105 protein-coding genes, 1 tRNA gene and 1 pseudogene (1 of these 107 cut by a window edge) are annotated in these 113,698 nt (G+C 62.5%); 60 read left to right on the top strand and 47 right to left on the bottom strand.

Going from position 1 to position 113,698, the window contains the following annotated elements; translation table 11 throughout:
- Both fucP and QMX89_RS01540 read left to right on the top strand, forming a co-directional pair.
- A protein-coding gene (gene fucP, locus QMX89_RS01545; RefSeq protein ID WP_282346211.1) for an L-fucose:H+ symporter permease crosses the window boundary here: on the top strand, positions 1-465 show its end. Its footprint begins 867 nt before the window's first position; 465 of the gene's 1,332 nt are visible here — the last part of the coding sequence; its start codon lies off the left edge, out of view; it ends in the stop codon at positions 463-465.
- The gene (locus QMX89_RS01540) at positions 462-1,529 is read left to right on the top strand and encodes an aldose 1-epimerase family protein (protein WP_282346210.1); all 1,068 of its coding nucleotides are present in this window, start codon (positions 462-464) and stop codon (positions 1,527-1,529) included. The genes fucP and QMX89_RS01540 overlap by 4 nt, the downstream gene beginning before the upstream one ends.
- 5 nt (positions 1,530-1,534) lie before the next feature.
- Here the strand turns inward: QMX89_RS01540 and deoR are convergent, their stop codons facing one another.
- A complete protein-coding gene (gene deoR / locus QMX89_RS01535; protein ID WP_082223554.1) occupies positions 1,535-2,305 on the bottom strand; it encodes a DNA-binding transcriptional repressor DeoR in 771 nt (256 codons plus the stop codon).
- 119 nt (positions 2,306-2,424) lie between these two features.
- On the opposite strand from deoR, the gene deoC reads away from it, so the two are divergent.
- Both deoC and QMX89_RS01525 read left to right on the top strand, forming a co-directional pair.
- Positions 2,425-3,105 carry a deoxyribose-phosphate aldolase gene (gene deoC, locus QMX89_RS01530; RefSeq protein WP_282346208.1) on the top strand — a complete coding sequence of 227 codons (681 nt, stop codon included), beginning with the start codon at positions 2,425-2,427 and terminating at the stop codon, positions 3,103-3,105.
- 111 nt (positions 3,106-3,216) lie between these two features.
- The gene (locus QMX89_RS01525; RefSeq protein ID WP_282346207.1) at positions 3,217-4,188 is read left to right on the top strand and encodes an LLM class oxidoreductase; all 972 of its coding nucleotides are present in this window, start codon (positions 3,217-3,219) and stop codon (positions 4,186-4,188) included.
- 55 nt (positions 4,189-4,243) lie between these two features.
- Here the strand turns inward: QMX89_RS01525 and QMX89_RS01520 are convergent, their stop codons facing one another.
- Positions 4,244-4,975, bottom strand: a complete 732-nt coding sequence (locus QMX89_RS01520; RefSeq protein WP_090362128.1) for a GntR family transcriptional regulator — start codon at positions 4,973-4,975, stop codon at positions 4,244-4,246.
- 118 nt (positions 4,976-5,093) lie between these two features.
- Here QMX89_RS01520 and QMX89_RS01515 point away from each other — a divergent pair, with 118 nt between their 5' ends.
- On the top strand, positions 5,094-6,449 hold the full coding sequence (locus QMX89_RS01515) for an adenylosuccinate lyase family protein (RefSeq protein WP_282346201.1): 1,356 nt from the start codon (positions 5,094-5,096) through the stop codon (positions 6,447-6,449).
- A gap of 107 nt (positions 6,450-6,556) precedes the next feature.
- Positions 6,557-7,822, top strand: coding sequence for a cation:dicarboxylase symporter family transporter (locus QMX89_RS01510; RefSeq protein WP_282346325.1), 1,266 nt, complete (start codon positions 6,557-6,559; stop codon positions 7,820-7,822).
- 303 nt (positions 7,823-8,125) lie between these two features.
- On the opposite strand, the gene QMX89_RS01505 is transcribed toward QMX89_RS01510, so the two are convergent.
- The 5 genes from QMX89_RS01505 to QMX89_RS01485 form a co-directional block, all read right to left on the bottom strand.
- Complete coding sequence (locus QMX89_RS01505; protein ID WP_090357652.1) at positions 8,126-8,821, bottom strand: DUF4286 family protein; 696 nt, start codon at positions 8,819-8,821, stop codon at positions 8,126-8,128.
- A 21-nt stretch (positions 8,822-8,842) separates the two neighbouring features.
- The gene (locus QMX89_RS01500; protein WP_049859233.1) at positions 8,843-9,736 is read right to left on the bottom strand and encodes a fumarylacetoacetate hydrolase family protein; all 894 of its coding nucleotides are present in this window, start codon (positions 9,734-9,736) and stop codon (positions 8,843-8,845) included.
- 3 nt (positions 9,737-9,739) lie between these two features.
- On the bottom strand, positions 9,740-10,549 hold the full coding sequence (locus QMX89_RS01495; RefSeq protein WP_282346196.1) for a fumarylacetoacetate hydrolase family protein: 810 nt from the start codon (positions 10,547-10,549) through the stop codon (positions 9,740-9,742).
- Positions 10,546-11,352, bottom strand: a complete 807-nt coding sequence (locus tag QMX89_RS01490; protein ID WP_134721116.1) for an IclR family transcriptional regulator — start codon at positions 11,350-11,352, stop codon at positions 10,546-10,548. The genes QMX89_RS01495 and QMX89_RS01490 overlap by 4 nt, the downstream gene beginning before the upstream one ends.
- Before the next feature lie 145 nt (positions 11,353-11,497).
- Positions 11,498-12,676 carry a fumarylacetoacetate hydrolase family protein gene (locus QMX89_RS01485; protein ID WP_282346187.1) on the bottom strand — a complete coding sequence of 393 codons (1,179 nt, stop codon included), beginning with the start codon at positions 12,674-12,676 and terminating at the stop codon, positions 11,498-11,500.
- 122 nt (positions 12,677-12,798) lie between these two features.
- Between QMX89_RS01485 and QMX89_RS01480 the strand changes: the two genes are divergently transcribed.
- The 3 genes from QMX89_RS01480 (at position 12,799) to QMX89_RS01470 (ending at position 16,375) form a co-directional block, all read left to right on the top strand.
- Positions 12,799-13,758, top strand: coding sequence for a LysR family transcriptional regulator (locus QMX89_RS01480; RefSeq protein ID WP_282346185.1), 960 nt, complete (start codon positions 12,799-12,801; stop codon positions 13,756-13,758).
- 145 nt (positions 13,759-13,903) lie between these two features.
- On the top strand, positions 13,904-15,451 hold the full coding sequence (locus tag QMX89_RS01475; protein ID WP_282346183.1) for an altronate dehydratase family protein: 1,548 nt from the start codon (positions 13,904-13,906) through the stop codon (positions 15,449-15,451).
- 54 nt (positions 15,452-15,505) lie between these two features.
- Complete coding sequence (locus QMX89_RS01470) at positions 15,506-16,375, top strand: shikimate dehydrogenase (RefSeq protein WP_282346181.1); 870 nt, start codon at positions 15,506-15,508, stop codon at positions 16,373-16,375.
- A 54-nt stretch (positions 16,376-16,429) separates the two neighbouring features.
- Here the strand turns inward: QMX89_RS01470 and QMX89_RS01465 are convergent, their stop codons facing one another.
- Together QMX89_RS01465 and QMX89_RS01460 are read right to left on the bottom strand one after the other, a co-directional pair.
- Entirely contained in the window at positions 16,430-17,500 is a 1,071-nt protein-coding gene (locus QMX89_RS01465) for a diguanylate cyclase (protein ID WP_282346179.1), read from the bottom strand.
- Positions 17,501-17,683: 183 nt separating this feature from the next.
- A complete protein-coding gene (locus QMX89_RS01460; RefSeq protein WP_282346177.1) occupies positions 17,684-18,160 on the bottom strand; it encodes a cupin domain-containing protein in 477 nt (158 codons plus the stop codon).
- A gap of 282 nt (positions 18,161-18,442) precedes the next feature.
- Here QMX89_RS01460 and QMX89_RS01455 point away from each other — a divergent pair, with 282 nt between their 5' ends.
- From QMX89_RS01455 to QMX89_RS01425, 7 genes are all read left to right on the top strand, one after another.
- Positions 18,443-18,670 (top strand): ribbon-helix-helix protein, CopG family, encoded by a 228-nt coding sequence (locus QMX89_RS01455; protein ID WP_122741936.1) that lies wholly within the window; start codon positions 18,443-18,445, stop codon positions 18,668-18,670.
- Positions 18,664-19,032 carry a type II toxin-antitoxin system VapC family toxin gene (locus tag QMX89_RS01450; RefSeq protein WP_282346174.1) on the top strand — a complete coding sequence of 123 codons (369 nt, stop codon included), beginning with the start codon at positions 18,664-18,666 and terminating at the stop codon, positions 19,030-19,032. The genes QMX89_RS01455 and QMX89_RS01450 overlap by 7 nt, the downstream gene beginning before the upstream one ends.
- Before the next feature lie 182 nt (positions 19,033-19,214).
- On the top strand, positions 19,215-19,916 hold the full coding sequence (locus QMX89_RS01445; protein WP_056842998.1) for a glutathione S-transferase C-terminal domain-containing protein: 702 nt from the start codon (positions 19,215-19,217) through the stop codon (positions 19,914-19,916).
- A 130-nt stretch (positions 19,917-20,046) separates the two neighbouring features.
- Positions 20,047-20,610: a TetR/AcrR family transcriptional regulator gene (locus tag QMX89_RS01440; protein ID WP_049859223.1), complete on the top strand. Its 564-nt coding sequence runs from the start codon at positions 20,047-20,049 to the stop codon at positions 20,608-20,610.
- A 145-nt stretch (positions 20,611-20,755) separates the two neighbouring features.
- Positions 20,756-22,111, top strand: a complete 1,356-nt coding sequence (locus QMX89_RS01435) for a PAS domain-containing methyl-accepting chemotaxis protein (protein ID WP_282346169.1) — start codon at positions 20,756-20,758, stop codon at positions 22,109-22,111.
- A 63-nt stretch (positions 22,112-22,174) separates the two neighbouring features.
- Positions 22,175-23,299, top strand: coding sequence for an alkene reductase (locus QMX89_RS01430; protein ID WP_282346167.1), 1,125 nt, complete (start codon positions 22,175-22,177; stop codon positions 23,297-23,299).
- A gap of 55 nt (positions 23,300-23,354) precedes the next feature.
- Positions 23,355-23,684 carry a helix-turn-helix transcriptional regulator gene (locus QMX89_RS01425; protein ID WP_049859220.1) on the top strand — a complete coding sequence of 110 codons (330 nt, stop codon included), beginning with the start codon at positions 23,355-23,357 and terminating at the stop codon, positions 23,682-23,684.
- 11 nt (positions 23,685-23,695) lie between these two features.
- On the opposite strand, the gene QMX89_RS01420 is transcribed toward QMX89_RS01425, so the two are convergent.
- The gene (locus tag QMX89_RS01420; protein WP_282346162.1) at positions 23,696-24,109 is read right to left on the bottom strand and encodes a helix-turn-helix domain-containing protein; all 414 of its coding nucleotides are present in this window, start codon (positions 24,107-24,109) and stop codon (positions 23,696-23,698) included.
- 85 nt (positions 24,110-24,194) lie between these two features.
- On the opposite strand from QMX89_RS01420, the gene QMX89_RS01415 reads away from it, so the two are divergent.
- Positions 24,195-25,049: an SDR family oxidoreductase gene (locus QMX89_RS01415; protein ID WP_282346161.1), complete on the top strand. Its 855-nt coding sequence runs from the start codon at positions 24,195-24,197 to the stop codon at positions 25,047-25,049.
- A 64-nt stretch (positions 25,050-25,113) separates the two neighbouring features.
- Here QMX89_RS01415 and QMX89_RS01410 read toward each other — a convergent pair whose 3' ends face one another.
- Positions 25,114-26,319 carry an MFS transporter gene (locus tag QMX89_RS01410; protein WP_282346160.1) on the bottom strand — a complete coding sequence of 402 codons (1,206 nt, stop codon included), beginning with the start codon at positions 26,317-26,319 and terminating at the stop codon, positions 25,114-25,116.
- A 115-nt stretch (positions 26,320-26,434) separates the two neighbouring features.
- On the opposite strand from QMX89_RS01410, the gene QMX89_RS01405 reads away from it, so the two are divergent.
- The 8 genes from QMX89_RS01405 (at position 26,435) to QMX89_RS01370 (ending at position 34,268) form a co-directional block, all read left to right on the top strand.
- The gene (locus QMX89_RS01405; RefSeq protein WP_282346157.1) at positions 26,435-27,058 is read left to right on the top strand and encodes a TetR/AcrR family transcriptional regulator; all 624 of its coding nucleotides are present in this window, start codon (positions 26,435-26,437) and stop codon (positions 27,056-27,058) included.
- A gap of 255 nt (positions 27,059-27,313) precedes the next feature.
- The gene (paoA, locus tag QMX89_RS01400; protein ID WP_282346155.1) at positions 27,314-27,973 is read left to right on the top strand and encodes an aldehyde dehydrogenase iron-sulfur subunit PaoA; all 660 of its coding nucleotides are present in this window, start codon (positions 27,314-27,316) and stop codon (positions 27,971-27,973) included.
- Positions 27,970-28,920, top strand: coding sequence for a xanthine dehydrogenase family protein subunit M (locus QMX89_RS01395; protein ID WP_282346153.1), 951 nt, complete (start codon positions 27,970-27,972; stop codon positions 28,918-28,920). The genes paoA and QMX89_RS01395 overlap by 4 nt, the downstream gene beginning before the upstream one ends.
- Positions 28,921-28,976: 56 nt before the next feature.
- A complete protein-coding gene (gene paoC / locus QMX89_RS01390) occupies positions 28,977-31,187 on the top strand; it encodes an aldehyde oxidoreductase molybdenum-binding subunit PaoC (protein ID WP_282346151.1) in 2,211 nt (736 codons plus the stop codon).
- A 34-nt stretch (positions 31,188-31,221) separates the two neighbouring features.
- Positions 31,222-32,136 (top strand): LysR family transcriptional regulator, encoded by a 915-nt coding sequence (locus QMX89_RS01385; protein WP_282346149.1) that lies wholly within the window; start codon positions 31,222-31,224, stop codon positions 32,134-32,136.
- A 96-nt stretch (positions 32,137-32,232) separates the two neighbouring features.
- Complete coding sequence (locus tag QMX89_RS01380; RefSeq protein ID WP_056843011.1) at positions 32,233-32,721, top strand: MarR family transcriptional regulator; 489 nt, start codon at positions 32,233-32,235, stop codon at positions 32,719-32,721.
- Positions 32,722-32,876: 155 nt separating this feature from the next.
- Entirely contained in the window at positions 32,877-33,296 is a 420-nt protein-coding gene (locus tag QMX89_RS01375) for an organic hydroperoxide resistance protein (protein ID WP_049859210.1), read from the top strand.
- A gap of 144 nt (positions 33,297-33,440) precedes the next feature.
- Positions 33,441-34,268: an EamA family transporter gene (locus QMX89_RS01370; protein WP_056843013.1), complete on the top strand. Its 828-nt coding sequence runs from the start codon at positions 33,441-33,443 to the stop codon at positions 34,266-34,268.
- 16 nt (positions 34,269-34,284) lie between these two features.
- On the opposite strand, the gene QMX89_RS01365 is transcribed toward QMX89_RS01370, so the two are convergent.
- A complete protein-coding gene (locus QMX89_RS01365; protein WP_282346140.1) occupies positions 34,285-35,199 on the bottom strand; it encodes a LysR family transcriptional regulator in 915 nt (304 codons plus the stop codon).
- A gap of 142 nt (positions 35,200-35,341) precedes the next feature.
- Here QMX89_RS01365 and QMX89_RS01360 point away from each other — a divergent pair, with 142 nt between their 5' ends.
- A complete protein-coding gene (locus tag QMX89_RS01360) occupies positions 35,342-35,737 on the top strand; it encodes a RidA family protein (protein ID WP_049859207.1) in 396 nt (131 codons plus the stop codon).
- An 89-nt stretch (positions 35,738-35,826) separates the two neighbouring features.
- On the opposite strand, the gene QMX89_RS01355 is transcribed toward QMX89_RS01360, so the two are convergent.
- Together QMX89_RS01355 and QMX89_RS01350 are read right to left on the bottom strand one after the other, a co-directional pair.
- Positions 35,827-36,789, bottom strand: coding sequence for an antitoxin Xre/MbcA/ParS toxin-binding domain-containing protein (locus tag QMX89_RS01355; RefSeq protein WP_282346132.1), 963 nt, complete (start codon positions 36,787-36,789; stop codon positions 35,827-35,829).
- Positions 36,790-36,997: 208 nt separating this feature from the next.
- A complete protein-coding gene (locus tag QMX89_RS01350; RefSeq protein WP_282346130.1) occupies positions 36,998-37,765 on the bottom strand; it encodes an SDR family NAD(P)-dependent oxidoreductase in 768 nt (255 codons plus the stop codon).
- A gap of 119 nt (positions 37,766-37,884) precedes the next feature.
- On the opposite strand from QMX89_RS01350, the gene QMX89_RS01345 reads away from it, so the two are divergent.
- Positions 37,885-38,769 carry a serine hydrolase domain-containing protein gene (locus tag QMX89_RS01345; protein WP_282346128.1) on the top strand — a complete coding sequence of 295 codons (885 nt, stop codon included), beginning with the start codon at positions 37,885-37,887 and terminating at the stop codon, positions 38,767-38,769.
- Positions 38,770-38,867: 98 nt separating this feature from the next.
- Here the strand turns inward: QMX89_RS01345 and QMX89_RS01340 are convergent, their stop codons facing one another.
- From QMX89_RS01340 to QMX89_RS01320, 5 genes are all read right to left on the bottom strand, one after another.
- On the bottom strand, positions 38,868-39,803 hold the full coding sequence (locus tag QMX89_RS01340; RefSeq protein ID WP_282346126.1) for a hydroxymethylglutaryl-CoA lyase: 936 nt from the start codon (positions 39,801-39,803) through the stop codon (positions 38,868-38,870).
- Entirely contained in the window at positions 39,800-40,990 is a 1,191-nt protein-coding gene (locus QMX89_RS01335) for a CaiB/BaiF CoA-transferase family protein (protein ID WP_282346124.1), read from the bottom strand. The genes QMX89_RS01340 and QMX89_RS01335 overlap by 4 nt, the downstream gene beginning before the upstream one ends.
- A gap of 101 nt (positions 40,991-41,091) precedes the next feature.
- On the bottom strand, positions 41,092-42,951 hold the full coding sequence (locus tag QMX89_RS01330) for an ABC transporter ATP-binding protein (protein WP_282346122.1): 1,860 nt from the start codon (positions 42,949-42,951) through the stop codon (positions 41,092-41,094).
- Positions 42,952-42,991: 40 nt separating this feature from the next.
- Positions 42,992-44,803, bottom strand: coding sequence for a sensor domain-containing phosphodiesterase (locus tag QMX89_RS01325; RefSeq protein WP_282346121.1), 1,812 nt, complete (start codon positions 44,801-44,803; stop codon positions 42,992-42,994).
- A gap of 130 nt (positions 44,804-44,933) precedes the next feature.
- Positions 44,934-46,574 (bottom strand): methyl-accepting chemotaxis protein, encoded by a 1,641-nt coding sequence (locus QMX89_RS01320; protein WP_282346119.1) that lies wholly within the window; start codon positions 46,572-46,574, stop codon positions 44,934-44,936.
- A gap of 208 nt (positions 46,575-46,782) precedes the next feature.
- Here QMX89_RS01320 and QMX89_RS01315 point away from each other — a divergent pair, with 208 nt between their 5' ends.
- The 4 genes from QMX89_RS01315 to QMX89_RS01300 all read left to right on the top strand — a co-directional run bounded on the left by QMX89_RS01315 (position 46,783) and on the right by QMX89_RS01300 (position 51,025).
- Positions 46,783-47,331 (top strand): TetR/AcrR family transcriptional regulator, encoded by a 549-nt coding sequence (locus QMX89_RS01315; RefSeq protein ID WP_282346117.1) that lies wholly within the window; start codon positions 46,783-46,785, stop codon positions 47,329-47,331.
- Positions 47,328-48,455, top strand: coding sequence for an MFS transporter (locus QMX89_RS01310; RefSeq protein WP_282346115.1), 1,128 nt, complete (start codon positions 47,328-47,330; stop codon positions 48,453-48,455). The genes QMX89_RS01315 and QMX89_RS01310 overlap by 4 nt, the downstream gene beginning before the upstream one ends.
- A 96-nt stretch (positions 48,456-48,551) precedes the next feature.
- Positions 48,552-49,802 (top strand): MFS transporter, encoded by a 1,251-nt coding sequence (locus QMX89_RS01305; protein ID WP_282346113.1) that lies wholly within the window; start codon positions 48,552-48,554, stop codon positions 49,800-49,802.
- Positions 49,784-51,025, top strand: a complete 1,242-nt coding sequence (locus QMX89_RS01300; protein WP_282346111.1) for an arsenic transporter — start codon at positions 49,784-49,786, stop codon at positions 51,023-51,025. Before QMX89_RS01305 ends, QMX89_RS01300 begins: the two co-directional genes overlap by 19 nt.
- A gap of 21 nt (positions 51,026-51,046) precedes the next feature.
- Here QMX89_RS01300 and QMX89_RS01295 read toward each other — a convergent pair whose 3' ends face one another.
- Both QMX89_RS01295 and QMX89_RS01290 read right to left on the bottom strand, forming a co-directional pair.
- Entirely contained in the window at positions 51,047-53,068 is a 2,022-nt protein-coding gene (locus tag QMX89_RS01295; protein ID WP_282346324.1) for a TonB-dependent siderophore receptor, read from the bottom strand.
- A gap of 197 nt (positions 53,069-53,265) precedes the next feature.
- Positions 53,266-54,906 carry a methyl-accepting chemotaxis protein gene (locus tag QMX89_RS01290; protein WP_282346109.1) on the bottom strand — a complete coding sequence of 547 codons (1,641 nt, stop codon included), beginning with the start codon at positions 54,904-54,906 and terminating at the stop codon, positions 53,266-53,268.
- 250 nt (positions 54,907-55,156) lie between these two features.
- Between QMX89_RS01290 and QMX89_RS01285 the strand changes: the two genes are divergently transcribed.
- The gene (locus QMX89_RS01285) at positions 55,157-56,749 is read left to right on the top strand and encodes a bifunctional diguanylate cyclase/phosphodiesterase (RefSeq protein WP_282346107.1); all 1,593 of its coding nucleotides are present in this window, start codon (positions 55,157-55,159) and stop codon (positions 56,747-56,749) included.
- Here QMX89_RS01285 and QMX89_RS01280 read toward each other — a convergent pair.
- Complete coding sequence (locus QMX89_RS01280) at positions 56,740-57,762, bottom strand: aldo/keto reductase (RefSeq protein ID WP_282346105.1); 1,023 nt, start codon at positions 57,760-57,762, stop codon at positions 56,740-56,742. The genes QMX89_RS01285 and QMX89_RS01280 overlap by 10 nt on opposite strands.
- A gap of 224 nt (positions 57,763-57,986) precedes the next feature.
- Here QMX89_RS01280 and QMX89_RS01275 point away from each other — a divergent pair, with 224 nt between their 5' ends.
- The 4 genes from QMX89_RS01275 (at position 57,987) to QMX89_RS01260 (ending at position 61,074) form a co-directional block, all read left to right on the top strand.
- Positions 57,987-58,211, top strand: a complete 225-nt coding sequence (locus QMX89_RS01275; protein ID WP_156463136.1) for a hypothetical protein — start codon at positions 57,987-57,989, stop codon at positions 58,209-58,211.
- Positions 58,212-58,342: 131 nt separating this feature from the next.
- Entirely contained in the window at positions 58,343-59,287 is a 945-nt protein-coding gene (locus QMX89_RS01270; protein ID WP_282346096.1) for a fatty acid desaturase, read from the top strand.
- A gap of 2 nt (positions 59,288-59,289) precedes the next feature.
- A complete protein-coding gene (locus QMX89_RS01265) occupies positions 59,290-60,081 on the top strand; it encodes a PhnD/SsuA/transferrin family substrate-binding protein (protein WP_282346095.1) in 792 nt (263 codons plus the stop codon).
- Positions 60,082-60,192: 111 nt separating this feature from the next.
- Complete coding sequence (locus QMX89_RS01260) at positions 60,193-61,074, top strand: alpha/beta hydrolase (protein ID WP_282346323.1); 882 nt, start codon at positions 60,193-60,195, stop codon at positions 61,072-61,074.
- 41 nt (positions 61,075-61,115) lie between these two features.
- Here QMX89_RS01260 and QMX89_RS01255 read toward each other — a convergent pair whose 3' ends face one another.
- Entirely contained in the window at positions 61,116-62,006 is an 891-nt protein-coding gene (locus QMX89_RS01255) for a LysR family transcriptional regulator (protein WP_282346093.1), read from the bottom strand.
- Between the two features lie 259 nt (positions 62,007-62,265).
- On the opposite strand from QMX89_RS01255, the gene QMX89_RS01250 reads away from it, so the two are divergent.
- Both QMX89_RS01250 and QMX89_RS01245 read left to right on the top strand, forming a co-directional pair.
- On the top strand, positions 62,266-63,564 hold the full coding sequence (locus QMX89_RS01250) for a citrate:proton symporter (RefSeq protein ID WP_282346091.1): 1,299 nt from the start codon (positions 62,266-62,268) through the stop codon (positions 63,562-63,564).
- A gap of 102 nt (positions 63,565-63,666) precedes the next feature.
- Positions 63,667-65,031, top strand: a complete 1,365-nt coding sequence (locus QMX89_RS01245) for an MmgE/PrpD family protein (RefSeq protein ID WP_282346089.1) — start codon at positions 63,667-63,669, stop codon at positions 65,029-65,031.
- 55 nt (positions 65,032-65,086) lie between these two features.
- Here QMX89_RS01245 and QMX89_RS01240 read toward each other — a convergent pair whose 3' ends face one another.
- The 3 genes from QMX89_RS01240 to QMX89_RS01230 are packed head-to-tail and all read right to left on the bottom strand — an operon-like array spanning position 65,087 to position 67,825.
- Positions 65,087-65,884, bottom strand: a complete 798-nt coding sequence (locus tag QMX89_RS01240) for a sulfite exporter TauE/SafE family protein (RefSeq protein ID WP_282346087.1) — start codon at positions 65,882-65,884, stop codon at positions 65,087-65,089.
- A gap of 4 nt (positions 65,885-65,888) precedes the next feature.
- On the bottom strand, positions 65,889-67,454 hold the full coding sequence (locus QMX89_RS01235; protein ID WP_282346085.1) for a bifunctional protein tyrosine phosphatase family protein/NAD(P)/FAD-dependent oxidoreductase: 1,566 nt from the start codon (positions 67,452-67,454) through the stop codon (positions 65,889-65,891).
- Between the two features lie 41 nt (positions 67,455-67,495).
- Positions 67,496-67,825 (bottom strand): metalloregulator ArsR/SmtB family transcription factor, encoded by a 330-nt coding sequence (locus tag QMX89_RS01230; RefSeq protein WP_049859180.1) that lies wholly within the window; start codon positions 67,823-67,825, stop codon positions 67,496-67,498.
- A gap of 91 nt (positions 67,826-67,916) precedes the next feature.
- Between QMX89_RS01230 and QMX89_RS01225 the strand changes: the two genes are divergently transcribed.
- Entirely contained in the window at positions 67,917-68,780 is an 864-nt protein-coding gene (locus QMX89_RS01225) for an MBL fold metallo-hydrolase (RefSeq protein ID WP_282346082.1), read from the top strand.
- A 3-nt stretch (positions 68,781-68,783) separates the two neighbouring features.
- Positions 68,784-68,982 (top strand): annotated as a pseudogene (locus QMX89_RS01220) (integrase); the annotation flags it as partial.
- A gap of 79 nt (positions 68,983-69,061) precedes the next feature.
- Here the strand turns inward: QMX89_RS01220 and QMX89_RS01215 are convergent.
- The 9 genes from QMX89_RS01215 to thrS all read right to left on the bottom strand — a co-directional run bounded on the left by QMX89_RS01215 (position 69,062) and on the right by thrS (position 76,515).
- A tRNA-Pro gene (locus QMX89_RS01215) sits at positions 69,062-69,138 on the bottom strand.
- 89 nt (positions 69,139-69,227) lie between these two features.
- On the bottom strand, positions 69,228-69,584 hold the full coding sequence (locus tag QMX89_RS01210) for a MerR family transcriptional regulator (RefSeq protein WP_043188397.1): 357 nt from the start codon (positions 69,582-69,584) through the stop codon (positions 69,228-69,230).
- Entirely contained in the window at positions 69,565-69,867 is a 303-nt protein-coding gene (gene ihfA / locus QMX89_RS01205) for an integration host factor subunit alpha (RefSeq protein ID WP_002553164.1), read from the bottom strand. Before ihfA ends, QMX89_RS01210 begins: the two co-directional genes overlap by 20 nt.
- Before the next feature lie 3 nt (positions 69,868-69,870).
- Entirely contained in the window at positions 69,871-72,249 is a 2,379-nt protein-coding gene (gene pheT, locus QMX89_RS01200; RefSeq protein ID WP_282346079.1) for a phenylalanine--tRNA ligase subunit beta, read from the bottom strand.
- A gap of 27 nt (positions 72,250-72,276) precedes the next feature.
- Positions 72,277-73,293 carry a phenylalanine--tRNA ligase subunit alpha gene (gene pheS / locus QMX89_RS01195; protein ID WP_049859168.1) on the bottom strand — a complete coding sequence of 339 codons (1,017 nt, stop codon included), beginning with the start codon at positions 73,291-73,293 and terminating at the stop codon, positions 72,277-72,279.
- A 109-nt stretch (positions 73,294-73,402) separates the two neighbouring features.
- On the bottom strand, positions 73,403-73,759 hold the full coding sequence (gene rplT / locus QMX89_RS01190) for a 50S ribosomal protein L20 (RefSeq protein WP_043188388.1): 357 nt from the start codon (positions 73,757-73,759) through the stop codon (positions 73,403-73,405).
- Between the two features lie 27 nt (positions 73,760-73,786).
- Entirely contained in the window at positions 73,787-73,981 is a 195-nt protein-coding gene (gene rpmI, locus QMX89_RS01185) for a 50S ribosomal protein L35 (RefSeq protein WP_002553160.1), read from the bottom strand.
- A 60-nt stretch (positions 73,982-74,041) separates the two neighbouring features.
- Entirely contained in the window at positions 74,042-74,593 is a 552-nt protein-coding gene (gene infC / locus QMX89_RS01180) for a translation initiation factor IF-3 (protein ID WP_177327948.1), read from the bottom strand.
- Positions 74,593-76,515 carry a threonine--tRNA ligase gene (gene thrS / locus QMX89_RS01175; protein WP_049859166.1) on the bottom strand — a complete coding sequence of 641 codons (1,923 nt, stop codon included), beginning with the start codon at positions 76,513-76,515 and terminating at the stop codon, positions 74,593-74,595. Before thrS ends, infC begins: the two co-directional genes overlap by 1 nt.
- 241 nt (positions 76,516-76,756) lie before the next feature.
- On the opposite strand from thrS, the gene QMX89_RS01170 reads away from it, so the two are divergent.
- A complete protein-coding gene (locus QMX89_RS01170; protein WP_282346071.1) occupies positions 76,757-77,161 on the top strand; it encodes a hypothetical protein in 405 nt (134 codons plus the stop codon).
- Positions 77,162-77,451: 290 nt separating this feature from the next.
- Positions 77,452-77,664, top strand: a complete 213-nt coding sequence (locus QMX89_RS01165) for a cold-shock protein (protein WP_032631434.1) — start codon at positions 77,452-77,454, stop codon at positions 77,662-77,664.
- A gap of 64 nt (positions 77,665-77,728) precedes the next feature.
- On the opposite strand, the gene QMX89_RS01160 is transcribed toward QMX89_RS01165, so the two are convergent.
- Positions 77,729-78,046, bottom strand: coding sequence for an I78 family peptidase inhibitor (locus QMX89_RS01160; RefSeq protein ID WP_090357409.1), 318 nt, complete (start codon positions 78,044-78,046; stop codon positions 77,729-77,731).
- 149 nt (positions 78,047-78,195) lie between these two features.
- Entirely contained in the window at positions 78,196-78,501 is a 306-nt protein-coding gene (locus QMX89_RS01155) for a hypothetical protein (protein WP_282346067.1), read from the bottom strand.
- Positions 78,502-78,645: 144 nt separating this feature from the next.
- Here QMX89_RS01155 and QMX89_RS01150 point away from each other — a divergent pair, with 144 nt between their 5' ends.
- The gene (locus tag QMX89_RS01150; protein ID WP_282346064.1) at positions 78,646-78,885 is read left to right on the top strand and encodes a hypothetical protein; all 240 of its coding nucleotides are present in this window, start codon (positions 78,646-78,648) and stop codon (positions 78,883-78,885) included.
- Positions 78,886-78,915: 30 nt separating this feature from the next.
- Here the strand turns inward: QMX89_RS01150 and QMX89_RS01145 are convergent, their stop codons facing one another.
- The 7 genes from QMX89_RS01145 to QMX89_RS01115 form a co-directional block, all read right to left on the bottom strand.
- Complete coding sequence (locus tag QMX89_RS01145; RefSeq protein ID WP_282346062.1) at positions 78,916-79,935, bottom strand: nucleoside hydrolase; 1,020 nt, start codon at positions 79,933-79,935, stop codon at positions 78,916-78,918.
- 28 nt (positions 79,936-79,963) lie between these two features.
- A complete protein-coding gene (gene rbsD, locus QMX89_RS01140; protein WP_122741869.1) occupies positions 79,964-80,368 on the bottom strand; it encodes a D-ribose pyranase in 405 nt (134 codons plus the stop codon).
- Positions 80,365-81,282 (bottom strand): ribokinase, encoded by a 918-nt coding sequence (rbsK, locus tag QMX89_RS01135; RefSeq protein WP_282346058.1) that lies wholly within the window; start codon positions 81,280-81,282, stop codon positions 80,365-80,367. The genes rbsD and rbsK overlap by 4 nt, the downstream gene beginning before the upstream one ends.
- 12 nt (positions 81,283-81,294) lie before the next feature.
- Positions 81,295-82,317, bottom strand: a complete 1,023-nt coding sequence (locus QMX89_RS01130; protein ID WP_282346057.1) for a LacI family DNA-binding transcriptional regulator — start codon at positions 82,315-82,317, stop codon at positions 81,295-81,297.
- A gap of 1 nt (position 82,318) precedes the next feature.
- On the bottom strand, positions 82,319-83,311 hold the full coding sequence (locus QMX89_RS01125; RefSeq protein ID WP_282346055.1) for an ABC transporter permease: 993 nt from the start codon (positions 83,309-83,311) through the stop codon (positions 82,319-82,321).
- Complete coding sequence (locus QMX89_RS01120) at positions 83,308-84,852, bottom strand: sugar ABC transporter ATP-binding protein (protein WP_282346053.1); 1,545 nt, start codon at positions 84,850-84,852, stop codon at positions 83,308-83,310. Before QMX89_RS01120 ends, QMX89_RS01125 begins: the two co-directional genes overlap by 4 nt.
- Positions 84,853-84,922: 70 nt before the next feature.
- Complete coding sequence (locus QMX89_RS01115) at positions 84,923-85,879, bottom strand: sugar ABC transporter substrate-binding protein (RefSeq protein WP_090357397.1); 957 nt, start codon at positions 85,877-85,879, stop codon at positions 84,923-84,925.
- Between the two features lie 234 nt (positions 85,880-86,113).
- Between QMX89_RS01115 and QMX89_RS01110 the strand changes: the two genes are divergently transcribed.
- From QMX89_RS01110 to QMX89_RS01095, 4 genes are all read left to right on the top strand, one after another.
- Positions 86,114-88,897 carry an RHS repeat-associated core domain-containing protein gene (locus QMX89_RS01110; RefSeq protein WP_282346048.1) on the top strand — a complete coding sequence of 928 codons (2,784 nt, stop codon included), beginning with the start codon at positions 86,114-86,116 and terminating at the stop codon, positions 88,895-88,897.
- 141 nt (positions 88,898-89,038) lie between these two features.
- Positions 89,039-90,379, top strand: a complete 1,341-nt coding sequence (locus QMX89_RS01105; protein ID WP_056843057.1) for a cation:proton antiporter — start codon at positions 89,039-89,041, stop codon at positions 90,377-90,379.
- 277 nt (positions 90,380-90,656) lie between these two features.
- Complete coding sequence (locus QMX89_RS01100) at positions 90,657-92,102, top strand: ATPase domain-containing protein (RefSeq protein WP_177331292.1); 1,446 nt, start codon at positions 90,657-90,659, stop codon at positions 92,100-92,102.
- Positions 92,103-92,123: 21 nt separating this feature from the next.
- Positions 92,124-92,501 carry a response regulator gene (locus QMX89_RS01095; RefSeq protein WP_282346040.1) on the top strand — a complete coding sequence of 126 codons (378 nt, stop codon included), beginning with the start codon at positions 92,124-92,126 and terminating at the stop codon, positions 92,499-92,501.
- A 16-nt stretch (positions 92,502-92,517) separates the two neighbouring features.
- Here QMX89_RS01095 and map read toward each other — a convergent pair whose 3' ends face one another.
- The gene (gene map, locus QMX89_RS01090; RefSeq protein ID WP_208598846.1) at positions 92,518-93,276 is read right to left on the bottom strand and encodes a type I methionyl aminopeptidase; all 759 of its coding nucleotides are present in this window, start codon (positions 93,274-93,276) and stop codon (positions 92,518-92,520) included.
- 380 nt (positions 93,277-93,656) lie between these two features.
- Between map and QMX89_RS01085 the strand changes: the two genes are divergently transcribed.
- From QMX89_RS01085 to QMX89_RS01055, 7 genes are all read left to right on the top strand, one after another.
- Entirely contained in the window at positions 93,657-95,117 is a 1,461-nt protein-coding gene (locus tag QMX89_RS01085) for a sugar porter family MFS transporter (RefSeq protein WP_049859152.1), read from the top strand.
- 51 nt (positions 95,118-95,168) lie between these two features.
- Positions 95,169-95,498 carry a DUF3253 domain-containing protein gene (locus tag QMX89_RS01080; protein WP_208598845.1) on the top strand — a complete coding sequence of 110 codons (330 nt, stop codon included), beginning with the start codon at positions 95,169-95,171 and terminating at the stop codon, positions 95,496-95,498.
- A 92-nt stretch (positions 95,499-95,590) separates the two neighbouring features.
- Positions 95,591-96,814 carry an MFS transporter gene (locus tag QMX89_RS01075; RefSeq protein ID WP_282346036.1) on the top strand — a complete coding sequence of 408 codons (1,224 nt, stop codon included), beginning with the start codon at positions 95,591-95,593 and terminating at the stop codon, positions 96,812-96,814.
- A gap of 36 nt (positions 96,815-96,850) precedes the next feature.
- On the top strand, positions 96,851-97,006 hold the full coding sequence (locus QMX89_RS01070) for a hypothetical protein (protein ID WP_167375915.1): 156 nt from the start codon (positions 96,851-96,853) through the stop codon (positions 97,004-97,006).
- A gap of 106 nt (positions 97,007-97,112) precedes the next feature.
- Positions 97,113-98,363 carry an AGE family epimerase/isomerase gene (locus QMX89_RS01065; RefSeq protein WP_282346034.1) on the top strand — a complete coding sequence of 417 codons (1,251 nt, stop codon included), beginning with the start codon at positions 97,113-97,115 and terminating at the stop codon, positions 98,361-98,363.
- Between the two features lie 113 nt (positions 98,364-98,476).
- The gene (locus tag QMX89_RS01060) at positions 98,477-98,701 is read left to right on the top strand and encodes a DUF6555 family protein (RefSeq protein WP_049859148.1); all 225 of its coding nucleotides are present in this window, start codon (positions 98,477-98,479) and stop codon (positions 98,699-98,701) included.
- A 171-nt stretch (positions 98,702-98,872) separates the two neighbouring features.
- A complete protein-coding gene (locus QMX89_RS01055; protein ID WP_282346027.1) occupies positions 98,873-100,162 on the top strand; it encodes an MFS transporter in 1,290 nt (429 codons plus the stop codon).
- Positions 100,163-100,333: 171 nt separating this feature from the next.
- Here the strand turns inward: QMX89_RS01055 and QMX89_RS01050 are convergent, their stop codons facing one another.
- The gene (locus QMX89_RS01050) at positions 100,334-101,797 is read right to left on the bottom strand and encodes a glyceraldehyde-3-phosphate dehydrogenase (RefSeq protein ID WP_049859146.1); all 1,464 of its coding nucleotides are present in this window, start codon (positions 101,795-101,797) and stop codon (positions 100,334-100,336) included.
- A 294-nt stretch (positions 101,798-102,091) separates the two neighbouring features.
- On the opposite strand from QMX89_RS01050, the gene mfd reads away from it, so the two are divergent.
- Positions 102,092-105,541 carry a transcription-repair coupling factor gene (gene mfd / locus QMX89_RS01045; RefSeq protein WP_049859145.1) on the top strand — a complete coding sequence of 1,150 codons (3,450 nt, stop codon included), beginning with the start codon at positions 102,092-102,094 and terminating at the stop codon, positions 105,539-105,541.
- A gap of 1 nt (position 105,542) precedes the next feature.
- Positions 105,543-107,867: a DEAD/DEAH box helicase gene (locus QMX89_RS01040; RefSeq protein ID WP_282346018.1), complete on the top strand. Its 2,325-nt coding sequence runs from the start codon at positions 105,543-105,545 to the stop codon at positions 107,865-107,867.
- 17 nt (positions 107,868-107,884) lie between these two features.
- Here QMX89_RS01040 and QMX89_RS01035 read toward each other — a convergent pair whose 3' ends face one another.
- A complete protein-coding gene (locus QMX89_RS01035; RefSeq protein WP_282346016.1) occupies positions 107,885-108,811 on the bottom strand; it encodes a Gfo/Idh/MocA family oxidoreductase in 927 nt (308 codons plus the stop codon).
- A gap of 146 nt (positions 108,812-108,957) precedes the next feature.
- Here QMX89_RS01035 and QMX89_RS01030 point away from each other — a divergent pair, with 146 nt between their 5' ends.
- The 4 genes from QMX89_RS01030 (at position 108,958) to QMX89_RS01015 (ending at position 113,556) form a co-directional block, all read left to right on the top strand.
- Positions 108,958-110,244 (top strand): nitrate regulatory protein, encoded by a 1,287-nt coding sequence (locus QMX89_RS01030; RefSeq protein WP_236707050.1) that lies wholly within the window; start codon positions 108,958-108,960, stop codon positions 110,242-110,244.
- Between the two features lie 273 nt (positions 110,245-110,517).
- The gene (locus QMX89_RS01025; protein ID WP_049859141.1) at positions 110,518-111,843 is read left to right on the top strand and encodes a CmpA/NrtA family ABC transporter substrate-binding protein; all 1,326 of its coding nucleotides are present in this window, start codon (positions 110,518-110,520) and stop codon (positions 111,841-111,843) included.
- 27 nt (positions 111,844-111,870) lie between these two features.
- Complete coding sequence (gene ntrB / locus QMX89_RS01020) at positions 111,871-112,746, top strand: nitrate ABC transporter permease (RefSeq protein ID WP_082484494.1); 876 nt, start codon at positions 111,871-111,873, stop codon at positions 112,744-112,746.
- A 9-nt stretch (positions 112,747-112,755) separates the two neighbouring features.
- Positions 112,756-113,556 carry an ABC transporter ATP-binding protein gene (locus QMX89_RS01015; protein WP_043188292.1) on the top strand — a complete coding sequence of 267 codons (801 nt, stop codon included), beginning with the start codon at positions 112,756-112,758 and terminating at the stop codon, positions 113,554-113,556.
- Positions 113,557-113,698 lie beyond the last annotated feature (142 nt).

The raw sequence follows: 113,698 nt of genomic DNA, 5'->3' as shown, positions 1-113,698 counted from the left end.
GCCTCTTGGTTTCTGTTGATCACCTTTGCCGCCTACTTCGTCGGCAAGATGATTGCCAACGTGCTGATGCGCAAGCTGCACCCCGCCAAGGTGCTGGCTCTGTACGGCGTGCTGTGCATCCTGTTGCTGGCCTACACCATCTTCGTACCCAACATCACCGCGGTGTACGCAGCCGTGGGTGTCAGCGTCTTTCTCGGTCCTTGCTGGCCGACCATCTACGGCCTGACCATCGACGGGCTCGGCGAAGACACGGGTGTCGGTGGTTCGCTGCTGGTGATGAGCATCGTCGGCGGTGGCGTGATCCCGATCTTCCAAGGCCTGCTCAGCGACGCCAACAACGGCAACATGCAGATCGCCTATACGGTGCCGCTGCTGTGCTTCGTGGCGATCGTGCTGTACGCGGTGCGCTGCATGCGCCAGCCACAACCGGCCCTGACCGGCTCGGCCGCGGCGGTGGCGCAATGAGTGCCGAATGCCTGCGCCTGCCGCTGTACCCGCAACTGTGGGACAGCACCCGTCGAACCCTGCTCGAGTCGCGTCAGTTCACCGTACACGCCTGGACCTACCCCAGCGGGGTCAAGGCACTGTCGCTGGAGAACAGCCGCGGCAAGCTGGTGATACTGCCCTGGCAGGGTCAGATGATCTGGTCGGCCGAGTTCGATGGCCACGACCTGACCATGCGCAACATGTTCAGCCAGCCCCGCCCCAGCAACAGCATCATCGGCACCTATGGCTGCTTCATGTTCCACAGCGGCCTGCTGCGCAACGGTTGCCCAGGCCCGGAAGACACCCACGCGCTACACGGCGAGATGCCCTGCGCGCCGATGGACGAGGCCTGGCTGGAAAGCGGTGAGGACGAGCATGGCGCCTACCTGCGCCTGGGCGGTACCTGCGAGTATGTGCAGGGATTCGGCGACCACTACCGGGCCAGTCCCAGCGTCACCCTGCGCCCGGCCAGTGGCGTATTCGAGATCGGCATGGAAGTGCTCAACCTGGCGGGCAAGGCCATGGACCTGATGTACATGGCGCACATGAACTACGCCTATGTCGAAGGCGCGCGGCTGAGCCAGCCGCTGGGCTGCGAGCGCACCCGGGTGCGCAGCAGCGTGCCGGCCCACGTACGGCCGACGCCAGCCTGGAGCGATTACATGGCGCAGCTGAGCCAGGATCCGCAAGCCCTGGAAGTGCTCGACTCCCCTGACCTGTACGACCCGGAAATCGTCTGCTTCTTCGATGAAGTCCGCAGCGATGCCGAGGGGCAAGCGCATTTCTTTCTGGAGCACCCCGACGGCGCGGCCTTCTACACCCGCTACAGCCCGCAGCAGTTCGAGCATGCCGCGCGCTGGATCCTGCACAACGCGGATCAACAGGTTGCCGCGTTCGTCTTGCCCGCCACCTGTGAACCGGAGGGTTACCGCGCCGAACTGGCCAAGGGCAACGTGCACAGTCTGGCACCCGGTGCGCGCGCCGAGTTCAGCCTGCGCACCGGTTTTCTCAGCGCCACGGAACGGCGAGCGTTGCCGACGTGACCTGCCTACACCACCAGTTGAGCACCGCCGGCCTGGATGGCCTCGCGGTACGCGCGGGGGATTTTCTTGTCGCTGACCACGCACTGGAAGTCGCTCAACGCGCCGAAATGCGCCGTGCGCACGGCGTCGAACTTGGAGTGATCGGCCAGCAGCAGGCACTGCCGCGCCTGACGCATGACCTTCTGCTTGACCTCCACCTCGTGGAAGTTGAAGCAGGTGACGCCGCACTCCAGGCTGACGCCGGCCGCGGAAACGAATGCCCAGGTGAGCCGTACGCTGTCGAGAATGCTGGCTTCGGCCTGGCTCTCGAACACCTGGTTCTTGCGGTGGAAAACGCCACCGCACAGGACGATGTTGCAACGGGTTTTCTGCTGCAGCTTGAGCAGCACGTTCAACGAGTTGCACACCGCAGTGAACTCGAGATCGTCGGGAATGAAGTCGACCACGAAGGGCACCGTCGTGCCGCAATCGAAGAACACCGTGTCGCCCGGCTGAATGAAGGCGGCTGCCAGCTTGCCGATCCGGCGCTTTTCCTCGACATGCCGGGTGTCCTGCTCGCTGACCCGGTAATCCCCCGGCTCCGGGTCGTCGTGGGCGCGCGTGATGTAGCCGCCCAGCAACCGCAACTGTTCCGGATGCCGGCTCAGGTCGCGGCGCAGGGTCATTTCGGACACGTCGAGCAAGGCCGCCATCTCGCGCAGATGCACGGCTTTCTGGTCTTGCAGGACCTGTTGGATCTGTTTGATTCGGTTGGTTTTCTTGACGTCCACGGGCATCCAGGCAATCCGTTGATGAGGTAGATACGGTTGATACCGCGAACAAAGTAACACCAATTGTTAATTTTATAACGTGCGGGCCAAGGCCCCGTGTTTCCACTGATGACAGGAATCGCTTCATGACTTCACTCGACCCCATCGCACTGGCGCAGACCATCGATCACACCTTGCTGGCGGCCGATGCCAGCCGCGAACAGATTGCCACGCTTTGCGCGGAGGCCCGTGAGCACGGTTTCTACTCCGTGTGCGTGAATTCCAGCCAGGTGCCCGTCGCGGCCAGGCATCTGGCGGGATCCGCCGTCAAGGTCTGCGCCGTGGTGGGCTTCCCGCTGGGTGCCGGCCTGAGCGCCGCCAAGGCGGCGGAAACCGTGCTGACCATCGCCGCCGGCGCACAGGAAATCGACATGGTGCTGAACATCGGCTGGCTCAAGGAAGGGCTGTACACTGACGTCCGGGACGATATCGCTGCGGTGCTGCAGGCCTGCGGCGAGGTACCGCTCAAGGTCATCCTGGAAACCTGCCTGCTCGACGACGCGCAGAAGGTACGTGCCTGCGAGATCTGCCGCGAATTGGGCGTGGCGTTCGTGAAAACCTCCACGGGTTTCAGCCGCAGCGGCGCCACGCTCGAAGACGTCGCCCTGATGCGCCGGGTGGTTGGCCCGGACATCGGCGTCAAGGCGTCGGGCGGCGTGCGTGACGTGGCCACGGCCCAGGCGATGATCCAGGCCGGCGCCACCCGTCTGGGCACCAGCTCGGGAATCGCCATCGTCACCGGCGGCCAGGCGGGCAGCGGCTACTGAGCCCACGTGCGATTGAGGAATGTTTTTCACCAGTGTCGATCCAAAAGGTCGGAAACGGACGTCAGGCTGACCGTTAGACTGATGTCATCTCTTGAATCTTGGACAGACACCATGAATGTACGAACTCAGGACACTCGATCGCACGATCTGGCTGACCATGACGCGTTCAGCCGTACCTTCCAACAGGACCAGTTGAGCATCGGCTTCATTGCCCCGGCCTGCGGCTACCCCGACAGCCCGTTCCCCAGCCTGTCGGACCAGGCCGAGATCGTGCAGAGCCTGGACCGCAGCGACGCCGCGGCCCTGTGGCTGCGCGACGTGCCGTTCTACGACCCCTCGTTCGGCGACACCGGCCAGGTACTCGATCCGCTGGTGTACGCCGGCTGGCTGGCCGCCCTTACCCAGCGCATCGCGATCGGCACCGCCGGATTCGTCACGCCCCTGCGTGAACCGGTGATCACCGCCAAGCAGATCACCACCGCCGACCAATTGCTGGGCGGACGCTTTCTGGCCGGCATGGCCTCCGGTGACCGGCCCACCGAATACCCGGCCTTCGGCGTCGACTTCGGGACCCGTGTCGAGCGCTATCGCGAAGCCGTGGCCTTGATCAAGACGTTGACGTCGGTGTCATTTCCACGCCTGAAGACCGAGCATTTCGGCCATTTGCGCGGGGACATCGACCTGGTACCCAAGCCGGCAGCCTCGCGCATCCCGCTTATCGCCATAGGTCGGGCCGGGCAGAGCCTGGAGTGGCTGGCCGAACACGTCGACGCCTGGATCTGGCACGGCGACGCCCAGCGCATGCCGGAAGTGGTGCCGCACTGGCGCGAAATGACCGAATCACGGGGCTTCGTGCCCTTCGGCTACGGTGCGATGTTCGATCTGGACAGCAACGCCGACGCCCCACTGCAGACCGGCCGAGTCCTGCGCGGCGGCCGCCATGCCTTGAAGCAGTTCTTCGCGCAGCAACGCGATGCGGGCATCAACCACGTCGCCCTGAACCTCAAGCCGACTCGACGTCCGGCATTGGAGGTGATTGCGGAGCTTCAGGAACATGTGCTTCCCGAGTTCTCGCTGGCATAAGGTTCATCAGTCCCTCTCGCCTCGGTGTGCTGTAGGCCGCCTGGGATAGCAGGGTCTAGAGCTTGTCCCGGCGCATCTGTGACACCAGAGTGAAGCGGTCCTGGGGGTGGGTGGTTTCCGAAACCACCATTACCGCCCCGTCCTTGTCGCGGTATTGCCGCAGAATGTTCAGGCCGGGTGAACCGACGTCCGCATTGAGGCTTTTGGCAATCTCGACCGAGAGCAGTACCGCACGTACCTGCTGATCCACCACATCAATGTACCGGCCGAAATGCCGTTCGATCAGGGCGGCGATCAGCTCGTCGGGATGCTGGTTGGCCAGTTCGATCACTTCCGAATAGATATCTTGGGCGTACACATCGGTCCAGCAGAGCGGCGCGCGCGGGTTTTCCTGATCGACGCGCAGGCTGGATACTCGAAAGTAATGCTCCCCAGGCTCAAGGCCCAAGCGCTTGGCCTGCGCGATGTCGGCCACGAAATGCAGGACGTTCTGAATGCTGCGCACTTGGGTTTCGGCCAGGTGCACCAGATCCGATACCGAGGCCAGCGACTGCGAGTATCCACCGATGGGTGTGGCCGACTCGACCCGTGTGCCGACTCGCTTGCGGCGTGACACCAGGCCCTGATTCTGCAGCTGGGTAATCGCCGCGCGCACGGTGTGCCGACTCACCGCATAGAGGTCGCACAGCTCCAGCTCGGTGGGCAGCAAGGTGCCCACCGGAAATCGACCGCTGGAAATCCCTTCCCTCAAGTCCTTCGCAACGACCTCATAGCGCGTCTGGCTCATACCTTCCATCAGTCTCAAGCGATCAACGAGTTGACAGTGTACCAGTGCGCGCGCAATTATTATTATGTACGTACATATTAATATGTATGGTTAATAACAAACATAACAGGATCTTCTCATGTCCAGCACCGTCTTTGATTCCGCTCTCTTTCGTGACATGTTCGGCACAGCGGAAATGCGTGCCGTGTTCTCCGACCAGGCGCTGATCGAACGCTATATCGAAGTGGAAGTGGCACTGGCGCGCGCGCAGGCAAGCTGTGGCGTCATTCCCGGCGAGGCCGCCGAACGCATTGCCGAAAGCGCCACCTATGCATCCCTCGACCTGGCGCTCATGCAGCATGAGACCGAAATCGTCGGGTACCCGATTCTCCCGCTGGTCGAGCAACTGTCGAAAACCTGTGGCGATGCAGGTCGCTACGTCCATTGGGGGGCGACCACCCAGGACATCATGGACACCGCCGTCGTACTGCAAGTCCGCGCCGCGCTGCTGCTGATCGAGCGTGATATCAAAGCGGTGCGGGGCTTGCTCGCCGACCTCGCCAGGCGCTACCGCGACACCCCCATGGCCGGTCGCACCCACCTGCAGCACGCCCTGCCGATCACCTTCGGCTACAAATGTGCCGTGTGGTTGAGCATGTTCGATCGCCACGCCGAGCGTCTGGTCGAACTGCGTCCGCGGGTGGAAATCGGCCAATTCGCAGGTGCCGCCGGAACCCTGGCGTCCCTGGGCGACAAAGGTCTTGAGGTGCAGGAAGCGCTCATGGCGGAATTGAACCTCGGCGTTCCGCAAGCCACCTGGCACGTTGCCCGGGACGGCCTGGCCGAAACCCTGAATTTCCTCGGCCTGGTCACCGCGTCCCTGGGCAAGGTCGCACTGGACGTCATGATGATGATGACCAGCGAACTGGGCGAGGCGTACGAACCTTTCGTCAAGGGACGCGGCGCCAGCAGCACCATGCCGCAGAAGCGCAATCCCATTTCCTGCGAACTGATGTATGCGGCCGCCAAAGGCGTGCGTCAGCAGGCCGGGCTGATGCTCGACGCCATGATTCAGGACTTCGAACGCTCCACCGGTCCATGGCAAGCCGAATGGATCGCCATTCCCGAAGCCTTCGCCTTGAGCGCCGCGTCGCTGGCCCAGGCCAAGTTCATGCTGGCGGGTCTGGAAGTACGTCCCGAGCGCATGCGCAAGAACCTCGACATGACCCAAGGGCTGATCGTGGCCGAAGCCGTGATGATGGGCCTTGCGCCAGCGCTGGGTCGTCAGGTTGCGCACGACGTGGTCTATGCCGCCTGCCGCCTGGCCAACGATGAAGGCACCAGCCTGCTCGACGCGTTGCTTGCCCAGGGCGAAGCCACCGCTGAACTCGATATCGAAGAACTCAAGCGACTGACCGATCCGGCCAACTATCTGGGCCTGGCACCGCAGATGGTGGATATCGCCCTGGCCCGCGAGGGCAGCGTCAAACGCTGATTGTTCGAAGGCTCGCCGCGATCGAGCCCTTCTGCCTATTGCTCGCCTATAACAACAACGAGACTGCAGACATGACGACCCTCAACAAAAAGCCGTTCTAAAAAGACCTGACCTTCCAGGTCATCGCCGCCATGGTGCTGGGCATTGCCTTCGGCTTCCTGGCGCCGGAACTGGCAGCCAAGTTCAAGATTCTCGGGGATATCTTCCTCAAGTTGATCAAGACCGCCGTTGCCCCTCTGGTGTTTTTCACCGTGGTCCACGGCATCGCTTCGGCGGGTGATATAAAGCGGGTCGGCAAGGTCGGCCTGCGCGCGCTGATCTACTTCGAAATCGTCTCCACCATCGCCCTGGCCATTGGCTTGCTCTGGGGCAATCTGCTGAACATCGGCTCGGGCATGCACGATGCGCATCCAAGCAGCGCCACTGCCGCCGCAGCGACTGCGGCAGTCGCCAAAGGTCACGCCCCGGCCTCGACCCTGGACTTCATCTACGGCATCTTCCCCGACAACTTCGTCGGCGCCTTCGCAGGTGGGCAGTTGCTGCAGGTGCTGGTCATCTCGGTTTTGTTCGGCTTTGCCCTGCTGGCGCTCAAGCCTGAACGTCGCAGCGTCATCGAAGATGGACTGAGCCGCATTTCCGAATGCTTCTTCGAGTTCATCAACCTGATCATGAAGTTCGCCCCTTTGGGTGCCTTCGGCTCGGTGGCCTATGCCGTAGGCAGCAACGGCGCGGCGGTCCTGATGTCCCTCGCCAACCTGGTGCTGATGTTCTATGTCTGCATCGCTTTCTTCATCTTCGTTGTGCTCGGCATCGTCTGCCGAATCTCGGGGTTCAGCCTGTGGCGCTTCCTCAAGTACATCAAGGATGAAGTCTTCATCGTACTCGGCACCGCTTCTTCCGAGAGTGCGCTGCCTCGGCTGCTGCAGAAGCTCGAGAAGTTCGGTTGCTCCAAGCAGAGTGTGGGACTGGTGCTGCCGACCGGTTACGCCTTCAACCTGGATGGCACCTCCATCTACATGTCGCTGTGCGTGCTGTTCATCGCCAACGCCTATGGCGTACCTCTGAGCTGGGAACAGCAATTGGGCATTATCGCCATCATGCTGGTGACGTCGAAAGGTGCCGCGGCGGTGTCTGGTGGCAGCTTCGTGGTCTTCGCCGCCACGGTCACCGCCATCGGCTCGCTGCCGGTGGAAGGACTGGCGTTGCTGTTCGGGGTGTACCGGTTCATGTCCATGGCGATCGCCACCTGCAACACCATCGGCAACAGTGTGGCCACGGTGGTGGTGTCGAAGTGGTCCGGCGAGTTCACCGAGCACACCGCGCGTGCGGAGTACCATCGGGTATTGGGGCGCAACCCGCAGGCAGCGCTCTGAGCGTCGGCAAGTCGGACTTGGTGAACAGGGCTCATGGGTTTATCCAGCCGTAGGCCATGGCCACCCATGCGCTTGCTCTCTCTGGCCCTGGACGAAGCCAGCGAGAGCAAGCGCCGAGCCGCGGTGCAGTCGGCCACAGGGGAAGTGACGCCCAAGCTGGGCGAATACACCAACGACGTTCTACCTGGCCTTCTACGTCGGCTGGCCCAAGGCGATGTCGGCGGTGCCAGTGTCCAGGGAGGTGGTCACGTCACGGGAGTGAGCGTCCAGCATCAAAGTGGCCATGCTGGAAGCGCTAACGTTTCACCCCGCAGCGCTCGGGGTTTTGCAGCGGGTGTACTCCAACTGGTAAAGGGTCGCTTCCGGGGTGCTGGACTGCCCTTCCAGCAACCGGTGCAGCTCGACCATGAAGGCATCGCCCGCGGCCTCGACATAGTCGGCAGCACAGCCTTCGATCATGACGATCCAGGCTGGAATCTGGGTGCCTTCGGCGCGGGCCTTTTTCTCGGCGGTTTCGACCTTGCTGACCGCCTCGTCAGCCACGCACAAATGCACGCCCGTGATGCCCTGCCTGTCGGCCAGCGGGGCCAGGACCCGTTGACGCAACGCATCGGAAACGGGCTTGTGCTGCTCCTGTTCAACGTCGAAGCGGACAGTCAGTAGATAGGCGCCCTGCCCCACGCCGCTGGTGTACGTCACATCGCAGATCGAGCGTGCGACGTTGCGATAGGATTTCACCGACTGCTGCGTCCAGGGCGTCGGCGTATTGAGTCGCGACAGGTAGTCCTGTCCGCCCAGGACCTGCACGCTGTCAGCCTCGTAAAGGTTGAAGTAGGTCGGCCCCGCATTCAGCGCAATGTAGCGACGCCCGCGCAGAAAGCCTGGAATACCGGCACGCTCGGGCATGTGCTCGCGGTTGTGCCATTCATAGAACTCGTCCCGCGCTTCGGGCAGAAGATCGTGCCAGATCGCGACCACACCTGTTCCTGCAAAACTCATGGTGTTCTCCTCGGGTAGTAGTCAGTCAACGTTCGGATGGCGACCGGCTACCCAGGCAGCACCCATTTCGGCCACGTAAGGCACAACCGCCTGAGTTTGCTCGCCCAGCCCCTGGCCGCCGACCCGCATCGTGTCACCCGCCTTGAGGAACACGGGTGGCTTCTGCCCCAGGCCGACCCCCGGTGGCGTACCGGTGATGATCACGTCGCCAGGCATCAGCGGCATGAAGCGGCTCAGGTACGCGACAATGTGGGCGACGCTGAAAATCATCGTGCGGGTGTTGCCGGTCTGCAGTCGCTTGCCGTTGACGTCGAGCCAGAGGTCCAGCGTCTGTGGGTCGGCGATCTCGTCACGGGTAACCAGCCATGGCCCCAGCGGCGCGAAGGAAAAACCGCTTTTGCCCTTGGCCCACTGGCCTTCGTATTCGAGCTGGTAGGCCCGTTCCGATACATCGTTGGCCAGGCAGTAACCGGCGATATGATCCAGCGCCTGCGACTCCGGGATCTGCCAGGCGGGCGTGCCGATAACGATGGCCAGCTCCACTTCCCAATCGAGCTTTTCGGCGCCGGTCGGCAGGATGACCGGATCGTTGGGCCCGCTGATGGAGCCGGTGTGCTTGTTGAACACCACCGGCTGGCTCGGGATGGGTGTATTGGTTTCTGCAGCGTGGTCGGAGTAGTTCAGGCCGATGCAGATCAGGTTCGGCACACTGCCCACGCAGGGACCCAGGCGAGTGCCGGGCGCCACCGGTGGCAATTTTTCAATGTCGACGCCGCGCAACTTCTGCAGCACATCCGGGCTGAGGGCTGACGCGTCGATGTCATCGACGATGCCCGAAAGGTCTCGGACCTCTCCCTTCGAATCCAGAATGCCTGGTAGTTCCTGCCCCGGTGAACCGAAACGAACTAAGCGCATGTATTACTCCTTGAGCGTTGAGAAATGGACAGATATGGAGCCTGCACGGCCGAACCGAATGTGCAGCGGCTCATTGACGGGTACATCGAGCACACCGGCATAGGATCCGGTGATGATCACCTGGCCTGCCCGCAGGCCTATCCCCTGTGCAGACAGAAAATTGGCCAGCCAGACGATGGGCAGAATGGGGTCGGCGTCCGGGTGGCGCCCGTTGATTTCGATTGGCTGGGCGGCACCGCGCACGGAAATGTCCAGTTCGGCTGGCAGCCTTGCACAGGACAACGTCGTCCGCGGCCCAAGGACCAATCCGTGGTTGAACAGGCCGTCGGCCAGCAATTGCTCGAACGGCAGCGATTGCGGATCGGTGTATCGGCAGCCGATCACCTCCAGGGCCAAGTGGGTATCGCCGATGGCAGCGATGATGTGTTCGGCGGTGTAGGGTTCGCCTCTTACCGGCAGATCGCGGGTCAGGATGCAGGCAAGCTCCGGCTCGATCCGCGCCTGCTGGGTATCGGCGGGCAACTCATAACGCTCGCCCCTGACGATGCTGTCGCTGTAGAGGGGCGCCACGATCCACTTGCCCGTGGGCGGCAATGCACATTTCCATCCGCCCACGGTCTTGCCGGCCAATGGCCCGACGCGCTGCTGAATGGCGAAGCCTTCGGCCAGGCTGGTGGGCCGGCCAGACTCCGGCAGCGCTGTCAGGCGGATACCTTCGCGGCGGGCGTGGACCAGGGCAGCCGCTGCGGTGTCCAGCGCAGTTGCTGTTTCACTATGGACTGTTTCACTGCGGGCGCAAGGCTGCTCGTTCATGGGCGCACCGAGTGCACATCGTTCTGCCGCGGCCACACCGTGCCCACCTTGTGGGCGGCGTCTTCGAGCAGCGCATGCAGCTCTTCGTAGCGCTCCGGCTGCATGCGCATGACCGGGCCTGCGATGCTCATGGTGCCCACCACCGACCCGCCGGGAATGAGCCTGACCGGCACCGCGATCGCCCACACCCCGGCCTCGGCCTCTTCAACGACCAGACCATACCCGCGCTCGCGTGTCAGCTTCAGGTCGCTGAGCAGCGATTCGATGGTGCTGAGCGCTTTTGGCCCCTGACCGGGATTCGCCTCGGCGCTCCCCAGTCCACTGCGCAGCGCGTGCTCGACGGCCTGCTCATCGGGCATCGACGCCAGCCAGGCCTTGCCGTTGGCCGTCGCGTACAGATTGATCGGGTGATCCATGGCGGGCGAATAGACCAACCCAGGCGCCGCGCCTTGCGCTGACGACAGCCAGGACAGGCTGCCTTCGCTGACGACGGTGAGTCGCACCAGTTCCTGGCACTGCCTGGCGACCTGTTCGATGATCGGCTGAACGCGCTCGGGCAGGCCGATGCCGTGCAGGTAACGCTGGCCCAGCAACGCCAGTTTCAGGGTCAGGCGATATTGCGACGTTGCCTCGTCCTGTTCCGCCCAACCCTGTTCGACCAATTGCGCAAGCACGCGGTGAGCCGGTCCCTTTTCCAGGCCCAGGTCGGCAGCGATGTCGGACATACGCATCCAGCGGGCTTCACGTGCCAGCAGCTCGATGGCTTCAAGACAACGGTCGACGGCACCTTTGACGACTCTCATATTTTTCTCGACTTATCTTTGACATCACGGTTGATTTGATCAACATTGCCCTTAACGGAACAGTGTTCCAACAGTATGCAGTCCCCGTTGGATAAGTCAAACCGCTGCGGATATTCCATGCATGTACCAGAGAATCCGATCTCGCCTACAGCAAGCCTCGCGCCGCGAGGTTGTGCATCACCGCCCGCAGGCCGTAGGTCCATGGGGCAGCCTCATGGCTATAGGTCACCGTGTTGCGCAGGCTGCCCAGCAGCGCGCTGCCGATGCTGACCTCGTCGCCCTGCTTGTGGGTGAAGCCGCTGCCGGGGGCTTCACGATCCTGGGTGGGCGCAAAGAGAGTGCCCAGAAACAGCATGAAGCCATCAGGGTATTGATGTTCACCGTTCAGCGTCTGGGCCACGAGTTCCAGGGGATCCCGGCTGATCAAAGCCATGGAGCTGCTGCCTTCCAGAGTGAAGCCGTCCTCACCCTGAACGTGCAGATCGACCACACAATTGCGCACGTCGTCGAGGCTGAACGTCTCGTCGAACAACCGGATGAACGGGCCGATGGCGCAGGACGCATTGTTGTCCTTGGCCTTGCTCAACAGCAGCGCGCTGCGGCCCTCGAAATCACGCAAGTTGACGTCGTTGCCCAAGGTCACGCCATGCACCAGCCCCTGACTGTTCACCGCGAGCACGATTTCCGGTTCCGGATTGTTCCATTCGGATTTGCGATGGATGCCGATTTCGCTGCCACTGCCGACCGCGGCCATCACCGGCGCCTTGGTGAAGATCTCCGCATCAGGGCCAATCCCCACCTCCAGATACTGCGACCACATCCCCTGCTCGATGAGCACGGCTTTCAGACGCATCGCCGCAGGCGAGCCGGGTTCGATGGCGCGCAAGTTGTCGCCTATCGCCTCCTGAACCAGCCGCCTCACGCTTTCGGCCTTGGCCGCGTCACCTCGCGCCTGCTCCTCGATCACGCGCTCGATCATGCTGGATGCGAAGGTCACACCTGCGGCCTTGATCACCTGGAAATCGGCCGGCGGCAGCAGCGACGGCTCGTTCGGATCGGCATGGTTGCCGGTATTGGCCAGCAACGCCTCGACGGTGCCGATGTACCGGCCCGGCGTCAGACGAACCGCCGACACCGGCGAGCGGTGCTCCAACAGGTCGCTCATCGTGGAAAAGCTGTCGGAAAGATCGAACACGCCCTCAGGTCGAATCACGATCGGCGAAGGTCCTGCGATAGCACCTGGGACCCAGGCACGGCCTATCAGTGTGCCAGCGACGCCATCCACCGGCAGTGTGTTCTGGCGCGTCAGTTTCAAAAGTCCCATCGCAGGTTCCATTTCAGTCGGCTATCGGAGCCTTGAAAGTACTGGACGGGCTTCGAAAATCCCAATGACTCAATCTCACCCATCAATGCTGTTTCGTTATCGACGCGCAGAGGCTCACCGACATGCACAGCGACCACATCACGTTTTCCAGCGTCACACGGTGGCTGAAGATCAAGCACCTGGTTCTGGTCAACAGCCTGGCCAAGACCCGGAACATGCACACCACTGCGCAACACATGAATGTCACCCAGCCGGCCATCAGCAAGCTGCTGCGCGACCTGGAAGAGTCGCTGGGTTTTCCACTGTTCGAGCGACAGACCCGCAATCTGGTACTGACCGAACTGGGCGTGTTCGTCGCCCGCTACGCACGCGTTACCCTGGAAGACACGGAGTCATTCGTGGACCAGGTCAACAAGCTGCGCAAAGGCGGCCATGGCCACTTGAAGATCGGCACCATTTTCGCAGCCACCTCGGTCGTGCTGCCCGAGGCCATCGCCTGCATCAAACGCAAACGTCCGCTGCTGGCCATCGAGGTGATCGAGCAAACCAGCAATCAGTTGCTGGAGATGCTGGAGCAGAAAAAACTCGACCTGATCATCGCGCGCTTCACCCACGATGATTGTCAGTCGTTCGAATTCGTCCCGCTGGGACCCGAGCCGTTTTGCCTGGTCGCCAACCATGCCCACCCGCTCTGCCAGCTCGACGAAGTACCCTGCGCAGCGCTGAGCGAGTGGCCATGGGTCATGTACCCGTTCAATACCCCCATTCGCAGGCGCATGGAGCGTGCCTTCCGGCTGTTCGACATCGCGTCGCCCACCAATACGGTGGAAACCATTTCGATGCAGACCTTCCTGCAGCTGCTCCAGTCCGGCCCGATGCTGGCCATGCTGCCGGAGTCGATGGTCCAGTCGCACGTGCAGAGCGGACAGTTGCGAGTGCTCAGGACGCCCTTCAGCGTCGAGTCCCAGGATTACGGTGTCATCACCCGAAAGGATGAGCAGGTATCGGAACCGACGCAGAGCTTCATCGATACGCTGCTCGGGTTCGCCAGCCAGAGGCGCACTGCCACCGGCGATGGATGAGCGCGTCGAACCCTGCCATGAGACAAAGTTATCAAGCAATCGAAAGCTCTCATTGGGCAGCCTTTGCGCCGAATCCTATAGTGCCGGCACAAGAATGCGGCGCGCACTGGCGACCGCGCATCACCCCGCAGCCCGTGAGGATGCAATGGACCTGATCATGAAAACCGACGCCGCCCCCGTGCTGCGCTTGAATGCCCTGGACGATGTGCTGATCGCCAGACGGCCCTTGCTGGAAGGCGAAGTACTTGAGCAGGAGGGCATCACCGTTCGGCAATCGATCGTTCCGGGCCACAAGGTTGCCTGCCGCCGTATCGAAGCCGGTCAACCGGTGAGGCGCTATGGGCAGATCATCGGTTTCGCCATCGCCGCCATCGAACCCGGCGATCACGTCCATGTACACAACCTGGCCATGGGTGAGTTCTCGCGTGATTACGCATTCGGTGTCGATGTACGGGCTGCGTCGACGCCAACCCGGATACCCACCTTCATGGGCATCGTACGCCGCGACGGACGCGTGGCGACGCGCAACTACATCGGCATTCTCACGTCGGTGAATTGCTCGGCCACGGTGGCCCGCGCCATCGCCGACCATTTCCGCAGGGACATCAACCCTGCTGCCCTGCAGGGCTATCCGAACGTGGACGGCGTCGTGGCACTGACCCACTCGGCCGGTTGTGCGGTCGATGCCTCGGGCGATGGCCTGAGCCTGCTGCGGCGGACGCTGGCCGGCTACGCGACCCATCCCAACTTCGCAGCAGTCCTGGTCATCGGCCTGGGCTGCGAGACCAATCAGATCGACGCCTTGCTCAGCACTCAAGGCCTCTCGCGCAGTGACACCCTGCGCACATTCAGCATTCAGGATACTGGGGGCACCTCCAAATCGATTGCCAAGGGAATCACCCAGGTCCAGGCACTGCTCGTCGAAGCCAATCGGGTCCAACGCGAGCCGGTCGGCGCGCAGCACCTCACCGTGGGGCTGCAGTGCGGCGGTTCGGATGGCTACTCGGGCATCACGGCCAATCCCGCGCTGGGCAATGCGGTGGATCGGCTGGTGGCCTGTGGGGGCACCGCAATTCTTTCCGAAACGCCGGAAATCTACGGCGCCGAGCACCTGCTCACCCGTCGAGCCGTCAGCCGCGAGGTGGGCGAAAAGCTGATCGCGCGAATCCACTGGTGGGAGCACTACTGCGCGCGCATGGGCGCCGAGTTGAACAACAACCCCTCGGCGGGCAACAAGGCAGGCGGCTTGACCACCATTCTTGAGAAGTCGCTGGGCGCGGTGGCGAAGGCCGGCTCGAGCAACCTGACCGATGTCTACGAATACGCGCAAACCGTGACGGCCCATGGCCTGGTGTTCATGGACACCCCTGGCTACGACCCGGTGTCCGCCACAGGGCAAGTGGCCGGCGGGGCCAACCTGATCGCCTTCACCACGGGCCGCGGATCGGCCTATGGATGTGCGCCCGCCCCCTCGATCAAGCTGGCGACCAACAGCGCCCTGTGGGCTCGACAGCGCGAGGACATGGACATCAATTGCGGCGAGATCGCCGAAGACAAACTGACCATCGAAGCCTGCGGCGCGGCGATATTCGATGCGATGCTGCGTATTGCGTCAGGCGAGCGCAGCATGAGCGAGCAACACGGGTACGGACAGAACGAGTTCGTGCCGTGGCAGATCGATGCCGTGACCTGAGTGTGCACCAATGCTTTCGACACCGCGCCTATCATCACCGGACATTGGGTAATCATGGCCACACACATCAAAGGCTCCACTCGACTCTACGGATTGGTCGGCCATCGGTTGGCCGCCGCTAAATCCCCACAGCTGCTCAATCCCGTGTTCATGGACCAGGGCGAAGACGCGGTCTGCATTCCGTTTGAGGTAACGCCCGATGGCTTGTGCAACTTCGTGATCGGCGCCAGAGCCTTGAACAACCTGGCAGGTCTGCTGGTCACCATGCCACACAAGCAAAGCATGTTGGCCCTGGTCGACGAGCTTCACCCAACGGCTCGCCAAGTGGGTGCGATCAACGTGGTCCGATGCGAAAGCGATGGACGCTGGGTCGGTGCGGTGTTCGACGGCCTGGGCTGTGTTCTGGGCATGCAACAGGAAGGTCACGAGCCTGCGGGCAAGAGCGTGCTGTTGGTGGGCGCGGGCGGCGCCGGCCGCGCGATTGCCTTCGCTGTCGCAGGCGCGGGCGCCCGGTCACTCACGGTGTGCGATGCCGACGAGCAGCGAGCTCGGAGCCTGGCCGAGTCCGTGGCGGCAGAAACGGGCTGTGCCACACGTGTGGGCCCACCCGACCCGCGCGGTCACCATATCGTGATCAACGCAACACCTCTGGGCATGGGCGCAAACGACCCCCTGCCCGTCGACCCGGAACGGCTCGAGCCCGACATGCTGGTCGTCGACATCATCAACTCGCCCCACTCGACACCCCTTTGCCGAGCGGCGCGCGAGAAAGGCTGCAGCACCCAGGACGGCGGCCATCTGCATCGCGGCCAGGCACGCCTGGTTCTGCGCTTCCTGGGATTGAATCAGGACGAGGATGGCGAACCTGGTGGCTTGCCTCCAGAACACGCTCGACCGGATCAGGCCATGACTCGAGCGTCATGAGGGCTGTGCTCGTTCAGGCCAGCGGCGGGACAGCAGTGATGCCGGTTTGCGCCGTCATGCGTCGGCTGTCGATCCGCCAGCTTCGGAATACTGCACACACAGCTGGTTCTTGCCACTGCGCTTGGCGCGGTACAACGCCTCGTCGGTGGCCTTGATCCAATCGCGCTCGCTGGCGTATTGATGGGAGTACGGCACCAGGCCGATACTCAGCGTCACCTCGATGGTCACGGTCGCATCAACCCAGTCGGAAAACTGCCTGCGGATGTCGTCCAACCGCTGAGTGGCTTCACCCAGGCTCATATCGAACAGCAGCAGACAGAATTCATCGCCACCATAACGCCCAGGGGCAGCCGATGCGCCCAGTCCTGAACGCAGCAGATTGGCCAGACGGCCGATGATCGCGTCGCCCATCAGATGGCCGTGCTCGTCGTTGATGCGCTTGAAGTTGTCGATGTCTATCAACGCCACCATCGCGATGACCTCACCTCGTCGGCATCGAGGAAAGATCTCTACCAGCTTTTCCATCCACGAAGCGTGGTGCAGCAGGCGGGTCATGCCGTCCAGCTTGCTGATGAGCTTGAAGGCTTTCTTGTGCACCGCCAGTTGCACTGAAACGGCGTAGCTGGCGCGGGCCACGATCAGCGGATAGATGATCAGCATTGGCAGGCAGGCCAGTTGCTGCAGCGCACTGGTCGCCAACGACAACTCGAAGCCCCTCAGGCCCAGGGCCAGAAGCAGCCCCACCCCCTGCAGCCCGACAGTGATCCGCAACAGGCGCCATCCGCCCGCCGCCATCGCGTTCATGGCGACCATGGACAGCAGCAGCACGGATGGCAGCAGGTTCAGCGCCATTAGCCCCGCCCAGCCGCCGGCGAACAGGCCATCCAGCGCGAGGCTGCGCAGTTCGACCGCGAACGGATCTGCGGCTCTGCGTGCGAGCAGGTAGGCAAGAGTCGGCCAGACCATGAGGTTGGTCAGCATTGCGCCCCACACCCACATCGGCGTGTCGGGGTCGACCCCCAGCACCGTACCGATGAACGTTGCACTCAACAGGCAGCCAATGGAACGGGGCCCGTAGATGCGGCGTGCAAACGTTTCTCCCAACTCACGACGACTGAGTGGCATTCCAAGGCTCTCCGGCGCTGCAATCGATGTGCCCTATCAGAGCTTGGCAGTGCCGGTGATCCGCCAAGAACTTCAGGTCAGGCGGGGTGGCACTTTGGCATCGATTTTATCGCAAGCCGAGGATGCAGTCAGCAGCCATTCGGTAGACACAGACAGGTTGGCGACGAACGCCGGACCGCCCCTTCACTGCGCCTGGCCGTAGTCCTCATCGGTGACCTGCTCCAACCACTCCACGACATTGCCGTCCAGGGCTTCGGCAATGGCAATGTGGCTCATGCCGGTATCTGGCGTTGCGCCGTGCCAGTGCTTGACCTGAGGAGGAATCCACACGGTGTCGCCGGGACGAATAGATTGCCGAACCTGACCCTCCTGCTGCACGTAGCCGGCGCCTGCGGTCACGATCAGCGTCTGCCCCAGTGGATGGGTGTGCCAGGCAGTCCGCGCACCCGGATCGAAGGTCACGGTGGCGCCGCCGATGCGTGCGCCGTCGCTGCCTTTGAACGGCGCATCGACGCGCACCTTCCCGGTAAAGTATTCAGCGGGTCCGACGGCGGACGGCTGGGAACCTGCAGGCGTGACGGTGATATTCATGGGCTGAGCTCCTTCACTTTCGAAAGCTGACAAGGACAATGAGAGCGCTACGGTCGCGAGTGTTTTCATCGAGCGTCCTTTTGGAGTTCGTGCGAGGGCTTCCAATTTACCGGTTACCTGCCCGTTCGATTAGTCGTAGGAAGCTGCATGCATAAGTGAGCGGAGCTCATCAATGTGTCGGGAAGACGCCCATGGTCTGCTCGCCTTTCTCGCGTTAATCGATAAGCGAGGTTGCAGCCTCCGGCCGCAACAGGTGGTTACGTCGTACCACCTTCAGCAAAGTGACAAGCGGCGCCGGCCGCATTACATTGACTGATATACACTGCTGATATCAACCTCAGGAGCTCCCCAATGAGCCGGATTTTAGCCGATCTCACCCCCAAGCAAATCGAAGACCTCAACCATCTGGCTTCGGCTCTCGATACGTCCCGTGCCGCACTGATCCGGGAAGCTGTGGCTACCTTCGTGGCTGCCAAACGCGAAGAGCTGAAGCACCCTGCGCCAGATGTTTTCGGGCTTTGGAAAGATCGGGACCTGGACAGCCTTGCTTATGAGCAGGCGCTACGCAACGAATGGTGAGATCCCTGTTCGACACCAATATTCTGATCGATCACCTATGCGGCAGGCCCATGGCAGGCCAAGTGATTCAGGCCGCGCACAGACCCATGATCAGCCTGATTACGTATATGGAAGTACTGGTAGGCGCAACTGACTCCAAGGAGGCCGAGACGCTACGCCAGTGGATGGAGCTATTCGAAGTCGTACCCGTCTCCCTCGATATCGCCCATGACGCTGTAACACTGCGTCAACAGCGCCGCATCAAGTTACCTGACGCGATCATTTGGGCCAGCGCGCGCTTGGCGGGGGCCACCCTGGTCACTCGTAACACCAAGGATTTTCCCGAGACGGAACTGGGCGTGCAGGTGCCGTATCACCTGTAGCGTTTTCAGGAAGACAGCACCGAAGCCCCGCTGTGGCGCCGAGCTGACTCGGGACTGAGGCTCAAGGCAGCGGCACAGACTAACAACTGTTAGGTCATCTATTGACGGTCTATATGTGAAGGGCTATGTTCCACCTACCTAACACACGTTAGGTAAGAACATTTTCTCCTCAGGACTCGCCCATGACCACCAAACCGCAGCTCTTCACCTCCCCTTCCGCCTTCCCCAATCCGCAACGGCTGCGGTTGTTCATGCACGAGAAAGGCATCGCCGATCAGTTCGACGAGGTCATCTACGACATGGCTCCGGGTGGGCAACAGCGCGGCTGGCGCCACCTGAACATGAACCCGTGGGGCGAAACGCCGACGCTGCAACTGGCCGATGGCAGCTACCTGGCCGAAACGGCGGCCATCGCCCGTTATCTGGACCAGACTTATCCAGGCCGCAAGATCATGGGCGACAGCGCGCTGGAACAGGGTCTGGACACCATGTGGGACAACCGCATCTGGGTGCACATCCTCTATCGCATCGTCACCGCGTTCCATGTGTTGCACACCGGGCTGGGGTTCAAACTCGAACTGACCAAGAACGAAGCATGGGGCGAGCATTGCCGCAAAGAAGCGCTGGCCCATGCGGCCCTGGTAAACCGTCATCTGGCCGATGGCCGTGAATGGCTGCTGGGCGGCGCCGAGCCGACGTTCGCCGATATCACCCTGGCCACTGCCATCGCTTTCTCCAAGTTCCCGGTCAACGCCACCCCGCTCGACGAGCGTTTCGAACACCTGGACGCTTACTGGCAGCGCTGGCAGCAGCGCCCGGCCTTCAAGGCGGCCTACGCGGATCGCAGCAGCGGCATCCCGGAGCTGGATTCGCCTGCTGCGTGAGGTGGCGCAAGGGGTATCGATAACCGCGACCGCCAACCCTTGGCGGTCGCGGTGTGAGTCATGCCGGTCCCTTTTGTTTTAAGATGACCGGCTTCCCCGAGAACACGTCCGACGTACACAAGGCACGACAATGAGCATCAACGCCCGCGAGGCCATACTTCTGGCTGCCCGCAACATTGCCCAGTCACAGGGCTACAACGGCCTGAATTACCGCGATTTGGCCAGCGCCGTGGGCATCAAGCCGGCCAGCATCTATTACCACTTCCCCAGCAAGGCCGACCTGGGCATTGCCGTGGCTCGACGGTACTGGGAAGACGGAGCGGCGGCACTTGAAGTCATCTGCGAGCAAACCCCGAACCCTCTGCAGGCACTGCAACGCTTCCCGGAGATCTTTCGGCGCTCGCTCGAGGCGGATAACCGGCTGTGCCTGGGCAGCTTCGTGGGGGCCGAGACCGATAATCTTCCCCCTGCCATGGCCGAGGAGATCCAGGCGTTTGCCCAGGTCAACATCGCCTGGCTGAGCCGTCAGCTGGTCGCTGCACAAGTGTGCGACGCGGGCGACAGTGACGCGCGGGCACGGGCCATTTTTTCGGCCGTGGCCGGTGCCCAACTCATTGCCCGAAGCCGGGCGGACATCTCGTTGTACGACACGCTGATCCAATCCTATCGAGCCTATGGGCCACTGCCGGCGTGAAGCCGCAATCGATTCAACTCCGCGCTGCGGAAATAAAAGCGGTTACTCATCGGCTTTCCCGACTATTTACTAAACATTGATTGAGCTTTGCGATGAGCGGTCGATACCCCTTGAAGAGGGATACATCCAATCCGAGGGTAACAACGTGTTCAATTCAGCGCTGAAACGTAAGTTGCAATCCCAGGACGCTGAAATCATCAAACACCAAGGATTGGTGAATGCTCTGGACCGCTCGATGGCAATCGTCGAGTTGGGTCTGGATGGCAAAGTCATTCGTGCCAACGATAACTTCTTGAGAATCATGGGCTATCGCGCCGAGCAGATTCTCGGCGTGGCGCATTCGGATCTTTGTCCGACCGCGTTGGTTCGCAGCTCGGCGTATAACGAGTTCTGGGGCCGTCTTCGAGCCGGGGAGTTCGTTTCCGGCACCTTCCAGCGGATCGGTGCAGACGGCCGGAAGGTGTGGCTGGAGGCCAGTTACAGTCCGGTGCTGGATGAGCAGGGAAAAGTCTGCAAGGTCGTCAAGTTCGCACTGGATGTCACGCAAAAGGTGCTGCAGGATGCCGAGGCCAACAGCAAGCTCAATGCGCTGGATCGAGCGATGGCGGTCATCGAGTTCGACCTCAACGGCAATATCATTCAGGCCAACCAGAACTTTCTGAATACCATGGGCTATGTCCAGACTGACCTGAAAGGTAAGCATCACAGAATGTTCTGCGAAGCCGATCTGGTCGGCAGCAGTGAATACACTGACTTCTGGAAACGACTCAACTCCGGAGAAGTCTTCAGTGGTCAGTTCAAGCGCATCGGCAAGCACGGAAGGACGCTGTGGCTTGAAGCGACCTACAACCCCGTCTTCGATGCGGATGGCACGCTGACCAAAATCGTCAAGTTCGCCAGCGACATCACCGAGCGCGTGGAGAAGTTCGAGGAAGACTCGCGCAGCGCTTCGCGCGCCTACCATATCTCCGCCGAAACCGAGAAAGTCGCCGAGCAGGGCGCCGAAGTCATTCAGCAGACGGCGGTGGAAATGCGCCTGATCGCCGACCATATCGAGTCCTCGGCGCGCCTCGTGGGCCAACTGGGTGATCGCTCGGAGCAGATCACGGCGATCGTCAACACCATCCGCAGCATCGCTGACCAGACCAACCTGCTGGCCCTCAACGCAGCCATCGAAGCGGCGCGCGCCGGCGACCAGGGTCGCGGCTTTGCCGTGGTGGCCGACGAAGTCAGGCAACTGGCGGGGCGCACCAGTCGGTCGACCAGCGAGATCGCCGAGATGATCGGCAAGATTCTGGCCGAGACCCGGGATGCGGTGACCAGCATCAACTCCACCCACGAAGGCGCGCAACGCGGTGTCTTGCTGGCGGAACAGGCCGGCCTGGTCATTCTGCAAATCCGCACCGGTACCAGCGATGCCGTGGAGGCGGTCAGCATGTTCGCGTCCAAACTGGATGAATCGGAGGTGATTCCAAAGACGGCAGTTGGCTGGATGGGTTGATTCACATAAACACATTCGAATGTGTTAATGTATGGCCACTTTCAGTAGCCCTACGGAATCACCATGACCGACGCCAGCTTGTTCACCCCTCTCACACTCGGTGGCCTGACGCTCAAGAACCGCATTGCCCTGCCCCCTCTGACGCGGTCCCGGAGCAGCCAGCCGGGCGACGTCCCCAATGCCTTGATGAGCACCTATTACCGGCAGCGCGCCAGTGCCGGGTTCATGATTACCGAAGGCACGCAGATAGAACCACGCGGCCAGGGTTATGCCTGGACGCCTGGCATCTACAGCCAGGAGCAGATTGCCAGCTGGCGACAGGTGACCCGCGCCGTTCATGAAGAAGGCGGCGTGATCTTCTGCCAGCTCTGGCACGTCGGGCGCGTGTCCCATAACAGCCTGCAACCTGACAACCAGGCACCCGTCGCGCCCTCCGCCATTACAGCAACGGCGGTGAAAGTGTTCATCGAGACCGGTCCTGAAACGGGCGAGCTGGCAGACCCCAGCCTGCCTCGCGCACTGTCCACGGCAGAGGTCAAAGCGCTGGTGGAGTTGTACCGCGTGGCCGCCGTGAACGCGAAGGAAGCAGGCTTCGACGGCGTCGAACTGCATTCGGCCAACGGTTACCTGCTCAATCAGTTCCTGTCCGAACACACCAACCAGCGCACCGACGAATACGGCGGCTCTCTGGAAAACCGTCTGCGTTTTCTGCGTGAAGTGACCGAAGCGGTAATCTCAGTGTTCGGCCGCGAGCGTGTCGGCGTGCGTTTCGCACCGCTGTTCGAAACCACCGAAGAGGCCCGTGTCTACCTGGGCCTGGTGGAAAGCGATCCTCATGCCACCTACGTTCAGGCGGCGGCCATGTTGAATTCGCTGGGGATCGGTTACCTGTCCATTGCCGAAGCCGATTGGGACAATGCTCCGGAGTTGCCTGTGAGCTTCCGCCAGGCACTGCGCGAGACCTTCGACAATCCGATCATGTATTCCGGCTGCTACACCCGGGAAAAAGCCGAACGGGTGCTCGCTGACGGTCATGGCGATCTGTTCGGATTCGGCCGCACGTTCATCGCCAACCCGGATTTGCCGAAGCGCTTCGCGCACGGCGCACCCCTCAATCCGGTCGATCACGCAACGCTCTATGGCGGTGGAGAACGGGGTTACATCGACTATCCGTTCATGACCCCTTAAAATAAGTGCTTCCGGGCGGGGTCACCCTCGCCCATCCACAGGGTCAGGCATCCACATGACGGCGTTGAACGAGGCATTGAAAGTTCTATCCAGCCCTACGCGGCGAGCCGTCCTGACCTGGCTCAAGGATCCTCATCGATCGTTCGCAGGCTACAGCCAGCTGTACGATTTCAGTGTGCACGGCGTCTGCGCCAGCCTGATTCAGGACAAGGCCGGGCTGTCGCAGCCGGCCACCTCCATCTGCCTCAAAGCCTTGCTCGACCAAGGTTTCGTCGAAGCCAGCAAAGTGGGCAAATGGACCTACTACAAACGCAACGAGGAGCAGATCACGGCGGCGATGGCCGGGTTGCTGACCGATCTGGAAGTCGACATCGCGGATCGATAGCGCACGCTCCATCATGCCGAGTTCTGGTCCTGCGCTTCGCGCCCTCTTTTGAAATCCATGATCTGGGGCAGGTTGTCCTCGATCCAATCCACCACCGTTTCCAGCTTCGTAGCGGCCTGAGTGCCCAGCGTCGTCAGGCTGTACTCGACGTACGGTGGTACCACCGGCAGCGCCAGACGCTGCACCAGTCCGTCGCCTTCGAGCCGTTGCAACGTCTGCGCGAGCATCTTCTCGCTCACGCCGCCGATCTTGCGACGCAGCTCGCTGAAGCGATGGGTGCCACCCAGCAGCACCACCAGCACCAGCACGCCCCAGCGACTGGTCATGTGCTGGAGGATCTCCCGCGAAGGACAGTCCGCCTGCAACACTTCGCCGCGACGCAGCTTCTCGGCAAACCGGTGCGAATCGCTTTCAGCATGAGACATGGCACTTACCTTTTCGTACGTACTTACTTTTCGTAAGCTTCTATTCTAGCATCGGATTTTCTTCAACGAGAATCGAGGTGCTTTCATGATCGCCATTACCGGTGCAACGGGCCAACTGGGCCGCCTGGTCATCGATGCATTGCTGAAAAACCAGAAACCGTCAGCCCTGATCGCGTTGGTGCGTGACCCGGCCAAGGCGCGCGACCTGGCCGCCAAAGGCATCGACGTGCGGGCAGCGGACTACAACAAGCCCGACACCTTGCTCAGCGCGCTGACAGGGGTGGAGCGTCTGCTGCTGATCTCGTCCAGTGAAGTCGGGCAACGCCGCGCACAGCATCGCGCCGTCATCGAAGCCGCCCGGTCGGCAGGCGTGAAATTGCTGGCCTACACCAGCCTGCTGCGTGCCGACACATCGACGCTCGGCCTGGCCTCGGAGCATCGCGATACCGAACAAGCACTGGCCGAGTCTGGCCTGCCCCACGTCATCCTGCGCAATGGTTGGTACAACGAGAATTACACGGCCGGCGTTGCACCGGCTGTCGAACACGGCGCGATTCTGGGCAGCGCGAGAGACGGCCGAATTTCCTCGGCAGCCCGTGCCGACTACGCCGAGGCCGCAGCAGCGGTGCTGACCCGCGACGACCAGGCCGGCAAGGTCTACGAACTGGCTGGCGACGACAGCTACACCCTGGCCGAGCTGGCCGCCGAAGTGGCGCAACAGTCAGGCAAGGCCGTCGTCTACAACGACCTGCCGCAAGCGCAGTACCAAGAGGCGCTGGTCAGTGTCGGCCTGCCTGTCGAATTGGCGGCGATGCTGGCCGACTCGGACGCCTGCGCAGCCAAAGGTGACCTGTACGACAACAGCCGGCAGTTGAGCCAACTGCTGGGTCGCGCCACGACACCGATCGCCCAGTCGGTCAGCGCCGCCCTGAAACACTGATCAATGCTTCAGGGATCGGCAGGGGCAAGGGCGAGTTTGAAGCAGCGCCCCTGCCCGCCTGCCTTCAATGACCGCTGACCACCTGCGCGGAAACCCGGCCCCCTCCGGCAAATCCATGCACTCGCGCCTGGTAGGCAATGCCCAGGCCGATGAGCGTCAAGGCCAGCAACACCCAGGGAAACGTACCCACACCCCAATGGCCCAGCAAGACGCCCCCCAGTAACCCACCGCCTGCAATCGCGCTGTTCCACACCACGACATTCATCGACAGGGCAACATCGGCGCCCCGGCCCGCGGAGTCGGCCAGTGCCGTCTGCAACAGGGTGGCGGCGCCGCCAAACGTCAGCCCCCAGATCGCCACGCCCAGATAAATCGCGATCGCCGAGGTCATGAACAGGCCGAGGAATACCGCAACGGCGGCAAAGCTGGCCAGACTGAACAGGACCGCTGGGCGCAGATGACGATCGACCAGGCGCCCCGTCACCCAGATGCCCGCCAGCGCGGCGATGCCGAAGGCCAGCAGGACCAGATCGACATCGTTGGCCAGCCCCGCCTTGGCTACGAAAGGTGCGATGTAGGTATAGAGGATGTTGTGCGCCAGCATCCAGGTGAACACCACGCCCAGCACCGGCCGCACCCCTGGGGTGAAAAAGACCTCGTGCAACGCCAGCCGCTGAGTCGAGGACTGCCCCGGATAGTCCGGCACCTTGACCAGCACCCAGCCGATCAGCACCAGCGTCAAGACGGACATCAACGCAAACGCCATGCGCCAGCCCATGAAGCCGCCCAGCCAGGTACCCAGGGGCACGCCCAGCGACAGCGCGATCGGCGTGCCGATCATCGCCACGGCCAGCGCCCGGCCCTGCAGTTGCGGCACGACCATGCGTCGCGCATACCCGGCAATCAAGCTCCAGGCCAGACCTGCCGACACACCCGCAAAGAACCTGGCAACCAAGGTCAGTGCGTAATGGGACGACCAGGCCGTGATGGAATTGAACAGTAGAAATCCTGCGATCGTCAGCAGCAGGACGGTTCTGCGCCGCCAGCTCTGCGTCGCGATGGTCAACGGGATGGCCGCCAGCAATGACCCCAGGGCGTAGACGGTCACCATCTGGCCGGCCAGCGACGGCGAGATGCCCAGGCCGCTGCCGATCTGCGGCAGCAGGCCAGCGGGCAGCGTCTCGGTGACGATGCAGATGAAACCGGTCATCGCCAGGGCCAGTAAAGCGCCGAGCGGGAGTGTGTCGCGTTGTGTTTCATCCGTGGTCATCCGGTGTGCTCCTCTGGATTTATATATCGATCGATACAAATCTAAACAAGCCGCTCAGCGTGGTCAACCACTTATGTATCGTTTAGTATCTATGTACCAACGAAGGAGATCCGACATGGCCCAGATGGGACGTCCTCGCACGTTCGACCGCGACGAGGCAATCACTCAGGCGATGCACCTGTTCTGGGAGCATGGCTACGACGCCACCTCGCTCAGCCAGCTCAAGGCCAGCATTGGCGGGGGTATCACCGCGCCCAGTTTCTACGCCGCCTTCGGCTCCAAGCAGGCGCTGTTCCATGAGGTTGTCGAGCGCTATCTCGGCACCCATGGCCGCGTCACGGAAAGCCTGTTCGATCCCGCCCTGCCTCCCAGGACGGCCATCGAACTAACCCTGCGCCGCTCGGCCAGCATGCAGTCCGAGGCCGGTCACCCAACCGGATGCCTAGTCGCTCTGGGGCTGATGAGCGCCTGTTCGGCCGAGAGCAAAATCATCTCCAAGCCGTTGGTGAACGCAAGAAATGCCAACCGGGCCGGCCTGCGCGCCTGCGTCGAGCGCGGAATCAACACCGGTGAGCTCCCGAAAACCGTGATCCCTGAAGTGCTTGCCACCGCGTTCGACAGTTTTCTGCTGGGCCTGTCGACCCTGGCTCGCGACGGTGTGACGGCGGCTACCCTGGACGCAGCGGTCGATCAGATGATGGGACTGTGGGACAGCCTGAGCACAGGTCACGATGCCTGATCGCTGTTCGGCTCAGCCCCGACAGCGTTGCGACGAACGCCGGCCTCTGTGATTTTCCCTCCACGCCATTACTGAGCGTCATTCACTACTTCATCCCGCCTATCGACGTTATCGCCACTCGCCTGATGCCTTAACCTTGAAGGGTGTAGGGGATCTGCTTCAGCAGCTGCTGGATTCACCTGCCTCAATCCGACGTGTCCTTTGCGTGGGTCATTGTTGTTCGTGCCGACGGGCATTGCTGAAGGAGAGAGTGATTTGGATCATCTGCAGCCCAAAGAAGGCCTCAGGCTGTCTCGCCGACAGGTATTGGTGGGAACGGCAGGCTCGGCCGTGTCGATGGCCCTCTCGGCTGCGCCCGTGAACGCCGTCGAGCCGGGCAAGACGGCCCCGCACGCACCGGCGAGCTCTTCTGTGACCTTCACGTTGAACGGTCGCCGGCAGACCCTTGAGGTGGACAACCGAACCACGTTGCTGGATGTGTTGCGCGAGCGCCTGAAACTCACCGGGACCAAGAAAGGCTGCGACCATGGCCAATGCGGTGCCTGCACCGTGTTGGTGGAGGGACGCCGGATCAATGCATGCCTGAGCCTGGCGGTCATGCATGAAGGCGACAGCATCACCACCATCGAAGGCCTGGGCACGCCGGAGCGTCTGCACCCGATGCAGGCCGCCTTCATCAAGCATGACGGCTATCAATGCGGCTACTGCACGCCTGGACAGATCTGCTCGGCGGTGGCGGTGCTGGCCGAATTGAAGGCCGGCATTCCCAGTCACGTCACCCAGGACCTGATCGCGCCGGTCGAGCAGACCCCAGCCGAACTGCGTGAACGCATGAGCGGCAACATCTGCCGCTGCGGCGCCTACTCCAACATCATCGATGCCATTGCCGAGGTTGCGACGGGGGAAACCGCATGAGGTCATTTACCTACGAACGTGCGACGTCGCCCGAGCACGCTGTCGCGGCAGCAGCGGCCAACCCCGCAGCGCGCTTCATTGCCGGGGGCACCAATCTGCTGGATTTGATGAAGCTGGAGATCGAAACCCCACAGCACCTGATCGACGTCAACGGCCTGGCCTTCGATACCCTCGAGGCCACGCGCGAGGGTGGTTTGCGCATCGGCGCGCTGGTGCGCAACACCGACCTGGCTGCCGCGCCCGAAGTCAGGCGCAACTATGCCGTGCTGTCCAGGGCCTTGGTGTCGGGCGCATCCGGGCAGCTGCGGAACAAGGCGACCACGGCGGGCAATCTGCTGCAGCGAACGCGCTGCTCCTACTTCTACGACACCAACCAGCCCTGCAACAAACGCCGTCCCGGTACCGGTTGCTCAGCGCTGGGCGGCATGAGCCGTCAGCAGGCCGTGATCGGTGTCAGCGATGCCTGCATCGCCAGCCATCCCAGCGACATGGCGGTGGCCATGCAGGCACTGGATGCCGCTGTCGAAACCCTGAACGCCAGCGGCCAGACCCGCACGTTTCCGCTCGCGCAGCTCTACAAGGCGCCCGGCGATACGCCTCACCTGGAGTACACCTTGACCCCGGGCGAATTGATCACGGCGGTCATCCTGCCCAAACCGGCAGGCGGCAGACATATCTACTACAAGGTCCGTGACCGCGCCTCGTACGCCTTTGCCCTGGTCTCGGTGGCGGCAGTGGTGCAGCCGGATCGAACGGGACGGATCGCGCTCGGAGGCGTCGCCTACAAGCCATGGCACGACGTCGCCGCAGACGCGTTGCTGCCTCAAGGCGCAGCCGCAGTGAGCGCCCGCCTGCTCGGCGACGCCCGCCCCACGGCGCAAAACGCATTCAAGGTGAAACTCGCCGAGCGCACGCTGGGTCTGGCACTGGCTCAAGCGTCGTCGTAACGCCGCCCATTGCATGTCGCGCTGGCCGACCGGCGAACCGAACAGGAAGATTGCCCATGAAATTCGATACGCCCGCGACGACCAATCCGATCGATCAGCTCAATGTCATCGGCCAGCCCAAAGACCGCATCGATGGCAGGCTCAAGACCACCGGCACTGCCACCTACGCCTATGAGCAGAATGCGGCGGTCACCCATCCTGCCTATGGTTATGTGGTCGGGGCGGCGATCAGCAAGGGGCGCATCTCGTCGATCGACTCGGAGCAAGCCAGGCTGGCATCGGGCGTGATCGCTATCGTCACTCATGAAAATGCCGGCAAGCTGGACAGGGGCGAGTTCTATGTCAGCCGGGCGCTGGGCGGCCCCCAGGTGGATCACTATCACCAGGCCGTGGCCATCGTGGTGGCCGAAACCTTCGAACAGGCTCGCGCGGCGTCTGCACTGCTGCGCATCTATTACGTTCGGGAGGCTGGACAGTTCGACCTGAAAGCGCAGAAAGACGCGGCGCAAACGCCGCCGCCCGCCGCCTTCGGTCCCCCCGCGCAAACCGACGTCGGCGATTTCGACGGCGCGTTCCAACGCGCGGCGGTGCAACTCGACGAAACCTACAGCACCCCGGATCAAGCTCACGCCATGATGGAACCCCATGCCACCATCGCTCAATGGCAAGGCGATCAGCTGACCCTCTGGACCTCGATCCAGCAGATGAACTGGGGCGTTCGCGACTTGGCCAAGACACTCGGCATCGCCAAGGAGCAGGTCCATTTGATCTCGCCCTACATCGGCGGCGGTTTCGGCGGCAAGGGTACGATCCTGTGCGACGCGGTGCTGGCGTCGCTCGCGGCCAGAGAGGCGCGGCGCCCGGTCAAGGTCGCCCTGCCCCGGCCGCTGATGTTCAACAATCTGACCCACCGCCCGGCCACCCTGCAGCGTATACGCATCGGTACGGACAGCAATGGCAGCATCACTGCCATAGGTCACGAGAGCTGGTCGGGCAATCTGCGCGGAGGCCGTACCGAACCGGCGACGGCGGCGACCCGCTCGCTGTACGCAGGCGCGAATCGTCTGACGCGCCTGAAACTGGCCGTCCTGGATCTGGCCGAGGGCAACGCCATGCGCGCGCCCGGTGAGGCGCCGGGCATGATGGCGCTGGAAATCGCCATGGATGAAATGGCCGCCAAGCTGAACATGGACCCTGTCAGGTTTCGGGTCATGAACGATACGCAGGTCGATCCCGAACAACCCACCCGACCCTTTTCCAGGCGTCAATTGATCAAGTGCCTGACCCTCGGCGCCGAGCGCTTCGGGTGGAGCAGACGGCGCCCGGCGCCGGCTCAGGTCCTGGAGGACGGCTGGTTCATCGGCATGGGGGTGGCCTCGGCCATCCGGGGCGCGCCGACGAGCAAATCCGCCGCTCGCGTACGAGTCGACCGGCAAGGCCGGGTCACCGTGGAAACCGACATGACGGACATCGGCACCGGCACGTACACCATCATCGCCCAGACCGCCGCTGAAATGATGGGTGTGGATATCGATCACGTCGAGGTCCGTCTCGGTGACTCGCGATTCCCCGAGTCCGCCGGGTCAGGCGGCCAATGGGGGGCGGCCTCCTCCACCGCGGGTGTCTATGCCGCCTGTGTGAAGCTGCGCGAAGCCGTTGCGCAGAAACTCGGCCTGGACCCACTGACAGCCGAGTTCGTCGACGGCCAGGTGCGCGACGCCGACGCCAGCTTTGCGCTGGCCAGCGCTGCAGCGCACGGCGATATCGAGGCTGAGGATCTGATGGAATATGGCGATCTGGCCAAACGCTTCTCCCAGCAGACGTTCGGTGCGCACTTCGTCGAGGTCGGGGTGAATGCAGCCACCGGCGAGATTCGCATCCGCCGCCAACTGGCGGTGTGCGCCGCCGGCCGTATCTTGAATCCGAAAACGGCACGAAGCCAGATCATCGGCGGCATGACCATGGGCGCCGGCGCGGCGTTGATGGAGGACATGGTGGTGGACCATCGCCTGGGTTTCTTCGTGAATCACGACCTGGCGGGTTACGAGGTCCCCGTGCACGCCGACATTCCCCATCAGGAGGTCATCTTTCTCGATGAAGTCGACCCGTACGCGACGCCCTTGAAAGCCAAGGGCGTGGGTGAGCTGGGCATCTCCGGTGCGGCGGCCGCCATTGCCAATGCCATCTACAACGCCACTGGGGTGCGGGTTCGGGATTATCCGATCACGCTGGACAAGCTCATCGATCAGTTACCCGCTTCTGTATGATCGCCCTTTCAAGTGCTCCGCTAGCGGGTGATCCATGCAACTGAGTCGTGCGAACCTGGCTGACATCATCTATTTCCTGGCCATTGCCAAGCACCAGAGCTTCAGCCGTGCGAGCGTCGAGGTCGGCATCAGCGCTTCGGCGCTCAGCCACGCCATTAAAGGCCTGGAGGCACGCCTGGGCGTTCGCCTGCTCAATCGCACCACCCGCAGCGTGACCCTTACCGCCGCCGGCGAAGAGTTGCAGGGGCTGGTCAGCCATCCACTGACCGACATCAGCAACGCCTTGGAGACCCTCAACCGGTTGCGCGACGAGCCCGCGGGTCGCATTCGTTTGAACGTCCTCAGCGATGGCGCGAAATTACTGCTTGGCCCTGTCCTGCCGGTGTTCGTGGAGCGCTATCCCGACATCGAAGTGGACCTGACCGTTACCAACCGGATGATCGATGTGATTGGCGAGGGCCACGACGCAGGCATTCGTTTCGGCGGCACGGTGCCCAGCGACATGATTGCGCAGCGACTGTCCCCGGACGTGCGCTGGAGCGTGGTGGGCACACCCGGCTATCTCGAGCGTTTCGGTGTGCCCACCCATCCCGAGCATTTGAAAGAGCATCGGTGCCTGAAGATCCGCCTCGGCAATGCGCGATTGTATGACTGGGAGTTCGTCAAGAACGGCCAGAAACTCGAGGTGCAGGTACCCGGCGCGATCACCATCGATGAAACCCGCGTCGGCGTTGCATTGGTGACCCGCGGAGCCGGTCTGATGTACGTACCTGAACGTGTCATCGCCCGGTACGTCGAGGACGGTACCGTGCAGGAGGTCCTGAAGGACTGGGCCCACACCGATCCCGGCTTCCACATCTACTACTCGAGCTTTCGACAGGTGCCCGTCGGCCTCCGGCTGCTGATCGATCTGATCCGGGAGCTGGAGCCCATGGGACCGCTGCCTTGACGCCAGGATCGTCGGGTGACCGGGCGGAATACGATCTGATTGCGCGCTAAATATATCGACGCTAACTTAGGCTCATTTGCAGTTCAGGATGATTCCATGAGCGTCGACGACAGCCGTCCCATTGCACCCGTCGCAGAGCGCAGCCACCTGTTGCTGGCCAACCAGCTGTGCTTTTCCCTGCACTCCACGTCGCTGATGATGACCAAGGTGTACAAACCGCTGCTTCAGGCCCTCCACCTGACCTATCCTCAGTACCTGGCCATGCTGGTGCTATGGGAGGAGGACGGGCTGACCGTGTCGGACCTCAGCGCCAGGCTGCTCACCGATCCGGGCTCGATGACGCCCCTGCTTAAACGGCTTGAAGCCGAAGGCTTGATCATGCGCACCCGCAGCAGGGACGATGAACGGGTCGTCCGGCTTGTGCTGACCGACGCCGGCAAGGCGCTTCGCCAGAAAGCCGAGAACATCCCGGCCTGCATTCTGGCGGCGTGCGGCATCGCGCAGCAGAAACTGGAAGCCCTGCAAGGGGAGCTTCTGACACTTCGCAGCCAGCTTCAGACGAGCCTGACTCCGCCAGATCAGTAAAAAATCCAGGCGAATCAGAGCGTTGTCGACGCGCATGAAAAACTTCGAAATATTATCTTGCGCACTAAGCATTAGCGCGATAAATTAATCCCAGCTGCCCAGCCCGCACAGGTAAAGCTGGCGGCACCTCAATCCTGTCCTGAAGAGATAAATCCATGAACGTTCTCTATACCGCAACCGCAACTGCCACCGGTGGCCGTGATGGCCGTGCTGTCTCCAGTGACAAGATCCTCGACGTGGCACTGGCAACCCCGAAAGAACTGGGCGGTGCCGGCGGTGCAGCGACCAACCCGGAGCAACTGTTCGCGGCGGGCTACTCGGCCTGCTTCATCGGCGCCCTGAAATTCGTCGCCGGCCAGAGCAAGCGCAGCGTGCCGGCCGACACCTCGATCACGGCCAAAGTGGGCATCGGCCAGATCCCCGGCGGTTTCGGTCTGGACATCGATCTGCACATCCACCTGCCAGGTCTGGAACAGGCCGACGCCGAAGCGCTGGTCGAAGCGGCCCACCAGGTCTGCCCGTACTCCAATGCTACCCGCGGCAACGTCGACGTTCGTCTGCACGTCACTGTCTGATGCACCCCTGCGATCGCTCTGATCGCAATGGCTGGCCCCGCAGTTCGCCTGAACTACGGGGCCTCCTTACACGCTACTGATGTGATATCGACGACAAGCAAACTTCGCTGTCCTGCCTCCTGCTTGCTGGCCTAGAATGCCGCAATGCCCATCTCCACTGTCTCCCTCGTATTATTCGCCGCCCTGTTGCATGCCGGTTGGAACGCCCTCCTGCGCGGTGGCGCGGATCGGCTGTGGTCGATGACCGTCATGTGCCTGGCCGTGGCCGCGACCTGCATCGTGCTGGCCTTGTTCATGCCTGTCCCCGCCCAGGCAAGCTGGCCCTATGCCGTGCTCTCGGGCGTGCTGCACGTGGGCTACAACCTGTTTCTGGTGCGCAGCTACCGGATGGGCGACCTCGGGCAGACCTATCCGGTTGCCCGCGGCTCGTCGCCGATCCTGATCGCGCTGGGTGCAGCGATATTCGCCGGCGAGCACATCCAGGCCAGTGCCTTGGCCGGCATCTGCCTGGTCTCGGGCGGGATCATTCTGCTGGCCTTCAGCAAGGGCAAACTGGCCGTTCCCAGCTTGCCGTACGCCCTGGGCACTGGCGCGTTCATCGCGGCCTACAGCGTCACCGACGGCATCGGTGCGCGCCTGTCCGGCGCCCCCATGGCCTATACCGTGTGGATGTGTGTGCTGTGGGGGGTGCTGATGCCGATGGTGTATATCGGTCGGCGCGGAGCGCGCAGCCTGTTTGCCTATCGTCCGGGAATGGCGACGGCTGCCGCCGGTGGCCTGGTGTCGCTGCTGGCCTACGGCATCGTCATCCAGGCGATGACCGATGCGCCCATGGGCATGGTCTCGGCGCTGCGCGAGACCAGCGTGCTGTTCGCGGCCTTGATCGGCTGGTTCTTCCTGGGCGAAAGCCTGACCGTGCGCAAGGTGCTGGCGTGTACGATCATCGCCGCAGGCACCATCATCATCGGCTGACCGCGCAGGCTTGGTATCACCCGCTCGCCGCCCCTTCGAACGGCATCAGTTCCACCACCCACTCGATGAACACCCGAAGTTTCAAGCTGATGTGTCGATTGGGCGGATAGGCGATGTACATCGGCATGGACTCCAGTTGCCAGTCCTGGAACAACGCAACGAGCTCGCCGCGCGCCACGGGTGCGCTGGCCATGTACTCCGGCAGCCACAAGACACCCATGCCGGCCAGCCCGGCAGCCAGATAGGCATTGCCGTCGTCGACCGAAAGCACCGGTTGGCCGCGCACCGTCATGCGCTCGCCGTCGCGCTGCAGGGTGTAGGCCAGCGCCCTGCCCGTCCGCGCCCAGAGAAAGCCGATCACGCGGTGATCGGACGCTTCCAGATCGCCGGGATGCTGGGGCGTGCCGAGTCGGCGCAAATAGCCGGGCGCTGCATAGACCCCCAGTTGCAGGTCGCCCAGGCGGCGCGCCATCAGCGATTGATCGGTCAGTTCACCACCGCGCACGACACAGTCCACGTTCTCGCCGATGATGTCGACCATACGGTCGCTGACGCCCATGTCGATCTGGATATCCGGATAGCGGCGATGAAACTCGGGCAGGGCCGGCATCAGCACATGGCTGGCGAAGGGACTGGGCACGTCGACCCGCAGCCTGCCGCGCGGCACGGTGGCGGCACTGGACAGACCGGTCTCGGCGTCGTCCAGATCGGCCAGCAGACGCACCACCCTGTCGTAGTAGGCGGCCCCGTCGGCGGTGACGTTGACCCGGCGCGTGGTGCGGTTGAGCAGCTTCACCCGCAGACGCGCTTCGAGCTGCTGCACCAGCTGGGTCACCGTGGTCTTGCTCATGTGCAGGGTGTGCGCCGCCTGGGTAAAACTGCCCGTCTCCACCACTCGCGCGAACGCCTGCATGGCATCGAAACGGTCCATCGGTACCTCGTTGTCAGGAGCCATTGTTTGGAAAACGCAAACAGTCCTGGTCAGACTTGCTCGTTTATCCCGCCAGGGCAAGCCTCTACTGTTTCCTTTCGATAGATAACGGGTCGCCCGGCCCGCTTACGGAGGCAATCCCATGACTCAACGTGACGTCGTTTTTCCAGTCGGCCGCCAGGCTCTCTATGAACGCAACCGCTATTCACCCGCCGTTCGCAGCAATGGGCTGCTGTTCGTGTCCGGCCAGGTCGGCAGCCGCGAAGACGGCTCACCCGAGCCGGACCTGCGAGACCAGGTGCGCCTGGCCTTCCAGAACCTCAACGCCGTGCTGCACGCAGCGCAATGCACTTTCGACGACGTGGTAGACGTGACGGTGTTCATCGTCGATCCGCAATCCCGGTTCGAAACCATCTGGGAAGTGGTGCCTGAATACTGGGGCCAGGCGCCTTTCCCGAACATCACCTGCGTGGGGGTGACGTGGTTGTATGGCTTCGATTTCGAGATCAAGGTGATAGCGAAGTTGCCTGAGGTTTGAAGGGACCAGGGCGATAAGCGTGCGTTGTATCGGCGTCATGGCGGATAAAAATGAAAAACAAGACTCGAGACGTTCAGAAGAGTCCTACGTCATGCCTGTGAGGTATGCATGTCATCGGGTCTGGATGGAGTTTGCGCGAGATAGTTTCGAATGTATTCGAGTACCTGATTTGCACCCGAGTGAGAGTCGATCATATCGATCGGACGTTGATCGCCCAGATAGGGGTTCACTTGCTCCATCCATTTGAATACAGCTGCCTTGCTTCCGCGTACAGGGGCAGCCAACTCCAGAATCGCTTTGAGCAACTCAGGTTGGGCATACCAGGATTCAGGCTTTATGGTCGCCTTTCTCCCCGGAATGACACGGGGTAATTGGCAAGTTGCCAGCTCATGAGGATTGATATGCTCCCGTTTCCAGCGGGCAAGCTTCACCAGATCGGTATTGGGAGGGCGGCGCTGGTCGATGGTTGGCACGACTACACCGATCAGCACGGTGGTCTGGGCTCTGATCATTTGCAGCGCTGGAGCGATATCGGTGTCGTTGGTGACGATGACGGCGTGGTCAATCTGGCCAGTAATGGCGTCATGATAGGCTTGCAGAGCGAGGTTCACGTCACTTTGCTTTTCTTCGACTTCCCAGGCCTGTACCTCCCGGCACTCGCGTGGAGCACGGTTCGGGCAATCAGGATCGACGACCTTCACCTTCATCTTGTTGACCGCGTAGTAACCTTCGACCAACTCGACACGCGTTTCATATAGCTTTCTCAACGCAGTGTGATAACGCGCTTGCGACGAAACGGAATCGGCCGCGCGAGCGACTGACTCGACGATTTTCGCGGTAAAGAACTTTATTGAAGGGGATTCAAGCAGGATCGATTGTCTGATGCGGCCCTCTTCATCCTTCACCAGTGCCGACGGGAGGATATGTCTTTCGAAGAGAGGCAGCAGATCCAGCCACTTGTAAGGGGTGCCCCGCAGACATCCGTAGTAAAAGTTGTATCCATCAATGTAAATGCGAGTGCGCAGAGGCTCCGGCTGGGGCGGTAGCTGCATTTGCCATACTCCAGAAACGAAAAAACCGGCTCGCGCCGGCTTTTTCCTCCTCCAACCAGATGGCCAAACCACGCCAGTCACGAGGATTAGTTGTTGGAAGCGATTATCGGCCAGTACCGAATGTGATGCAAGCCAATCGAGCAAACCGTTCCCCTATCACCCGCGCCGGAAGGATGAATCCGAAACATCGGTACAGCCCTCTTTGGAGCTACTCCCCCGCCCGCGCCGCAGCCATCTGGTCGTTGAAGTTCGTGAAGAACTGTCCATAGCCGCCATTGGCTTCGGCGAAACGCAACGGCTTGACCCGCTCGACGAGAATTTCCTCGGCATCCGGCGAGCGTTCGAAAATCGCCATGACTTCGTCGATGAACTCCGCCAGCGGCATCGCATGGGGGTCGTTGGCTTGGCGCTGGCCCATCAGTTCGGTCTGGACGTACGGCGGCACCAGTTCGTGGACCTTCACGGCGGTGTCCTTGAGTTGGTAGCGCAGCGATTGGCTGTAAGAGTGGACTGCCGCCTTGGTTGCGCAGTAGCTGGGGGTCAGGGCCAACGGAACGAACGCCAGCCCGGAGGAGACCGTCACGATGGCCGCGTGGGGTCGAGTGAGAAAGTGCGGTAGCAGCAGGCCATCCAGATGAATGGGGCCCAGCAGGTTGGTAGCGACCGTGGCGTCGAGTTCGGTGGGACCTGCGCGCAGTGACTCGCCGCGCATGATGCCGGCCGAGTGAATGACCGTGTTGAGGTCCGGGTGGCGTTCGATCAGTTGTTCGACGACTCGTTGCCGGTCCTGCGCATCGCTGGTGTCGAGTACGGTGTAGTGCAAGCCCGGATTGGCCGCGACTACCTGTTTGAGCAGCGCTTCTCGGCGTCCCGCGATGATCACTTCGTTGCCTCGGGCCAGAAAGGCTTCGGCCAAGGCGCGACCGATGCCGCTGCCGCCACCGGTGATCAGGATCGTGTTGCCCGTGGTTTGCATGGGAGTCTCCAGTGAGATGGGGAAGTCATTGCGCTTGAGTCTGGTCTACCATAGGACGCGCGGGAGCAAGGCGCCAGCTGCCCGCATCTTCGTTCATTCGTTTGCCTTGCGAGCCACTCATGCAGATCGTCCTCATCGTCAACGGCCAACGGCTGCAACTTCCTCATCAGACTGAACCTGCGGTGCCATGGTGGAGCTTCACCAAGACGGTGCTGGCGGCCACGGCGCTGACTCTGGTGCGTGACGGACGGCTGCGTCTGGACGACCCGCTCGCCGGCGTCCCCTACACCTTGCGCCAACTGCTGCGGCACGAGGCGGGGCTCGCAGACTATGGCGAGCTCGCCGACTACCACGCCGCCGTTGCGCGTCACGAGGCTGCGTGGCCTGCAAAGGAAATGCTCGAACGATTGCAGGCCGAGCGTCTGCGGTACCCCCCTGGCGAAGGCTGGCGCTACTCCAACGTTGGCTACTGGCAGGTGGCTCGGCTGATCGAGCGCACCAGCGACCTGTCGCTGGCCGACGCCGTCCGCACGCGCGTGCTGCAGCCGCTGAACATCGCTGACACGGTACATTTCGCGGCGTCCGGGTCAGAGCTCGGGCAATCCTGCGCCAGCCTTGCCCGCTATGATCCGGGCTGGGTGTATCACGGCTTGCTGATCGGCCCGCTCTCGCAGGCGGCGCTGCTACTCGATAGGCTACTGCGGGGTGATCTGTTGCCCGCCGCGTTGCTCCAGACCATGCAGGACACCACGACACTGGGCGGGCCGATACCCGGTCGACCGTGGCTGGCGCCAGGCTATGCGCTGGGGCTGATGCGTGGGCCCGTGGCTGGGGGCCTGGTGCTGGCGGGACACACCGGATGCGGGCCCGGCAGCGTCCTCGCGGTGTACAGGGGCGTCATGGACGAGCGATCGGTGAGCTGTGCTGCTTTTGCCGAGGCCGCAGGCGAAGGTGAGGTCGAGGCCGCCGTGGTCGAGCAGATACGCCAGCATGTCTCAGGGTGATGCACCGCGGCAATCTCTTCACGTCACCAAGCGCTCCGACGAGGGGGTGAACCTTGGTCGCCAGTCCGCAGACACCGTCATCGATGCAGCCGTGCCGCTCAGCCAAGCCCCGGCGGCAACGGATGAAGGTCCCGATTACGCCCCGCCTTCGCCACCTGCCCCGGCATCTCATGCTCCAACAGTGCCGGCAAGGTGCGGGACAGCTCGAGCAGACGGGGCAGATCGATGCCAGTGGGAATGCCCATTTCCTCGCACAGGTTAACCAGGTCTTCGGTGCAGATATTGCCTGAGGCGCCGGGTGCGAACGGGCATCCGCCCAAGCCACCCAGCGATGCATCGAAGCGCCGGGCACCGGCTTCATAGGCTGCCAGCACGTTGCTCAGCCCCAGCCCGCGGGTGTTGTGAAAGTGCAGCGTCAGCGCATCGGCGGGCAGTTGCTCCAACACCCGCCGGACCAGTCCATACACCTGGCGCGGATTGGCCATGCCGGTGGTGTCGGCCAGGGTCACCCCTTGCAGGCCCAGCCGCTGGTAGGCATCGACCAGGCCCATGACAACCTTTTCATCGATGCGCCCTTCGAACGGGCAGCCGAAGGTCGTGGCAACGGTAACGTTAAGGCTGACCGACGTGCCGCGAGCCAGCTCGACCACCTCGGCGAAGCCCGCCAGGGACTGCTCCCGACTCATGCGCATGTTGGCGAGGTTATGGCTCTGGCTGGCCGACAACACCAGGTTGAGCTCGTCGGCCTTGGCTGCGAGGGCACGCTGCGCACCCTTGAGGTTCGGGATCAATGCAACGTAGGTGACGCCCGGCTGGCGTACGATGCCGCCAAACACCTGCTCACCATCGCGCAAGGCTGGCACGGCCCTGGGCGAAACGAATGAGCCAGCCTCTATACGGCTGAAGCCGGCGAGCGAGAGCTGGTCGATCAAGGCGATCTTGTCTTCGGTGGCGACCCACATCGGTTCGATCTGCAGACCGTCACGCGGCGCCACCTCCTGAACGATGAGACGTTGCGAGTAATCGCTGATCATTGCACGATGCCCTCATCCTTCAGGCGCTGGATAGCGCTCTCGCTCAAACCCAGCTCGGTCAGTACGGCCTGGGTGTGTTGGCCCAGGCTCGGCCCTTGCCAGTTGATCACACCGGGAGTGTCGGACAGTTTGGGCACCACGCCGGGCATTTTCGTTTCCACCCCACCGGGCAGTTGCGCGTCGAGAATCATGCCCCGTGCCTGATAGTGCGGGTCGGCGACGATATCGGCGACCGAGTAGATGCGCCCGGCAGGCACCTCCGCTGCTTCCAGCACGCGCAGCACTTCATCGATGGGACGCTGAGTGCTCCACGCGCTGATGGCACCATCGAGCAGATCGCTCTGCGCGGCGCGGCCGTCGTTGTGGGCAAACGCAGGGTCGTCGCCCAGATCGCCTCGACCGATGGCGGTCATCAGGCGCTTGAAAATGGGATCGCTGTTGCCCGCGATCACGACATAACCGCCATCGGCAGTCGGGTAGGTGTTGGACGGCGCGATGCCGGGCAAGGCACCACCGCTGCGTTCGCGGACGTGGCCGAGCATGGCGTACTCCGGCACCAGGCTTTCCATGACATTGAAGACGCTTTCGGCCAGCGACACATCGACCACCTGGCCGTCACCCTGGCCGGTCTTGACCCGCAGCAACGACATCAGCGCGCCCATCACCGCATGCATGGACGCCAGCGAGTCGCCCAGGCTGACACCCACTCGCGCCGGCGGTGAGTCCGGATTCCCGGTGGTGTAGCGAATACCGCCCATGGCCTCGCCGATCGCGCCGAAACCCGGCCGATCACGATACGGACCGGACTGGCCATAGCCGGAAATGCGGACCAGGGTCAGCTTGGGGTTCAGCGCATGCAGCACGTCCCAGCCCAGGCCCAACTTTTCCAAAGCGCCAGGCCGCAGATTCTCGATCAGCACATCGGCGCTTTCGGCCAGTTGCTTGACGATCTCGATACCCTCGGCGGACTTCAGATTCAGTGCCAGGGATTTCTTGTTGCGCGATTGCAGGTACCACCACAACGAGGTGCCTTCGTGGAGTTTGCGCCACTTGCGAAGGGGATCGCCCTGCCCCAGGGTTTCGATCTTGATCACCTCGGCACCGAACTCGCCGAGCAGGCGCGCAGCGAACGGTGCAGCGATGAGGGTTCCGATTTCGATGACGCGGATTCCGCTCAGAGCAGTCATGGGGGCAACCTCGATATGCCTTGGAATTTGCACCAAGACTAGAGGCATACCCGCGGCAATTACCAGCCGCGGGTCAACGATCGGTGAACATCCGTCACCATTCAGCCCTGATTGACACCCTCGGGCACCAGTTGATCCTCACCCAGGAAACAACCGCTCTGGTGCTGCCACAACCGGGCATAGATGCCGTTTTTGGCCAGCAATTCGGCGTGGGTGCCCTGCTCCAGAATCCGCCCTTGATCCATGACGATGAGGCGATCCATGGCAGCGATGGTCGACAGGCGATGCGCGATGGCGATTACGGTCTTGCCCTGCATCATGTGATCCAGGCTTTCCTGGATCGCCACTTCGACTTCCGAATCCAGCGCGCTGGTGGCTTCGTCGAGCAACAGGATGGGCGCATTCTTGAGCATCACCCGCGCAATCGCCACGCGCTGGCGCTGGCCGCCAGACAGCTTGATGCCGCGCTCGCCCACCAGGGTGTCGTAGCCACTGTGGCCCTGACGGTCGCTGAGTTGGCTGATGAATTCATCGGCCTGAGCGCTCGCTGCAGCGCTGCGCACTTGCTCGTCGGTCGCATCGGGACGGCCATAGGCAATGTTGTCGCGAATGGACCGGTGCAGCAGCGAGGTGTCCTGAGTGACCATGCCGATGGCGCTGCGCAGGCTGTCCTGGGTCACGTGGGCGATGTTCTGCCCATCGATGCGGATCTCGCCGCTGTCGACATCGTAGAAGCGCAGCAGCAGGTTGATCAGCGTCGACTTGCCCGCCCCCGAACGCCCCACCAGGCCGATCTTCTCGCCCGCGCGGATGTTCAGGCTCAGGCCGTCGAGCACCTGACGTTCACCGTTGTAGTTGAAACTGACGTTGTCGAATGTCACTGCACCGCCTCTGGTGCTGAGTTCGCCGGCATTGACCGCGTCCTGCACCTTGGCGCCCCGGGTCAGGGTGCCCATGCCATCCTGCAGGGTGCCGATGTTTTCGAACAGCGAAGTCATCTGCCACATGATCCAGTGCGACATGCCGTTGATGCGCAAGGCCATGGCCGTGATCGCCGCCACCGCGCCGGTGCCGATCTCGCCCAGGTGCCAGAGCCACAGGGCATAGCCACCGGCCGCCATGAGCAGCCCGACCACCAGCGCCTGATTGACGATCTCGAACTGGCTGACCAGACGCATCTGGCGAAAGCCGGTGTTCTTGAAGTCTTCCATGGCCGCGCGGGCGAAATGCGCCTCGCGGTTGGAATGAGAGAACAGCTTGACCGTGGCGATGTTGGTGTAGGCATCGGAGATGCGTCCGGTCATCGACGAACGCGCGTGGGCCTGCTCCTGCCCGACCTTGCCCAGGCGTGGCACGAAGTACCACATCGCCAGGCCGAACAGAATGAGCCAGGCCACGAACGGCAGCATGAGCTTGGGCGCGAAGCCGCCGGCCAGCGCGATGATGGCGATGAAATACACGCCGATGCCGGGCAGGATCTCGATCAGGGTGAACAGCACGTCGCGCACGGCCAGGGCGGTCTGCATCACCTTGGTGGTGACCCGTCCGGAAAACTCGTCGGAGAAGAACGACAGGCTTTGCCGCAGCATCAACCGGTGAAAGTCCCAGCGCAGCCTGAGCGGCAGGTTGATCGCCAGAATCTGGTGCTGAACCATGGTACGTAGCGCGACCAAGGCGATGCTGCCCACCATGACCAGCCCCATGCCCCACAGCACTCGGCTTTCCTGGGCGGCAGCCTCGCCGCCCTGCTGCCAGGTGGTAAGCAGGTCGACGACCTGGCCCAGAAAGGAAAACAGCCAGGCTTCATAGATCGACACGGCGGCGCTGAGGACGGCGAAGGCGATGATATAGCCCCGCGCACCGCGGGTGCAGGCCCATAGAAAGCGCGCCAGACCGGTCGGCGGCGGTGGCACTTCGTCAGGTGGAAAAGGGTCGAGCCTGCGTTCGAATGCACGAAGCATGGGGGTCTCCATTGGAATCAAGTGGCGCAGATTCTGCCACTTAATGACCGCCAGGTGGGTCGCAATGGATGGCTTTGCCAACAATGGCCTGGTTCTGGATCCACGTGACCAGCTCTTCGGCGGGCATCGGCATGGCGATGAAGTACCCCTGCCCCTCGTCGCAACCCCAGCTTTTAACCGCGTCGAAATTGGTCTGGTTTTCGATACCTTCGGCCACGACCTTGTAGCCCAGGCGCTGGGCCAGGTCGATGAGCGTGATGACCAGGCGCCGGTCCCGTTCCTCGTTCTGGATGTCCTTGATCAGTGAACGGTCCAGCTTCACCGAGGTGGCCGGCAATTCGCGCAGGTAGGTCCAGTTGCTGTAACCGGTGCCGAAGTCATCGATGGAAATCTCGACGCCCAGTGCCCGCAGGCGCGTCAGCTGGTTGCGGCATTCGGCGGGATTTTTGATCAGCGCGCCCTCGGTGAACTCGATCTCCAGCGTCGTGGCCTCGACACCATGGCGTATGAGCGCCTGGATCAGCCGGTCGGTGAAGGCCGGCCCCTCGAGGTCACAAGGGCTGACGTTGATCGCCACCTTGAAGTCGTACCCGGCATCTCGCCACTGCCGCGTCTGCTGGATGGCCGCCTCGACCACCCAGACGCTCAACAGACGGATCAGATCGGTCTTTTCCGCGAGCGGCACGAACTCATCCGGCCCGATCGGGCCCAGGGTCGGATGGGTCCAGCGCAGCAACGCCTCGACCGCACAGCAGCGTCCACTGGCGAAATCGATGCGCGGCTGGAACACCAGCCCCAGTTGCTCGGACTCTTCCAGGGCATAGGACAGCGAACTGAGCAACACGAAGGCACGCTGCTGGGCGATGTCCAGCTCGGCCTGGTACCTGGCCCAGCCGATGCCCCGGTCGCGTGCGTAATCGGCAGCGCTGACCACGAGGCGGACCCAGTCGCGGTCGTCGAGGGTATGGCGGTCGAGTTCCAGCGCACCCATGCCGATCTGGGCGCGAATGGGAATACCGTCGTGCTCGACCGGCAGGGCGAAGGCCGTGGAAAACTTTTCGTACAAGGTCGACAGGCACTCGTCCCGCGGCTTGATGAACGCGAAGCGCGTGAGGCCGATTCGATAGAGCACGCACTCAGGCCCGATCAGGCTGGCCACCCGGCGGCTGATTTCACTGACCAGGTGCTGGGAAAACGAATAGCCCAGTGCCTTGACGATATCGTTGACGAAGCCGGGCGAGAGGAAATCCACCGCGATCAGCAGCGGCTCTTCCCGCTGGCTGAGGTGGCGGTGAATGTCTTCTTCCAGGCGGATGCGGTTCATCAGGCGCGTGGGCCGGTCGATGAACGACGCAGCACGCAGGTCGTGCAGCCGGAGCACCACCAGCTGAGACAGATGATGCAGGCTCGCCAGCTGAGCTGCCGACATCGGCGGACGCGGTTTCTGGTCGATGACGCACAGGCTGCCCAAAGCGAGACCGTCGTGGGTCAGCAACGGAACGCCGGCGTAATAACGGATGCCCGGTGCGCCTGTGACCAGTTCGTTGTATCGAAAGCGTGGATCGAGGTGGGTGTCCGGAATTTCGAAGAAGTCATCGACCAGAATGGTGTGGCCGCAGAACGACACGTCTCGCGATGTGGAAGTCGCACTGATGCCGATCTTGGCCCGGAACCATTGCTGCTGTTCTTCGAGAATGGAGATGAGCGCGATCGGCGTGTCGAACACCTCCACGGCCAGGGCAACGATCCGGTCCAGCACCTCATCATTGACCGCATCGCGGTAGCACAGGTCGGCAACACGCCGAATGCGCTCACGCTCGTTGTCTGGCAAAGGTGGAGCGAAGTGGGTCATCACTGTGGTCGTTGCCCGATGGTCAGTCGCAAGGGGAATCACTCGAAACGAGGCTGCATAGGATGTATCGGCAGCCTTTCCCCAAACTGTATACGGCTTCGCGCAAAGCGTTCCACTGCCCTTCGTCCGTCTAGACCGCGCCGAAGAACGCCACCTTCTGCGACAGTCGATCGGCCAGGCGTGCCAGCTCGGTGCTGGCGGTGGCGACCTGTTGCGAGCCGCTCGCCGACTGCACCGTGGAGCCGTGGATCCGTGTGATGTTCTGCGAGACATCGTCGGCCACCGCGCTCTGTTGCACCGAAGCACTGGCGATCTGCGCGTTCATCAGGTTGATCGCGCCCACCTGCTCGCTGATCTTGGCCAGGGCGTCCTGGGCACTGCGGGTCTGGGTGACGGTCTGCCCGACCAGTTCGCAGCTGCTGCGCATGGTCTGCGCCGCCGCTTCGGTGCCCGACTGCAGGGTGCTGATCATCTCGCGGATTTCTTCGGTGGACTGCTGGGTGCGGTTGGCCAGCGAACGCACTTCGTCGGCGACCACTGCGAAGCCACGACCATGCTCGCCGGCGCGAGCGGCTTCGATCGCGGCATTGAGGGCCAGCAGGTTGGTCTGCGCGGCAATCGAATTGATCACATCGATGACCGACTCGATCTTTTCGCTGTGCCGCGAAACCTGGTCAACGGTCTCTGTAGTCTGTTCCAAAGTCACCGCCAGTTGCTCGATGGCCTGGGTGGTGCTGGCCACCAGCCGGTTGCCGCTCTCTACTTCGACATCCGCCAGCCGTGACGCATCCGCAGCCTGGGCGGCGTAACCGGACACTTCGCTCACCGTCGCCGCCATCTGCGTGATGGCCGTGGCCACCTGCTCAGCCTCACGGGTCTGCAGGCGGATGTGCGCGTCGTTGGACGTCGAGGTAGCGGACAGCTGTGCAGAGGAGTGATTGACCTCCCGCGCTGCAGTGCGCACCTGCTCGATGGTTTCGGCCAAGTGGCCCAGCGCGGTCTTCAACACGCCCATGACGCTGCCGGGGTGCTGGGTGATGATGGTCTGGTTGAGGTTGCCCGCAGCCAGTTGCTCGATGGCCAGGGCCACCTCGGCCGGCTCGGCGCCCAGTGTCGACTTGACAAAGCGAATGATCACGATCGACAGCACGATGCTCAGCAACAGCGCGATACCGGTCGCCACCAGCATCAGCGTACTGAACTGACTGGCAGTGGCCTGCACCGCGCCCAGCTTGGACTTGATCGAGGCCTCCTCGTAATCGATCAGGGCATTGATGCGCTTGAGCCATTCGCTGTAGTCGGCCGAGGTCTGGCGCAGCAACAAGGCCTGCGCGCCCTGGATATCGCCGGAACGGCGCAGGTCTATAAGCGTACGGCTGGAGTCCAGGGTCTGGCGCTCGATGCTCTTGATCGCCCCCAGCAACTCGCGCTCCTGTGGCGTCACGGAAGCCTTGTCGTAGAGCTGATCCATCGGCGCGGCCGAGTCGATGTAAGCCTTTTCCAGGGTGGCCACTTCCGCCAGGTGCTTTTCCAGGTCACGGTCGTTGTCCACCAGCACCGCGTCACGGATCGCGATGGCCCGGTTGTGCACACTGCCGCGGAAATTGATGGCGTAGCGCTGGATCTTGGCGGCATTTTCGCTGACGTCACTCAATGTCGAGTCGATGAAGGCGACCCGTTGAATGCCGATGGCAGTGATCATGATCAGCAAGGCAAGGATGGCTGCGAAGCTCAGGGCTATGCGCGTGGCCAGGGACAAGGGTCTTTTCATGGGCGGCTCGGCAGTAGTCCCGGCGAGGACTGAATAGGTGCGCGATGCTGAACTGCGATCACGCCGACGTGGCGGACTTTACGGCGCCACCGATCCAGAAACCAATTGCAATTTCACTGAAAAATAATAGCGAAATGCTATCAAACTTATGAGGCCTGCAACTGTATCACGCACTTGACAGGTAAAACGATCGCTTTACACTCGATTCATGGACAAACGAACTGAAATTCTCGCCGGCGCCGCCCGTACCTTTGAAACTCAAGGACTGCGAGGCGTTGGCATCGATCAGGTCCTTGCGCCCTCAGGTGCTTCGACGCGTACCCTCTACAAACACTTCGGCTCACGCGACGGTCTGGTGATGGCCGTGCTCGAAGACCGCCATCAGCAATTCATGGCCCAATTGGCCAGCGAGCGTGCGGGCGGCGGGGCGATCGCATCCCTGTTCGATACGCTGGCGCATTGGGTGAACGCCCGAGGTGCCAGCGGCTGCATGCTGCTGCGCGCGCGCAGCGAATACGCTCAGGCCAACGAGGCCATCGTCGCGTTGGTGGAGCAGCAGAAAGCCCAGTTCCATGCCGAGATCGCAGCCCGCGTACACACCGATCTTGGCCGTGAAGACGTCGCGCTGGCCTTGCAGGTCTGGCTGCTGTTCGAGGGGGCCACGGCCGCCGCCACGGTAGCAGGCACGGCAGTGATCGAGGCGGCCAAACAGGCGGCGCTAACCCTGATGGCGTGTGCCAAAGCCGCTCGGTCATGAAGCGCGGCCTCAATCTGGTCGCGGCCGCTTTCGCCCTCACCGCGCTTTCATATGGACTGGCGCGCTTCGCCTATGGCCTGTTGCTGCCGCAGATCCGCGCGGAGCTGGCGCTGGACGCGACCGCTGCTGGCTGGATCGGCAGCGGTGCCTTTGCCGCTTACTGCGTCGGCATCGTCCTGACGTTCGTCTGCAGTGCGAGCTTTACCCCACGCACCCTCGCCGCCTTCGCCGGCCTGACCGCCACGGCTGGCATGGCTTGCATCGTGGTCGCCTCGTCGGGCTGGATGCTGGGTGCAGGGGTTGCATTGGCGGGGCTGAGCACCGGCTTGACGTCTCCACCGCTGGCGAGCGCGGTCGCCGCGTACTTCGCCGATGAAGGCCGGGCCAAGGCAAACGCCACGATCAATGCCGGTACGGCCGTCGGCATCGTCTTCTCGGGCGCTGCAGCGGCAATGACGGTGAGCGCATGGCGTGAGCTGTATGCCCTGTTCGCCCTGATCGGCGCCGCAGTCACGCTGTGGCTGTGGTTCGCCCTGCCGAAGGCGCGGAGCAGCGAAACCACTGCGGGCTTCTCGCTGCAGATCCTTCGCCGACCCGGGCTTGCAGTGCTCTGCGCCAGCGCCTTCGCCATGGGTCTGTCGAGCACCGCCATCTGGACGTTTGGCGCCGACATTCTGCGCGGCACCTTTGGCCTGAGCGACACCGGCATCGCCTGGGCCTGGATCGTACTGGGGACTGCCGGTGTCAGCGGCGCGGCCACCGGTGTATTGATCGAGCGTTTCGGTACGGCACGGGTCCACGCCTTTTCGCTGCTGGGTATCGTTGCGGCGATCCTCACCCTGGCGGCAAGCGGATACAGCCTCGCCTTCGGCTTCGTGGCAATGGGCGTATTCGGTGCTGCCTATATCGTGTCGTCCGGCACCTACCTGATCCAGGGCATCGCCCTGCTCCCGGATCGACCGGACCTGGGCCTGGGATTCCCGTTCCTGTGCCTGGCGCTGGGACAGGCAACCGGCGCTCCGCTGTTCGGTGCAACCCTGGATGCCGTGGGGGTCACCGGAGCCCTTTTCGCCTTCACCCTACCGGCCGTGGTGGCGATCTTTCTGAGGCCTCGAGTCGGCTAGAAAAATCTTCACGCGCTCGCGCCCCTGCATCTGGAACTTACGCCCGTTTCGCCCACTCAGTTCTGTACCTGCCTGCCCTCATCCGAGACCACTGCCTTGGCCACATCTGCCCCCTCGCGGCGTAACGCGCTGTCTCTCGACGGCCTGAATTTCTTTCTGGCCGATGTCCGTGACGGGCTCGGGCCGTACCTGGCGATCTACTTGCTGGCCGTGCACAAATGGGATCCCGGCAGCATCGGCCTGGTCATGACCCTGGCGGGGCTCGCGGCGCTGCTGACCCAGACACCGGCGGGCGCGCTGATCGACCGGACCCGACGCAAGCGCGCGGTGGTCGTTGTCGCCGCCCTGCTGGTCACTGCCAGCTGCGTGGTCCTGCCGTTCATCACCTCGTTCGGCCTGGTCGCTGCCACCCAGGCGCTGGGCGCCATCGCAGGCTCGGTGTTCGCACCGGCCATCGCTGCCATTTCCCTGGGCATCACCGGCCCGAAGGCGTTCACCCGCCGTACCGGGCGCAACGAAACCTTCAACCATGCCGGCAACGCTTTCGCGGCTTTGCTGGCGGGTGGTTTTGCCTACCTGTTTGGACCGGTCGCGGTGTTCTATCTCATGGCCGCCATGGCGCTGGCCAGCGTGGTGGCGGTGAGCTGCGTGAAAGCGGACGCCATCGATCACGACGTCGCGCGCGGGCTGGAAGCGCATCACCAGGACGGGCACGACCAACCCTCAGGTTTCAAAGTGCTGCTCGGCAACCGCGCGCTGCTGGTATTCGCGGTCAGTTGTGCGCTGTTCCACCTGGCCAATGCGGCCATGCTGCCGCTGGTCAGTCAGAAGCTTTCACAGATCGACCTGAGCATGGCCACGCCACTGACCTCGGCCTGCATCGTCGCCGCGCAACTGGTGATGGTCCCCGCGGCCCTGCTGGTGGGCGCGCGGGCCGATCAATGGGGCCGCAAGCCGTTGCTGCTGGCTGGCTTCCTGATTCTGCCGATTCGCGGCGTGCTCTATACCTTTTCCAATGACCCTTACTGGCTGGTCGGTGTGCAACTGCTCGACGGCATCGGTGCCGGCCTGTTCGGCGCACTGTTTCCACTGGTCGTCAAAGACCTCACCCACGGCACCGGTCGCTTCAATGTCAGCCTGGGTGCGCTGACCACCGCATTCGGCCTGGGTGCCGCACTGAGTAACGGTCTGGCCGGTTTCGTCGTGCAGGAAGCCGGTTACAGCGCAGCCTTCCTCACCCTGGCCGGGGTCGCTGGCGCGGCCTTCCTCCTGCTGCTCACCGCCATGCCTGAAACCCTGCGCCGCGACACCGAAGAGGAAGCCGTACCTTGCCCCACGCCAGTCTGATCATCTGGGGCGTCAGCCTCCTCGCCACCTTGGGCATCATCACCCGACCCCTGCGGATTCCCGAATACGTCTGGGCACTGGCGGCAGCGATCGGGCTGGTCGCCGGTGGTCTGATTGCCTGGTCGGCGGCTCTGGCCGCGGTGCTCAAGGGCACCGATGTCTACCTGTTCCTGGTGGGCATGATGCTGCTGGCCGAACTGGCCCGCCGCGAAGGGCTGTTCGACTGGCTGGCGACCGTTGCCGCGCGCCAAGCAAGAGGCAGCGCGCAGCGACTGTTCGATCTGGTGTTCGCGGTGGGCACGCTGGTGACCATCTTTCTGTCCAACGACACCACGGCCGTGGTGCTGACACCGGCCGTCTATGCAGCCACACGGGCAGCGCAGGTCAACCCGCTACCGTACCTGTTCGTCTGTGCGTTCATCGCCAATGCCGCCAGTTTCGTGCTGCCGATTTCCAACCCGGCCAACCTGGTGATATTCGGCGAGCACATGCCGCCGTTGCTGGAGTGGCTGGCCATGTTCAGCCTGCCGTCGCTGGCGGCCATCGGCATGACCTACCTGGTCCTGCGCCTGACCCAGCGGCGGCATTTGCAGCAGCGTCTGGAACTGATCGAAGAACTGCCCCACCTGAGTATGGGCGCACGACTCACCGCCGCCGGGCTGGGCGTCACGGCCGTGGTGCTGCTGACCGTATCGGCGCTGGACGAAGCCTTGGGCTTGCCGACCTTCCTGGCGGCCTTCGCCACCCTTGCGCTGGTGCACCTGTACAAGCGCAGCAATCCCTGGCCGGTCTGCAAGGGCGTGGCCTGGGGCGTGCTGCCATTGGTGGCCGGACTGTTCGTGCTGGTGGAGGGTATCGGCCAGACCGGCGTGACCGCACACCTGGCCAGTTGGCTGGAGCAGGCGGCGAAGCAGACACCGGAACAGGCTCATTGGTGGGCTGGAATACTGGTCGCCATAGCCTGCAATATCGGCAACAACCTGCCGGTCGGCCTGCTCAGCGGATCCATCAACGAGCTGGGCCATCTGCCGCCCAATGTCACCGGCGCGCTGGTGGTCGGCGTGGACCTGGGTCCCAACCTGTCGGTCACCGGCTCCCTGGCGACCTTGCTGTGGTTGATCGCCGTACGTCGCGAAGGGGTGCAGATCAGCGCCTGGGCCGTTCTCAAGCTGGGCGCCGTGGTCATGCCCCCGGCCCTGATCGCCGCGTTGTGGCTGCTGTGAGAATTATCCGGAAGGCGTCCTTCAGAACTTCACGCTGGCCGTGAGCCGCGCCGTGCGCAACGCACCCTCTTCCACCTGCAACGCGCTGCTGCCGGTGGTCGATGGGTAATACTCCTTGTTGAACAGGTTGTCGATGTTCAACTGCAGGCGCGTCTCGTACCCACGGGTCGGCAGATCCCAACGTACGAAGGCGTCTGCCAGGGTGTAGCTGTCCATCCAGAAGCTGTTGGCATTGTCACCCGGCCGCTCGCCCACGTGGCGCGCACCAGCGCCCACATGCCATTGACCGGTCTGCGCCGGCAAGGCCAGATGGTGGGTCAGGTACAGGCTGGCGGTGTGCATCGGCGCATTGGGCAGACGATTGCCCTCCTGCTCGGGTGCTTCGGCGTTCTTCAGCACTTCGGTGTGGCTGTAGGCGTAGGTGCCGATCATGCTCCAGTCCTGGGCGATCTCGCCGGTTACATCCAGCTCGATACCCCTTGAGCGTGCCTTGCCGACGGCCTCATCGAGGCTGTCGCCATTGCTCTGCAGCACGCTGTTGACCAGGTTCTTCTTCTCGATGTCATAGACCGCCAGGTTGACGTTCAACGCCGCGGTCGGGGTGTACTTGATCCCCGCCTCATAGCTGCGACCCTCGGTCGGCTTGAAGCTGTTGCCCGCGTCGTCGGCGTCGTTGGGCACAAAGGAGCGGCTGTAGTTGGCATACAGCGCCACTGTGTCACTGGGCTGGTAGACGATCCCGCCGAACGGAATGAATTCATCGCCATTGGAGTCCGCGCCGGGTGCGTACGAGCGGCCTAAACCCTGGTCGCTGTACTGGTCCCAATGGGCCTGACGGCCACCGAACACCAGGATCCAGCGGTCGTTCAAGTGCCAGTTGTCCTTGAAGTACAGCGAGGTGGTGACCAGGTTGTTCTCGGCATTGCTCTGCGCCGCACTGACCGTGGTCGGTTCGGCCAGACGGCCATAAACGGGGTTGCGGATGTCGATGTTGCCGGCGGCGGTGTTGGCGTTGCGGTAGGTCTTGCCGCGGTATTTGTCCAGCGACTCGTTGTCCACGCCCACCACGATTTCGTGGCGCTGGCCGAACAGCTGCTGATCGCCGATCAGATCCAGCGCGGTATAATGGCTTTCATAGTCGTAATGGCCGCCATTGGCGATGCGTCGCAGCGTGTTGCCGTTGAGGGTATTGGGCTGGGCGACGGCGAGGCTGTAACGGTCCTCGGTCCAGCCGTAGGTCAGGCGGCTGCGCCAGGCATCGCTCAATTGGTACTCGAACTTGGCGGTGGTGCTCTGGCTGATGCCGACCGTCTTGGCCCAGCGCTCGTCGAGGCGGTCACGGTAGCTGATGTCGGCCGGCCGCCCGCCGACGAACACGGTGCCGCGATCGAAGGGACTGGCATAGTCGTTGTAGGTGTAGGCCAGCGAGGCACTGGCGCGCTCGCCGACCCAAGTGATCGACGGCGCAATCAGCGTATGCTCGTCGGTTCCGTAATTGCGCCAGTAATCCTCATGACTGCGCTCGGCCACCAGTCGGTAGGCCAGATCGGTGTCACCCAGCGGGCCGGTGGTGTCCATCGACAGCGAACCGCCGCCCTCGCTGAAACCCGAGGCGCTGAGGGTCGTGCTGCGGGTGAACTGGGGCTGCTTGCTGACGACGTTGATGACCCCACCCGGTTCCAGTGCGCCATACATCAGCGACGCCGGCCCCTTGAGCACCTCGACATGATCGGTGGTAGCGCCCAGGTTGCGGCCGATGGCCGAACGGATACCGTCGCGCAGGATGGAGTTGTCGTCGTTGCTGCCAAAACCGCGCTTGATCAGCGCATCCTTGGTGCCGCCCAGGGTGTTGGTCTGGGTGACGCCGCTGACGAAGCGCATGGCGTCGTTGAGATCCTTGACCTGGTAGTCGTCCAGCGTCCTGGCGGTGACCGCATTGACGGTTTGCGCTTCGTCGCGATTCTGCGTGGCGCTCTTGCTCGCCGTTTCCCCACGGGCCTGGGTGTAGCTGTCGGCGCCGTCAGCTTCGCCGGTGGCCTGGATGACACTGGAAGGCAACTCTGTGGCTGCAATGGCCAGGCCAGGCAGGACTGAGCACAACAGCACCCACGAAGGGGCCCGATTCAACGACTTGACCACGCATGTAACTCCGTACTGGATGAAAGACGCGAATGCGTCCCATCTGTATTGTACGGGTTGCCGTGATCATTTGCCGAGCCCGTTGAACCATTTCGAACATTTTACAGACGGAAGCGGCTCACCAGATCGTTGAACGAGGTGGCCAGGCGCGACAGATCCTGAGTCGATGCGCTGGTCTGATGGGCACCGGCCGCGGTCTGCGTGGACAGATCCTGAATGTTGATCAGGTTGCGGTCCACTTCACGGGCCACATGGGCCTGCTCTTCGCAGGCGCTGGCAATCACCAGGTTGCGGTCATTGATCTGCGCGATCCCGGTGGCGATGGATTGCAACGCCTCGCCGGTGGCCTTGGCCAGCACCTGGGTATCGCCCACCAGCCCCTGACTCTTGCCCATGGCGGCCACGGCCTGATCCGCACGCGAACGTACCGCCCCGATCATGCTTTCGATCTCGCCCGTCGAAGACTGGGTCCGTGCCGCCAGGGCCCGGACTTCGTCGGCAACCACGGCGAAACCGCGTCCCTGCTCGCCGGCACGGGCCGCTTCGATGGCCGCGTTGAGGGCCAACAGATTGGTCTGCTCGGCGATCCCGCGGATCACGTCGAGCACCTTGCCGATATCGCGCACCTGAACCGCCAGGTCTTCGACGATGGTGGTCGACGACTGGATCTCGACCGTGGCGTTGTTCACCGCATCCACGGCGTTGCGCGCCTGCGCCAGGCCGTCGGTGGCCTGGCTGCTGGCGGTCTTCGAAGCTTCGGAGGTGGAAATGGCATTGCGCGCGACTTCTTCCACCGCCGAAGTCATCTCGGTAACGGCCGTGGCGGCCTGCTGAATCTCGTCGTTCTGGCGCAGCAGCCCGCGACTGCCGTCTTCGGTGACCGCATTCAGTTCTTCCGCAGCCGAAGCGAGCTGATTCGACGCGTCAGCGATCTGGTGAATGGTCGCCTTGAGGCCTTCCTGCATCTCGCCCAGCGCCGTGAGCAACTGTCCGGTCTCGTCGCGCGCCGCGCTGCCGATGGTGTGGGTCAGGTCACCCTTGGCGATCAACTGGGCGCTGGCCACTGCCGTGGCGATGGGGCGGCTGATCAAGCGGCTGATGAACAGCCCGAGTGCCAGGGCAGCCAGGAATGCCAAGGCGATGCCGATGTACAGCACGGTGATTGCCGCCTGTTCCTGCTCTTCGGCGTCACGTGCGCCTTCACCGATCTGCCGGTTGTTGGACTCGACCATGATGGTCAACTCGTCCATGACCGTACGATAGCCCTGCTGGATCTCGCCGGACATGAGCGCGCGCGCTCCCTGAACGTTGCCGGAATCGAGTACGGTCAGCACTTTCTGGATCTGCGCCTGATAGATTGGCCAGTCACGTTCCATCTGGTCGCCAGCGGCACGCTCGTCGTCCGCCAGCGGCGTCTTGCGATAGATCGCGAAGGCCTTCTCGCTGTCCGCCTGGTTGGTGGTCATGGCCTGGCGGATGGTGTCCTTGACGCCCTGCGCATCGTTTTCCGCGTGAGCGGCTATCAGCGCATACAGATCCTTGAGCTGGGCAATCGCCTTGCTCTTGGCTTCGGCTGTTTTGGAGACAGACACAAGGTTGTTGGCAAACACGTTTTTCAGGCTGTCCGACAGCTGACTGATCCCGCGTGCGCCTAGCACGCCCACGGCCAGCGTGATGAAGGCGCACAGCCCGAAGGCTAGGAGCATTTTGGTAGATAACTTTGCATCGCGCAGCCACGTCATACGGAAATCCTGTCAGGTCGACCGAAAGCGCCGCGGAGTCGGCGCCTTGCATAAGGTCATGGGCGTTATGAGCGGTCTATCGGCGCGCACCATCGAAGCTTGAATGACGTTCGTCGCTTAGCCCATCGCACACACCCGGCCAGGTTTCCGGCGACCAAATGCACACGAATGCCGATCAGCGGCGGGAACACTTATGGAATAATGGCTGTCTGACATCACCTCATCCTCCACCTGGCCCTGCGAGGCCATCATGACCGATCTACACCGCCGAAATCCGTGCCGCCTGCCCACGCTTCTGCTGCTCAGTCTGCTCACCGTGGTGGGTCTTTCCATGCTCTGGGAATTCCACCTCGAAGCCTCTGTCATGCATTGGCTGAACCTGCCCTACGACGGTGATTTCGAAGACGCCGAACGCTGGCGCTTCGTCTTGACGGCCTCGGGCTTTTCGATGCTGTCCCTGATCCTCCCCACCGTTGTGCTCAAACGCCTGGTGGTCAATACGCAATCGAGCTATCGGCGCCTGCAGATCATCCAGGCGCAGACCGAAACCTTGGCCAAATACGATGCCCTGAGTGGTCTGATCAATCGGCGCGTGTTCATGGACATCCTGCATAAGCAGCTCGCTGAGCAGCGGCCGGTGGCCATCTTGTTGATCGACCTGGACCATTTCAAGGCAATCAACGATCAACACGGTCACTCGGCGGGAGACAGCGTGTTGGTGGAGATCGCTCACCGACTGCAGGGCATTGCCGCAATCCACGCGGGCACCGCCGCACGCTTGGGCGGGGACGAGTTCTGCCTGATGTTCCAGGGCCACCGGGAAGAAAGCGAACTCAGCGAAATCGCCGAGCTGACGGTGCGCTGGCTAAGCGAGCCGGTACTCGAGGCCACCCTGTCCGGGCGACTGGGCGCGACCATCGGCATTTCCCGTTCATGGATGGACGCCAACGAAGCGTCGTCCCTGCTGCATTGCGCGGACACCGCCATGTATCGTGGAAAACACGCCGGGCGATCGACCTTCAATTTCTACGACAACCAATACGAACGGCAAATGCGCGCTCAAGCCGATCTGGATCTGGCCCTCAGGAACGCCGTGGACCGAGAGGAAATCGTGCCGTTCTTTCAACCCATCGTCACCCTGCCCTCGCAGCAGGTGGTGGGGTTCGAAATCCTCGCGCGGTGGCTCAAGCCCGATGGCAGCACTGGCATGCCCGGGGATTTCATACCGATCCTGGAGCGCCTGGGGCTGATCCCGGCGATGACGCGCTCGCTGGTCAGGCAGGCCTGTCGGGCGGCCGGTCGCTGGGATGACCATCTGCATTTGTCGCTGAACGTGAGTGCCACGATGATCACCGACGAACTGTTTCCGGATCATCTCTTCGATCAACTCAGACAAGAAAACTTCCCGTTCCAGCGATTCGAGGTCGAAATCACCGAAGAGGCACTGGTCGGCAATCTGGAAGCCGCACAGCGCAACCTCAGCAAACTTCACGGGCAGGGTATCAGCGTTGCCCTGGATGACTTCGGCATCGGTTACTCGGGCCTGTACCATCTGACGCGGCTGTCGATCGACAAGATCAAGATAGACCGTTCCTTTTTCGAAGCCGGAAACGTCGACCATCTGCCCATGGTCGAGGCCATCCTGGGGATGGCACGCAGCCTGAACATGAAAGTGACGGCCGAGGGCATCGAGGATTTCCACCAACCCTACCTGCCCAAATGGCTGGCGGAAAACGGCTGCCACTATGCCCAGGGCTACCTCTATGGGTATCCGCAGGCAGGCAGCACGATAGCGACTGCCGTTCATGGGCCTTCGATCGCCTGCATCGTGGCTCAGAACTGAACGCGGCGACCCGTTACCGGATAGCTCGGGTCGGTGTACCCCGGCGTCGAGCTATGGCCTGCCACGACCAGGCCATCGACGAAAGCCTCGTCTTCCTCGGTAAACCGATACTGCAACGCCGGCACATAGTCCCGCCATTGCGCCTCGGTACGCGGGCCGGCAATCGTCGAGCTGATCAATCGGTTGTTCAGTACCCACGCCAAGGCGAACTGCCCGGACGTGATGCCCCGCGCCTGGGCGTGATCCTTGATTCGCTGGGCCAGGTCGAGCGACTCGGGACGCCATTCGGTCTGGTGCAGCCGCGGATCGCTGCGCCCTGCCCGCGTGTCGCTGCCGGGCTCGGCTCCGGGCTCGTACTTGGCGGTCAGCACGCCGCGCGCCAATGGGCTGTAGGAAACCACACCGATGCCGTAATGCTCGGCCGCCGGCAGATGCTCGCTCTCGATCTGCCGATTGGCCAGGTTGTACAACGGCTGGCTGACGGTGGGCCGCTCGACGTTCAGCAGGTCTGCCACACGGCAGAATTCGGCAAGCTTCCAGCTGCTGTGGTTCGACAACCCGTAACCCCGAATCTTGCCGGCGCGTATCAGATCGGCCAAGGCACGCACCGTTTCCTCGACCGGGGTGAACGGGTCTTCGCGGTGCACGTAATACAGATCCAGATAGTCGGTCTGCAACCGGCGCAGGCTACCTTCCACCGACTCGACCACACTGTGCCGCGATGCCCCGCGTCCATTCGGCCCCTGGACGCCCGGGTTGGGATTGACGAACTTGCTTGACAGCACCCAGCGCGAACGCTGGCCGGCGATCAGCTTGCCTACCGTGATTTCCGAGGCACCATCGTTGTAGTTGTTCGCCGTGTCGATGGCGTTGATGCCCTGCTCCAGCGCATCGTCGACGATGCGCCTGGCAGTGGCGTCGTCGGTCTGGCCGCCGAACATCATGGTGCCCAGGGTGATTTCGGAAACCTGAAGACCATGACGGCCCAGGCGTCGGTATCTGATGTCACTCACAGGTACATTTCTCCATTGACGGAAACAGCCATCGCGATGGCTCGGTTCCTCGATGCTGGCCTATCCCACGCGATCCATCAAGCTCGGAGCCTATCGCCAACATCGACAAATACTATTGAAGTTCAGCCAGGCATGGCCGATAGACTGGTCATACCCCTAACAGAACGACGTGCTCATCGATTGGCCAGGACGCCAAAACAACGATAGAGCCTATGGAGCAGCTCATGGCCGCCACCCACCTCAAGGAAATGCAAGCCGACGTGCAAGATGCCGCACTCCAGTTGGAGCTGCTGTATCAGATGCTCAGCGGGCACGCCCTCTTCCTGCGCAGCCGAAACATCGACCATCTGATCGATGACGTGTTGCTGATCGAAAACCAGGCAGGTGCCCTGGCACTGTCGATCCAGGACTTGAAAGGTGCAGCATTGAGAATGGGCAAAGCCGCGTAGCTCTGGCGCCTATCATTTGCAGCTATCATTTATTCCATTCAGTTCTTTTTAGAGAGCCTTTGGTGATTATCCAGACATAAGCGTCAGTGCTACTGTCGGTCCCATAACGATCAGCAGTTGCGTGACTTCTTATGCCTAACTATCTGGATGCCCATCACCGACACTCCATCCTGCAATTGCAGGCCACCTGGACCGCGCGCAGCGAGTGGCCTACGTGGCTGTTGCTGTTGAGCATCACCGGCGGCTGGTGGGTTGTTGTCACGCTGAGCCCCTCCATCGGGCGTGTGCTGACCCTGCTGCTGTTGATCCCCCTCATCACGCTGTGGATGTCGCTGCAGCATGAACTGCTGCACGGACATCCCACGCGTTGGCGCGCCGTGAACAAGTTGCTGGGCTACGCGCCGCTGGCCATCTGGTACCCCTACACGCTGTATCGCGACAGCCATCTGGCCCATCACCGCGATGAAACCATCACCGTGCCGCAGCACGATCCCGAAAGCCGCTACCTCGATGCCCAGGCCTGGTCGGGCAGCGCCGGGCTGGGGCGAGCGCTGCACTGGCTGAACAAGACCCTGCTCGGTCGTCTGAGCGTGGGCCCGGCGCTGGCGCTGGCCGGGCTGGCCAGAGAGCAGTGCGATCGACTGGTGCGCGGTGACAGGCAGGCCTGGCTGATGTGGACGACCCACCTGGCGTGCGTGGCGGTACTGTTCTGGTTCATCACCCGTCACGGCGTGCCGGTGATCGACTACCTGCTGGCCAGCGTGCTTGCACTGGCGTTGTCCATGGTCCGCTCCTATTACGAACATCGTCCCGCCGATGCCCCCGAGCAGCGTTCGGTGCTCAACGAAGCGGGCTGGCCGTGGCGCTGGCTGTTCCTCAATCTCAATCTGCACCTGGTCCATCATGACCTGCCGGGGTTGCCCTGGTACTACCTGCCCAGGGTCTACCGCGAGCGGCGGGCCGACTGGCTGCAACGCAGTGGGCATTTTCTGGTCAATGGCTACAGCGAACTGTTCCGCAACTATGCCGTGCGCCCCGTGGACAGCCCCCTGCACCCGCGCAGCGCCAGCGCCTGAACATGAGTCGTGAAGTGATCGCCGAACTGTCGATGTACCCCGCACCCACCGCGGTCGGGAGCGCCTACCAGCGCTGGCTGGAAGAAACCCTGCAGTTGCTGGGCATTCAACGACGTGACAACTGGCAGGGTTCCCTGCACGAGCTCTGGCTGCATCCGCAACTGGTGCTCGCGCAAACCTGCGGTTTCCCGCTGGTCACAGAGCTCAGGAAACAAGTGCGCGTGGTGGGCCGACCCTGTTTCACGTTGTCCGATGCATCAGCTGGACAGCACTGTAGCCTGTTGATCGTCCGTTATGATGACCCCAGGCAGACCCTCCCCGAGTTCTTCGACTGCCGCGGTGCCTACAACAGCATCGACTCCAACAGCGGCATGAACCTGTTGCGCCACGCGCTCATTCCCCATGTGCGCGACGGTCGATTCTTCAAGCACCTCGAAGCGACCGGCAGCCACCGCCAAAGCATCGCTCACGTGGCTCTGGATCATGCCGACCTGGCCGCCGTCGACAGCGTGACGTTCGCCTACCTGGCTCGGCATGCACCGAGCGAGGTGGCGGGCGTGCGCGTGCTGGCCCGTACCGCCGATGCGCCGACCCTGCCGTTCATCACCGGCTTTCAGGGCCCGGAGCCGGAATCGATCCGAGCCGCGATGAACGCCGCCCTGGCCAATCTGCCCGAGGTGGCTGAGGTGCTGGGCATCGTGACGGTCGAGGAAACCGCCTTGGAGGACTACAACGTATTGCTGGGGTATCGGGAGGCAGCTCGGCTGGCGATCACCCAGCAGGAATTGTGGTGAGCATCCTCGCCGTGGCGCTGACTTCTTGCCTGCATCGCTATTCTGGACGGTAATGCGCTGGGCCCACCGTTGTCACAGCCTCATCACCCACAGGAGGATGAGCCAGTGAAAATGATTCAAGCAGGCGTGCTCAACGTCGCCTACCGGGACCTTGGCCCAGCCGATGGGCCCACGGTCGTGCTGCTGCATGGCTTCCCCTACGACATCCGCGCCTACGACGCGGTGGCCGAACGGATCACCGCCGCCGGTTGCCGATGCATCGTCCCCTACCTGCGCGGATACGGCGGCACGCGGTTCATCGCCGCCAGCACGCCCCGCTCGGGTGAGCAGGCGGCCCTGGGGGCGGACCTGCTGGCATTGTTGGATGCGTTGCAGATCCCCCAGGCCGTGCTTGCCGGCTACGATTGGGGTGGCCGCGCCGCATGTGTGGTGTCCGCCCTGTGGCCCGAGCGCGTCGCGGGACTGGTCAGTTGCGAGCCGGGCTACAACATCCAGAACATTGCCCAGGCGACCCGCCCCGCCGCCCCGGAAGCCGAACATCGCTTGTGGTATCAGTACTACCTGCACGGCGCCCGTGGCTACGCCGGCCTTGAAGCCAATCGGGATGCCTTCTGCAAGCTGCTGTGGCACCTATGGTCGCCGACCTGGGGATTCACCGATGAGGTGTTTTCAGCCTCGGCGCAGTCGTTCCACACCCCTGACTTCGTCGACGTGGTCACGCACTCCTATCGCCATCGCTTCGGACTGGTCGTTGGCGATCCGCAGTACGCGGCCATCGAACAGAGACTGGCGAAGCAATCGGGCATCGCCGTGCCGACGGTCATCCTGGCCGGTGCCAGCGACGGTGTCACTCCTGTTCAGGATGAGCAGCAGGCGCTACGACGATTCAGCGGCCCTGTTCGTCGGACGATTCTCGAAGGCGTGGGCCACAACGTCCCGCAGGAGGCACCGGATGAATTTGCTCGGGCCGTGTTGAGTCTGGTGGGGCCGTGAGGCCCTGACCATCGTGTCGCCCATCGATTGGCGTCGAGTGCCTATTCACTCAAGAGCGTGCGCAGCAGCTCGATCATAGGCTCGACCGCCGGGCTGCTTCGGTTGGGTGCCTGCACCAGATGCAATTGCCGAGACGGCACGGAATCATCCAGATCGCGAACGACAATGTCTGCCCTGCAGGTTGTAGTGGACAGTTTCGGTGCCAGCGCCACCCCCAATCCTGCAGCGACCATTGCCTGGGTTTCCTGATAGTCGTTGGCCAACAGGGCGATGCGCGGCGTGAACTTGCACTGGGCAGCGGCGCGGTGCAGCAGCTCGGTGATTTCATGACCATCGGATCGGCATACCCAGGCCTCCTTGGCGAGTTCGGCCAGGTTCAGAGGTCCTGCCTCCTGCGCCATGGCATGCCCGGCTGGCAAAAGCACCACTGTAGGGTCTGTGCGCAACTGCAGGGTCGACCCGGGTTCGTTCAGCCACGGGTAGGTCCAGGTAATGGCCAGATCGAGCTCACCCACGCCGATGAGTTGACGCAGCGCCACTAAGCGCGTGCTGCGCACATCCAGAATGATAGTCGGATGCCGCGCCCTGAAGTCCATGACAATGCGCGGCAACAATGAAGATCCAAGCGTCGGAAATACCCCCAGTGACAGGTGGCCCGCGCGGCCTTCGGCGACACTGCGCAGTTCCGTCTCGAGCTGCGCCATCTGTGCCTCGATCAGGTTGACCCGGCGCATGACCCGCTCCCCGGCATCGGTAAGCGCCATGCCATGGGGTCGACGCTCGAACAATGGCAGCCCGATCACGCTTTCCACGCGCTGTACCGTTTGAGACACCGCCGAGGGGGTCAGGTGCAAGCTGCGCGCGGCAGCGGTCATCGAGCCGACTCTGCCGACTTGTGCCACTACTCTGAGTTTTTCGATATCGAGCTTCATGGAACAAGCCTGTTGGCTGTTAAGCCAGCCTTCAATCAATGTTTAGTATTTGTCGTTAGGCTTAATGATCTGCCGTTGATATCTTTTTATCAAGCGCTGCAATCCGCGGCAGCAGTACTCCCCAGACACAATAAAAACAAAAGGCACCGCTCATGAACCTACGACCCAATCTGGCCCCGAAAACAGATCACTGCCAGGCCCATCCGCCCGCCCCTTTTACTGTTCTTGTCCCATTCGATCTCTGCTGAGGAGCACCGACATGTTGGCTCTCCTCGGTTTTGCCACCTTGGGTGTGTTCATGCTGTGCGTCATCCGCAAATGGATGACGGCCTTCGTCGCGATCATTGTCGTACCCGCATTTTTCCTGCTGTTCACCGGCCAGGGCGCAGAGCTTGGCGAAATGATCGCCGCCGGCATCAAGACGGTAGCACCCACTGCCGTGTTGCTGTTGTTCGCCGTGCTGTATTTCGGCTTGATGATGGATGCGCGTTTGTTCGACCCGCTATCGCGACTGATCATCCGCGTGTCCAAAGGCGATCCAGTCAATATCTGCGTGGGCACCGCCGTCCTCGCCTGCCTGGTCGCCCTGGATGGCGACGGAACCACCAGCTACATGATCATCTGTTCGGCTTTCCTGCCACTGTACAAGAGGCTTCACATCAACCCCTTGATCATCGCGACCATCGCCACCATGGCGCTGGGTACTGTGTCCGGAACGACCCCCTGGGGCGGTGCTGCAACACGGGCTGTCAGCATCCTGCACCTGGACGCCAGCGAGTACTTCGCGGCCATGCTCGGCCCGATGATCCTGTCCTGCGCCTTTGTCTGCCTCATTGCCTACGTGCTGGGGCGCAAAGCGCGCAAAACAATCGATCCGCAGCACATTGCGCAGGTTTCCGCGCAGATCATTGCCGAGAGCTGCCAGGTCGAGCACGCCGCCAACTGGCGAACGGCATTGAACGCTGCTCTCACCGTCCTGCTGCTGGTGTGCCTGGTCTGGGGTATAGCCAACCTCATGGTGTTGTTCATCGCCGGTTTCGTCATCGCACTGTTCGTCAATGTGCCGCGTGCTGCCAACCAAGGCGCTGTCATTCAGCGGCATGCAGCAAGTGCCGTGCCTGTGGTGATGCTGGTGTTAGGGGCAGGGGTCTTCACGGGGATCTTGACTCAAACCGGCATGACCACGGCGATGGCCGAAGCCTTCGTGGGCGGTCTGCCCAGCCACCTCGGCTCGTTGATCCCTCTGGCCACCGCGTTGATCGGCATCCCCCTCAGCTTCTTCATGGCCAACGACGCGTACTTCTTTGGCATCGTGCCGGTACTGGCGGAAATGGCCGCGCGCTACGACATCCCCGCCATGGAGATCGCGCGCGCCGCCGTCATCGGCCAGATGGCTCATTCGATAGGTCCGGCATCGGCACCCTTGTGGGCCTTGCTCGGCATCATCAAGGCAGACCTGGGCGACTTCCAGAAATTTGCCTGGAAATGGGTGCTGCTGGCATCGCTGGCCTACATGACTTTTGCCGTTCTGACCGGGGCGATTTCCGTCTCCAGGTAGATCCCGCTCTACGTAGCGAATTTTGACTCCATCCCGGCAATGCGGCCTTGACCGAGGTACCGACACGCCTGGTCGATACCTCCCTTCACGATTGGACTCACCATGAAACTGACCTCTGCCATCGCAGCACGTACCTGCAGCCTGACCTTCGAGCACTTATCCCCACAGGCCTTGTGGAACGCCAAGCTTGCGATCCTCGACACCGTGGGCTGTGCCCTGGCAGGCGCACGTGAACCCGTGGTACACACGCTGCTACGGACCTGGGGACTGAACACCCTGGGCGACGTACCGGTACTGGGCAGACACGAACGACTGGACCCGCTGTGCGCGGCCCTGGTCAACGGCGCTGCGGCCCATGCGCTGGATTTCGACGACGTGAACATCGCCATGGGCGGACACCCTACCGCGCCGATGCTGCCAGCCTTGCTCGCCTTGGCCGCTGAAGGAGGATACACCGGCCGCCAGCTGCTGCTGGCTTACGTGGCCGGCTTCGAAACGCAGACACGCCTGGCACGGAGCGTCAACTTTCATCACTACGACAAGGGCTGGCATCCCACTGCCACCTTGGGCGTGTTCGGCGCAGCTGCGGCCAGTGCTCGATTGCTTGGCCTCGATGAACAGCAGACCTCGATGGCCTTGGCGCTGTGCGTGTCGTTGGCCTCAGGCGTCAAGGCCAACTTCGGCACCATGGCCAAGCCCTACCACGTCGGCCACGCCGCCCGGAACGGCCTGATGGCGGCGCTTCTGACCCGCAACGGTTTCACCGCAAGCCTGGATGCCTTCGAACATCGCCAAGGCTTCTTCGAAGTGTTCAACGGACCCGGCAACTACACGCCAGCCCTGGCACTGCAGAATTGGGCTGCGCCCCTGGACATCGTGGAGCCAGGTATCGGCATCAAGCTCTACCCTTGCTGCGACAGCACACACACCAGCCTCGATGCCCTGTTCACGCTGCGCCGCGATCATCCTTTCGAGGTTCGCGACGTTGCAGCCATCGAGGTCTACCTGCATCCACTGCGCTTGACCCATGTCGACCGCCCGCTGCTGCGGACCAGCCTGGATGCCAAATTCAGCGTGCAATATTGCCTGGCCCGCGCCCTGATCGACGGCCGTATCGTGCTCGACAGCTTCAGCGAACATACCTTCAAGGACGCCGAAGCGCTGACCCTCATGCAACGCATACATGTCCTGCCTCACCCCACTCCCTCTCTAGCCAGACCGGGCAACTACCTGACCGAGTTGCACATTCGATTGCACGACGGGACGCGGTTGACCGTGCGATCGCACAGTCCTGCTGGCAGAACCGCCGACCAGCCAGCCCCCCTGGAGAGCATCATGAACAAGTTCAACCACAACGCCGCCAAGGCTTTGGATTCGCAAGCGATTGCGAATTTGAGCGATACCCTCATGGGCCTGGAGCAACTGCAGCGTGCGGAGGTAATTGGCGATCTTTGCGTGGCGCGTTGAAGCGTCGGGGGAAGGCTAGGTGTGACGCTTGTCTGTCGTCAGCGCATCGGCGCAATCAAGCAATGCCATAGAAAACCTTGCCCAGCATCAGCAGGCTCACGCAGACGCAGAGCACAGAAAACATTTGCTGCAAAAGCCGTGCAGGCAGGTTCGGCGCCGCAAGGCGACCGCCAATCATTCCAACCAGAGCTGCCGCAGTGAACAAAGCGCCTGACGAGGAGAACGTCATACCCTGGCTGAACAGATGGCCCAAGGTGCCCAGCGAGACCAGCGTGACGACCATCAACGAGGTGGCGACCACACCGTGCATGCGCACATCGCTGAACTTTCGAAAGGCGGGGACGATGAGAAACCCTCCCCCCACGCCCAGCAGGCCGGTCAGAAATCCCGACGCTGCGCCGATCGAGGCCAGGGTGGCCAGGCAGCGGGCATTCCAGTCGAGTCGGCCCGTGGCGGGATCGAGCATGCAGTTGCGCTGCAGCGTGCCTTGCGCTTCGTTGTCAGCCCTGGCCTGCAGGTACATTCGACAAGCCACCACCAGCATGACTGCGGCGAACAAGATCATCAGCGCTGTGCCAGGGACTCGCGCGGCGACGTAAAGTCCCAGCGGCGCAACCAACCAGCCTACGGCGGCCATGGTGGCTGCCGCCTTGTAGCGCACCAGGCCTTGGCGCAGCCCCTGCATCGCGCCGATCAGCGCCGCGCTGCCCACCGCGAGCAAGGCGACGGGGGTGGCCTGGGTCACCGACCAACCCAGCCCCAGGGTCAGCGCCGGAATCGCCAGGATGCCACCACCTGCGCCGGTGAGCCCCAGCACCAGGCCCACGCAGGCCCCCAGCAGGAAAGTCAGCATCCGCTCACTTCGAGGCGCAGTCGGTGAACCACTCGCGCCCCTTGAGCATGCCGTTCCAGTAGAACCATGGCAGCAATCGCGCCTTGAGGAACCACGCCGACCGGCGCGGTATGGTCGGGTCCATGGGAAACGTCGGCAGCAGTTTCCCGCCATAGCCGAACTCGGCCAATATGACCTTGCCCTTCTCGACAGTGAGAGGACACGAACCGTAGCCGTCGTAACGACGAGGCAGTTCAAGGCCTTTGCGCAATGCCATAAGGTTTTCTGCAACCACCACGACCTGCTTGCGGGCTGCCGCAGCGGTCTTGGCGTTGCTGGTGCCGCAGACATCGCCTGCGGCGAAGATTTCCGGATAGCGCGGATGCTGCAAGGTCGCCGGGTCGACCTCGAACCAGCCTGCCTTGTCCGCCAGCTCACTGCGGCGAATCACATCCGGCGCTTGCTGGGGTGGCACGACATGCAGGACATCGAAACGCTTCTGCACACGGGTCACATTGCCGTCCGCGTCCGTGACATCGAACCAGGCGGTTTTGCCGGGACCGTCGACCTTGACCAGATTGGACTGAAACGCCAGTGCTGCGCCGTACGCTTCGACGTACTTCATCAGCGGGGCGACGAATGTGGCAACCCCGAACAACGCAGGCCCCGCCAAGTTGAATTCCACGGAAATCGACTTCAGCACGCCCTCCTTGCGCCAGTGATCGCAGGACAGATACATCGCCTTCTGCGGTGCGCCTGCGCATTTGATCGGCATCGCCGGCTGGCTGAACAAGACATTCCCGCTGCGCAGAGCGCGCACCAGTTCCCAGGTGTAGGGCGCCAGGTCGTGTCGGTAGTTCGAGGTCACCCCATGCTTGCCAAGGGTGTCTTCGAGACCCTCGATTTTCTCCCAGGCCAGCTGCAGGCCGGGGCAGACGATGAGCTGCTGGTAACCCAGCTCGGTACCATCGCTGAGCAACACACGCTGACGGCCGGGCGCGAAGGCCGATACCGACGCCTTGATCCAGTGTGCCCCCTGGGGAATGACGCTGGCCATTGGACGCAAGGTGTCATCGATGTTGTATGCGCCCCCGCCCACGAGCGTCCAGGCGGGCTGGTAGTAATGCTCGCTGGCGGGCTCGACGATCGCAACGCGTAGCGACGCATCCCGCTTGAGCAGACTGGCCGCGGCAGCGATGCCGGCAGAACCACCGCCCATGATCACGACCTCGTACTGCCGGGTTTCAGGGCTGCCCTTGGTTGCCAGCTCGTAGAGCCTGGCGGATCGATTGCCGGTACGGCAGTAGGCAAGAATGGGCTTGGGCAGCCGCTCCAGCAGTGCCTTCAGCGCTTGACCCTGCGCCTCGGTGGCACCAGAACTGGCCACAGGCAGATAGTGAAATTCCAACCCTGAGGCGACGGCCGCGCGCTCCATGGCCAGATGATCGGGTTGCTCCGCCCCACCCTCTTGATCCGGACGATTGCAGATCACGCTGGCGAAGCCTTGCGCCCGCACCTGCGGCAGATCACCCGGCTCGAGCTGGCCCGCCACCGAGAACCCTGCATCTATACGCTTTACCACTTGCTCCATTGCAAACTCCAGGCATGTACGCTGTATGAGGGTGCAGAGGCTTACTTCTTGAGCGCCTGGCCGCAGTACAGGCCCGACAGCGTCTGCATCAACGAGACCACTTCGAAGCTGGCCAACGAGTAGTAGATGTACTTACCCATCCTGCGCGTGTTGACCATGCCCTCGTCACGCAGCACGCCCAACTGCTGCGACAACGTCGGCTGCCTGATCCCGGACAATGCCTCCAGCTCTCCCACGTTGCGCTCGCCCTGCGTCAGTTGGCACAGCAACAAAAGACGGTCCTCGTTGGCCAATGCCTTGAGCAAGGCACACGCCTTGGAGGCTGAATCGCGCAGCAGACCGATTTCCTCGGCAGACAATTGAGCAGACATGGCAAGCCCCAACAGTGGAAGATCGACAGTCTACGATTGGATAGTATATCTTTCAATATAGTGTAATGACGTGCATTGAAGGAGGCTGCCAATGGCTGCGCAGATCGAAGGTTTCTACGACACCGCCACGGCAACCGTGAGCTATGTCGTTTTCGAGGCTCCGGGAGGACCTTGCGCGATTGTGGACCCGGTGCTGGATTACGATGCCAAGGCCGGACGCATCCACACCGACAACGCAGACCGTATCATCGCGTTCGTGAACGAGCACCGGCTGCAGGTGCAGTGGCTGCTGGAAACCCACGCGCATGCGGATCACCTCTCCGCCAGCGCCTACCTCAGGGATGCACTCGGCGGCCAGATCGGTATCGGTGCGCAGATCACTGCGGTGCAGAAAGTGTTTCGCGACATCTACAACCTCGAACCCAGCTTCCTGCCCGATGGTTCGCAGTTCGACAGGCTGTTCGAGGCGGACGAGGCGTTTCACATCGGCGCGATCCCGGTGAAAGTTCTGCATGTACCTGGACACACGCCGGCAGACATCGCCTATCAGGTCGACGACTCACATGTCTTCGTCGGCGATACGCTGTTCATGCCCGACGTGGGCACCGCCCGATGCGACTTTCCGGGCGGGGATGCCGAACAAATGTACGGATCGATCAAACGCCTGCTGAGCCTGCCTCCACCAACCCGACTGTACATGTGCCACGACTACCCTCCCGCTGGCAGAGAGGCGTGCTGGACAACCACCGTGGCCGAGCAGCGGGAGAAGAACATCCACATCAGCGACGCGTCGGATCTGGCGTCGTTCGTGCGCATGCGCACAGCGCGTGATGCCAGCCTGTCGGTTCCAGCGCTGTTGTTGCCGGCGATACAGGTGAACATCCGGGCCGGGAATCTTCCGCCTGCGGATGAAAGCGGCTTGTGCAGCTTGAAGATTCCGGTGAACAGGTTTTGAAAATGGAACGAAGAGGAAATGCCAAGCTTTCATGAGATCCCGCGCCCTGTCGCTGCACCTGTAAAAGCGTGCCGGAAAGGACGGACAAAAGATCGCCGGCCACGCCAGCGAAGGGATGACGCGCAACTATCAGAGAAACCATGCGGACGCGGTCTGTTCGGAGGTCCAAGCAGACTCGGACATCAGCGGTATTGGGAGATAGTTTTGCGCATGTTTTACGCGGGCACAAAAAAGCCACTTTCAGGAAGTGGCTGAATTGTCTGATTTTACTCAGGAATAAATGGTCGGGACGGAGTGATTCGAACACTCGACCCCTTGCACCCCATGCAAGTGCGCTACCGGGCTGCGCTACGCCCCGACCGAGCGTAAAGCTGTTCCAGAACCTCTGAGAACGTCGAGAAATATACCTTAAGCATTTGAATTATGGAAGTATTTTTTTCCAAAAATTCACTTCTTCAGGACACTCAGGACATCTTCGAGCTCGGAGATCGTCTGGCGAATCAATTGCTTGTACTGCGTGGTGTCATCCTTGGCTTCGTCACCGGACAGACGCAGACGCGCACCTCCGATGGTGAAACCCTGGTCATACAGCAGCGCGCGGATCTGGCGGATCATCAGCACGTCCTGGCGCTGGTAATACCGACGGTTTCCGCGACGCTTCACGGGGTTGAGCTGAGGAAATTCCTGCTCCCAGTACCGCAGCACATGAGGCTTTACGGCACACAAGTCGCTGACTTCACCGATGGTGAAGTAGCGCTTGCCGGGAATGGGCGGAAGTTCGTCGTTATGACTTGGTTCCAGCATAGGCCTCAACTCGGGCTTTCAGTTTCTGCCCTGGACGAAAGGTGACCACGCGGCGAGCCGTGATCGGGATTTCTTCACCGGTTTTCGGATTGCGGCCAGGCCGCTGGCGTTTGTCCCGAAGGTCGAAATTGCCGAAACCCGACAATTTGACCTGCTCGTTGTCTTCAAGAGCGTGCCTGATTTCTTCGAAGAACAGCTCGACCAATTCCTTGGCCTCTCGCTTGTTCAGGCCCAACTCTTCATAAAGACGTTCCGCCATTTCAGCTTTCGTCAAAGCCCCCATGCGCTACTTCCTTAACGTGGCGTTCAACCTTTGTTCGAGCGAGGTGAGGATGGCTTGTGTCGTGGTATTCACCTCATCGTCATTAAGAGTGCGCGATGGATGCTGCCAGGTCAAGCCAACAGCGAGGCTTTTTCTATGAGGATCAATGCCTTTACCCTGGTAGACGTCAAACAGCCTGAGGTCGGTGAGCCATTCTCCGGCGTTCTCGCGAATGACCTCCAGCACCGCACTGGCAGCCACATCACGATCGGCCAGCAATGCCAGGTCACGACGCACTTCGGGGAAACGCGACAGCTCCTGGAATTTCGGCAGGCGACCTTCGGAAACTTCGGCAAGCACCAGCTCGAACACGAAGACGGCGCGGTCCAGACCCAACGACTTCACCAGCTCCGGATGCAAGGCACCCAGGTAGCCTACTTCCTGACCATCGCGCTCGATACGGGCGGTCTGGCCTGGATGCAGCGCCGGGTGCTGACCCGGAACGAAGGTGAAGGCGTCCAGCGCACCGGCGAAGCCCAGCACGGCTTCCACATCAGCCTTGACGTCGAAGAAGTCCACGGTTTCGCGGCCCTGAGCCCAGCCTTCCGGCAGGCGACTGCCGCAGACGACGCCAGCCAGCATGGGCTCCTGCTTCAACCCGTCCAGTTGACCGACGAAGCGCAGGCCGCTTTCGAAGAGGCGCACGCGGTCCTGCTGGCGATTGAGGTTGTGCTGCAGCGCCTTGACCAGACCTGGCCACAAGGACGAGCGCATCGCTGCCATGTCGGTCGAGATCGGGTTGGCCAGCAACAGCGGCTCGATGCCAGGGCTGAACAGCTCGAACAGCTTGGGATCGATGAAACTGTAGGTGATCGCTTCCTGATAGCCACGGGCGACCAGCAGGCGACGCAAAGCAGGCAGGTCGGAGCGAGCTTCCGGGCTGGCCTGCGGCGCCAGACGCGCCTGTGGGTAGCGTACCGGCAGACGGTTGTAGCCGTAGAGCCGAGCCAGCTCCTCGATCAGATCGACTTCCAGGCTGATGTCGAAGCGATGACTCGGCACTTCCACCGACCACTGCCCTTCCCCACTGGCCTTGACGCCCAGACCCAAACCGGTCAGCAGCGCTTCGATCTCGCTGCTGCCCAGCTCCAGCCCCAGCATCTGGCTGACCCGCTCGGCACGCAAGGTGATCGGGGCGATCTGTGGCAGGTGTTCCGGGCTGACGCTTTCAATGATCGGGCCCGGTTCGCCGCCGGCGATGTCCAGCAGCAACGCGGTCGCGCGCTCCATGGCTTCACGGGCGAGGTTCGAATCGACACCGCGTTCGAAGCGATGGGAAGCGTCGGTGTGCAGCCCATACGAACGTGCCTTGCCTGCCACCGAGATCGGTTCGAAGAACGCGGCCTCGAGAAACACATCGCGGGTCTTGGCAGTCACGCCACTGTTCTCGCCGCCCATGACGCCAGCGATGCCCAACAGACGAGCGTGGTCGGCGATGACCAGGGTATCGCTGCGCAGAGCGACTTCCTGACCGTCGAGCAGGGTGATTTTCTCGCCCTCCTCGGCCATGCGTACCCGGATGCCACCGTCGATTTCGGCCAGGTCGTAAGCATGCATCGGCTGGCCCAGCTCGATCATCACGTAGTTGGTGATGTCCACCGCGGCATCGATGCTGCGCACTTCGCTGCGACGCAGGCGCTCGACCATCCATAGCGGAGTGGCCCTGGACAGATCCACATTGCGCACTACACGGCCGAGAAAACGCGGGCAAGCTGCCGGCGCAAGCACTTCCACCGGGCGCACGTCGTCGTTGACCGGAGCAACGGCGGCGATGACCGGGCGAGTGACCGGCGCGGCATACAGCGCACCCACTTCACGGGCCAGACCTGCCAGGGACAGGCAGTCACCACGGTTGGGGGTCAGGTCGACCTCGATGCTGGCATCGTCCAGCCCCAGGTACACCCGAAAATCCTCGCCGGTCGGCGCATCGGCTGGCAGCTCCATCAGGCCGTCATTACCTTCGCCAACCTGCAGCTCGGACTGCGAGCACAGCATGCCGTTGGACTCGACGCCGCGCAGCTTGGCTTTCTTGATCTTGAAGTCACCGGGCAGTTGCGCACCGATCTTGGCGAATGGAATCTTCAGGCCGGGGCGCACGTTCGGCGCACCACAGACCACCTGAGATGTTTCATTGCCATCGCTGACCTGGCACACGCGCAGCTTGTCGGCGTCCGGGTGCTGCTCGGTGGCCAGCACCTCGCCCACCACCACACCGCTGAACTCGCCTGCGGCCAGGGTTACGCTGTCCACTTCCAGACCTGCCATCGACAGACGCGCAACCAGCTCGTCTCGCGAAGCCTGCGGGCTTACCCAGCCACGCAGCCATTGTTCACTGAATTTCATCCTGCTCTCCTGAAAGATTCGTTACGGCTAGCGAAATTGCGCGAGGAACCGCAAGTCGTTGTCGAAGAACAGGCGCAAATCATTGACGCCGTAACGCAGCATGGCGAGACGCTCCGCGCCCATGCCGAAAGCAAAACCCTGGAACTCTTCGGGGTCGATACCCGACATGCGCAGCACGTTGGGGTGCACCATGCCGCAGCCCAGCACTTCCAGCCAACCGGTCTGCTTGCAGACCCGGCAGCCCTTGCCACTGCACATCACGCATTGAATATCGACTTCAGCCGAAGGTTCGGTGAAGGGGAAGAACGAGGGACGGAAACGAACCGCCAGCTCTTTTTCGAAGAACACCCGCAGGAATTCCTCGATGGTGCCTTTCAAATCCGCGAAGTTGATGTCGCGGTCGATCAGCAACCCCTCGACCTGATGGAACATCGGCGAGTGGGTGATATCCGAGTCGCAACGATAGACCCGGCCCGGGCAGACGACCCGAATCGGCGGCTGTTGGGACTCCATGGTCCGCGCCTGCACCGGAGAGGTGTGGGTACGCAGCAACATGTTGGCATTGAAATAGAAGGTGTCATGCATCGCACGGGCCGGGTGATGGCCTGGGATGTTGAGCGCTTCGAAGTTGTGATAGTCGTCTTCCACCTCCGGACCTTCGGCGATGCCGTAGCCGATATGGGTGAAAAACTGCTCGATCCGCTCCAGCGTCCGGGTGACCGGATGCAGGCCGCCAGTTGTCTGGCCACGTCCAGGCAGGGTCACGTCGATCTGCTCGGCAGCGAGCTTGGCGCTCAGCTCGGCTTCTTCGAAAGCCGTCTTGCGCGCATTGAGGACATCTGTGACACGCTCCTTGGCTTCGTTGATCAGCGCACCCACTTTAGGACGCTCATCGGCAGGCAGGTTGCCCAGGGTCTTCATCACCTGAGTCAGTTCGCCTTTCTTGCCAAGGAATTGAACCCGGATCTGCTCCAGGGCATTGATGTCTTCAGCGTGTTGCACGGCCTCCAAAGCTTGAGAGACCAGCGCATCCAGGTTTTCCATGTACAGACTCCAGATACGAAATAGGGGAAGAGCTTGAAGGCTCTTCCCCTATTCATGACGTTTAACACCCCAACCCGCCGACGGCGGGCCAAGGTGATTGTCGGGGTACTTAGGCCAGCGAGGCTTTAGCTTTCTCGACAATCGCAGCAAACGCCGCTTTTTCGTTCACTGCCAGATCAGCCAGAACCTTGCGGTCGATCTCGATGGACGCTTTTTTCAGGCCGGCGATGAAACGGCTGTAGGACAGACCGTTAACACGAGCACCAGCGTTGATACGAGCGATCCACAGGGCGCGGAACTGACGTTTTTTCTGACGACGGTCGCGGTAGGCGTACTGGCCTGCCTTGATGACCGCTTGCTTGGCTACACGGAATACGCGCGAACGAGCGCCGTAGTAGCCTTTAGCCAGTTTCAGAATTTTCTTGTGACGCTTACGGGCAATGACGCCACGCTTAACACGAGCCATGAGTTAGTCCTCTATCTTTGACCGAAATTAACGAAGGCGCAGCATGCGCTCGACTTTTGCCACGTCAGACGGGTGCAGCAAGCTGCTACCGCGCAATTGACGCTTACGCTTGGTCGACATTTTGGTCAGGATGTGGCTCTTGAAAGCGTGCTTGTGCTTGATGCCGTTAGCGGTTTTCAAAAACCGCTTCGCTGCACCACTCTTGGTTTTCATCTTTGGCATGTTCGGGTACTCCACATTCAATTGATAAACATAACCGCAAGGCCTGCCGTGCCCTGGTGGTTACTTCTTTTTCTTGGGGGCGATGACCATGATCAGCTGGCGTCCTTCCATCTTCGGATGCTGTTCAACGGAGCCGTATTCGAGCAGGTCACCTTCGACCCGCTTCAACAGCTCCATGCCCAGCTCCTGATGCGCCATCTCACGGCCGCGGAATCGCAATGATACCTTGGCCCTGTCCCCATCACTCAGGAAACGTACCAGGTTGCGGAGTTTTACCTGGTAATCCCCTTCTTCCGTCCCTGGACGAAACTTGATTTCTTTTACCTGAACCTGTTTCTGGTTCTTCTTCGCCGCGGCAACCTGCTTCTTCTTCTCGAAGATCGATTTGCCGTAGTCCATCACCCGGCATACGGGCGGGATGGCATCGGCGGAGATTTCCACCAGGTCCAGCTTCGCTTCTTCAGCGATACGAAGCGCTTCATCGATAGAGACGATGCCAATCTGCTCGCCGTCAGCGCCAATTAACCGAACCTCGCGTGCCGAGATATTCTCGTTGATCGGGGCTTTCGGTGCAGCTCGTTTATCTTGTCTCATTTCACGCTTAATAATAATTACTCCGAATCTGGGCGACCACGCCGGGATACCGCTTGTGCTAGGTACTCGGTGAATTGGGCGATGGGCATGGAGCCCAGGTCAGCACCTTCACGGGTACGCACAGCGACAGTTTGCGTTTCAACTTCCTTGTCCCCGATGACCAGGAGATAAGGAACCTTGAGCAAAGTATGCTCACGGATTTTAAAGCCGATCTTTTCATTTCTCAAGTCGGACTTGGCACGAAACCCGCTTTCCGTCAGATTTTTTTCGACGAGCTGCACGAAATCCGCTTGTTTATCAGTGATATTCATCACCACGGCCTGCACGGGAGCCAGCCAGGCCGGGAATGCGCCTTCGTAGTGCTCGATCAGGATACCGACGAATCGCTCGAACGAACCCAGGATCGCGCGGTGCAGCATCACGGGATGCTTGCGTCCGTTGTCTTCGGTGACGTATTCGGCACTCAGACGGATCGGCAGGTTGAAATCGAGCTGCAGTGTACCGCATTGCCAGACGCGACCCAGACAATCCTTCAGCGAAAACTCGATCTTGGGACCGTAGAAGGCGCCCTCGCCCGGCTGCAGGTCATAAGGCAGGCCAGCGGCATCGAGCGCTGCGGCCAAGGCCGACTCGGCGCGATCCCACAGCTCGTCGGAGCCGACTCGCTTCTCGGGACGCGTGGACAGCTTGAGCTGGATGTCCTTGAAGCCGAAATCGGCATAGACGTCCATGGTCAGCTTGATGAAAGCCGCCGATTCGGATTGCATCTGCTCTTCGGTACAGAAGATGTGCGCGTCGTCCTGAACGAAGCCGCGCACGCGCATGATGCCGTGCAGCGCGCCGGAAGGCTCATTGCGGTGGCAGGCGCCGAACTCGGCCAGGCGCAGCGGCAGCTCGCGGTAGCTTTTCAGACCCTGGTTGAACACCTGCACGTGACAGGGGCAGTTCATCGGCTTGATGGCGTAGTCGCGATTTTCCGACTCGGTGGTGAACATGTTCTCGGCGTAGTTGGCCCAGTGCCCGGATTTCTCCCAGAGGCTGCGATCGACCACCTGCGGCGTCTTGATTTCCAGGTAGCCGTTCTCGCGCTGGATCTTGCGCATGTACTGTTCGAGCACCTGGTAGACGGTCCAGCCGTTGGGGTGCCAGAAGACCATGCCCGGCGCTTCTTCCTGAAGATGGAACAGGCCCAGGCGCTTGCCGATCTTGCGGTGATCGCGCTTCTCGGCTTCCTCGATACGCTTGACGTAGGCGGCCAGCTGCTTCTTGTCCGCCCAGGCAGTGCCGTACACGCGCTGCAACTGCTCGTTCTTGGCATCGCCGCGCCAGTAGGCACCGGACAGCTTGGTCAGCTTGAAGGATTTGAGAAAACGGGTGTTCGGCACGTGCGGACCGCGGCACATGTCGACGTATTCTTCGTGATAGTACAGGCCCATGGCCTGTTCATCCGGCATGTCTTCGACCAGACGCAGCTTGTAGTCTTCGCCGCGAGCGGTGAACACGTCGATGACTTCGGCACGCGGCGTGACTTTCTTGATCACGTCGTACTCGGTGTCGATCAACTGCTGCATGCGTTGCTCGATCGCTGCCATGTCGTCCGGGGTGAAAGGCCGCTCGTAGGCGATGTCGTAATAAAAGCCTTCTTCGATGACCGGGCCGATCACCATCCGCGCGGTGGGATACAGCTGCTTGACGGCATGACCGACCAGATGGGCGCAGGAGTGACGGATGATTTCCAGCCCCTCTTCGTCCTTGGGCGTGATGATCTGCAAGGTGGCGTCGGCGGTGATCAGGTCACAGGCGTCGACCAGTTGGCCGTTGACCTTGCCGGCCACGGTGGCCTTGGCCAGGCCGGCGCCGATGGATGCGGCGACCTCGGCAACGGAAACCGGGTGATCGAACGAACGCTGACTGCCGTCGGGAAGAGTGATGGTGGGCATGGCGCCTCCTCTCCTAGTGGTGACCCCTACCAAAGGTCACATGGGTTGGGATGAGCCAGTACGCGATTCGCCCGGTATGCCCGCCTTACGTTGGCAGGAGCCTTGCGGCCGACCGGAATACGAACCAGAGTGACTGGAGCAATCGAAAAAGGTGAATCCCGCGCTTTGCGCTACCGAACAAGGCAGTGCCGAACGCAAGGCCGGACATCCTAGCACACAAGGTGCGTCGATTTGGTGCGTCATGCGTGCGATGTGGCAACTCACCGGGTCGCTGAACTTGCGGCCCGTTCCACCCCTCAGATGTGGTGAGTCCAAACCGCCTGAAAACAAGGAGCTATTCATTATGGGTCTCAAACGACTTCTTCCCCTGAGTGCCTGCCTGGCCCTTATGCTTCCATTCGCGGCCCAGGCTGCCGCGCTGTCCGCCGACGCCAAGGCCGAATACACCGCTCAATGTCAGGCTGCAGCCGTGCAGCAAGGCGTCGATGCTGCCAAAGCACAGGCACACTGCAGTTGTGGTGCAAAAGTGATCGAGGACAAATTCACCCAAGCCGAGATCGACCAGTTGACCAACAAGCAGGTCGAACCACCGATGGCGCTGCGCCAGAAGCTGATGAAGGAAGTGCTGGTTTGCAAAAACCAGTAACCTCGTTACCTCACCTGAAGAGCACTTCGGGGGTTCTTCAGGCCTGATAACAGCAGACGATCGATTTATTTGCGACGGAATGCGGTTTTTTTTAAAAGAATTTTCAGGTGCAAACCCTAACAAAATAAGGGGTTTAGCCGCTTCGGACAGGTCAAAAGGCGACAACCTTGGCTTCCTGCCCCAATCAAAGGGGGTTCACAGTCCAGCTTTTGGACTATGATAGGGACCGTGTGCCCAGTTGGCCTGAGCAGCACAGCACTACTGAATATTATGTTTCTTGGAGATTCACCATGTCTAATCGCCAGTCCGGCACCGTAAAATGGTTCAACGATGAGAAAGGCTTCGGCTTCATCACTCCTCAAGGTGGCGGTGACGACCTGTTCGTACACTTCAAAGCTATCGAATCCGACGGTTTCAAAAGCCTGAAAGAAGGCCAGACCGTTTCGTTCGTGGCTGAGAAAGGCCAAAAGGGCATGCAAGCTGCTCAAGTTCGCCCAGAGTAATCTCGGCAGCTGAAAAAACCCGTCCATGTGACGGGTTTTTTTTCGCCTGCGATTCGTGCCGCGTTCAGCCGCAGTTGACGCGAGTGATCTGACCGCTGTCGTCGGCGTTCAGATTGAGACGGTCGGAACGGTACTCTAGGGTGACCATGTCATGGGGACGCAGTATCCGGGCAACCTGGGCGCCTGCCTTGACCCTGGCCTCTTCGAGCAGGTCGGCAGAAGCTGGCTTGCCAACGGTGTAGCGTGCGCCATCGGCGTTGCAGCGTCCGTCGAACGCGGGTGCGGCAGCGGCAGACGACTGGGTCGACGTTTCTGAGGTAGAGCAGCCGCTGGCGGCCAGGGCGGCCATCAGGATCAACAGGGTCTTGCGCGGGAAAGGCATGCAGCCTCCTCTTTTTCCAGTAGGTTTTCGAATAGTCAAGGTTGTGCGACCGCCTGCAACTGGATTGGTTGCACACTGGGCCAGTCTGCCCCAGGGCACCGTAAACGAGTGCCTGCGAATTCGTCACGGGATGTGTGGTGACATCGCATTCAGTACAGATCGATGTAATCGGATCGGGGCACAGGCCAATGAGTCTGCAACGCGGTATGGATCTGCTGGATCCATTCGGCGTCCTCGGCGGCAGCCGGACCCACGTAGCCCGATCCGGCAGACCAGGTCTCAAGACGGAAACACAGTCCCTGCACGTCCATGCCACCGATCGCCTGGGTGGAAAGGAAAGCGATACCGTCGCGGGTGACGCGTAGCTGGTTATGGACGGCCGGATTTCCCGACGCAATGAGCGCGCGGACTGCCTCGGTAGTCAGCGAGTCAGGCTGCTTGAGATCGATGTGCACATGAGCCTCCATGCAGAAGATTGGCCCCAAGTTTGGCACGAGGCCGGCCATCTGCCCAAGAGCCGGTGTAAAGCGTGGACGAAAATGCTTTACTGAATCACGTGGAGCGAACGTCGTTCGCTTATGACCGTTGGCGAGAGCAACATGGCAAACGTATCGATCAAGGCGGACATCAAGGTCCAGTGGCCTCAGGGCCAGAGCTCTTTCAGTCCCGGCACGCCTGAAGAACTGGCGATCATCGGGGTCGACGTGCTGGTCAAGGCACTGGGCACCGAGGCTGCGCGCAGCTTCGTCCTGCAGGTGTTCGAGCGCTACGCCCACGAGCATGCGACAGCGTCGGTCAACAGCGTGGGCCATCCACTCAAGAACGTACCCACGCCGTAGCTCGCTGAAGCCCGTCATGGACTCGACAGATCAAGGCAGACGCTGCAGCCGTTGCGTCAGCAGATCGAAGAACCCCTGCGCGTTGCCGTCGTTTATCCAGAACACATTCGTGGGTTGCTTGAGGGTGCCGTACCAGTCGGCCACGGTCTGACCGAAGGTAGGGCCTTCGCGGCTGTCGATGGTCAGGTTGACTTGACGACCGCTGAACAGCTCCGGCGCCAACAGGTAGGCAATCACGCTGGCATCGTGCACCGGGCCGCCGGGCAATCCGTAGTGCTCCATATCGGCCTTGACATACGCCTGGAGGATATCCACCACCCGAGGACCCGCCTTGTTCGACAACGCAGCCAGTTGCTGCAGACGTGCCGGACTGGTGAGGATCTTGTGGGTGACGTCGAGCGGCACGTAGGTGAGCTTCACCCCGCTCGCCAGCACGACCTGAGCGGCGTGCGGGTCGGCGAACAGGTTGAATTCCGCTGCCGGCGTGATGTTGCCGCCATTGAAGTGGGCGCCGCCCATGACGATCACTTCCTTGATGCCCTGGGTAATGCCAGGGGCCTGGATCAACGCCAGCGCCAGGTTGGTCTGTGGCCCCAGCATGGCCAGGGTGATGCTGTGGGGTTCGGCATGGCTGAGGGTGTCGATCAGGTATTGCACCGCACTGCCTTCGGCAAGGCCCTTGGCCGGCTCTTGGACGACGATACCCGGCACGCCCTCCTCGCCGTGCACATTGGCGGCATAGATGGGCTCGCGGACCAGCGGCTTGGGCGCGCCGGCATACACCGGTACGTCCTCGCGGCCTGCCCATTCACGAGCCAGGCGGGCGTTGCGCGAGGTCTTGTCCAGGCGCACGTTACCGGCCACGGTAGTGAGCGCGCGAACGTTGATCTGCTCAGGTGAGGACAGAGCCAGCAGCAAGGCGACGAAGTCATCGGCACCCGGATCGGTATCGATGATCAGATCGATCTTGTCGGCCGCCATGGCGGTGGCGCTGGTCAGCAAGGCCATCAGCGAAAATCCTCGGATCAGGTTCAGGAAAAAACGTTGCATATCACACTCCTTGTGCTCATTGATGAATCTAGAAAGTAACGCCTGCCATCAGGGCAATGTTGCTGTAGGGCTGGCATTCCCCGGTCCGCACGATAGCGCGGGCGCTTTTCGACAACTCCTTGAACCGCGCATGGCTGACCATCTGGCGCACGCCCAGTGCGCCTTGATCGTGCAACTGCTGGATCCGGGTCGACGCCGGGGGCAGTACCTGGAGCATCTCTTCGGCGATCACGTGGCTTTCCACCTGCATTTCGCTGAGCAGCACCTCCAGTGTGCTGACGAAGCTGGGGATGCCCGGTGTGAGGGCCAGGTCGATCAAGGGCACGCCAGGTGGCACCGGCAGGCCCGCATCGCCGATCACGACGATGTCGCCATGGCCCAGAGAGGCGACCAACTGTGACAGGGAAATGTTCAGCAATGCAGTCTTTTTCACGATAGCACCTGCTCGACCTGCGCCAGGGTTGGAATGGAAGGCTGCGCACCGGCGCGAGTGACCGACAGCGCCGCAGCGGCCTGACCGAAGGCAATGGCCTGGGACTCGTCCAGGCCGCGGGCCAGGGCCGCGGCAAAGCCACCGACGAAGGTGTCGCCCGCCGCCGTGGTATCCACGGCCTGCACCTTGCGGCCGGGAGAGTGCCGGGACTGCACGCCATCGGCAAACAAGACGCCGCGCTCGCCCAGGGTGACGATGATCTTGCCTGCACCGGCCTGGCGCAGAAGGCTGGCGGCCTGCTCCGCCTCGGCAACCGAGTTCACCGCAAGCCCGGTCAGGGCCTGCGCTTCGGTTTCGTTGGGGATCAGGTAGTCGATCCAGCCCAGCCACTGCGACGGCAAGGGTCCGGTCACCGGAGCGGGGTTGAGAATGACGGTTTTTCCCGCTTCGTGAGCGCGTTGCAGGGCGAAAGCGACCACCGGGTAGGGAATTTCCAGCTGGCATACCACTACGTCGGCGGTTTGCAGAAGGCCATCGAAGCGCTCGATGTCGGTGGATTCGAGTTGGCCATTGCCACCTGCCACGATGACGATCGCATTCTGGCTGTTGGCATCGACCACGATCATGGCAATCCCGGTCGCCACGTCCTCGGCCACCCGCACGCCCTGACAATCGATACCTTCATCGGCCAGCGCCTGTCGCAGCGCGTGGCCATAGGCGTCGGCGCCCACACAGCCGATCATTGCCACCTGGCCGCCCAGGCGCGCCGCCGCGACTGCCTGATTGGCGCCCTTGCCGCCCGGAACCGTCGCGAAGGACTGGCCCAGCAGCGTTTCTCCCGCGCGCGGCAAACGTTCGGCCTGTGCCACCAGATCCATGTTCAGACTGCCTATTACCAATACGTTCGCTTGCATCGTGTGCCACTCTCAGCGCAATTCATGGGGAAGACCGGCGTATCGCGCCGTGGACTCGCGCACCACGATCTGTGGCGCGATGATGTGTTGCGTGGCGGCTGTGCCGGCAGCGCCAGCGATCCGGGCCAGGAGCCGCTCGGCGGCGCTCTCGCCCAGCTCGCCGATACGCTGGCCCACGGTGGTCAGGGCCGGGTAGACGTAGCGGCTGAGCTGGATGTCGTCGAAGCCGATGACCGATAACTGCTTGGGCACGCGGATCCCCTGTTCGGCGGCAGCGCGCAGTACGCCCAGACCGATCATGTCGTTGGCAGCGAAAATCGCCGTGGGCCGCTCGCCCGCCAGCAGTTGCACCGTCGCCCGGTAGCCGCCCGGGCTGGTGAAGTCGCTGTGCAGGACATGACCTTTCGCGGGCTGTAGACCGTACTCGGCGAGCGCGCGATGGTAGCCGTCCATCCGCAGTTGCGCCACATGGGTATGCGCAGGCCCGCTGATGCAGGCAATGGCGCGATGGCCCAGTTCCAGCAGGTGCAGGGTGGCCAGGTAGCCGCCCTGCTTGTGGTCGATGCACACCAGATCGGCCGTCACCTCGTGCAAGCCGCGGTCGACGATGACCATGGGCGTGCGCACCGCCGCCAGCATATCGGTCAGCGCGGCATCGCCACCGACCGAAGCGAACACGATGCCGTCGACGCGCTTTTCCAGCAACACACGCAGGTAGTTGCGCTGCTTCTGCGGATCGTCGTCGGAGTTGCACAGGATCACGCAGTAGCCATTGCGCTCGCAGCAGTCCTCGATACCCCGCGCCAGTTCGGCAAAATACGGGTTGACGCTGTTGGGCACCAGCAAGCCGATGGTCGCCGTGCTGCGCGCCTTCAATGAGCGGGCCACAGCGCTGGGTACATAGTTGAGTTCGGCGATCGCCGACTCGACCTTGCGCCGCACGTGCGCGCTGACCGGGCGGCTGTTGTTCACCACATGGGAGACCGTGGTATAGGAAATCCCCGCCCGCGCCGCCACATCCTTGATGGTCGCCATGCTAGCCCCGCTTGCGCGCGCGTTGACTGCGATAGGTGTCCAGGACCACGGCGATGACGATCACGGCACCGGTGATGATGCGCTTGGTCGGTTCGCTGGCACCGATCTGCGCCAGACCGGCGGCGAGCACGGAAATGATCAGCACGCCGAAGAAAGTGCTGATGACCGACCCGCGCCCACCCATCAGGCTGGTCCCACCAATGACCACTGCAGCGATCACCTGCAGTTCCAGACCGGCACCGGCGTTGGGATCGGCCGCCTCGAGGCGGGAAATCTGGAACAGCGCCGCCACGCCCGCCAGCAGACCCATGAGGGAGAAGACCAGCACCTTGTAGGGCTTGGGATTGATCCCGGCCAGGCGTACGGCTTCCTCGTTGGTGCCGATGCCGATCAGATAGCGGCCGAACACCGTGCGGGTCAGGGTCAGGTGGGCGATGACGATCACCCCCAGCGCGATCAGGAACGAAGGTGCGATGCCGAAGGCCACCGGGTCGGACAGCCAGGCGAAGGCGTCACCGATGTAGGCGGTGCGCGAATCGGTCATCTGGTAGGCCACCCCGCGGGCCATTTCCAGCACGCCCAGGGAGACGATGAACGAAGGGATGCGCCAGGCCACGGTAATCGAACCGGTGATGGTGCCGGCGAGCGCCGCGCAGCCCATGCCCAACAGCGCGGCGGGCAATACACTCCAGCCCCAGCCGAGGATCGCGACGCTGACGGCGGAAGCAGCCAGTGCCAGCACCGAGCCTACCGACAGGTCGATGCCGCCGATGATCAGTACGAAGGTCATGCCAACGGCCAGAACCATCAGGTCGGGGATCTGGTTGGCGATGGTGCTGAAGGTGCTGTACGAGAGAAAGTGACTGCTGAGCACGGAGAACAGCACGATCATGGCCAGCAAGGCGCCGGCCAGGCCCAGGTAGGTCCCCAGGCCCAGGTAGGTGCCGGTGGGTTTGGCGCCAGGCGTGGCTTTGGGCAGCGTGGAAGTTTTCATTCAGGGATCCTTGCTGCAGGCTCGGCCAGCAGCGCATCGCGTTTTTGATAACCGGCGAACGCGGCGGCCAGCAGTTCATCCTGGCTCCAGTGTCCGCGCTCGAAAGTGTCGATCAGACGGCCGGCCGAGAGCACCGCGATGCGGTCGCAGATCAGCATCAGCTCGCGCAGGTCGCTGGAGACCACGACCAGCGCCTTGCCCTGGCGGGTCAGTTCGCCCAGCAGGGCATAGATGTCGAACTTGGCGCCGACGTCAATGCCACGAGTCGGCTCGTCGAACAGCAGCACGTTGCAGTCGCGCTCCAGCCAGCGGCCGATCACCACCTTCTGCTGGTTGCCGCCCGAGAGCTCGGCCACGGTTTGTGCCGGGCTGGAGCTGCGGATGCGCATGGCCTCGATCTGGCGCTGGGCCAAGGCCCGTTCGGCCTGGTTGTCGACGACACCCGCGGCGGAAATCGCCGGCATGTTGCCCAGGGCGATATTGGCGCTGATCGATTGCGACAGCAGCAGGCCTTCGCCCTTGCGGTCTTCGGTGATCAAGGCGATGCCATGGGCCACGGCATCGGCGGGACTGCGGATGGTGACAGGCTTGGGTGGCTGGCCAATCGCAACGGTACCGGCATCGCTGGCGTCGGCGCCGAAGATCAGCCGCAGCAGTTCGGTGCGCCCTGCCCCGATCAATCCGGAAATGCCGAAGATCTCGCCCTGACGCACCTCGAAGGACACGTCCTTGACCTTGTCGCCGCGGCTCATGCCTTGCACCTGGAACATGGGCGCGCCAATGCGTCGCTCACCCAGGTCGATGCGTTCGCCCAGTTCACGGCCGACCATGAGGTTGACCAGTTGCTCGCTGTCGTAGCGCGCCATCGGCTCGACGCACACCAGGCGCCCGTCGCGCAGCACGGCGATGCGTTGCGCGACCTGGGCCAGTTCTTCGAGGCGATGGGAAATGTAGATGATCGACACGCCGCGTTCGCGCAGGCGCAGGATCTGCGCGAACAGCATGTCGACCTCGCGCGCAGTAAGCATCGCGGTGGGTTCGTCGAGGACCAGCACCCGGCAGTCGCCGATCAGGTTGCGGGCGATCTCGACCATTTGCTGATGACCGATGCCCAGGTCGCTCACCAGGGTGTCCGGGTCGATGGCGTCGAGGCCCACCTGAGCCATGGCCTGGCGGGCCTGCTCACGCAGGCGCCGACGATCGATCCAGCCACCGCGACTGGGCAGATCGTGAAGGAACAGGTTTTCCGCCACGGTCAGCGTCGGCAACAGGTTGAGTTCCTGCATGACCATGCGCACCCCGCCACGCTCGGCTGCGGTACGGCTGCCGGGCAGCCAGGCCTGGCCCTGGAACTGCATCTGGCCGGTGGTTGGTGCTTCCAGGCCACCGATTATCTTCGACAGGGTGCTCTTGCCCGCGCCGTTCTCGCCGGTCAGGGCCAGCACTTCGCCGCGGTGCAGCTCAAGGTCGATGTCCCACAGCACGGGCTGGGCATAGGTCTTGCCGATGCCACTGACCGACAGTACAACATTGGATGTCATAGGGTTCTCCAGACGCGCCTGCCGATAGCAGGCCGAGGCAATGCCCAGGCCTGCCGCGAGACGCTCTGCATCAGGGCTTGGTGACGAGCTCGACCGGGGTCTGGATCACGCCGTTGGCGTCGACGTCGAGCTTGTCGCCCTTGATCATGCCCAATGCACTCTGGATGCCGAACACCGCCTGGCGGGCGGCGAACTGGTCGGCCGTGGCCAGTACGCGACCGTCCTTGAGCATTGGCTTGATGGCATTGATGTTGTCATAGCCCACCACCTGGACCTTGCCCGCCTTGCCTGCGGCACGCACCGCAGAGACCGCACCGAGCGCCATGCTGTCGTTGCCGGCCAGCAGGGCCTTGAGGTCGGGGTATTCATTGAGCATGGCGGAAGCGACGGCATTGCCCTTGTCGATTTCCCAGTTGCCCGACTGCACGGAGACGATCTTCATCTGCGCCGCTTCCATGGCGTCCTTGAAACCGGCCGTGCGCATCTGCGCGTTGGTGGTGGTCGGTACGCCTTCGATGATGCCGACCTGATCGCCTGCAGTGAGTTGCTTGGCCAGATAGTCGCCGACCAGCTTGGCGCCCTTGCGGTTGTCGGGACCCACGAACGGCACCTGGATGCCTTTGCTTTTGAGTACGCCAGCATCCAGCTGGTTGTCGATGTTGACGACCTTGATGCCGGCATCCATGGCCTTCTTGATGATCGGCACCAGGGCCTTGGAGTCTGCCGGGGCGATGACCAGTGCATCGACCTTGGCCACGATCATCTGCTCGACGATGCGGATCTGATTGGCGGTGTCGGACTCGTCCTTGATGCCGTTGGACACCAGATCGAAATCGGCGGCGTGTTCTTTCTGGTAGCTCTTGGCGCCGTCTTCCATGGTCAGGAAGAATTCGTTGGCCAGGGACTTCATGACCAGCGCGACCTTGGGTTTCTGGGTGTCGGCGAAGGAGGATTGCAGTGGGGCGATGGCGCCGATGGCAGCCATCAGGGAGACAGCTAGCAGGCGTCCAGCGAAGGGCAGCTTCATGGGGTTACTCCGATCTTATGATTGTTTTCGAGCAACGGTTCGCGGTTATTCGCAAACGTTTGCGTACTGGAAACTATGGCCATGCATCAGTCCTTTGTCAATCTCGTGGACATGCTTCCACCCAAGCATCTGTAGCACTCGCCACAACACCGCCCTGCAGGTGCGAGACAGCTCCGCATCACGATACAAACTCAGTCATTCATTCATCCTCGGGCCGAGCCCATAAAGATTGCCATGACTAACCACGAAGCCCTTGCCCTTCATACTGCAACCCCCAGGCTGCACGTTGTCGACGGCCGTGCACTTGCGCGGCGCGATGTCGTGTACCACAGAGATCAACCCGGTTTCGCGCAGGCACGTATTACCCGCCATGATTACAACGCCGGTGGGCAGCGTGTCTGTAGCATAGACCCTCGCCTGAATGCGGCCCGGTCCGAGCAACCCGACATCGAACCCAATCTGCAACAACGTTACAGCCTGGGAGGTCACTGCCTGCGCAGCCGTAGTGTCGACGCCGGCACCACTGTGACCTTGCACGACGCCTGCGGGCGTGAGGCGGTGACATGGCTCGCCAATGGTGTCGAGCAGAGCCGGCACTACGAGGCTGCGCCACTGCCTGGGCGACTCTTGTCTATCACAGCGCTGGGAACCGACGGAGCCACGCGGACAGCCGAGCGCTGGCAATGGGCTGATGGCCAGCCATGGGTGCGAGAGCGCAACCTTGCCGGGCACTGTCACACACGTTTCGACGGCGCCGGCAAGAATGTTGTCCAAAGCCGTAGCTTGCTCGGCTCAATCACCAGCGAGTGCTTGCAGCTGCTGCAAGGCCATGAGGAAAGCGACTGGTCTGGTGACGACCCCTTGGCTTGGGCAAGATGCCTGGAGCCAGAATGTTCGAGCAGTTCGGTGATTGTCGATACTTGCGGCGCGATCGTGGCCAGTGAGGATGCCAAGGGGCATCGTCAACGCCATGGTTTTGATCGCTGTGGGCAGTATCGGGCCAGTTGGGTCACCCCCATGGGCAGCAACGAAACGCCTGTGGTACTGGATGTCAGCTACGACGCCAACGGCCAGAGGCTGATGGAGCATGATGCCAACGGGTTGGTCACCCACCATACCTACGCACCCGACACCCTGCGGCTGGTCGGCAGGAAAACCACCCGCCTGCACGACCGTCGGGTTTTGCAGGATTTGCGTTACCAGTACGACCCTGTCGGATTGGTGACCCAGGTACGCGACCATGCCGAGCAGACGCGATTCTGGCGCAACCAGAAAATAGAGCCACAACAGGACTACCAGTACGACTCGCTATCGCAGTTGATACTGGCCAGCGGGCGTCAAATGGCTGCACTCGGCCGACCTGATAGCCTGCTCCATGCGCTGCCTGTCGACACCCATGCCTATACCCTCTATCAACGCCGCTACACATACGACCAGTCCGGTAACCTGCTGAACATTCGGCACACCGTCCCGGCTACCAGCACCGGCTACACGATCAGGCTTACAGCCTCCGCGCGGAGCAACCGGACCCTCCTGAGCGACCTTTGCGACGACCCCGCATTGATCGATAGCCACTTCGATGCCGCTGGCCAGCAGCGAGCGGTGGACGGCGCTCAACGCGCTGCCTGGAACAGTCGCATGCAACTGGGCAGTGTCACGCGAGACGCAGCAGGTAGCGAGCATTACCTTTACGGCCAGCATCACCAGCGGCTGCGCAAGACTCATGCTCACGGCAGTACTCGCTATTTACCGGGTCTGGAGTTGCAGCAGCACGACAGCCACGCTTTGCACTGCATCAATGTGACCGAGCACATTCGCGTGCTGCACTGGCCTCAGGGCAGCCCAGAGGGTCTGGCCAACGATCAGTTGCGCTACAGCTACACCGACCTGCTGGGCAGTCATGGCTTGGAAATCGATGGCGACGGCTGTGTCATCAGCCGCGAGGAATTCTTCCCGTTCGGTACCACCTCTGTGTGGGCCTGCCGCAATCAGACCGAGGCCAGTTACAAGACTCTCCGCTACTCGGGCAAGGAACGCGACAACACCGGCCTCTACTATTATGGCTACCGCTATTACCAGCCATGGACCGGACGCTGGCTCAGCGCCGACCCGGCGGGCGCTGTGGATGGCCTGAACCTGTACGCCATGGTCCGCAACTCACCGCTGTCAGCAGTGGACGACGACGGTCGTATGCTGCGGATCGTCGTAAAAGGCGGGATCGGTGCAGCCGGGATCGGCTACGAGGCCTATAAGCACAAGGACCGACAGTCCCAGGCGCCAGCACAGCCTGGCGATGCTTCGACGAGCGGCTCCATGGGCGACCGGCGGGCAGACCAGGTGATCGGCAAGATCCAGCGGATGAAGGACGAATTCAGCCCAGGGCAACAGATTCTGAACAGTGCAAAGGGCCGCGCACAAACGGCGGATCATCTGGCGCATGGTCAACTGCCGGGGGCCAATGCAGTCCTCAAGGGCGCTGAAAGTGTCGCCACTGTGGTCGAGTTCAGCCAGACAGGCGATCTTTCCCAGATCAACAAAGCGCCTCTGGCGAACGCAGTAGCTACAGACGCGGTAAACGGCGTTGCTCACAGCATCAAGGCCACCATCAAAAACACCCAGAAAGCCGTGAAAGGGGCTGCCGAAGTGGCAACGCTTTCCGACACCAAAGCTGCGGAAGTGGACGCGTCACTGGGCGATTTGAAAGAAGTTGCGAAAGACAAACTGATCACGAATGTGTCGCTGGGCGCCACGGTCAAAGCGGGCCTGGATGGAGCCGCCGCGGTAGTGCCTCATCCCGTCGCCAAGGTTGGCCTCAGAATCCTGTCTGCGGCGTGGACGGTGACGGGCGTGGTGCATGGCGCTGAAGAGCTGGGTGAGATTGCCAAAACCCACGAGGATCTGCTCGTGAGTAAGACCGGCGAAAACCTCATGGGGCAAATGAAGACGGTGAATGCGTCGAATCGTGGAGTGATCTTGGATCGCGTCAAAAAGAGCTACGGCTTCTCCGACACTCCATGAGGCCGGGCGCCGTCTGTTGCCAGAGCAGTAGCGCTGGCTATCTGCGACGTTTTGCCACTCAACTAATGGCCCCACCAACAGTCACAGCTGAATCGGTTACATTTTGTAGCCATTTCAGGGGTGCGAGCCCGAAGAGGCCGGATGAGCTTTATCTTGTGGATGGCCGTGCTGGGCGTCCTGCTGTTGATGCTGGCGCTGACGGCGTCTTACCTGCGCTGGCTGCCAGTGACCACCTCGGCGGTGTGCCTGGCATTCGGCGTGGCCATCGGTCCCATGGGGCTGGGGCTGTTCACCACCGATTTCAAGGACACCGCCTCCTGGCTCGAACGCCTGGCGGAGGCGGCAGTGTTGTTTTCGCTGTTCAGCACCGGCATCAAACTGCGGCTGGGGTTGGGCCGCAGTGCGTGGCGGGCGGCTTATATGCTGTCAGGTCCGGTGATGATCGTTTCGATCCTGGGCGTATGCCTGGTGGCGCACTATGCCTTGGGCTTGTCGTGGGGGGTGAGCATGCTGCTTGGGGCGATGCTGGCGCCGACCGATCCGGTGCTGGCGTCCATGGTCCAGGTGAACAGCGCGCAGGATTTCGACCGCGTGCGCTTCGGGCTGTCGGGCGAAGCCGGGCTCAACGACGGCACAGCCTTTCCTTTTGTGATCCTGAGCTTGCTGATGCTGCATCATGGCAGCCTCGACAGCCACTGGCTGGGTCAGTGGGCCCTGGAAAATCTGGTGTGGGGCGTCCCGGTCGGATTGCTGATCGGTTACGGGATGGGCCGGGCGATCGGCCATTTGATGATCTACTTGCGCGTGCGCCATGCCGACAGCACCAACTCGCCGAACGATTTTCTGGCGCTGGCCTTGATAGCACTGTCCTACTTTGCTGCCGCTTCCGTGGGCGCCTTTGGTTTTCTCGCCGTGTTCGCCGCAGGCCTGGGGTTGCGGCAGGCGGAGGTACGCACGTCGAACTCCGAGGTGCCTTCGGAGCATCTGGCCAAGCCGATCAGCGGGCACCGTGACATGGCTCCCGAAGAAGGCACCGTCACCCATCCCAACGATCTCGAAGACGGGCAGCTGGCCGCAGGGGTGATGATGGGCGACATCCTGGTGTTCGGCAATCTGGTGGAACGGTCCATGGAGGTACTGCTGATCACCATTCTGGGGGCGACCTTGTCCGCCTATTGGGATTGGCGAGCGGTGGGCCTGGCGGCCGCGCTGTTCTGCGTGATTCGGCCATTGAGCGTGTGGCTGCTGGTGAGCCGGCGGTTGCTCGACGGGCATCAGCGCGCGTTGCTGGGCTGGTTCGGCATCCGCGGGATCGGGTCGATCTATTACCTGTGCTATGCCCTCGCCCACGAACTGCCCGAGTCGGTCGAGCAGGTCTGCATCAGCCTGACATTGTCGGTGGTGGCGTTGAGCATTCTGGTGCACGGCATCAGCACCCAGCCGCTGCTGGAACATTACGAGCGTCGGCGAAAGCCGGTTTAGCGGCGGATGCCGTGGGTCAGGGAGGGCGCAGTGCTGCCGGCGGTGTGGATCCACCCCGTGCCGCGATCCCTGTAGCAGCGGCGCGAGCCGCGTCGTCGGTGCGTGCGGTATGCCTGGAGGTTCGCGGTGTTGCCGGACGCGGCTCGCGCCGCTGCTACAGGGTATCGGTTCGGATGCACCGGCCCGGTCAAAAAGGTATAGAATCCCCAGCATTTGAAGGATCGGTCGTTGTCATCCAGACGGGACCGATCGCGCATAACCCATACAGGCAGATCGGATATTGGAACAGCTAAAGCGCCTCGCTAGCGGGATTGAAGGGCTCGATTTGTTGCTCAAGGGTGGGCTGGTGGCCGGTGCGTCCTACATCGTGCAAGGCCGTCCCGGCTCAGGCAAGACGATCCTGGCCAATCAGTTGGGCTTCAATCACGTGCGTCAGGGCGGCCGCGTGCTGGTTGCCACACTGCTCGCCGAGTCCCATGAGCGCCTGTTCCAATACCTCTCCACCCTGAGCTTTTTCGACGCTTCGAAGATCGGCAATGAAATCCAGTTCGTCAGCGCTTTCGACACGCTGGAAAACGAAGGCTTGGATGAAGTGGTCAAGCTGCTGCGCCGCGAAATCAGTCGCCAGAAAGCAACCATCCTGATTGTCGACGGTGTGCTGAACGCCCGCTCCAAGGCCGATTCGCAGATCGATACCAAGAAATTCATCTCCGAGTTGCAAGGCCATGCGGCGTTCGCCGGGTGCACCGTGCTGTTCCTGACCAGTTCGCGTCTGGACGACGGCAGCCCCGAACACACCATGGTCGATGGCGTCATCGAGCTGGGTGAAGAACTGTTCAACACCCGTTCGGTGCGCCGCATCCAGTTGCGCAAGACCCGCGGCAGCGGCGCGCTGTCCGGCCTGCACGAGTGCGAGATCACCGACGACGGGTTGGTGGTCTATCCGCGCCTGGAAAGCCTCTACAGCCGCCCTTCCTGCCCTGACCTCACCGATCTGAGCCGAGTGCCTAGCGGCATTCCTGATCTGGACAACCTGATCGGTGGCGGGTTGCCGCGTTCCTCGGTGACCCTGGTCATGGGCCCCTCGGGTATCGGCAAGACCAGCCTGGGTATCAACTTCCTGGCGGCCTCGACCCCTGAGGAACCCGGACTGTTGTTCGGTATGTACGAATCCGAGCGCCGCCTGCAAGTGAAGGCGCGGTCACTGGGCCACGACTTCGAGACCCTGCAGGCCAGCGGCGCCCTGCACGTGTGCTGGCAGCCGACCACCGAAGGCCTGCTCGACGGGTTGGGCGCGCGCCTGCTGCATCAGGTCGAGATTCACGGCATCAAGCGCGTGCTGATCGACAGCCTGGGCGGGATGGCTCGCACGGCGACCAGTACCGTACGCCTGACCGAGTTCTTCAGCACCCTGATGAGCGAGCTGCGCACCCGTGGCGTGACCGTATTCGCCACCTGGGAAATCCGCGGCCTGTTCGGCCCGGAGATCACCTCGCCGGCTCCCGATCTTTCCAGCATCGTCGACAACATCCTGCTGACGCGATTTGTCGAACATGAGTCTGAACTAAAGCGGTTGATTTCTATTCTTAAGGTCAGAGACAGTTTTTATGATCCGTCGCTATTGGAGCTGGTCATCCATGGTCATGGAATCGACCTGAGAAAGGCGTTCAAAAATGCAGAGGCAGTGTTATCAGGTAGCGCCTCCACGATATCGAATCCGTGATGTTGCCGGGGTCGAACTGACATGGCCACTATCCTGATCGTCGACGATGAGTATCTCATCGCCGACATCCTTGGTTACGCGCTTGAAGACGAAGGCTACATGGCCGTGACGGCTGGCAATGGCAAGCGTGCATTGGAGATCCTCGATCGCGAGCGTCCCGCGCTGGTCATTACCGACTTCATGATGCCAGGCATGAACGGCCTTGAGCTGGCGAACAGAATTCGCGCCAACGAATCGTTTTGCACCGTGCCCATCCTGTTGATGAGTGGCGCACAAGGCAGCGTCGGGCGTGCCACGCCCGATCTGTTCGCTGCCGTCTACGACAAGCCATTCGATATCAACCAAGTGGTGGCGAAGGTTCGCGAGCTGGTGCCGCTGGAGCCCCTCAAGCCGCTTTGAGCGATAGCTTGCCTTACTACAGCGTCAGGATCTCGTAACCATCAGCCGTGACCGCCACCATGTGTTCCCACTGCGCGGACAACGACTGGTCGCGCGTGACCACCGTCCAACCATCGGCCAATTGGCGGGTGCCCGCCTTGCCTGCGTTGATCATCGGCTCGATGGTGAAGATCATGCCCTGGGTCAGCCGCATCCCCTCGCCCTTGCGGCCATAGTGCAGTACCTGCGGTTCATCGTGATAGATCTGGCCAATGCCATGCCCGCAGTATTCACGCACGACACTGAAGCCTTCGCGGTGCGCGACGCTCTGGATTGCGTGACCGATGTCGCCCAGGGTGGCGCCCGGCTTGACCACTTCTATACCGGCCAGCATCGCTTCATGGGTGGTTTCCACCAGACGCTTGGCCAATGGGCTTGGCTCACCCACGTAGTACATCCGACTGGTGTCGCCGAACCAACCATCCTTGATGACCGCCACATCGATGTTGACGATGTCGCCGTCGGCCAGCACGACCTTGTCGCTGGGCACCCCGTGGCAGACCACCTGGTTGACCGAGATGCACGCCGTTTTGGTGAACCCGTGGTAGCCAACATTGGCCGGGATCACCTTCAGCTCGTTCACGATGTAGGCGTTGCACAGCTCGTCCAGGTACTGCGTGGTGACGCCTGCCTGCACGTGCGGGGCGATCATGCGCAATACGTCAGCGGCCAGGGCACCGGCGTGGCGGGCCATGGCGATTTGCTCCGGGGTGCGGCTCAGATTCTTGCGGCTCACTGATTTCTCCTGCTATTGGAACCCCTATGCTAGCAGAGCGCCGGTGCATTGCCTCTCCGCGGCGCGATGACCTGATTTAATTACAAATCCCACAAAACTTTTTGTAACCATTTCGTTCATAAGACTCACAGCCCAGCGCCACACCGGCAGATGGTCGCGAAAAGCGCACAGGCAGTGACTTCGAACGCGGTTCGAAGACTTCAAGCTCCAAGCAGTTCGACATAATCATAATATCCGCTGGCACCGACGGCCCTTGGGACCGTCCCCCTCCATGCCCGGCATCGCACCACCGAACGCTGACACTTGCCTTGCTCTTTTCGTGCGCGATCCTGCGTGACGCATCACGACCTATTGCCTGCGAGCAATGAAAGGAATGAGCCTTGTCCAGTTCCAACACCACTGCACCTGATACATCGCCCGCGGGCGAAGAAAATGACGCCACCCGTACCAGCCCTGGCCAGATCGTGGTGCGCGTGGCGATCATCGCCACCATGGGCGCTCTGGCCTTCGGCTACGACACCGGGGTGATTTCCGGCGCCCTGCCCTTCATGACCCAAGGGCCGGACCAAGGCGGTCTGGGGCTCACTCCGTTCACCGAGGGCCTGGTAGCGTCCTCGTTGATCCTCGGCGCCGCGTTTGGCTCGCTGTTCGCCGGTCATCTGGCCGACAAATACGGCCGCCTGACCGCGCTCAAGGGCTTGGCCATCCTGTTCATGATCGGCGCCTTGGGCTCGGCCCTCGCTCCGACCGTGGCCATCATGGTCGCCACTCGATTCGTGCTGGGTCTTGCGGTGGGGGGTGCATCGGCGATCGTGCCGATGTTCATTGCCGAGATCGCCGGGCCCAACAAGCGAGCTCGCCTGGTCAGCCAGAACGAACTGATGATCGTCACCGGGCAACTGGTGGCCTATATCTCCAACGCCCTGCTGGCGCATTTTGCCCACACCCCCGACGTGTGGCGCTGGATGCTCGCCATCGCGGTGATCCCGGCGGCCCTGCTGTGGATCGGCATGCACTTCGTTCCGACTTCGCCACGCTGGCTCGCCAGCAAGGGACGGATGGAGGAAGCCCGCGAGGTGCTGGAAAAGATCCGCTCGAGCAAGAAGCAGGTCGACAAGGAAATGAAGGAGATCCAGGCTCAGAACGACGAGGAACGTGCCGACGTGAGCTGGTCCTCGATCTGGGCCGAACCCTGGCTGCGTCGGTTGCTGCTGGTGGGCATGGGCCTGGGCTTCGTGGCCCAGCTCACAGGGGTCAACGCGTTCATGTACTTCACCCCGGTGATTCTCAAGTCCACGGGACTGGGCACCAACGCGGCGCTCACCGCGACCATCGGCAACGGTGTCGCTTCGGTGATCGCTACCTTGATCGGCATCTGGCTGGTCGGTCGCCATGGCCGTCGGCCGATGTTGATGACCGGGCTGTGCTTCGTGGTCCTGGCGCAGGTGCTGCTGTGTGGCGTGCTGACCATGCTGCCCTCCTCGCTGCTGCAGAGCTACCTGGCGCTGGCCTGTATCCTGATGTTCCTGCTGTTCATGCAGACTTTCATCGCCCCGGTCTACTGGCTGCTGATGTCCGAACTGTTTCCTTCCCATCTGCGGGGCATGATGACCGGTACGGCGGTGTGCTTCCAGTGGCTGTGCAACGCGTCGGTGGCGTTCCTGTTCCCTATCGCCCTGGCTGGCTTCGGCCCCTACACCTTCATGCTGTTCGCGGCGATCAACGTCATGTCGCTGATCTTCGTCGCGATGTGCGTGCCGGAAACGCGCGGCAAGTCGCTGGAGCAGATCGAACGGCACATGGAGAAGGAATTCACCCCGGACGAACCCGCCAGCGCCTGAGGCGATACCGATCGCGGCTCGATATGTCCAGTCGGGGGTGTTGCAGGTAACATGGCTGAAGTTGTTTTCATCTTCAGCCTGTCGCCTGCAAGGAAGAACGCCCCCATGACCCACCCCGACGACGTCATCGCCAGCCGCGTTCTGCACCTGCTCGAACAACGCGCCGTGGGCACGTCCATCTGCCCTTCGGAAGTGGCGCGCTCGCTGGAGCAGGACGAGCCCGCGTGGCGCGCGCTGATGCCGGAGGTTCGCCGGGTGGCTCGGGCCCTGGCGGCCGCCGAGATCATCGACCTGACCCAGGGCGATGACCGGCTGAATCCCGACAAGGAACCGGAGGGGCCGATCAGACTGCGCCGGGGTGCGCACTTCAAGCACCCTTGAGGTCAATCCGCGGACGTGCGTTTGCAGACGTATACCTGACGGCCACAGTTTGCTAGGTTTCCCGACCGCCTTCCCCGATCTGGCCGAAATCAATGACCCGTACTCCTCCCCACGCTGCCACCGGCGCACCTGATCAACCGTCCCACCCGGCGAGCTTCTGGCTGATCGCCGTGGCCTTTCTGATCACCATGGTCGGCACCACCCTGCCGACGCCACTGTACGCCCTGTATCAACAGCATCTGGGCTTCGGTCCGACCTGGGTGACGTTGATTTTCGCCATCTATGCGGCCGGGGTGATCAGTGCATTGCTGGCCGTCGGCAGCTGGTCCGATCAATTGGGTCGGCGACCGATGCTGCTGGCAGGCTTGGCCATGGGCGCGATCAGCGCGGTGATTTTCCTGTGCACCGACTCCATTGGCGGATTGCTGATCGCTCGGCTGATCTCGGGCTTTTCGGCCGGGATCATGACCGGTACCGGTACGGTGGCAGTAATCGAAGCGGCGCCCAAGCGCTGGCAGAACAGCGCAACATTGGTCGCCACGGCGGCCAACATGCTTGGCTTGGGGCTGGGCCCGCTGCTGGCCGGTTTCACGTCACAGTTTCTGCCCTGGCCGGTGCACCTGGCCTTCGTCGTGCATCTGGTCCTGCTGCTGGCGGCAGTGGCCGCCATCCTGGCCGTCGGCGAGACGGCGCAGCGACCTGTCAAACCACGTCTGGGATTCCAGCGCCCGAGCCTGCCGGCAGCAGTGCGCGGCCCATTCATACCCGCCGCCATCGCCGGCCTTGCCGGGTTCAGCGTGACCGGATTGTTCACCTCGCTGGTACCGGCGATCATGCGCCAGGTCATGGGGCACGCGGGAGGCCTGGTGATCGGTGCAGTGATTCTGGTGCTGTTCGCTGGCTCCATCGTCGGGCAGGCCTGGGTCAGGCGAATTCGCGAAGCCGCGCAGATGACCGTTGGTTGCACTGTGCTGATCCTCGGCGTCGCCTGTCTGGGCCTGAGTATCGCCAGCGCCCAGCTCTGGCTGCTGGTGCTCGGCGGCGCTCTGAGCGGAATCGGCCAAGGCCTGACCTTTCGGGCCGGCATGGGCGCGGTGGCCAATGCCGCGCCCGTCGGCCAGAAGGCCGGGGTCACCTCGGCACTGTTCATCGTCTATTACCTGTCCATGTCGGTGCCGGTGATCGCCGTGGGCGTGAGCATTCCCGTGTTCGGGCTGCATCATTCCGCCGAGTTCTTCAGCGCCGTGGTGGCACTGATAGCGGTGCTGGCAATGCTCAGCATGAACATCGTGCGCGCCCGAGCGTCCAATGCCTGAGTCGACCGTCTGCAGGTCGCCAACAGGAGAATGACCATGACACCTGAAACCGAAGGCAAAGAAGAAAAAGGCCCCAATGGTGTGCCCTTCATCAACGATCCAGGCAGCGAGGATCCAGGCTCGGTGACCACCGAAGATGCCACGGTGCCGCTTCAGGAAGAAGATGACGAGGATGATGAGTCCTATCAATAGGCCGAATCGGCCACAAGCCTGACTCTGAGGGTCGGCGCCGCCCAAGCGCCATTGCGCCCCGCTATGCTGGATGCTTCCTGCATCCCCTAGCGAGGCATTCGTACCGATGGAGACCCTCACTCCTGCCGCGAACAGTTGGTTGACCCTTCCCACCCACCGGCACTGGCTGGCCCAGCAAGGCCAGCGATTGCTGGAGTTCGCCAAGGCGGCGCGCATCGAAGACGGCTTTGCCGACCTCGACAACCGGGGCCGACCGGTGCTGGCCAGCGGTGCATTGACCATCCAGACCGCCCGCATGACCCACAGCTTTGCCTTGGCCTGCCTGCAGGGCATCCCAGGCAGTGCGGCCATGGTCGACCATGGCATCCGCGCGTTGCAGGGTCCATTGCGCGATGCACGGCACGGTGGCTGGCATGCCAGCGCCAGGCCGGCCTCCACGTCGCGCAAGCAAGCCTATCTGCATGCATTCGTGGCCCTGGCGGCGAGCTCGGCCGTAGCGGCCGGACGACCAGGCGCTGCGGCGTTGCTGGCCGACGCGGTCGACGTTCTGGAGCGGCACTTCTGGTGCGAAGCCGAGCAGGCATTCGTGGAATCCTTCGCTCAGGACTGGAGCGACCAGGAAGACTACCGGGGTGGCAACAGCAACATGCACGGAGTGGAGGCCTGCCTGGCCCTGGCCGACGTCTGCAACGACACCAGGTGGCTGGATCGCGCGCTGGCGATCAGCGAGCGGCTCATTCACCAACACGCGGCAGCCACCAACTACCTGCCAGTCGAACACTTCGACGCCCACTGGCAAGCGCTACCCGACTACAACCATGACCGCCCCGGGGACGAGTTCCGTCCCTACGGGCAAACGCCAGGGCATGCCTTCGAGTGGGCGCGGCTGCTCCTGCACCTGGAAGCCGCACGGCACCGCATCGGCCTGGCCAACCCCAGCTGGCTGGCCGAAGACGCCCAGCATCTGTTCGCCGCAGCCTGCCGGGTCGGCTGGGCGGTGGATGGCCAGCCGGGAATCGTCTACACGTTAGACTGGCAACAACGGCCGGTGGTCGCGCAGCGTCTGCACTGGACGCTGGCAGAAGCGGTGGCCGCCGCCGCGGCGCTGTACCAGCGTACCGGCGATGCCAGCCATGAGCGCTGGTACCGTGAGTTCTGGGACTACATCGACCTCTACCTGATCGATCGCGAGCATGGCAGCTGGCACCATGAACTCGATACGGACAATCAACCGGCGCAGACCATCTGGCCAGGCAAACCCGACCTCTATCACGCCTATCAGGCGACCCTGCTGCCAACCCTGCCACTGGCGCCCAGCCTGGCGACCGCGCTGGCGCGCCAGTCTGGACTGGGATGAGCGCCACACGCTTAATGGGATTGGCGTGGCTGCGCCAATCCAACTGAATTTTTCAGACGGGCCGGACTCCGAAACTCATTGCGACGCACCTCACAAGGAAGATCTTCGGCCCCATGAACAACGCAAAACTGTTCGTCATCGATTACACCCTGCACGGCGACCCCAAGTCGTTCATCATCCGAGCCGAGAAAATGGACAGCAGCGAGGCCTGGCATTGGGCAAGCTGCGATGCAGGGGTCGGCCGCATCGGTCGATTCGGCCGTGAGCATGTGAAAAAGACCAGTCAGCCATCGGCCGAAAAATTCGGCATCAATGGTGTCAGCTGGCGTCCGGCCTGAGCGTCAAAGACCTGCGTCACCGCCTGGCTGGCGAACGAATTCACTTTACCTGCGGTTGATCTGGAACATATTGTTACAAGATATGTTCCCGGCGTTGGACCGTTGTGCCCGAAAGCTCGACGCGTCTACCGCCATGGGTCACCTATAAGATCAAGTAAAGTGAGCACAGCCATGACGTCTGAGGTGGGTAAAGGCAAGGCGATCTTTCGCGTTGTCAGCGGCAATTTTCTGGAAATGTTCGATTTCATGGTCTATGGCTTCTACGCCACGGCCATCGCCAAGACATTCTTTCCGACCGACAGTGCCTTCGCTTCTCTGATGCTGTCGCTGGCCACCTTCGGTGCCGGCTTTCTCATGCGCCCCCTGGGGGCCATCTTTCTGGGTGCGTACATCGACCGGCACGGACGGCGGAAAGGGCTGATCGTGACCTTGGCCTTGATGGCTTTGGGCACGGTGTTGATTGCCTGCGTACCTGGTTACGCGACCTTGGGCGTTGCGGCGCCGCTGCTGGTGCTGCTCGGGCGATTGTTGCAGGGCTTCTCGGCAGGCGTGGAGTTGGGCGGCGTGTCGGTGTACCTGGCCGAAATCGCCACGCCAGGGCGCAAGGGTTTCTTCGTCAGCTGGCAGTCGGCCAGCCAGCAGGTCGCCGTGGTCTTCGCCGGCCTGCTCGGGGTGTTGCTCAATCACTTTCTCGATGCGCAACAGATGGGTGATTGGGGCTGGCGGGTGCCGTTCCTGGTGGGCTGCATGATCGTACCGGTGATTTTCTTCATTCGTCGTTCGCTTGAAGAGACGCCCGAGTTCGAAGCGCGCACCCATCGACCCACGCTCAAGCAAGTCGTGCATTCGGTGGCGCAGAATTTCCGTCTGGTCCTGGCGGGCATGGCGCTGGTGGTGATGACCACCGTTTCGTTCTACCTGATCACCGCTTACACACCGACGTTCGGCAAGAACGAGCTGCACCTGTCGGACATGGATGCGCTGCTGGTGACCATGGCCGTGGGCCTTTCCAACTTCATCTGGCTGCCGATCATGGGCGCATTGTCGGACCGCATCGGGCGCAAGCCGTTGCTGCTCGCGGCCACGGTGCTGGCGATTCTGACGGCCTACCCGACCTTGTCGTGGCTGGTAGCGGATCCCAGCTTTGGCCGTCTGCTGGCGGTCGAGCTGTGGCTGTCGTTCCTGTATGGCTCGTACAACGGTGCCATGGTCGTGGCGCTGACCGAGATCATGCCTCTGGACGTGCGCACCACTGGGTTTTCGCTGGCCTATAGCTTGGCCACGGCGACATTCGGCGGGTTCACTCCAGTGGCGTGCACCTACCTGATTCACGCGCTGGACAACAAGGCGGCACCGGGCATCTGGCTCAGTGGCGCGGCGGTGTTGGGGCTGGTAGCGACGTTGGTACTGTTCCGCGGCGACCGGCATGCGCAACGTACGGCTTTGGCGGCGCAGGCCTGATACCGCGGTGCGCCCTTCGCGGGCAGATGGCTCGCCGCCCGCCCCGCTCCCACAGGGATCAAGGTGTATTGGGACCTGTGGGAGCGGGCTCTGCCCGCGAAGAGGCCATACCTGACACCCCAAAAAAAACGCCCCGAACCAGTCGGGGCGTTTTTCATTCAGCGCTCAGGCTCAGTGTGGAAAAGCTGGAGGGTTGACGCCCGCCATGTCTTCCATCACACGGACCACCTGGCAGCTGTAGCCGAATTCGTTGTCGTACCAGACGTACAACACGACGCGGTTGTCGTTGCAGATGGTGGCCTCGGCGTCGACCACACCGGCGTAGCGCGAGCCGACGAAGTCGGTCGATACCACTTCCTGGGAGTTGACGAAGTCGATCTGCCGGGACAGGTCCGAGTGCAGCGCCATGTAGCGCAGGTACTCGTTCATCTCTTCGCGGGTGCTGGCCTTCTCTAGGTTCAGGTTCAGAATGGCCATGGAGACGTTCGGCGTCGGCACGCGAATGGCGTTGCCGGTCAGCTTGCCGGCCAGTTCGGGCAGCGCCTTGGCGGCAGCGGTGGCAGCGCCGGTCTCGGTGATGACCATGTTCAACGCAGCCGAACGGCCGCGACGGTCGCCCTTGTGGAAGTTGTCGATCAGGTTCTGGTCGTTGGTGTACGAGTGAACGGTTTCGACGTGGCCGTTGACGATGCCGAACTTGTCGTTGACCGCCTTGAGCACCGGCACGATGGCGTTGGTGGTGCAAGACGCCGCCGAAACGATCTTGTCGTCGGCAGTGATCGTGCCATGGTTGATGCCATGCACGATGTTCTTCAGCTTGCCCTTGCCCGGTGCGGTCAGCACCACGCGGTCGATGCCTGGGCAGGCCAGGTGCTGGCCAAGGCCGTCGGCATCGCGCCAGACGCCGGTGTTGTCGACCAGCAGGGCATTCTTGATGCCATACTGGGTGTAGTCGACTTCGCTCGGGTTCTTGGCGTAGATGACCTGGATCAGGTTGCCGTTGACGGTCAGGGTGCTGTTCGCTTCGTCGACATGGATGATGCCGTCGAACGAGCCGTGCACCGAGTCGCGACGCAACAGGCTGGCGCGCTTGACCAGGTCGTTGTCGGCGCCTTTGCGCACGACGATCGCACGCAGACGCAGGCCGTCGCCGGCACCCGCCTTCTCGACCAGGATGCGCGCCAGCAGGCGACCGATGCGGCCGAAACCGTACAGCACCACGTCGGTACCGGTACGCTCGCCCTGGTTCTGCTTGCCGACCACGTCCGCCAGCTCTTCACGCACGAACTGTTCGGCGCTGCGCCCGTTGCCGCTTTCCTTGAACTTGACCGCGAGCTTGCCCAGATCCACGGAAGCGGCGCCCAGCTTGAGTTCGCTCATCGCCTTGATCAGCGGGAACGTCTCGTGCACCGACAGCTCCGAGGAATCGGACTGGCGATGGCGAGCGAAGCGGTGCGCCTTGAGCAGCTCGATCACCGAACGGTTGATCAGGCTGCGGCCGTAGATGGAGGTGACTACGTTGTTATTGCGGTAGAGCTGGCCGATCAAAGGAATCATCGCTTCAGCGAGTGCTTCACGATCGATCCATTCACCAAGACACTGGTCGGGCTTCTGAGTCACGGTAACCTTCCACATGTAGGGGCTGAGAAAACGGGCTACATTATGACTTCGCCGCGCGGCCGGAGCAATCTGCGCTTATCGACGTCGTGAAGTTTGGCGAATAGGACCGTCAAAAAAACCGAGGCGCGCCAACGAGGTAGCTCATACCCGGCGGTTTTATGACAAGAGGCCGTGCGAAGCAACCGGGTGCGCCCTTTGCCGACCGCTCAAGCCGCCGCAATGGCACAACCCCATCACAGCACCTGACAGCCCACCGTCGCCCCGGTACAATCCCCGTTTTCCGCCGCAACGCTTGGAGCTCAACCTCCCGTGCCTGTTCTGCGCCTTCCGCAACTCCCTGCCTCGGCAGGCAAACACGCCTGGGGCAACCTGCCCGGGGCCGCCCTGAGCCTGGCGATCGCCGAAGCGGCCAATGCCGCCAAGCGCTTCACGCTTCTGCTCACCGCCGACAGCCAAAGCGCCGACCGGCTGGAGCAGGAACTGCGTTTCTTCGCCCCGCAGTTGCCGGTGTTGCATTTCCCTGACTGGGAAACCCTGCCGTACGACCTGTTCTCGCCGCACCAGGACATCATCTCCCAGCGTATCGCCGCCCTCTACCGCCTGCCCGAGCTCGCGCACGGGGTTTTGGTAGTGCCCATCACCACTGCCCTACATCGGCTGGCGCCGACCCAGTTCCTGCTGGGCAGCAGCCTGGTGCTGGACGTGGGGCAACGCCTGGACGTAGAGCAGATGCGCACGCGTCTGGAGGCCAGCGGCTACCGCTACGTCGACACGGTGTACGAGCACGGTGAATTTGCCGTGCGCGGCGCCCTGATCGACCTGTTCCCCATGGGTAGCAAGCTGCCCTATCGGATCGACCTGTTCGACGACGAGATCGAGACGCTGCGTACCTTCGATCCGGAGACCCAGCGCTCCATCGACAAGGTCGAGTCGATCCGCCTGCTGCCGGCCCGCGAATTCCCCCTGCAGAAGGAAGCGGTGACCCGCTTCAAGGCACGCTTTCGCGAACGTTTCGACGTCGACTTCCGTCGCTGCCCGATCTTTCAGGACCTGAGCAGCGGCATCACCCCTGCCGGTATCGAGTACTACCTGCCGCTGTTCTTCGAAGAAACCTCGACCCTGTTCGACTATCTGCCCCAGGACACCCAGGTGTTCTCGCTGCCGGGTATCGAACAGGCCGCCGAGCATTTCTGGAGCGACGTGCGCAACCGTTACGAGGAGCGTCGGGTCGATCCCGCGCGTCCGTTGCTGCCGCCTGCCGAACTGTTCATGCCGGTGGAAGACTGCTTCGCCCAGCTCAAGACTTGGCCACGCATCATCGTCAGCCAGGATGACCTGGAGCCGGGGCCGGGCCGTGAACGTTTCGCCGCAGCGGCGCTGCCGGACCTGGCCATCGAGGCCAAGGCCACCCAGCCCCTCGCCGCGCTGGCCGGATTCCTCGACCAGTTTCCGGGCCGGGTGCTGTTCACCGCCGAATCCGCCGGTCGCCGTGAAGTGCTGCTGGAGCTGCTGGAGCGGCTAAAGGTCCGCCCTCGCACGGTGGACGGCTGGAACGAGTTCGCCGAGGGCGAGGAACGTCTGGCGATCACCATCGCGCCGCTCGACGAAGGCCTGCAGATTCTCGACCCGGCCCTGGCCCTGATCGCCGAGAGTCCGCTGTTCGGCCAGCGCGTGATGCAGCGGCGGCGCCGCGACAAGCGCGCCGACGCGGCCAACGACAACGTCATCAAGAACCTCACCGAGCTGCGCGAAGGCGCGCCGGTGGTGCACATCGACCACGGTGTGGGCCGCTACCTGGGGCTGGCGACGCTGGAGATCGACAATCAGGTCGCCGAATTCCTCACCCTGGAATACGCCGAGAACGCCAAGCTCTACGTGCCGGTGGCCAACCTGCACCTGATCGCCCGCTACACCGGTAGCGACGACGCCCTGGCCCCGCTGCACCGGCTCGGCTCCGAGGCCTGGCAGAAAGCCAAGCGCAAGGCCGCCGAGCAGGTGCGCGACGTGGCCGCCGAGTTGCTCGACATCTATGCCCGCCGCGCTGCGCGCGAAGGCTATGCGTTCGCCGACCCGGCTCTGGACTACGCCACGTTCAGCGCCGGCTTCGCTTTCGAAGAAACCCCGGACCAGCAGTCGGCCATCGAGGCCGTGCGCCACGACATGCTCGCGCCCAAGCCCATGGACCGCCTGGTGTGCGGCGACGTCGGCTTCGGCAAGACCGAAGTGGCCATGCGCGCGGCGTTCATCGCCGTGCACGGCGGCCGCCAGGTGGCCATCCTGGTGCCGACCACCCTGCTCGCCCAGCAGCACTACAACAGCTTCCGCGACCGTTTCGCCGATTGGCCAGTGACGGTCGAGGTGATGAGCCGCTTCAAATCGGCCAAGGAAGTCGGCGCCGCCGTCGAGCAACTGGCCGAAGGCAAGATCGACATCGTCATCGGTACCCACAAGCTGCTGCAGGACGACGTCAAGATCAAGAACCTGGGCCTGGTGATCATCGACGAAGAACACCGCTTCGGGGTCCGTCAGAAAGAGGCGCTCAAGGCCCTGCGCAGTGAAGTAGACATCCTCACCCTGACCGCCACGCCGATTCCGCGCACGCTGAACATGGCCGTGGCCGGCATGCGCGACCTGTCGATCATCGCCACGCCACCGGCGCGGCGCCTGTCGGTGCGCACCTTCGTCATGGAGCAGAACAAGAGCACCGTGAAGGAAGCGCTGCTGCGCGAACTGCTGCGCGGTGGCCAGGTGTACTACCTGCACAACGATGTGAAAACCATCGAGAAATGCGCCGCCGACCTCGCCGAGCTGGTTCCCGAGGCGCGCATCGGCATCGGCCATGGGCAGATGCGCGAGCGCGAGCTGGAACAGGTGATGAGCGACTTCTATCACAAGCGCTTCAACGTGCTGATCGCCTCGACCATCATCGAGACCGGCATCGACGTGCCCAGCGCCAACACCATCATCATCGAGCGCGCCGACAAGTTCGGTCTGGCGCAGTTGCATCAGCTGCGCGGGCGCGTCGGCCGCAGCCACCACCAGGCCTATGCCTACCTGTTGACCCCGCCGCGCCAGCAGATCACTCCGGACGCCGAAAAGCGCCTGGAGGCGATCGCCAATACCCAGGACCTGGGAGCCGGTTTCGTTCTGGCGACCAACGACCTGGAAATCCGCGGTGCCGGCGAGCTGCTTGGCGAAGGCCAGAGCGGACAGATCCAGGCGGTCGGTTTCACCCTGTACATGGAGATGCTCGAGCGTGCGGTCAAGTCGATCCGCAAGGGCGAGCAACCCAACCTGGACCAGCCCCTGGGCGGCGGGCCGGAGATCAACCTGCGTCTGCCTGCTCTGATTCCCGAGGACTATCTGCCCGATGTGCACGCTCGCCTGATCCTCTACAAGCGCATCGCCTCGGCGGTGGACGAGGACGGTCTCAAGGACCTGCAGGTGGAAATGATCGACCGCTTCGGCCTGTTGCCCGAACCGACCAAGAATCTGGTGCGCCTGACCCTGCTCAAGCTTCAGGCCGAGCAGCTGGGTATCACCAAGGTCGATGGCGGCCCGCAGGGTGGGCGCATCGAATTCGGCCCGAGCACGCCGGTCGATCCGCTGACCCTGATCAAGCTGATCCAGAGCCAGCCCAAGCGCTACAAGTTCGAAGGCGCCACGCTGTTCAAGTTCATGGTGCCGATGGAGCGCGCCGAGGAGCGTTTCAACGTCATCGAAGCGCTGTTCGAGCGCTTGACGCCAAAAGCCGGTTGATATGCCCGATGAGCGCCTGATCGATACGCTGCAACCGCGGCCACGGCTGTGGCTGGGCAGCGTCGAGTTCAGCGCCTTCGAACCACGCAACGGCAAGATGCAGCGTTACGTGCAGCATCGTGCGGCGCTGGCGTACGGCTACGCCGGCGAATACGTCAGCGGGCCGCGCCCCACCAGCGTCGCGCGCCAATGGCAGAACCAGAACGCTCGAATCCTGCGCCAGCCGGCCGCCGAGCGGGCCCTGCGCGAGCAGTTGCAGGGCATCGGCTTCAAGCTGGCGACCCGGCAGAGCAAAGCGCTGCCGGAAAGCGCCGGCGAGATCTTCGAGCTGCCCAGCGATGCTGCCTGGCTACGCTTCATCCTCAACGAGCTTCCGGGGTTGCGCGAGCAAGGCTGGGAAATCGAATACGCCGAAGCGTTCGCCTTCGACCTGACGCCGGTCGACCGCTGGTACGCCACCATCGAGGAAGGCCCCGAGCGCGACTGGTTCGATCTGGAACTGGGCATCGTGGTCGACGGCGAACCGCTGAGCCTGCTGCCGATCCTCCTCAACCTGCTGCGCAGCCACCCGGAACTGCTCAACCCGAGCCACCTGGCGCGCCGTCGCGACGACGAACAGATCCTGGTGCCCGTGCATACGGCGCAAGACGGCGTTCAGCGAACCGTGCAGGTCGCCCTGCCCTATGGCCGCTTGAAACCGGTGCTGGCAACGCTGGGGGATTTCTACCTGCGCGAACCGGGCGACACCTCGATACGCCTGGCCACCGCCGACGCCACGCGCCTCGAAGGGCTGCGGACGTTGCCTCTGGACTGGCAAGGTGGCGAGCGGGTACGTCACTTTGCCGAACGCCTGCGCGACATCCGCCACTGTCCGGTCACCGCACCCGACGGTTTGAACGCCACGCTGCGTCCTTACCAGCTGGAAGGCGTGAGCTGGATGCAGGCGCTGCGGCAACTGGAAGTGGGCGGCATCCTCGCCGACGACATGGGCCTGGGCAAAACCCTGCAAACCCTCGCCCATCTATTGATAGAGAAACAGGCCGGACGCCTTGATCGCCCGGCCATGGTGGTGATGCCCACCAGCCTGGTGCCGAACTGGCAGGACGAAGCCGTCCGCTTCGCGCCCGCACTCAAGGTCCTGGCCCTGCACGGCGCCAGCCGCAAGAAACACTTCGCGCATCTGGCCGAGTACGACGTGCTGCTGACCACCTATGCCCTGCTGCCCAAGGACATCGAAGTCCTCGAACAGGTGCCGCTGCACGTACTGGTGCTCGACGAAGCCCAGTACATCAAGACCCCCAGCAGCAAGGCGGCGCAGGCGGCACGTCAGCTGAATGCGCGGCAACGCCTGTGCCTGAGCGGCACGCCCCTGGAAAATCATCTGGGCGAACTCTGGTCGCTGTTTCATTTCCTGATGCCGGGCTGGCTGGGCGACAGCAAGCAGTTCAGCCGCGACTACCGTCTGCCGATCGAGCGACAGGGCGACGAGACGCGCCTGCAGCACCTGAACGCGCGTATCAAGCCATTCCTGCTACGCCGCACCAAGGAGCAGGTGGCCACCGAGCTGCCGGCCAAGAGCGAAATCGTCCACTGGGTCGAACTCAACGAGGCGCAGCGCGACGTTTACGAGACAGTGCGCCTGGCCATGGATAAAAAGGTACGCGCCGAAATCGACCGAAAAGGCGTGGCGCGCAGTCAGATCATCATCCTCGAAGCGCTGCTCAAGCTGCGTCAGGTGTGCTGTGACCTGCGCCTGGTCAACAGCGTTGCAGCACCGCCGCCGGGCCACAGTTCGGGCAAGCTGGCCAGCCTGCTGCGATTGCTCGACGAACTGCTGGACAGCGGTCGGCGCATCCTGCTGTTCTCCCAGTTCACCTCTATGCTGGGCCTGATCGAGCAGGAGCTGCAGCAGCGAGGCATCCCCTACGCATTGCTGACCGGTACCACGCGCGATCGCCGGGCACCGGTCAGGGACTTTCAGGACGGCAGGCTGCAGATCTTCCTGATCAGCCTGAAGGCCGGCGGCGTGGGCTTGAACCTGACCGCAGCAGACACGGTGATCCACTACGACCCTTGGTGGAACCCGGCCGCGGAAAACCAGGCCACCGACCGCGCCTACCGCATCGGCCAGGAAAAACCGGTGTTCGTCTACAAGCTGATCACCCGCGGCACGGTGGAAGAAAAGATCCAGCACCTGCAGCAGGAAAAGTCAGCCTTGGCGGCCGGCATTCTCGATGCAAGGGAAACCGGCGACTGGCGCCTGCAGGACAACGATATCGACGCCCTGCTCGCGCCGCTGCCGAGCCCGCCTGCCAAACGCCGATAGTTGCCTGAACGGCGTTTTCAGTCGACGAAATCGGCGGCCGTTGCGCGCTCCCCGAGCAGAAACCCGTCGGCCACCAGGCGCAGCGGCTGCAGATCGGTATCACTGTTACCGGCCTCGATCAGTCGCGCGAAGTGCCGGTAGAGCAACGGGTATTCACCTACCGTTTCGAGCGTCTGCGGCACATCGTCGATAAGCAGCTGCGCACCGCCGTGGGTCAGGCGCAGGCATCCTTCGTCGCAACGTACTTCGATCTGCCAGAGCTCGTCATGACCGTGGTCCCAGTCGAAGGCGGCGCTCACCTGCAGGCCGTTCGCGTCGCTCATGCTCAGGTCAGCCGCGATCGGCGCCTGGCGATTGCCGGGAAAGCGCAGGCTGGCCTGGGTGACGAACAGGGCTTCAGGCAGCACGTGGCTGATGATCGACAGGGCGTTGATGCCCGGATCGAACACGCCGAGGCCGCCGGCCTGCCAGATCCACTGCTGGCCCGGGTGCCACTTGCGCACGTCTTCCTTCCACTGCACCGTGACCGACTGCAGCCGTTTGCCCGCCAGCCAGGCGCGGGCGCTTTCAACCCCTGCGGCGAAGCGCGAATGCCAGGCGAACAGGCAGGTCACACCTTGCTCGGTGGCCAGTTCGACCAAGGCCATGGCCTCGCCAAGGCTGGCGCAGGGCGGTTTTTCCACCAGCACGTGCTTGCCGGCCAGCAGCGCTTCGCGGACCTGCGCATAGCGACCCTGAGGCGGTGTGCAGAACGCCAGCGCCTGGATATCCGCAGCCTGTTCGAGCAACTCGTGCAGGCTGCCGAAATGCGTGACGCCGGGGCATGGCTCGCCGAGGGTGGCCACGGCGACCAGCTCGAAGGATGGGTCATTGCGCAGGGCGGGGACGTGCTGATCCTGGGCAATCTTGCCGTAGCCGACCACGCCGAGACGAATGGGGGACATCGCTGACTCCTTTTTTATTGTTGGGCCTGGGCGTTATAGCAGTTACACAGCCGTCGGCATACGTGGCAATGCAGGCGACGGGCGCAACGTCGGGACCGGGATTTGCATGCAACCGTGCCGTCCCTCACCGAAGTTGCGAGCCCGCCATGCCTGATCGCGCCCTGCCTGATCGTCCTATGCCCCCTGCCCTGCGTTTCATGCTGGCCGCTCGCCGCAGCGAGCTCGAAGGCCTGCGCGGGCTGGCCGACACCTGTGAACTGGTGACGCTGATCAGCCGCCTGGTGCATGCCCTGCAGCGTGAACGTGGCTACACCAACCTCTATCTGGGCAGCCAGGTGGAAACCCACCGCCGACAACTGGACCTGCACACCGAGCAGGCTCAGGCATTGGAGCACGACGTACTCCAGCGCTTGCAGGTCGTGGACCTGAATGCGGCCAGCGCAGCCGACCGGGCCCGCCTGTTCAACCGCGTTGCCTACGTCCTGCACGGTTTCGACGAATTGCCCGGCCTGCGGCGGCGCATTCGCGAACGTCTGCTCGCACCCAGCCTGGCCACGGCGGCCCTGACCCGTCTAATCGGTGGACTCATGGCCGTGGTCTTCGAAGCGGCCGACACGGCCATCGACCCGGACATCACCCGGGTGCTGGTGGCGCTGTTCAACTTCATGCAGGGCAAGGAGCTGGCCGGTCAGGAGCGGGCCACCGGCGTGGCCGGCTTCTCGGCGGGGTTTTTCGACGCCAGTGTGCAGGAGCGCATCCTGCACCTGACGCAAAGCCAGGAGCGCTGCTTCCAGACCTTCAGCGAATTCGCCGACCCGCTGGCCGGTCAGCGCTGGGCCGAGTTGCAGCGCAGCGAACTCACCACACAGTTGTTGCGCCTGCGCGAAGTCGGCATGCGCACCTCGGCGCAACATCCGGTGGACCCGGGCCTCTCGCAGCTCTGGTTCGAACTGCACAGCCAGCGCATCGATCAGATGCACGAGGTGGAGAAGCACCTTGCCGAGCAACTGTTGGCCAGTTGTCAGAGCAGCATCAAGCTGGCCAATGCCGACCTCGACAACCACCGCGTGCTGTTGCAACGCCTGGCCAGTCTGGAAACCATGGGCTGCGGCGATGCCCGGCTGTTCAGCGTGCATGCCAGCGATCTCGACAGCCCCGCGCCCGACGGCCACGGACCGCAGATGGGCCGCTCGCTGCTGGACCTGCTGCAGGCCCAGACCCACCGTCTGCAGGATGCCAACCTGCAACTGGACGAGGCACGCCAGGCGCTCAATGAGCGCAAGCTGGTGGAACGGGCCAAGCAATTGTTGATGAATGAATATGCCCTCAGTGAAAGCGAGGCGTACACCCGACTGCGGCAATCGGCGATGTCGCGGGGGCTGCGCATGGTCGACATGGCGCAGAACGTATTGGCCGTGGCTGGCAAAGGTTGAGGCACAGACTGCGCCCTATTTGCGCACCCTGCCGGTGGCATGCTCCGCATCCGTGCACACGGACGCTCCATTGCGCGGGGACGGCTACGTCCCGTGCGGCTCTCGACGCCTTGGCACGCAATCTGCTTTGAGAGACACAGGATCGCAGCCAACTGCGGTCGACTATTCGAATCCTGGACAACGGCGTCCACGCGTTCCGGCAGCACTGCCCGGAGCGCGTGACCGCCGTTTTTTTTTGCATTTTTTTGGCCGCCAGCAGCAGGGGAATCAGCGATGGATGACACGCCTTTCAAAGCACACCCGCACGACGCCAAGCGTCGGCACTTTCTCAAGCAGTCGTTGACCGTGGCCGGTGCCGGTGCAGCCCTTGGACTGCTGCCACCCGGGCTGTCCTCGGCGGTCTGGGCAGCGGGCAGCGACGGTCTGGAAACCACCACGGCCAAGCTGGGCTTCATCGCACTGACCGATGCCGCGCCGCTGTTCGTCGCCGACGAGAAAGGCTTTTTCGCCAAGCACGGCATGACCGGGGTGGAAGTGCTCAAACAGTCGTCCTGGGGCACCACGCGGGATAATCTGGTGCTGGGTTCGGCCGCCAACGGCATCGACGGCGCACACATCCTCACACCCATGCCCTACTTGATCGCTGCTGGCAAGGTCACGCCCAACAACCAGCCAGTGCCCATGTACATCCTCGCGCGGCTGAACCTGTCCGGCCAGTGCATCTCGGTGGGCAACGAACACGCCGACCTCAAGCTGGGCCTGGATTCCGCACCGTTCAAGGCGGCGCTGGCCAGCAAGCGTGCCAGCGGCAAGACCGTCAATGCCGCGATGACCTTCCCCGGCGGCACCCACGACCTGTGGTTGCGCTACTGGCTGGCCGCAGGCGGCATCGACCCGAACAAGGACCTGTCCACCATCGTCGTACCCCCGCCGCAGATGGTCGCCAACATGAAGGTCGGCAGCATGGACAGCTTCTGCGTCTGCGAACCGTGGAACGCGCAGTTGATCAATCAGAAAGTCGGCTACACGGCCAACACCACGGGCGAAATCTGGAACAAGCATCCGGAGAAGGCCCTGGCTCTGCGCGCCGACTACGTGGACAAGCACCCCAACGCGACCAAAGCCCTGCTCAAGGCCGTGATGGAAGCGCAGATGTTCTGCGAGCGGCCGGAGAACAAGGACGAAGTGGCAGAGATCTGCGCCAAGCGTCGCTGGATCAACGCGCCGGTGGCGGACATCATCGAGCGCATGAAAGGCAACTTCGACTACGGCACCGGCAAGGTGGTCAAGGACAGCCCGCACATCATGCGCTACTGGGACGACTTCGCCTCCTACCCATTCAAGAGCCACGATCTGTGGTTCCTCACCGAAAACAAGCGCTGGGGCTACCTGCCCAAGGATTTCGACAGCCAGGCCTTGATCGCCAAGGTCAATCGCTCCGACCTCTGGCGCCTGGCCGCCGCAGAATTGAGCGTGCCGGCCGCGCAGATTCCCGATTCCGACTCGCGCGGTGTCGAGACCTTCTTCGACGGCAAGACCTTCGATCCTCAGAACCCGCAGGCCTATCTCGACAGCCTGTCCATCAAGGCCCTGGCCTGATGTTTCCCGCACTCACCGGAGGTCACCATGAATGCTGAAGTGAAGAAGCTGCACAGCGCCGCCCAGGCCGTCGCCAAGGCCCAGGTCAAGCCGCCGGTGATGGCGAAACTGCTGAAGAACGCCCGTCGCTTCGTGTTGCAGCAGTGCCTGCCACCGGTAGTGATCGGCGCCCTGCTGTTGCTGGTCTGGCAACTGGTGTGCAGCGGCAAGGGCGCGGCGCTGCCGCCGCCCACTCAGGTGATCAGCGATACCTGGGAGCTGATCGTCGATCCGTTCTACGACAACGGCGGCAACGACAAGGGCATGGCCTGGCAACTGCTGGCCAGCCTGTCGCGGGTTGCCTATGGCTATGCCCTGGCCGTGGTGGTGGGGATCAGCCTGGGTGTGCTGGTGGGTCAGTCGACCTGGGCCATGCGCGGGCTCGATCCGTTGTTCCAGATCCTGCGTACGGTACCGCCGCTGGCTTGGCTGCCGCTGTCGCTGGCCGGTTTCAAGGACAGCTACCCTTCGGCGATCTTCGTGATCTTCATCACCGCCATCTGGCCGATCATCATCAACACCTCGGTGGGCGTGCGCAACATTCCCGAGGACTACCGCAACGTGGCCAAGGTGCTGCGGCTCAACGGCGTCGAGTACTTCAGCAAGATCATGCTGCCGGCGGCCGCGCCCTATATCTTTTCCGGCCTGCGCATCGGTGTCGGCCTGTCGTGGCTGGCGATCATCGCCGCGGAAATGCTGATTGGCGGTGTCGGCATCGGGTTCTTCATCTGGGACGCCTGGAACGCCTCGCGCATCAGCGACATCATTCTCGCCCTGGCCTACGTGGGCATCGTCGGCTTCTGCCTCGATCGCCTGGTGGCGATGGTCGGACGCCTGGTCACCCGCGGCACTTCGCAAAGCTGAGGAGGCAACATGAGCCATTACTTGAGTATCGAAAACGTCGACAAGCACTTCGAGCGCGACGGTGTCACCAGCCAGGTGCTGCGCGGGATCAACCTGAACGTCGCACGCGGCGAGTACATTTCCATCATCGGCCACTCGGGCTGCGGCAAGTCGACGGTGCTGAACATCGTCGCCGGGCTCATCGAATCGAGCAACGGTGCGGTGATTCTCGACGGCAAGGAAGTGCGCCAGCCGGGGCCGGACCGCAGTTTGGTGTTCCAGAACCATTCGCTGCTGCCCTGGCTGACCGTTTACGAGAACGTAGCCCTGGGCGTGGACAAGGTCTTCAAGCACAGCAAGAGCAAGAGCGAGCGCCATGCCTGGACCCTGCACAACCTGGAAATGGTCAACATGACCCACGCGCTGCACAAGCGCCCGAGCGAGATTTCCGGCGGCATGAAGCAGCGCGTCGGCATCGCTCGCGCGCTGGCGATGCAGCCCAAGGTGTTGTTGCTCGACGAACCGTTCGGCGCGCTGGACGCGTTGACCCGCGCGCACTTGCAGGATGAGGTGATGCGCATCCAGAGCGAGCTGCACAACACGGTGATGATGATCACTCACGATGTCGACGAGGCGGTGCTGCTCTCCGATCGCATCGTGATGATGACCAACGGCCCGGCGGCGACCATCGGCGAAATCCTCACCATCGACCTGCCCCGCCCCCGCAGCCGCCTGGCCCTGGCCGACGATCCGCGCTACAATCAGTACCGCCTGGCGGTGCTCAGTTTCCTGTATGAGAAACAGGGAAAAGTCGTCGAAGCCGTCGCCTGAACCACCGCAAGCGCCGCGTTCCCCTGTAGCAGCGGTGCGAGCCGCGTCCGGCCTCACCGCGGTGCCCCTGACCCACCGCAACCACCGCCGACGCGGCTCGCGCCCCGGGTACACGCACGGCCGAACCCGCGGCGGGCCGGCC

This window comes from Pseudomonas sp. PS01301, assembly GCF_029960215.1.
Taxonomy (GTDB): domain Bacteria; phylum Pseudomonadota; class Gammaproteobacteria; order Pseudomonadales; family Pseudomonadaceae; genus Aquipseudomonas; species Aquipseudomonas coleopterorum.
This window is presented reverse-complemented; position numbering and strand designations above follow the sequence as displayed.

Coding starts and splice junctions, on each gene's coding strand:
- QMX89_RS01540 (WP_282346210.1), top strand. CDS start 462: ATGAGTGCCGAATGCCTGCGCCTGCCGCTGTACCCGCAACTGTGGGAC.
- deoR (WP_082223554.1), bottom strand. CDS start 2,305: ATGCCCGTGGACGTCAAGAAAACCAACCGAATCAAACAGATCCAACAG.
- deoC (WP_282346208.1), top strand. CDS start 2,425: ATGACTTCACTCGACCCCATCGCACTGGCGCAGACCATCGATCACACC.
- QMX89_RS01525 (WP_282346207.1), top strand. CDS start 3,217: ATGAATGTACGAACTCAGGACACTCGATCGCACGATCTGGCTGACCAT.
- QMX89_RS01520 (WP_090362128.1), bottom strand. CDS start 4,975: ATGAGCCAGACGCGCTATGAGGTCGTTGCGAAGGACTTGAGGGAAGGG.
- QMX89_RS01515 (WP_282346201.1), top strand. CDS start 5,094: ATGTCCAGCACCGTCTTTGATTCCGCTCTCTTTCGTGACATGTTCGGC.
- QMX89_RS01505 (WP_090357652.1), bottom strand. CDS start 8,821: ATGAGTTTTGCAGGAACAGGTGTGGTCGCGATCTGGCACGATCTTCTG.
- QMX89_RS01500 (WP_049859233.1), bottom strand. CDS start 9,736: ATGCGCTTAGTTCGTTTCGGTTCACCGGGGCAGGAACTACCAGGCATT.
- QMX89_RS01495 (WP_282346196.1), bottom strand. CDS start 10,549: ATGAACGAGCAGCCTTGCGCCCGCAGTGAAACAGTCCATAGTGAAACA.
- QMX89_RS01490 (WP_134721116.1), bottom strand. CDS start 11,352: ATGAGAGTCGTCAAAGGTGCCGTCGACCGTTGTCTTGAAGCCATCGAG.
- QMX89_RS01485 (WP_282346187.1), bottom strand. CDS start 12,676: ATGGGACTTTTGAAACTGACGCGCCAGAACACACTGCCGGTGGATGGC.
- QMX89_RS01480 (WP_282346185.1), top strand. CDS start 12,799: ATGCACAGCGACCACATCACGTTTTCCAGCGTCACACGGTGGCTGAAG.
- QMX89_RS01475 (WP_282346183.1), top strand. CDS start 13,904: ATGGACCTGATCATGAAAACCGACGCCGCCCCCGTGCTGCGCTTGAAT.
- QMX89_RS01470 (WP_282346181.1), top strand. CDS start 15,506: ATGGCCACACACATCAAAGGCTCCACTCGACTCTACGGATTGGTCGGC.
- QMX89_RS01465 (WP_282346179.1), bottom strand. CDS start 17,500: ATGCCACTCAGTCGTCGTGAGTTGGGAGAAACGTTTGCACGCCGCATC.
- QMX89_RS01460 (WP_282346177.1), bottom strand. CDS start 18,160: ATGAAAACACTCGCGACCGTAGCGCTCTCATTGTCCTTGTCAGCTTTC.
- QMX89_RS01455 (WP_122741936.1), top strand. CDS start 18,443: ATGAGCCGGATTTTAGCCGATCTCACCCCCAAGCAAATCGAAGACCTC.
- QMX89_RS01450 (WP_282346174.1), top strand. CDS start 18,664: ATGGTGAGATCCCTGTTCGACACCAATATTCTGATCGATCACCTATGC.
- QMX89_RS01445 (WP_056842998.1), top strand. CDS start 19,215: ATGACCACCAAACCGCAGCTCTTCACCTCCCCTTCCGCCTTCCCCAAT.
- QMX89_RS01440 (WP_049859223.1), top strand. CDS start 20,047: ATGAGCATCAACGCCCGCGAGGCCATACTTCTGGCTGCCCGCAACATT.
- QMX89_RS01430 (WP_282346167.1), top strand. CDS start 22,175: ATGACCGACGCCAGCTTGTTCACCCCTCTCACACTCGGTGGCCTGACG.
- QMX89_RS01425 (WP_049859220.1), top strand. CDS start 23,355: ATGACGGCGTTGAACGAGGCATTGAAAGTTCTATCCAGCCCTACGCGG.
- QMX89_RS01420 (WP_282346162.1), bottom strand. CDS start 24,109: ATGTCTCATGCTGAAAGCGATTCGCACCGGTTTGCCGAGAAGCTGCGT.
- QMX89_RS01415 (WP_282346161.1), top strand. CDS start 24,195: ATGATCGCCATTACCGGTGCAACGGGCCAACTGGGCCGCCTGGTCATC.
- QMX89_RS01410 (WP_282346160.1), bottom strand. CDS start 26,319: ATGACCACGGATGAAACACAACGCGACACACTCCCGCTCGGCGCTTTA.
- QMX89_RS01405 (WP_282346157.1), top strand. CDS start 26,435: ATGGCCCAGATGGGACGTCCTCGCACGTTCGACCGCGACGAGGCAATC.
- QMX89_RS01395 (WP_282346153.1), top strand. CDS start 27,970: ATGAGGTCATTTACCTACGAACGTGCGACGTCGCCCGAGCACGCTGTC.
- paoC (WP_282346151.1), top strand. CDS start 28,977: ATGAAATTCGATACGCCCGCGACGACCAATCCGATCGATCAGCTCAAT.
- QMX89_RS01385 (WP_282346149.1), top strand. CDS start 31,222: ATGCAACTGAGTCGTGCGAACCTGGCTGACATCATCTATTTCCTGGCC.
- QMX89_RS01380 (WP_056843011.1), top strand. CDS start 32,233: ATGAGCGTCGACGACAGCCGTCCCATTGCACCCGTCGCAGAGCGCAGC.
- QMX89_RS01375 (WP_049859210.1), top strand. CDS start 32,877: ATGAACGTTCTCTATACCGCAACCGCAACTGCCACCGGTGGCCGTGAT.
- QMX89_RS01370 (WP_056843013.1), top strand. CDS start 33,441: ATGCCCATCTCCACTGTCTCCCTCGTATTATTCGCCGCCCTGTTGCAT.
- QMX89_RS01365 (WP_282346140.1), bottom strand. CDS start 35,199: ATGGACCGTTTCGATGCCATGCAGGCGTTCGCGCGAGTGGTGGAGACG.
- QMX89_RS01360 (WP_049859207.1), top strand. CDS start 35,342: ATGACTCAACGTGACGTCGTTTTTCCAGTCGGCCGCCAGGCTCTCTAT.
- QMX89_RS01355 (WP_282346132.1), bottom strand. CDS start 36,789: ATGCAGCTACCGCCCCAGCCGGAGCCTCTGCGCACTCGCATTTACATT.
- QMX89_RS01350 (WP_282346130.1), bottom strand. CDS start 37,765: ATGCAAACCACGGGCAACACGATCCTGATCACCGGTGGCGGCAGCGGC.
- QMX89_RS01345 (WP_282346128.1), top strand. CDS start 37,885: ATGCAGATCGTCCTCATCGTCAACGGCCAACGGCTGCAACTTCCTCAT.
- QMX89_RS01340 (WP_282346126.1), bottom strand. CDS start 39,803: ATGATCAGCGATTACTCGCAACGTCTCATCGTTCAGGAGGTGGCGCCG.
- QMX89_RS01335 (WP_282346124.1), bottom strand. CDS start 40,990: ATGACTGCTCTGAGCGGAATCCGCGTCATCGAAATCGGAACCCTCATC.
- QMX89_RS01330 (WP_282346122.1), bottom strand. CDS start 42,951: ATGCTTCGTGCATTCGAACGCAGGCTCGACCCTTTTCCACCTGACGAA.
- QMX89_RS01325 (WP_282346121.1), bottom strand. CDS start 44,803: ATGACCCACTTCGCTCCACCTTTGCCAGACAACGAGCGTGAGCGCATT.
- QMX89_RS01320 (WP_282346119.1), bottom strand. CDS start 46,574: ATGAAAAGACCCTTGTCCCTGGCCACGCGCATAGCCCTGAGCTTCGCA.
- QMX89_RS01315 (WP_282346117.1), top strand. CDS start 46,783: ATGGACAAACGAACTGAAATTCTCGCCGGCGCCGCCCGTACCTTTGAA.
- QMX89_RS01310 (WP_282346115.1), top strand. CDS start 47,328: ATGAAGCGCGGCCTCAATCTGGTCGCGGCCGCTTTCGCCCTCACCGCG.
- QMX89_RS01290 (WP_282346109.1), bottom strand. CDS start 54,906: ATGACGTGGCTGCGCGATGCAAAGTTATCTACCAAAATGCTCCTAGCC.
- QMX89_RS01285 (WP_282346107.1), top strand. CDS start 55,157: ATGACCGATCTACACCGCCGAAATCCGTGCCGCCTGCCCACGCTTCTG.
- QMX89_RS01275 (WP_156463136.1), top strand. CDS start 57,987: ATGGCCGCCACCCACCTCAAGGAAATGCAAGCCGACGTGCAAGATGCC.
- QMX89_RS01270 (WP_282346096.1), top strand. CDS start 58,343: ATGCCTAACTATCTGGATGCCCATCACCGACACTCCATCCTGCAATTG.
- QMX89_RS01265 (WP_282346095.1), top strand. CDS start 59,290: ATGAGTCGTGAAGTGATCGCCGAACTGTCGATGTACCCCGCACCCACC.
- QMX89_RS01260 (WP_282346323.1), top strand. CDS start 60,193: ATGATTCAAGCAGGCGTGCTCAACGTCGCCTACCGGGACCTTGGCCCA.
- QMX89_RS01255 (WP_282346093.1), bottom strand. CDS start 62,006: ATGAAGCTCGATATCGAAAAACTCAGAGTAGTGGCACAAGTCGGCAGA.
- QMX89_RS01250 (WP_282346091.1), top strand. CDS start 62,266: ATGTTGGCTCTCCTCGGTTTTGCCACCTTGGGTGTGTTCATGCTGTGC.
- QMX89_RS01245 (WP_282346089.1), top strand. CDS start 63,667: ATGAAACTGACCTCTGCCATCGCAGCACGTACCTGCAGCCTGACCTTC.
- QMX89_RS01240 (WP_282346087.1), bottom strand. CDS start 65,884: ATGCTGACTTTCCTGCTGGGGGCCTGCGTGGGCCTGGTGCTGGGGCTC.
- QMX89_RS01235 (WP_282346085.1), bottom strand. CDS start 67,454: ATGGAGCAAGTGGTAAAGCGTATAGATGCAGGGTTCTCGGTGGCGGGC.
- QMX89_RS01230 (WP_049859180.1), bottom strand. CDS start 67,825: ATGTCTGCTCAATTGTCTGCCGAGGAAATCGGTCTGCTGCGCGATTCA.
- QMX89_RS01225 (WP_282346082.1), top strand. CDS start 67,917: ATGGCTGCGCAGATCGAAGGTTTCTACGACACCGCCACGGCAACCGTG.
- QMX89_RS01210 (WP_043188397.1), bottom strand. CDS start 69,584: ATGCTGGAACCAAGTCATAACGACGAACTTCCGCCCATTCCCGGCAAG.
- ihfA (WP_002553164.1), bottom strand. CDS start 69,867: ATGGGGGCTTTGACGAAAGCTGAAATGGCGGAACGTCTTTATGAAGAG.
- pheT (WP_282346079.1), bottom strand. CDS start 72,249: ATGAAATTCAGTGAACAATGGCTGCGTGGCTGGGTAAGCCCGCAGGCT.
- pheS (WP_049859168.1), bottom strand. CDS start 73,293: ATGGAAAACCTGGATGCGCTGGTCTCTCAAGCTTTGGAGGCCGTGCAA.
- rplT (WP_043188388.1), bottom strand. CDS start 73,759: ATGGCTCGTGTTAAGCGTGGCGTCATTGCCCGTAAGCGTCACAAGAAA.
- rpmI (WP_002553160.1), bottom strand. CDS start 73,981: ATGCCAAAGATGAAAACCAAGAGTGGTGCAGCGAAGCGGTTTTTGAAA.
- thrS (WP_049859166.1), bottom strand. CDS start 76,515: ATGCCCACCATCACTCTTCCCGACGGCAGTCAGCGTTCGTTCGATCAC.
- QMX89_RS01170 (WP_282346071.1), top strand. CDS start 76,757: ATGCGTGCGATGTGGCAACTCACCGGGTCGCTGAACTTGCGGCCCGTT.
- QMX89_RS01165 (WP_032631434.1), top strand. CDS start 77,452: ATGTCTAATCGCCAGTCCGGCACCGTAAAATGGTTCAACGATGAGAAA.
- QMX89_RS01160 (WP_090357409.1), bottom strand. CDS start 78,046: ATGCCTTTCCCGCGCAAGACCCTGTTGATCCTGATGGCCGCCCTGGCC.
- QMX89_RS01150 (WP_282346064.1), top strand. CDS start 78,646: ATGGCAAACGTATCGATCAAGGCGGACATCAAGGTCCAGTGGCCTCAG.
- QMX89_RS01145 (WP_282346062.1), bottom strand. CDS start 79,935: ATGCAACGTTTTTTCCTGAACCTGATCCGAGGATTTTCGCTGATGGCC.
- rbsK (WP_282346058.1), bottom strand. CDS start 81,282: ATGCAAGCGAACGTATTGGTAATAGGCAGTCTGAACATGGATCTGGTG.
- QMX89_RS01130 (WP_282346057.1), bottom strand. CDS start 82,317: ATGGCGACCATCAAGGATGTGGCGGCGCGGGCGGGGATTTCCTATACC.
- QMX89_RS01125 (WP_282346055.1), bottom strand. CDS start 83,311: ATGAAAACTTCCACGCTGCCCAAAGCCACGCCTGGCGCCAAACCCACC.
- QMX89_RS01120 (WP_282346053.1), bottom strand. CDS start 84,852: ATGACATCCAATGTTGTACTGTCGGTCAGTGGCATCGGCAAGACCTAT.
- QMX89_RS01115 (WP_090357397.1), bottom strand. CDS start 85,879: ATGAAGCTGCCCTTCGCTGGACGCCTGCTAGCTGTCTCCCTGATGGCT.
- QMX89_RS01110 (WP_282346048.1), top strand. CDS start 86,114: ATGACTAACCACGAAGCCCTTGCCCTTCATACTGCAACCCCCAGGCTG.
- QMX89_RS01105 (WP_056843057.1), top strand. CDS start 89,039: ATGAGCTTTATCTTGTGGATGGCCGTGCTGGGCGTCCTGCTGTTGATG.
- QMX89_RS01095 (WP_282346040.1), top strand. CDS start 92,124: ATGGCCACTATCCTGATCGTCGACGATGAGTATCTCATCGCCGACATC.
- QMX89_RS01080 (WP_208598845.1), top strand. CDS start 95,169: ATGGCTGAAGTTGTTTTCATCTTCAGCCTGTCGCCTGCAAGGAAGAAC.
- QMX89_RS01075 (WP_282346036.1), top strand. CDS start 95,591: ATGACCCGTACTCCTCCCCACGCTGCCACCGGCGCACCTGATCAACCG.
- QMX89_RS01070 (WP_167375915.1), top strand. CDS start 96,851: ATGACACCTGAAACCGAAGGCAAAGAAGAAAAAGGCCCCAATGGTGTG.
- QMX89_RS01065 (WP_282346034.1), top strand. CDS start 97,113: ATGGAGACCCTCACTCCTGCCGCGAACAGTTGGTTGACCCTTCCCACC.
- QMX89_RS01060 (WP_049859148.1), top strand. CDS start 98,477: ATGAACAACGCAAAACTGTTCGTCATCGATTACACCCTGCACGGCGAC.
- QMX89_RS01055 (WP_282346027.1), top strand. CDS start 98,873: ATGACGTCTGAGGTGGGTAAAGGCAAGGCGATCTTTCGCGTTGTCAGC.
- QMX89_RS01050 (WP_049859146.1), bottom strand. CDS start 101,797: ATGTGGAAGGTTACCGTGACTCAGAAGCCCGACCAGTGTCTTGGTGAA.
- QMX89_RS01040 (WP_282346018.1), top strand. CDS start 105,543: ATGCCCGATGAGCGCCTGATCGATACGCTGCAACCGCGGCCACGGCTG.
- QMX89_RS01035 (WP_282346016.1), bottom strand. CDS start 108,811: ATGTCCCCCATTCGTCTCGGCGTGGTCGGCTACGGCAAGATTGCCCAG.
- QMX89_RS01030 (WP_236707050.1), top strand. CDS start 108,958: ATGCCTGATCGCGCCCTGCCTGATCGTCCTATGCCCCCTGCCCTGCGT.
- QMX89_RS01025 (WP_049859141.1), top strand. CDS start 110,518: ATGGATGACACGCCTTTCAAAGCACACCCGCACGACGCCAAGCGTCGG.
- ntrB (WP_082484494.1), top strand. CDS start 111,871: ATGAATGCTGAAGTGAAGAAGCTGCACAGCGCCGCCCAGGCCGTCGCC.
- QMX89_RS01015 (WP_043188292.1), top strand. CDS start 112,756: ATGAGCCATTACTTGAGTATCGAAAACGTCGACAAGCACTTCGAGCGC.